Here is a 115,343-nt window from a genome sequence, read left to right as displayed (position 1 = left end):
ACGAGGTCATTGCCCGGTGCAGACAACAGGTTCAATCCGTTCTCCTGCAGGCGGTCGCCATAGGCGAGGACGCCGGACACATAGGCTTTGCCACTCTTCTGCGTACAGCCGAGTGCTTTATCCTCTAGCGTGGAGATACCACCTGCTTTATTTCCCGGTGAGGGGTTCTCGCCGACAGGCTCGCCGTGGGAAAGGAAGTATTCCTTAAAGTCGTTGATCAGATGCACCGTCTGGTCGAAGAGTTCCGGCGTCTTGCAGCGGTTCATCAGAATCGTCTCTGCGCCGAACATCTCAGGGACTTCGGTGAGAATCGTCGTGCCTCCCTGGGCTACGAGATAGTCGGAGAACTTGCCGACGAGCGGGTTGGCGGTGATACCGCTGAGGCCGTCGGAGCCTCCGCACTTCAATCCAACACGCAACTTACTCAGGGGAACAGACTGGCGGCGATCCTGACGGGCTTTCTCATAGAGATCTCGCAGAATCTTCATGCCGGCTTCCACCTCGTCACCATCTACTTCCTGAGAGACGAGGAGCTTGATACGGTCTTGATCGTAGTCACCGAGGAGTTTCATGAACTCATGCGGCTGGTTGTTCTCGCAGCCGAGGCCGAGAACGAGGACGGCACCGGCATTCGGATGGAGACAGACGTCGCGAAGAATCTTCCGCGTGTTCTCATGATCACCGCTGAGCTGTGAGCAGCCATAGTTATGAATCCAGGCCTTCACATCATCGATGCCTTCCAGGTCTGTCTCTTCTTTCAGTCGTGCAGCCAGCCGTTCGGCGATGCCGTTGACACAGCCCACGGTGGGCACGATCCATATCTCATTTCGCGTTCCTACTTCCCCGTTCTTACGGACAAAACCCTCGAAAGTGCGATGGTCGTCAGCGATAGCCAGGGAGATGGGGTAGGGATGATAGGTGTAAGTAAGCTCGCCGGCGAGATTGGTTTTGAGATTGTTCTCATTAACCCACTGTCCGGCTTTCAGGTCTTCCCGCAGATGACCGATGGGGAAGCCATATTTGATGACTTGGTCGCCTGCCTTGAGGTCACGGAGCAGAATCTTATGCCCCTGCGGCGTGTCCTGGCGGACGGTGATCGTTGTTCCGTCGACATGGATCTCTTCTCCTTCTTTAAAAGGACGCAGCAGGACGACCACATTGTCCTCCTGCGGATTGATCTTGATAAAACTTTTTGTTTGCATAGTGATATAGTTTTGTAGTTGTTTGATAGCTCACTATAGATTTTATAGCTTGCGATAGATGACTCGTGATATAGGGATTACACCTTATTATATATAGGGGTGTCAGAGTTGGGTACGGCGGTAGAACTGTTCGTTCTCGCGGCAGAGAAGTTCGATAGGCATGTAGTTCACAGGCGTCACCTTCTTCTTCAGTACGATGGCTTTAAAGAGTGCGTCGATGCACGAATAGCCTTGTTGGTAGGCGTGTTGGGCGATGAGGAAGGATATACTTCCCTCACGCAGACATTCAGCATTCTTGTTCACCATGTCGTAACCCATGATTTGAATATCACGGCGGTTGGTCTTCAGAAGGAAAGTCCCCACGAGATGTGCCTTAGAGCACATCGTGATACAATGGTGGACATTAGGGTGAGTCGTGAAGAACTCCTCCAGGATGGCATCATATTCTTTTCGTGAGCCACCGATGGGAAGATGGAGTTCTGTGATTTTGACCTGTGGAAAATGGTCCGTCATATAATGGCGGAACCCCACTTCTCGGTTGTCCTGCTGCTTGCTAACGACCTTGCCGTCTTTGGTATGTTTCATGATCATAATTTCCTTCTCTTTTGAAGCGATGAGCATGAGCATCTTTGCGGCGAAATAGCCGGAGGCAAACGAGTCCTGTCCGTAGAAAGCCAATGGGCGGAGGTCCGGCATATAGGAGTCGAGCAGGATGAAAGGGATCTGCAAGTCGTGGAGCTGGTTGGTGAAAGTCTGTGTGACGTCGAGCTGCGTGGGAACAACGACGACGCCGTCAGGTTTCTCAGCAATAATGGTCTGTGCCGTCTGTGCAAAGGATCCTTCGTTGAAGCGTTGGTAATACTTGATGTCTACGGCAATATGGAAGTCCCGTCGGGTATCCTCACATTTATGTGCGCCGTCCTCGATTTCTTCCCAATAGGCTTCGCTTTCGTGCCGTGGCATGAGCATGACGAAGCGATAATTCTTGTTGTAAGCAAGGGCACTGGCATACATGTTGGGCTGATAGTCCATTTCCTTCAGCGCCTGTTCCACTTTCTCCCGTGCCGGCTTGGATACATTCGGACGATTGTGTAGCACGCGGTCGACGGTACCGACGGAGACACCGGCGCGCACGGCAATGTCTTTGATTCTGATTCTTGTGGTCATTCTTTTTCTTGTTTGTCTGTGCTTTCCACAACCAGTAGCTGATGAAAGCCCTGTGTGGTCGCACACATTACACCTATTTGAGTGCAAAAATAGGAAAAAACTTTGAATTGTGCGAGAGCACAGCCTTTTTTTTCATAAAAAACACACTTTTCTTTGAAAATATTTCGTTGTCTGTGAAAATATTCCTATTTTTGCGGTGTAAATAGCAAACAAAGAGACTTCACTAATTTAAAACATTTCAAAAAATGAGTTCGAAAATTGTTACATTCGGTGAGATTATGCTTCGGCTCTCACCTGAGGCAAATGACCGTTTCATTCAGACAGACACTTTCCGGATTATTCCTGGTGGTGGAGAGGCAAATGTTGCCGTGAGTTTGGCCAACTATGGTCACGATGCCTATTTCGTCAGTAAGTTGCCGGCCCATGAGATTGGCCAGATTGCTGTCAATGCGCTGCGCCGTTATGGTGTGCACACAGACTTTATCGCCCGCGGTGGAGACCGTGTGGGTCTTTACTATGCGGAGACCGGTGCAAGCATGCGTCCTTCAAAGGTGATCTACGACCGTGCTCACAGTGCTATTGCCGAGGCCGACCCGGAAGATTTCGACTTCGACAAGATCATGGAGGGTGCCCGTTGGTTCCATTGGAGTGGTATCACGCCGGCTATCAGTGACAAGGCTGCTGAGTTAACCCGTCTGGCTTGCGAGGCTGCCAAGCGCCATGGCGTAACGGTGAGTGTGGATCTTAACTTCCGCAAGAAACTGTGGACATCAGAGAAGGCCATCAGTATCATGCGCCCACTGATGAAATATGTTGATGTATGTATTGGTAACGAAGAGGATGCCCAGCTCTGTCTTGGTTTTAAACCGGAGGCAGATGTAGAAGGTGGAAAGACGGATGCCGAGGGTTATTATGGCATTTTCCAGGGAATGATGAAGGAGTTCGGCTTCAAGTATGTTGTCTCTACGCTCCGTGAGTCCCTCAGTGCCACCCATAATGGATGGAAGGCTCTTATCTATAATGGTAAGGAATTCTATCAGAGCAAGCACTACGATATCAACCCGATCATTGACCGTGTCGGTGGCGGCGACTCTTTCGCCGGTGGCTTGATCCATGGCTTGTTGACGAAGGAGACACAGGGTGAGGCCCTTGAGTTTGCGGTTGCTGCTTCAGCTCTCAAGCATACCATCCCCGGTGATTTCAACCTCGTCAGTGCTGCTGAGGTGGAGAGCCTGGCAGGCGGAAACGCCAACGGCCGCGTACAGCGGTAATAGCTCACAATAGAGACTTCGCCCGCCAGGAAATGGGGGGCAACAAAAAACAGAAAATAATGGCAAGATTCAATAAAGTACAAGTATTAACAGCCATGAAGGAGACCGGGATGGTACCGGTATTCTTCAATAGTGACCTTGACATCTGTAAGCATGTCATCAAGGCCTGTTATGATGGAGGCGTACGCGTCTTCGAGTTTACCAACCGCGGTGATTTCGCTCATGAGGTCTTTGGAGAGCTCGTGAAATGGGCTGCCAAGGAGTGTCCTGAGCTTATCCTTGGTGCAGGTACCGTTATAGATGCCCCCACGGCATCTCTTTATCTCCAGTTGGGTGCCAACTTCATCGTTGGACCGAACTTTGTGCCGGAGATTGCGCCCGTCTGCAACCGTCGCCTCGTGCCTTACTCCCCCGGCTGCGGCAGTGTCAGCGAGATCAGTGCTGCCCAGGCCCTTGGCTGTGATGTGACGAAGGTGTTCCCCGCCGGTAATGTCGGTGGCCCGTCTTTCGTGAAGAATGTCCTCGCTCCGCTGCGTTGGAGCAATATCATGGTGACCGGTGCCGTCGCTCCTACCCGTGAGAACCTCACGGAGTGGATCAAGGCTGGTGTGCTCTGTGTCGGAATGGGCTCAAAGCTCTTCCCGAAGGAGGTCATCGCTGCCAAGAACTGGCAGGCCATCACCGATAAATGTGTGGAAGCTCTTGGATATATCCGGGAAGCACGCGCATAACGCATTTTTCTTGATCAGTAGTGTCATCATCCCGGTGATGATGACACTGCTCCTTTTTTCAGCCTGTTTGCCGGCCCATCAGGAGACCGTTGACCGGCTGAACAGTCGTTCTTATGCTTTTCATTATAAGAACCTCGATTCCACCGCCGTTCTGGCGCGTCGGGCCTATTCGCTTTCGGAAGGTTATTCCACGGGACGTGCCGAAGCCTTGAATAATCTTGCCTTTGTTGATATCATGCGCATGAAATATTCTCATGCCGAGGAGCTTCTCCATGAAGTAAGAAAAACGACGAATAACGAGATCGAACAGCTCATCGCCGATATTCAGTCCATGCGGCTCTGTCAGCGTCAGTCTCGCAACAAAGATTTCTATACTTATCGTGAACATGCCTGCCAGCTTCTTGCCCGTATTGATGAGGAGCGTAACGACCTTGACGACCGTTCCCGTCGCCGTATGATTTATGCCCGTTCAGAATACGGCATTGTCAGTTCCACCTATTTTTATTATATCGGTCAACCGCTCCAAGTAGCCCAAGCGCTTGCCGACATCGATCCCGAGGAGGTGAAACAAGACACGGCGCAGTATCTCGATTACCTTTATAATATAGGAGCCGGCGGATTTATTACCCGTAATACCCAGGAGCAGACGGCGCAGGATGAGTTTAACTATCTCATGGAATGTTATCTTCTCGCCGTTAGTTCAGATCAATCTTTTTGGGTGGCCAACAGTCTTCAGGCCATCAGTGAGCATCTCATGGCGCCGCATACGGGAAAGATGTTGTTCAACAACAACCTCCCGGCGTTTAACTACCTCAATACCGGCAATATGCCCGACAGTCTCCTTGCCGGCAACCTTGCCCAACGTTCTCTGGAACTTTTCACGACATACGGCGATGTCTATCAGATTGCCGGTGCTTACCGTACGCTGGCGCAATGTTACCGTGGAATAGGGGATAATCGTTCGGCAGGCATCTGTCTGGAGGATGCCCTTGCCGACAAGGCTATCAATCAGGCCCCCGACCTTGTGGCCTCTATCCGTGAACAGCTGAGTATCGTCTATTCGGCAATGGATAACAAGCCGATGAGCGATTATAACCGAAACATTTATCTTGACCTTCAGGAGCGTACGCGTCAGGATCGCCTTCTGGAAGCCCGTGCAGCTCAACTGGGCCAGAGCGTGGTCCAACTGAACTGGATGATTGCTGCCGTTATTGCCGCCATCATCCTCGTCTCCACGTTCCTTATCGTATTGGGAAGGATGCGTCATCATGCGGACCGTCGCTATTCCGCCGCCCAACTCCTTGAGCCCCTTCAGCAATGGCAGCAGGAGCGTGAACGTCATGTAGAAGAATATGAGGACCGTCGAGAGGAGTTACAGGAAGACCAGGAGGTTCTCCGCCGTCGCGTCATGCTGGGTAAGGAGCGCCATCTCGAACAGCGTGCGAAGATAGAACTTGTCAATTCGATCATCCCCTTAATTGAACGGATTATCCACGAGGTGGACCGTCTGCAGCAAGGAGAAGAGCGTGAGGAAGTTCGGCATCAGCGCTTCGAGTATATCTCTGAGCTTACCGATGAGATCAATGCCGATAATGCCGTGCTGACCCGTTGGATCCAGTTGCGTCAGGGGCAACTGAGTCTGCATATTGAGAGTTTTTCCATCCAGGGGCTCTTCGATATCGTTGCCAAAGGAGCATTCTCTTTCCGTCAAAAGGGTATCTCCTTGGAGATTGATCCATCGAAAGCGGTAGTAAAAGCCGACCGTACGCTTACTCTCTTTATGTTGAATACCCTCGCTGACAATGCCCGGAAATTCACCTCGCAAGGCGGGCATGTTCATATCAGTGCCCGAGAGGATGGAAATATGGTTGTGCTCTCGGTGGCTGATGATGGCTGTGGCATGACAGAGGATCAAGTGTCCCATCTTTTCGACCATAAGCCTATTGTCGATGATCCGTTGTCACAGCACCATGGCTTTGGCCTTCTGAACTGTAAGGGAATCATCGAAAAATACAAGAAGATCAGTCCATTCTTCTCCGGTTGCGTCATACAAGCAAGTTCGGAGAAGGGAAGGGGCACGGAGATCTCCTTCAGACTTCCCAAGGGCGTCATTCGGACATTGACGATGCTTCTGTTCGTCTTCCTTTCGTTCATGCCGAAAGCCTGGGGCGATAAGACGGCCTTTCGTCAGCGTAATATACCGCGGTCAGTACCCGCAGTGGTCAGAAAGGCGGCAGCGTATGCAGACTCAGCCTATTTCTGTAACATCCGTGGTACTTATGGCCGTACGCTCGCCTTTGCAGACTCTGCCCGTCATGAGCTGAACCTTTGGTATCGGAAGCAGCGACCTCAGAGTACGGATACGCTTGTAGCTTTTGGACATGAAGTTGTCCCCGCAGAGATCCGCTGGTACAGGGACCGTCTCAAAGCCGATTATTCTATTATCCTTGACATCAGGAATGAGAGTGCCGTAGCAGCCCTCGCTCTGCACCGGTGGACCCTCTATGAGTATAACAACAAGATCTACACCTCTCTCTTCCGGGCTTGTTCGGCCGATAACAGTCTTGACAGTTATGTGAAGGTGATGCAGAAGACCGAGAATTCGAAGACGGTATCCATCGTTCTTCTTATTCTATTGTTGTTTTCGATCTTTCCGATTTTCTATTTTGCCTATTATCGTCATCAACTCTTCTACCGTTTTTGTCTGGAACGTGTGAGGACGATCAACGGCATCCTCATGGATGAGAAGATGAGCGATGAGGAACGGCTTCGGAAGATCCGTAAGATATGGGATTCCCGCAATCATATCCATGTCGGCGGCCGCCGGGCTCAGAAGACGATAGACCGTCTGGATGCTGTCGTCAGGGAGATTACGGCATCGTTGGAGAAAGGTATTGCCGACGACAAGAACCGGGAGCAAGAACTGCAACTGGCGCAAGATGAGCGGCTGCGGCTGCAGTATGAGAATGGTCGTCTGCATATTTCCAATGCTATCCTTGACAACTGTCTGAGTGCCCTGAAGCATGAGACGATGTATTATCCTTCCCGCATTCGTCAACTCATTGATGAGGAAGGAGAGACTTCCGTGGAAGACCTTCGTCAGCTCGTTGACTACTATATCCAACTTTACTCCCTTCTTTCAGCCCAGGCCATGAGGGAAGTGAATAGTTATGTACGCTATGACCCGTCGATGCTGACCTATCTCTTTACCCTTCTGAAACAGATGGGAGGAGGAGAGAGCGAGGTTGTAGAAAATCCGCATCAGCAGTCCAACTATGTACATGTTCGGGTGCCTTTCCCCAAGATGAGTCTTACGGAAGAGCAATGTAATAACCTCTTTACCCCACGTACGGTAGATCTCCGTTTTCTGCTCTGTCGTCAGATCGTACGTGAGGTGGGCGAGGTGACCAATCTCCGTGGCTGTGGCATCAGTGCCAGGGTTGGCGGACAGGGCGGAATGAATATAGAACTTATATTAGCCAAACAGATATGGAAAAATTTAAAGTGATCATCGTGGAGGATGTCCCTCTGGAACTCAAAGGCACAGAAGGAATATTCCGGAATGATATCCCCGAGGCGGAAATTATCGGTACGGCCGATTCAGAGCCGGCCTATTGGAAGCTCATCAAGCAGAGTCTTCCCGATCTGGTGTTGTTGGATCTTGGCCTCGGCGGTTCGACGACGGTAGGCGTTGAGATCTGCCGCCAGACGAAAGAGATGTATCCGCAAGTGAAAGTCTTGATTTTCACGGGAGAGATCCTCAATGAGAAGTTATGGGTAGATGTTCTTGATGCCGGATGTGACGGCATTATACTGAAGAGTGGTGAGATGCTGACCAGAGATGACGTGACAGCCTGCATGAACGGCAAGCGAATGGTCTTCAACCAACCCATCTTGGAGAAGATCGTGGAGCGTTTCAAACAGAGTGTCAATCAGCAGCTCATGCATCAGGAGGCGTTGGTAGACTATGAGATAGACGAGTATGACGAGCGCTTTCTGCGCCATCTCGCCCTCGGCTATACGAAAGAGCAGATCACGAAGCTCCGCGGCATGCCTTTCGGTGTGAAGAGTCTGGAGAAGCGTCAGAATGAACTTGTGCAGAAATTGTTTCCCAACGGCAATAACGGCATCAGTGTCAATGCCACACGCCTTGTTGTCAGGGCGTTGGAACTGAGGATTATCGATCTCGACAATTTGGTTGCCGATCCGGAATAGTGGTGCGGAGCATGATGAATCATGTCCTTACGTTGGAAGCGTATGAAGAAAGTTATTACCTATACGGTTGTTGTACTGATTGTACTGCAGGTCATCACGGTCCTCGCCTCATGGCTTGTGACAGCGATGATGCCGGAGTTGTCGTGGCACTCGATGTTGAGCAGTGAGGGCATCCGCTGGTTCTTCGGTCAGTTTGTCCGGCTCCAGCTGTCGCCGCTCCTGCTCTGGCTCACGATCGGGTCTATGGCTTATGGCGCGGTCACGGACTGTGGCATTACGCGGTTGCGGCGGCCTTTGAGCTACAGTGACCGTCTGGCCTTGCGCTGGGCGCTCATCACGGCACTCACGGGAGTAATCGTTATGATTCTTCTCGTGGCCCTTCCTCATGCCCTCCTGCTGAGTGTCACGGGGGATCTGTTCCCCAGTGCTTTCTCCCGCAGTTTGATCCCTTTTCTCTGTCTGCAGACCATCATCAGCGCCTTGACATTCGGTGTCCTCTCCGGTCGCCTGCCAGATGTCTATAGTTGTATCGCTGCCGTCACACACGGTATGGCGAAGGCCGCGCCACTCTTCCTTATTGAGGTTTTGGGCATGGAGTTGTACCGTTCCATTGAATTTATTTTAAAATCAGTATGAATTTAAGGTATTTTATGTAAAACACTGATGGTTCATTCATAAAAAATTGATAACTTTGCAATTTGAAATGAAATCAAGTCTATTAGTTATCATCTCAGCTCTGTTATTGATCAGTGCTTCCGTTCCTACGGCCCATCGCCAGGCGTCGATGGCCGGTGTCACTACATGGAAACCGCAGGTGAACACCTTGGGATGGATGAAGAATAAATCTTATATGCCCGATGTGGTCGATACGGCTGTGTCGGAACATGCGGATAGTGTCCTGGATTCTTTGGCCCTTGTCATCAGCCGTCGTCTCGACCGTATGATTACGAGTCTTGATCCTGAGGATGCCAAACCGTCTGTCTCCAAGATTGTCCTTGGTAACCTCTCCATTGATCATTGGTGTTATCCACTTGAAGGCAGCTATGTCACGAGCCCTTACAACAAGCTCCGCGAGAAGGACGACAGTACGTTCTATCACCATACGGGCGTGGATATCAAGACCCACATCAACCACGACAGTATCCATGCTGCCTTCGATGGTGTCGTGGTTGCATCCGGTGTGCGCAGTGGCTACGGCAACTGTATCACGATCCGTCATGCCTATGGCTTTGAGACGTTGTATGCCCATGAGAGTAAGCTCCTTGTGCATGTCGGTCAGCGTGTCCATGCCGGCGATGTTATCGGTCTGACGGGAATGACGGGGCATGCCACGGGCGATCATCTGCATTTTGAACTCTTCTTCCGTGGTCAGCGCTATGATCCTTCGATGATCTTTGATCATAAGCACCACACGTTGCAGCCCGCCGTCCTTTATCTCTCCGGTCGGTTGGTGGAACGTCCTTATTCCCGTTCCGTATAGGCGGGAGTATCTTTTCAATCCGAATGTATATTTTTTGAATGCGCCTTTATACATCTTATTATAAGTCGTTGATGCGTCTGGGATTCCCAATTGTCATCGGACAGTTGGGAACAATTGTGTTGGCCTTTGCCGACACGCTGATGATCGGTCATCATACCACACGGGAGTTGGCAGCGGCAGCTTTCGTGAATAACCTTTTTAATCTCGTCATCATCTTTGCACTCGGCTTCTCCTATGCCATCACGCCGACTGTCGGCAGGCTTTTCGGGGAGGAGAAGAACGGCAGGATTGGGGAAGTCGTTAAGAATGGCATAGTGGCCAATCTGTTGCTGGCTATCATTCTTGTCGGGGTGATGACGGGCGTGTATTTCTCTATCGATAACCTTCACCAGCCTAAGGAGTTAATCCCACTCATTAAACCCTATTTTATCATTCTTTTGGTCTCACTGCCTTTCATTTGCCTTTTCAATGTTTTTAAGCAGTGGGCGGACGGCATCACGGATACCGCCTTGTCGATGTGGGTGTTGATTGGCGGGAATATCCTGAATATTTGTGGAAACTACGTGTTGATCTATGGTCATTTCGGCCTGCCTGAACTGGGGCTGTCAGGCGCAGGGTTGAGCACGCTCTTCTCCCGTATCGTCATGGCATTCGTGATGGCAGGTGTCTTTCTTCTGCGTTCGAAATATAAGGTTTTCTTTCAGGGATTTCGAAGCGGCTGTATTAACCGCGTCGATTTTTTCCATCTGAACAAGCTCGGCTGGCCGATAGCCTGTCAGATGGGTATGGAGACGGCGTCGTTCTCACTGACGAGTATCATCGTCGGTTGGGTGGGCACGACGGCCCTCGCCGCCCATCAGGTCATGCTGACCATCAGCCAGCTTGGTTTCATGATCTACTACGGTATTGGCGCCGCCGCTGCCGTAAGGATCAGTAATGCCTACGGCCGCCAGGATGAAAGAGCCGTGAAGGGAAACGCCTATGCGGCTATTCAGCTCGTATTGTTCCTGGCCGTTGTGGTCTCCATTCCGATCTTCCTCTTCCGGCATGAGCTTGGCGCTCTGTTTACGGATAACCGGCAGGTGCAGGACTTAGTGGCGCTGACAGTCATCCCGTTTATGGTTTATCAGTTCGGCGACGGCATGCAGATCGTTTTCGGCAACAGTCTGCGAGGCATCTCCTACGTGAAGCCGCTGGTATTCTCGGCCTTCTTCGCCTTCTTCGTCATCGGTCTGCCATTGAGTTACATCTTTGCCATTGTCCTTCATGCCGGGCTGATCGGTGTGTGGTGGTCGTTTCCCTTTGGGCTCACCACTGCCGGGTTGCTCTATTGCTGGAACTTCCGGAGACGAGTGGGGAAGGTGTTTGGAAAGCATTAAACACTGCCAGGTTATTTTAATAGCTGAGCATAGCTTCTGGCAGTATGCCAAGAATTTTACAAATCCTTCCTGCTAAGGAAAGACCCGGTTCACTCTTTCCACTGACAAAAGCATTCACCCGACTAGGACTCACTCCAATTTCTTCAGAGAGTTGTTTCTGGGTCATTTTTTTGTCTGCAAGGCCCATGCTGATTAGTTCTGCCGGAGTGGGCTTGTCAATGGGATAATGCTCTTTCTCGTATTCCTCTACAAGATCGCTCATAATCGTCAACTCAATACTATTAGGATCTGATGTTGGCGTATGATCATTCACAAGCGGAAGAAGTTCCTCTATTCTCTTTTCCGCCCATTCATACTGTGCTTGAGTTATTTTTTCCATATCGTTTCGTTCAAATTTTTGTTATGTCTTTTATCTTGTCATATTCGGCATGTGTTCCCACAAAACGAATATATATTCTCTGAATAGTAAACTGGATCACAACGACGAGCCTAAACTTGTTTCCATGTATGTTGAATACATAATGTTGATTACCAACCATGTCTGTATCTCCGAAATCTTGAAGGATATCAGCAAGGTTATGCCATTCTCTTTGAGAGGCTATATAATACCATCGCTCTAAAGGGAGGCGAGCTTCAGCATATTTTGGCTGTTCATAAAACAGTTTTAATTTTTTATGTGATATTATTCTCATGAGGCAAAAATACAATTAAAATTTTGAATAACAAAATTTTAGTTGGTAAAAATTTCGTATTCCGAAATGTTTCTTTGCTTTTCCTCTTTCTCTTATTGCATTTCTTTTCCGTCAGTCACCGGATTGACTGACACTTTTTTGCTTGCAGACAAAGGTTTATTTTGGGCGTGGAAATCAGCAATCGGATAAATGGTGGCAAATTCGCGAATTTTGAGTGATTTTCGTATTTGATTGATTATTAAGGAGATAATATATTTAGGATAAATATCTTCTCTTTATTTTACATATTTATGCGTATAATCCTTGCATATTTGGTTCAAAAACACATAAAAATGCAATTTTTCAATGTATTTTACCGAGCTAATGATGGTATTTACGAGTCGTAAACAACGTAGAAAATTTTCTAAACACGTTGTTTACGAAATTCTGCACGATGTTTACGAAATTCTGCACGTTGTTTACGACCTCTTGGACTGATTTTTGGGCCTTTTTTCACCTAGAATTGAATTTTAGGTTGAAGAAAATGCGACGAAAAAGACGGTCAAAAAACAGTCAGTGTCATACACTGATAGCTTTTGTTTGTCTTAGGCGTCAGAGGAATATAAAAAATAATCGGACGGCCACAAGGGCCGCCCGATTTATAGAATCTTTGTCGGATCATGATGAATCATGTCCCTACGTTGCGGATCATGATGAATCATGTCCCAACGAACTTACTGCTTCATGAGGAACTGTTTGAAGGCCTGGAAGTCATTCGGCATTTCCGTCATCTGCTTTTGGCCGCGCATGAAGGCGGCAAGGCGCTCGGGGATGGCGATGTCGGTGCCGAGGATAGCGTCGACTTTCTCCTTGAACTTCGCAGGATGAGCCGTCTCCAGGAATACACCAGTCTCGCCCGGCTGCAGACCGTCTTTCAAGGCCTGATAGCCGCAGGCGCCGTGAGGATCAAGCACGTAGCCCGTACGCTCATAACAGTCGCGCAGTGTCGTGCGGATATTGTCGTCGCTGTAAGTTGCGCCGCTGATGAGGTCCGTGATGGCCTTGTGGCTACCGCCGAAGAGATCGTAGATTCGGGCGAAGTTGCTCGGATCACCAACATCCATGGCGTTGGCGAGCGTCTGCTTGCTCGGCTGCGGATGATATTCACCCGTCTTCAGATAGTTGTAGAAGATATCGTTGGCATTGTTGGCGGCAATGAAGCGCTTGATGGGCAGGCCGGCCTTCCAACCGAAGAGTCCGGCACAGATATTTCCGAAGTTACCACTCGGTACGCAAACCACAAGATTGTCGGCCAGGCCTTTCTTCTTCATCTGCGCGTAGGCATAGAAATAATAGAAAGCCTGGGGAAGGAAGCGGGCGACATTGATGCTGTTGGCTGATGTCAGTTTCATGTGGGCGTTGAGGTCCTTGTCCATAAACGCGCTCTTCACGAGAGCCTGGCAGTCGTCGAAGACACCGTCAACCTCCAGCGCCGTGATATTCTGGCCGAGGGTCGTGAACTGGCTCTCCTGGATCTTGCTGACTTTTCCTTTCGGATAAAGGACATAGACATGGATGCCATCGACACCGAGGAAGCCGTTGGCAACGGCAGAGCCCGTATCACCACTCGTGGCGACGAGGACATTGACTTCCTCCTTGCCTTCCTGGCGCACGAAATACTGAAGCAGACGGGCCATGAAGCGGGCTCCGACATCCTTAAAGGCCAGTGTGGGACCGTGGAAGAGCTCGAGGGCATAGATGTTATCCTCGACCTTCACGGCGGGCACATCGAAGGAGAGCGTGTCATAGACGATCTTCTTCAGCGCGTTCTCCTCGACATCCTCACCGAAGAAACTCTTGGCGACCTCAAAGGCGATCTCCTGAAAACTCATGTCCTCGATATGCTCGAAGAACGACTGCGGAAGCGGCTTGATCACTTCCGGTATGTAAAGGCCGCGGTCGGGGGCGAGACCTTTCACTACTGCCTCGTGGAGGGTAGCCAGCGGGGCTTTCTTATTGGTACTGTAATATTTCATAATGCCATGAATGAATCCATAAATTCTTGTAAACGGAGCATGCCATACTCACCGCTGACACAGCTCACTTCATCGTAAGTCTGTACGCTGTCGGGCTTAATGCCTTTATACCAGAAGAGGAAGGGCACGGGCTCTTTGACATGCGTGCGGATCTCCACGGGCGTGGGGTGGTCGGGGAGAACAGCGATGGCTACGGGCTCGTCCCATGTGCTCACCTCTTTATAGATAGGCTCCACGACACGGTGATCGAGATATTCGATCGCTTTCATCTTCAACTCCAAATCACCATCATGGCCGGCCTCATCGGTAGCCTCAAGATGGAGGTAAACGAAGTCCTGATGACGGAGGGCGTCGATGGCGGCCTGCGTCTTGCCCTCGTAGTTCGTATTGGCGAGGCCAGTAGCGCCGGGGACTTTAATGATGTCGAGGCCGGCATAATGACCGATGCCACGGATCAGATCGACGGCAGAGATGACGGAGCCCGTCTTCACCTGCGGGTAGAGTTGCATGAGCGTCTGCATGCTCGGACGATAGCCGCCGCTCCAAGGCCAGATGGAGTTGGCCGGGCGCTCACCCTTGGCGACTTTCGCCTGGTTGTAAGGATGTTCGGCGAGGAGCTGTTGTGACTTGACAATGAGATCGTTGAGGAGATCAGCCGTCTCTTGCGGCGTCATACGGCCTTTCTCAGCGGGATCATTGCTGAAATTACCTTCCTCAGGCTTAACGAGAAGGTCACGCCACGGCTCTCCGGGATGATCGTGGGGCGGGGCACAGACCACATGCTTGCTGGCATTCTTGATGACGAGAAGATGGCGATACTGGATACCCGTAATGAACTTGACGTTCTCGTTGCCGAGATGCTCATCAAGATATTTGATGAGGACATCGCCATCCTCCGTGGAGAGGTTGCCACCGTTATGCGTGAGGATCTTGCCGTCCTGCAGCGTGATGATGTTGCAGCGGATCGCCATATCCTCCGGTGCCATCTCATAACCGATAGACGCAGCCTCCAGAGGACCACGGCCCTCATAGACTTTGTTAAGGTCGTAGCCCATGATAGCGGTGTTGGCTACTTCAGAGCCGGGATGGAACCCGTCGGGGACGGTGACGAGACGGCCTGTCTTGCCTTCGCGGGCCAGAAGATCCATATAGGGAGTATGGGCAGCCTGCAGGAGGGTCTTGCCTCCGAGGCGTTCGACGGCGTGGTCAGCCATGCCGTCACCAAGTATAATGATATGCTTCATTTTTTCTTACTGTGTTTGTGGCAGACGGGAAATGGATTCCTGTCTGTAGACTATTTTAAATATTGGCGATACTCATGACGTTTGCGAAGACACCGGCGGCGGTGACGCTGGCACCGGCTCCGTAGCCCTGGATGAGCATCGGGTATTCGCGGTAGCGCTCCGTGGTGAGGGTGACAATGTTGTTGCTTCCTTCAAGATTGTAGAAGGGACTCTCCGGATCAACAGCTTTCAGAGATACGGAGGTCTTGCCATGATCCATCGTGGCGATGAAGCGCCAGCGCTTACCTTCTTTCTCCAGTTCCTCACGCTTCTCCTCAAAGGAGGCGTCAAGGGCTGGGAGCTTCTTCCAGAATTCATCTACGCTGCCCTGGAAATACTCGTCGGGCACGAAGAGATGCTTCTCCACATCTTCTTGGTCGACATGATAGCCCGCCTCACGGGAGAGGATGACGATCTTGCGGATGACATCGGTGCCGCTGAGGTCGATACGCGGATCCGGCTCACTGTAGCCGAGCTCCTTGGCCTGCTTGACGGCTTGTGAGAACGGCGTGTCCTTGGAGAGAGCATTGAAGATATAGTTCAGCGTACCACTGAGGACGGCCTCAATCTTCAGGATCTTGTCTCCGGAGTTGCGAAGATCGTTGATGGTACCGATAACGGGCAGTCCGGCACCGACATTGGTCTCAAAGCGGAACTTGACGCCATGGGAGAGGGCCGTACGCTTCAGTCGGCGGTAATTGTCGTAATCGCCTGATGCCGCGATCTTGTTGGCAGCGACGATACTGATGTTATGTTCAAGCAGTGTCTGGTAAAGGTCTGCGATGTCCTTGCTCGCCGTACAGTCGACGAAGACACTGTTGAAGATATTCATCTGAATGATATGGTCGCGGAGCTTCTGCGGATCACTGGGCTCGGAAGCGCGAAGTGTCTTGCGGTAGTTTTCGAGATCAAGGCCATCACGGTTGAAGATGGCGTTGTGCGAGGAAGCGATACCGACGACATTGAGTTTGAGGTGGCTGCGCTCCTTCAGCTCTTCATACTGTTTGTGGATCTGTTCGATGAGTTTGCCACCGACCGTTCCCACACCGCAGATAAAGAGGTTGAGCACCTTATATTCGGAGAGGAAGAAGGAGTCGTGGAGTACGTTGAGGCTCTTTCGCAGCGACTCGCTCTTGACGACGAAGGATATATTCGTCTCACTGGCGCCCTGCGCACAGGCGATGACGCTGATACCACTACGGCCAAGGGTGCCGAAGAGCTTTCCGGCGATACCGGCGGTGTGCTTCATGTTCTCACCGACGATGGCGATGGTGGCCAGTCCATGCTCGATCTTCATGGGGAACATGGCGCCATTCTCGATCTCGGCGGAGAACTCGTTGTTCAGCACTTCGGCAGCTTCCTCCGCGTCTTCCTCACGGACACCGATGGAGGTGGAGTTCTCCGAAGAGGCCTGGGAGACCATGAAGACGGAGATACCGTTGTTGGCCAGGGCGGTGAAGATACGGCGGTTGACACCGATGACACCGACCATGGAGAGACCGGTGACATTGATCAGCGCGGTACCGTTGATGGAGGAGATACCCTTGATGGGCTTTTTGTCATCATCAATCTTGGCCTTGATGATGGTGCCGGGATTCTCGGGGTTGAAGGTGTTCTTCACCCGGATGGGGATATTCTTGATGCAGACGGGGTAAATGGTCGGCGGATAGATGACTTTCGCACCGAAATTGCAGAGCTCCATAGCCTCCACGTAGCTCAGCTCGTTGATCGTGTACGCCGTCTTGATCACGCGCGGATCGGCGGTCATGAAACCGTCGACATCGGTCCAGATCTCCAATATCTCGGCATCAAGGGCGGCGGCGATGATAGCGGCGGTATAGTCACTGCCACCACGTCCGAGATTCGTGATCTCGTCGGTTTCCCTGTCGCGGGAGATAAAACCGGGCACGAGGCTCACGCGCGGCAGATCGGCGAAGGTCTCCTTGACGAGTTTGTTGGTCAGCTCAGCATCGAGGACATTGCGGTGGTCACGGCGCTCCGTCTTGATAAAGTCGCGGGAGTCGAACCACTTGGCACCGCCGATCAGCGTGGCCACGATATTACTCGAGAGGCGCTCTCCGTAGGAGACGATGGTGTTCTGCGTCTTCTCACTGAGATCGTGGATGAGGTAGACACCATAATAAATACTCTTCAACTGGTCGAAGAGGGTGTCGACGGTGTTAAACAAATTCTCGCGCTTGGTGGGATCGGTGATGATCGTGTCAATCATCTTATGGTGACGGTCGACCATCTTGTCGAATTCCGTGCGCCATGTTTCCTGATGGTGGAGGGCAAGCTGGGAAGTGGAGAGCAGTTTGTCGGTGATGCCTCCGAGGGCACTGACAACGACGACGACAGACTGGTGCTTGGCCTCGTTCTCTACAATTTTCTTTAAACTAAGAATACTCTTTACGGAACCCACAGATGTTCCGCCAAATTTTAATACTTTCATCGGCTTTTGAAGCGTTTAATAATGTCATGTCTCCCCCGAAACAAACGGGGCCGGGACAAAACTTGGTTGCAAATTTACTAAGAAAAAGAGAAATGGCCAACAAATTCTATGATTTTTTTGAAATTCTTTTTTGAATCCGTAAGCTTTTCATGTTTTGATTGGCCTATAAAAAAGAAACGGCCGTGGCAAACCCTCACGGGTGATTCCACGGCTTTCTTCTTGTGTCTGTGGCAACAGCCACATTTACCATTCATGGCAGAGTAAATAGCTGTAGGTTTAATGGCTATTTAATTGCTACTTCTATCATTTGCAAAGATAGTGTTTTTTTTGCATTTTCCCAATTCTTCTTGAATAAAATATCATAAAAAAATATTCGGAGTGTTGTCTTGATGTAGGAAGAAAGTATAAGAAATGTTTTGAGGTTTGCAGAAAAAGTAGTAGCTTTGCATCAACATTTGGAATATACAATATTATTAATACTATCAAACAATGAGATCAAGAACAAGTTCCTGGTTTGAGACCAAGGTACGCTATGAGAAGATGATGGATGACGGTCAGCAGAAACCCGTCACCGAACAATATGTCGTTGACGCACTGAGTTTCACGGAGGCAGAGGCGAAGATCATGGATGAGATGAGTGTCTATGTCAGTGGTGAGATGAAGATCAAGGACATCAAGCCGGCGGCTTATGGTGAGATCTTTTTCAGTGATCTCGACGGCGATGACCGTTGGTATAAGGCCAAGCTGCAGTTCATCACCATCGACGAGAAAACGGAGAAGGAAAAGCGCAGTAATGTCACCTATCTCGTGCAGGCCAGCAGCGTCCCCGTTGCCGTGAAGCATATTGATGAGGTCATGGGCAAGACGATGATCGACTATGTCATTGCGGGCATCAACGAGACGCCGATCATGGATGTCTTCGAGCATGAGAACAAGAGCAAGGCCGAGCAGGAGCAGCACGACGACAAGCCGGAATACGAGCAGGCGGAGGCGCCGAAAGCAGAATAGAAGACGGCTGGCCTTATTGGCCGCCTGTTAAAGTAGAACTTAAAACGATAGAAAGATGATAGATGTTGCTGGTAACTTGCGAGGAGTGCTGGGCGAACTGCCTGCGGGCGTTCGTCTGGTGGCCATCAGCAAGTATCATCCGAATGAATACATTGAGGCGGCTTACCATGCCGGACAGCGTATCTTCGGTGAGAGCCACGAGCAGGAGTTGCAGAAAAAGGTGGAGACGCTGCCGAGAGATATCGAGTGGCATTTCATCGGTCATCTGCAGACGAATAAGGTGAAGTATATCGCGCCTTATATCTCAATGATCGAGAGTTGCGACAGTATGAAACTGATGAAGGAGATTGAGAAACAGGCCGCCAAGCACGACCGTGTGATCGAAGTCCTTCTTGAATTGCATATTGCTGAGGAGGCCACGAAATATGGACTCACCCTCGACGCTTGCCGTCAGCTTCTGGAGGACGGCGAATGGCGGCAGTTGAAGCATGTGCATATCGCCGGCGTGATGATGATGGCCAGTCATGTGGATGATGAGTCGCAGATCGCCGGTGAGTTTGACACCGCCGCCCGCTTCTTCGATGAGATCAAGGCCAAGTATTTCGCTGACGATCCCGGTTTCAAGGAGCGTTCATGGGGGATGAGCCATGATTATGCCATTGCCGTCAAGCACCGTTCGACAATGGTACGTGTGGGTACGAAGATTTTCGGACCAAGAGTGTATTGAATGTAGGGACATGATTGATCATGCTCCACATATTAACGCATTGGGGCGGCCTGAAAGGACCGCCCCAATGTCGTATATTATTTGATGATCTTTCGTCCGTCCTGGATATAGATGCCATGGGGAAGGGAAGAGAGGTCTGTGCCGATGAGGCGGCCACTAAGATCGAAGATCTTTCCGCTCTTTGTTGACTCGGCATTGACCGTATGAATGGCGGTGGCGACATCAGCGACATAATTAAAGGTCAGCACGCCGGTCTGCTTGTTGAAAGCGATATTCGTCAGCGCCTTGTTCGTAGCCAGTTTCTCTGTCTTATCCGTATTATACCAGCACCAGTTGGGTTTGACTTCCTTATCGCTGAGCTCGGTGACATGGAGTGTCTTATCGATGACACTGTAGGTACCCGGGAAGAGGTCACCGTAGAGCTGGGCCGTATAAGGTTTATAGCCGTCGATTCTCTCGTCATCACGGAAAGTGGTAATATAATTCCCTGTTGTCTCATAGCTGGAAGCACAGAGACTGTCGGCGGGTACGATAGCCATGCCCGGATAGTCCTTGGTGTCATTATAATCGGAGCCCATCATCAGTGCGCCGCCGGGCTCGCAGACATGATAGACCATGAGTCCGCTGCCGCGAAGTCCACTGTTCCAGCCCGCACGATGGATATGCTCCAACATCATATATTCATTACTGTTATCCGGATTAGCAATCTTGTAGGCTTGTCCTGTTGTCAGAGAGGACTGTGCCATGGTGATGGACTGACTCTCGTCGAGCGTCGTGATCGTCACCGGCCACCCCATCTGGTTACGCTCCCAGACGGTGTAGGCAGTAGGGCAGAAGCCATTGCTGCTATATTCACCGCCATCCATGAGATCCCAGAACTCCATCTCCTGGTTGTCGACACGGGCGGAGGAGTTGTAGGGGTAAAAGTCGGGAAGGCCCAGAGCATGGCTGAACTCATGACAGGTAACGCCGATGCCGGTGATACAGGGGATGGTGCCCTTTTGGCTGAAGTTGCCATTGGCGTCAAGCTTGGTCGGTGTCAGCTCTCCGGCCATACTATACCAACGGACGGCCTTGTCGTTGAGAGGCCCGCCGTATTTACCCGTCTTCGCCCAAACGGTGGTACCTGCACCGCCAAAATTCTGTCCTTCTCCCGCATAGACGATATATACACAGTCTACCGTCTTGCCGTCCGCGCAGAAGGTACTGATGTCTGCGGATGTCATGGAGTCGGCGCTAGTCTGCAGTTTGGAGATGGCATCTCTTACGAGTGCTGTGGCATTCTCATCCGTACCATAGTCGTTGGAACCACCATAGTAGGTCTCATTCTGATCGACGGTAACGGGGCCGTAGACTTTGAAGGTTGGCGTGAAGGAACCACTGCTCATGTCGGAAAAATATTGTCTGACCGATCCGTGGTTCTTCGTCAGTCCGTTGCCCAGGGAGTCGAGTTGCTCGGCGTTGAAGAACTCGTTGAAGAGTGCCTTCGGATCATTGATGGTGAACTTGACATCCTGGAAATTGACGAGGATGACGGGGATGTTGATGGCTCCTGTGTGGGGGACGTAGTTGGCTGTGGTACTGACGACCTTCTTCTTGCCATTCGCTTTGGCGGTCTGCCGCTGCTGTTCGATGAGGATGGAGGTGCCGCAGCGTTTCGGCTGTATGGGGATAATGTAGTCATCTTCATTCTGTTGGGCAGAAACAGGGAGAGCCAGTAAAATACCTGTAAACAATAGAAGTAAATGATGATGCATGATCTATGTTTTTTATCGTTTTATATTTTCCGTTTTGTAGATGGAGCATGATGAATCATGTCCCTAAGGCGGAGCATGATGAATCATGTCCCTACTTCATGAAATACTGACCCTTGTGGCGCGTACGTTGACCATATTCGATGGCATGGTGCGGACAGTGGTGATAGCAGTTGAAACAAGTCAGACAACTGCCGTCGTGTTTCCACTGTGGCTGAAGACCGTGGCCACCGATGATGTCGTGCGTCGGACAGACTTGGGCGCAGATGCCGCAGCGTACACAGCGGTTGGCCTCTACATGGAAAGGTTTGTCGGTGATGAGCTGATGCTCGAAGACGGCACCGAGAATATGACTGTTGATCCAAGGCCAATGGCCGTGGTCAAGGCGGATGACGCTCTTCTTCCGGTCGAATATCTCCTCGCCGATGACCTGCAGGCGCTGATCAGAGCGGCTGATCTTCTCGCGCTCTTTCTCTTTCTTGTCAACATCCATAAACGGCAGGCCGACATAGCTTTCTGGCATGATGAGCGACCAGGCGCTGTCTACGTGAGAGATGCCGAGTTGACGAAGACTCTTGTTGGCGGCAATGGCAGGGTTGAGATAGTCCTCTATGGTCAGTCCGACATCATCGCCGGCAGTGATGATGGCATAGCAATAGGGTGGGGTACTCTCCCCTTGTGGCCCGTTGACGACGAGGCGCCGGATAAAAGAGCGGACAATCATAGGCACACGCCAGCCATGGACGGGGAAGACGAAACCGAGACGCTCGTTGGGCTCAAGGTTATAAACACAATCGCCCGTGAGCGCCTCGGCGATATTGACGAGGCGCTCACGGGTGACGGCAGCAAGCCGTGCTGCAGCCCAGCGGCTGTTGCCGGTGGCAGAGAAGAAGGCTATCACGCTTACTTGGCTTCTTTCATGTCACCTTCGATGTAGAGACGTGTCATCTCCACAGCGGCATTTGTACGCACGGTGATGGTCTTCTTGAAATGACCGGGGAACTTGCCCTTACCATTATAAGTCACGCTGACCTCACCTTTCTGCCCCGGCATAACAGGTTTCTTTGTATACGTGGGTACCGTACATCCGCAACTGGCGATGGCCTGGTTGATGACCAATGGCTTGTTGCCGGTATTGGTGAACGTGAATGTTGCTTTCTGAACAGGCTGGCTCTCTGAGAAAGTACCGAGATTGATGTTCGTCTTGTCAAACTTGATCTCTGCCTGCGCGTGGGCACCGAGGGAGGCGAGCAGCATCAGTGCCATGCTGAATAGAATCTTTTTCATATCGTTCTTTTATTATAAAATTTTCTTTTATTCAGTTATACTGACTGCAAAGATAAGGATAAAGTTTAGGAGTATGTTTATTTTTCACAAAAATTAATGCTAAATTTTGGTTTTCTGCTGAAAATGCAGTAATTTTGCAAGTCAGAAAATTCAATAACACATATATAATATGTATAGAACGAATACTTGCGGAGAGCTACGTCTCTCCGATGCCGGCAAGGAAGTAACCCTCGCCGGATGGGTGCAGCGTTCGCGTAAGATGGGCGGCATGACGTTCGTCGACCTTCGTGACCGTTATGGCATCACCCAGTTGGTCTTCAACGAGGCTGAAGATGCGGACCTCTGTGACCGTGCCAACAAATTAGGCCGTGAGTACTGCATTCAGGTAAAGGGTGTGGTCTCTGAGCGCCAGAGCAAGAATGACAAGCTGCCGACGGGTGATATCGAGATCATCGCCAAGGAGCTCATCGTCCTCTCGCCATCACTGACACCGCCGTTCACCATCGAGGACGTTACGGATGGTGGTGATGACCTTCGGATGAAATACCGCTATCTCGACCTTCGCCGTCCTTCCGTGCGCAAGAATCTCGAGCTTCGCCACCGTATGACGATCCTGATCCGCAATTTCCTTGACAGTAAGCAGTTCATCGAGGTGGAGACGCCGGTGCTTATCGGCTCTACGCCCGAGGGCGCGCGCGACTTCGTCGTCCCCTCTCGTATGAATCCCGGCCAGTTCTATGCTCTGCCGCAGAGTCCTCAGACGCTGAAGCAGCTGCTGATGGTTGCCGGTTTCGACCGCTATTTCCAGATTGCCAAGTGTTTCCGCGATGAGGATCTCCGCGCTGACCGTCAGCCGGAGTTTACGCAGGTGGACTGTGAGATGTCTTTCGTCGATCAGGATGATGTCATCAACCTCTTTGAGGAGATGTGCCGCATGCTCTTCCGTGAGATCCGAGGTGTCGAACTGCCGAAGCTGCAGCAGATGACATGGAAGGAAGCCATGCGCCGTTTCGGTAGTGATAAGCCCGATCTGCGCTTTGGTATGGAGTTTGTCGAACTGAAAGATGCCTTCAACGGCAAGGGTGATTTCTCCGTTTTCAACGAGGCTAAATATATCGGTGGTATCTGCGTGCCCGGCTGTGCCAACTATAGCCGCAAGCAGCTCACCGAGTTGACCGACTTCGTCAAGAAGCCGCAGATCGGTGCCAAGGGCCTTGTATACATTAAGTATAATGCTGACGGCACAGTTAAGAGCAGCATTAACAAGTTCTACAGTCCTGAGGTGCTGCAGGAGATCAAACAAGTCATGGGTGCCAAGGATGGCGATCTCGTGCTGATCCTTTCCGGCGATAATGCCAACAAGACGCGTATCCAACTCTGCTCTCTGCGTCTGGAGATGGGCGACCGCCTTGGCCTGCGTGATAAGAATGTCTTCAAATGTCTTTGGATCATCGACTTCCCGCTCTTCGAGTGGAGCGATGAGGAGCAGCGCCTTATGGCCACGCATCATCCGTTCACGATGCCGAATCCTGATGATATCCCCTTGCTCGACGAGCACCCGGAGCAGGTACGCGCCAAGGCTTACGACTTTGTCTGCAATGGTATCGAGGTCGGCGGCGGCAGTCTCCGTATCCACGATACCAAACTGCAGGAGAAGATGTTCGAGGTCCTCGGCTTCACGCCTGAGCGCGCTGAGGCTCAGTTCGGCTTCCTGATGAATGCCTTCAAATACGGTGCGCCACCTCACGCTGGTCTGGCCTTCGGTCTTGACCGCTTCGTGAGCATCCTCGCCGGTCTTGACAGTATCCGCGACTGCATCGCTTTCCCGAAGAATAACAGTGGTCGTGATGTCATGCTCGACGCTCCTTCGGAGTTGGAGCCGAAACAGTTGGAGGAACTGCACCTGAAGGTAGAAGTAAAAAAGTAAAAAATTAAAAAAGTAAAGCTGCCGCAAGGGAGCGTTTATGAAGTAGGGACATGATGAATCATGTCCCTACTCCTTCAGCAAATTGTCGAGGAAGGAGTTGAGGTCCTTGTCGAGATCCTGCATGATGTCACCGCCGAGGATGACTGTGTCGTCGTCGGCAAGATAGAGCTCAGCCATCTGCTCCTTATCATCATTCTCCAGGATGATGCTGAACGGCTTGAGGATGCCGAAATTATCGATGGTTTTCGACATCTTCTTCAGTATGCCGCGGATCATCAGTGTGATGGCGTCAAAGAAAGTCTCATCCGTGTTATTGATCCATTGATCAATAACGACGCGCGTGATCTCGTTGTCATCATCATCATAAGCGAGGAGATCACCATTATCCGGATTGGCACGGAGATGGATATCCGTGAGCATTGTCGGTTCCTCGAGAGGAGGGAATTTCTCGGCTATCTTATTAAAAAATCGTTCGAGCTGTTGGTTTGTTTGCTCGGTAGCTTTCATCTTAATCATAGGCTCATTAGGTTGATTTTACTTTTTGCAAAGATAGTAAAAATAATCTTTTCAGAAAACGTTTACGTAATCTTTTTTCGTGAAAATGCGATTTTTTCTTGTTTGTTTCTGATTATATTGCTATCTTTGCATTGCAAAACAACAAGAAATCTGTCACTGAAGTAGCAAGATACTTAAACGATGAATAAACAGCAAAATATAGAAGCCCCCGATTGCCAGGGGTGTCAACTATCTTCGCGATGCCATATCAACCGTGAAGGTCCGATGCAGCCTCGTGCTATTATACTGGCTTACGTGGTGCCCTTCCTTTTGGTCGTGGCGGTGCTCGTCGCCGTCATTGTGCTCACGGGTGATGAGGCGGCAGGCGCTTTGGCCTCCCTTGCCTCTCTTATACCTTATTATATTATACTCCATATCCTTGACAGGCGGAAATGTCTGATCGAAAAATCTAAAAACTAAATATTATGGAATTTATTTTAACAGCGGTACTCGTTCTGGGAGCCATCGCGCTCATCGCGGCGCTCGTGCTCTATTTCGTCTCCCGGAAGTTTGCCGTGAAAGAAGATCCTCGCATCGGTCAGGTCACGGAGATCCTGCCCGGAGCCAACTGTGGCGGCTGTGGCTTTGCCGGTTGCAGTGGCATGGCGGCAGCCCTCGTGAAGGGCGCTGATGCGGGAAGTGTTGACGGACTGCGCTGTCCCGTTGGCGGCGACAGTGTGATGACGCCCATTGCCGACCTTCTCGGTATGGCAGCGGGTCATGCCGAGCCCCTTGTGGCCGTTGTCCGTTGTAATGGTACCTGTGAGTTGCGCCCTCGCACGGCGGAGTACGATGGTCTGCGCACGTGTGCGGCCATGAATGCCACGAGTGCCGGTGAGACCGGTTGCGGCTATGGCTGTCTGGGCTGCGGCGACTGTGTGCGTGCCTGCGCCTTCGATGCCATCCACATGAATCCCGAGACCGGTCTGCCGGAGGTCGATGAAGAGAAGTGTACGAGTTGTGGCGCCTGCGTCAAGGCTTGTCCGCGGCATATCATTGAGCTTCGCAAGAAAGGGCCGAGAAATCGTCGTGTCTATGTCCGTTGTGTCAACAAAGACAAGGGCGCCGTAGCCCGCAAGGCTTGTCAGGCTGCTTGCATCGGCTGTGGCAAGTGCGTCAAGGTCTGCCAGTTTGATGCCATCACGCTGGAGAATAACCTGGCGTATGTCGACTTCACGAAATGCCGGTTGTGTACGAAATGTGTTGATGCCTGTCCGACGGGCGCCATGACGAAAGTCAACTTCCCCGAGCGGAAGAAACCGGTAGCAGCATCACCCGTTGAAAAGTCGCCAGCAGAAGAACCTAAGAAAGAGGAGGTAAAAGCATGAGACTACATACATTTAGAATCGGCGGTGTCCACCCCGAAGAGAATAAGTTGACGGCAGAGATCGCCACGGTCCCCGCCGCTCTGCCCGAGAAAGCCATCTTCCCCCTGAGTCAGCATATCGGCGCTCCTGCCAAGCCCGTCGTCCAGCGTGGCGACAAGGTGAAGGTGGGCACGCTCCTTGCCGAGGCCGGTGGCTTCGTGTCGGCACCCATCTACAGCTCCGTGTCGGGCACGGTGGAGAAGATCGATACGAGTATTGACGCCACGGGCTACCGCAAGCCGGTCATTATCGTGAAGGTGGAAGGCGATGAGTGGGAAGAGAGCATTGACCGCAGTGAAACCCTGGAGATCCTCGACAAGCATCCCGAGCTGACACCTGAGGAGATCGTCAACCGCATCAAGACTGCCGGCGTGACCGGTATGGGCGGTGCTGGTTTCCCGACCTTCATCAAACTCTGTCCGCCTCCCGGCTGCAAGGCCGAGTGTGTGATTCTCAACGGCGTGGAGTGTGAGCCTTATATCACGAGCGACTACCGCCTGATGATGGAGCATGGCCGTGAGATCCTCGTCGGTCTCGACCTGTTGATGAAAGCCGCCAAGGTCAACCGCGGCTATATCGGCATCGAGGAGAATAAGCCGAAGGCCATTGCCCTGCTCACCGACCTTGCCAAGAATGATGAGCGCGTGACCATTGTGCCCCTGAAGCAGAAATATCCGCAGGGCGGTGAGAAGCAACTCGTCGATGCCGTCATCGGCCGTCAGGTGCCTGCGCCTCCCGCTATCCCCGTCAATGTCGGCGCCATCGTGCAGAATGTGGGCACGGCCTATGCTGTCTATCAGGCCGTGATGAAGCATAAGCCCCTCTTTGAGCGCTATACGACGGTCACGGGCAAGCAGATCGCTCACCCCGGCAACTTCCTCGTCCGCATGGGCACGCCTTTCCGTCAGCTCATCGACGCCTGCGGCGGACTCCCCGAGGGCGACAACAAGGTCCTCGCCGGTGGTCCGATGATGGGTAAGAGTGTGATGAGTCTCGATGTCCCCGTCTGCAAGGGCACCAACTCCATCACCGTCCTCACGGGCGCCGACGCCCACCGCAAGGCCGTGCAGCCGTGTATTCGCTGCGGCAAGTGCGTCGATGCCTGTCCGATGGGCCTCGAGCCTTATCTTCTGGCCACACTCTCCGCCTTCAAGCAGTACGACCGTCTGGAGAAAGAAGACGTGACGAGCTGCATCAGCTGTGGCTCTTGTCAGTTCACCTGTCCTTCCCACCGTCCGATCCTGGATAATATCCTCCAGGGCAAGGGTGTCGTGATGGGCATTATCAAAGGCCGTGCCGCCAAAGCCAAGGCGGCAGCAGCGGCGAAAGCAGAAAAGAAATAAAGCAAAAATGGAAAAGTTAATCGTATCCTTATCACCCCATGCCCATGGCACGGAGACCGTGGAGAAGAATATGTACGGCGTACTCATCGCCCTCGTGCCGGCAGTGCTTGTCAGCCTCTTCTATTTCGGTCTCGGCTCCGCCGTCGTCCTGCTGACGAGCGTGGCCTCCTGTGTCTTCTTTGAGTGGGCTATCTCGAAATATCTGTTGAAAGTGGAGCCGACGCTCACCGACGGCTCCGCGATGGTCACGGGCTTGCTGCTCGGCATGAACCTGCCGAGCAACCTGTCGCTGTGGATCATCATCATCGGTGCCCTCGTGGCCATCGGTATCGGCAAGATGACCTTCGGCGGCCTTGGCCATAACCCCTTCAACCCTGCCCTTGTCGGCCGTTGCTTCCTCCTCGTCTCCTTCCCCGCGCAGATGACGAGCTGGCCCGTGCCCGGACAACTGACGAGCTACCTCGACGCTACGACGGGCGCTACGCCGTTGTCGCTGATGAAGGTGGCCATCAAGACCGGCGACGCTACGGTGCTCGACAAACTGCCGAGCGCGCTGCAGCTGCTCCTGGGCTCCAATCCCAACGGTGGCATGGGCTCCCTCGGTGAGGTCTGCGCCCTGGCGCTGCTCCTCGGTCTGGCTTATCTGTTGTGGAAGAAGATCATCACGTGGCATATCCCCGTGTCGATCATCCTAACGGTGTTCGTTTTCAGCGGTCTGCTGCATCTGGCCAACCCCGTCTACGCCAATCCGTTTGACGTCATCTTCAGTGGTGGTCTGATGCTCGGCGCCATCTTCATGGCTACCGACTATGTCACCTCGCCGATGACCCACCGCGGTCAGCTGATCTATGGCATCGCCATCGGTTTTCTGACCGTCGTCATCCGCGACTGGGGCAGCTACCCCGAGGGCATGTCGTTCGCCATCCTGATCATGAACGCTTTCACGCCGTTGATCAATAATTATGTCAAACCCAAACGCTATGGTGAGAAACCGGCGAAGAAATAAGGAGGAAGAAGTATGGAAAAACTGAAATCATCATTATCCAACATGGTCCTCGTCCTCGTCGGCTTCGCCGTGGTCATCGGTGCCGTCCTGGCGTGGGTCAACCACATCACGGAGGATGCCATTGCCGCCAAGGCGGAGAAGACGCTGGCTGAGGGCATCAAGGAAGTCATGGGCACGAGCCAGCTCCAGGTGAAGGAGCCGAAGACGGTCAACCTGACCCTCGAGGGCAAGCCCGCCGTGTTCGTCATCCATGAGGCCACCGACAACAGCGGCAAGGCCCTCGGCGCTGCCGTGGAGAGTACGACGCAGGGTTTCGGCGGTGATCTAAAGGTCCTCGTCGGCTTCAACCCCGACGGCCGTATCCTCGGTTATACCATCCTGCAGAGCTCGGAGACGCCGGGCCTCGGCATGAAGGCCGCGCAGTGGTTCCAGAAAGGCGGCAAGGGCAACATCATCGGCATGAGTCCGAAGGATGGCGCACTGACGGTGAAGAAAGACGGTGGTCAGGTTGATGCCATCACGGCCTCAACGATCACGAGCCGTGCCTTCCTCAAGGCTGTCAACCAGGCTTATGACGTCTATGCCCAAAACAGCGTTGACGCGGAGAGCGGCGCCAGTAAACATGAGAAGGAGTAACTCCCGATGAATCACTAAAAGACAGAAGCATTATGCATAATATCAAAATATTTCTCAACGGACTCATCAAGGAGAACCCAACCTTCGTGCTCTTCCTCGGTATGTGTCCGACATTGGCCACGACGACGAGTGCCATCAACGGCATGTCGATGGGTCTGGCCACGATGGCCGTATTGATCTGTACGAACTTCGTCATCTCCCTGATCAAGAAGATCACGCCCGACATGGTGCGTATCCCCGTGTTCATCGTTGTCATCGCTGCCTTCGTGACGGTACTGCAGATGTTCATGAGTGCTTACGCGCCCGACTCCATCAACAAGGCGCTGGGTGTTTATATCCCGCTGATCGTGGTGAACTGTATCATCCTCGGTCGTGCGGAGAGCTTCGCCTGTAAGCATACACCCGTGGAGAGCCTCTTCGATGGCCTCGGCGTAGGCCTCGGCTTTGCCCTGGCCCTGACGTTGTTGGGCAGCGTGCGTGAGCTCCTTGGTGCCGGCAGTGTCTTCGGCATCCATTTGCTCCCGGAGACGACGAATATCCTGCTCTTCATTTTGCCTCCCGGTGCCTTCCTCACACTGGGCTACCTCGTGGCGATATTTGGAAAAGTAAAAAAGTAAAGAAAAGGGCGCGCCATCGTGGGGTCTTGCGCTTGCAAAGCGCAAGCACCTGACGGCAAGCCATTAAACGAAAACATCATAAACAATGGAGTATCTGTTAATCTTTATATCCGCGATATTCGTCAACAATATCGTGCTGTCTCAGTTCCTCGGTATCTGTCCTTTCCTGGGCGTATCGAAGAAGATAGAGACGTCGCTGGGCATGGGCGCTGCCGTGACCTTCGTGCTCACGCTCTCCACTATCGTCACCTGGCTCGTACAGAAATACGTGCTCGACCCCTTCGGCCTGCAGTATCTGCAGACGCTGGCCTTCATCCTCGTCATAGCCGCCCTTGTGCAGATGGTGGAGATCATCCTGAAGAAGGTGTCGCCGTCGCTCTATCAGGCCCTGGGCATCTTTCTGCCACTGATCACGACCAACTGTGCCGTGCTTGGCGTTGCCATCCTTGTCATCCAGAAGGACTTCACGTTGTTGGAGAGCGTCGTCTACGCCTTCTCCACGGCCATCGGCTTCGCCCTGGCCCTGGTAATCTTCGCCGGTATCCGCGAGCAGCAGAGTCTGGTGAAGATCCCGAAGGGTATGCAGGGCATGGCCATCGTGCTCGTCACCGCCGGACTGCTCTCGCTGGCCTTCATGGGCTTCAGCGGCCTGGAGGGCGGCCTGAAGACGTTGTTCGGGTTGTAATATCGATCCATTTGTAGGTGCCCACCCTGTTGTGGCCCCGTCCTAGCTTATATTTAATAATTTTTAAAAGGCAAAGATACACAGTTTGATAAAAATTGTGTACCTTTGCCTTTGTTATTATATAAACCATAAAACCAAACAAACGAGCAAATGAAACAGACAATTTTGGTGACGGGCGGTACGGGATTCATCGGATCGCATACCACAGTGGAACTGATCGAGGCCGGCTACAAGGTCGTCATCATCGATGATCTGAGCAACTCCAAGCTGGAGGTGCTGGATGGTATAGAGAAGATCACGGGCGTCCGCCCTGACTTCGAACAGGTGGACCTTCGTGACAAAGCTGCCACTGAGGCTGTTTTTGCTAAGTATCCTATCGACGGCATCATCCATTTTGCCGCTTCCAAGGCAGTAGGGGAGAGCGTGCAGAAGCCGCTGCTCTACTACCGTAATAATATTATCTCCCTTGTCAATCTCCTTGAACTGATGCCGAAGTATCATGTCAAGGGCATCATCTTCTCCTCTTCCTGCACCGTCTATGGTCAGCCGAAGCCGGAGAACCTCCCGGTCACCGAGGACGCTCCTCACCAGAAGGCTACCTCTCCTTATGGTAATACGAAGGAGATCAACGAGCAGATCATCTACGATACGATCCATAGCGGCGCTCCCATCAAGAGCATCATCCTCCGCTATTTCAACCCCATCGGTGCCCATCCCTCCGCGCTCATCGGCGAGCTGCCGAATGGCGTGCCCAACAACCTCATCCCCTATGTCACGCAGACGGCTATGGGCATCCGCAAGCAACTGACGATCTTCGGCAACGACTATAATACGCCCGACGGCACCTGTATCCGCGACTATATTTATGTTGTGGATCTCGCCAAGGCCCATGTGGCCGCCATGCGCCGTGTGCTCGATGAGGATACCGATCCGATCGAATATTTCAATATCGGTACCGGAAAGGGTAACTCCACACTGGAGATCGTCGAGACCTTCGAGAAGGCCACGGGCGTGAAACTGAACTGGAAATACGGTCCGCGCCGTGAGGGTGATATCGAGAAGATCTGGGGCGACTGCACGAAGGCCAACAAAGTGTTGGGCTGGAAGGCAGAGACACCGCTCGACGATGTGCTGCGCTCTGCCTGGAAATGGCAGCAGAAGCTGCGCCAGGATGGCGTGATGTAGTAAGCATCGTTCGTCAAACTCATATTTTTTGATAGATATGTCCCTCTAGGTAGGGGCTCTCTATATTTTGTGTTTGTGTTGTTGTTACCCTTCGGCGTGAGCCGAGGGGCAACTTTTTCGAAACGAACAGATATTTGAACGATCAATAAAAACTAAAAACATTTATACAAAAACAAACTATGCAAAGTACAAACATTCCACAAGTTAAATTAGGTATCATCGCCGTCAGCCGCGACTGTTTCCCTATCGCCCTGTCTACCCAGCGCCGTGAGAATATCGTCAAAGCCTATAAGGGCGAGCTCTACGACTGTCAGACGACGGTAGAGAATGAGGCAGATATGCAGAAGGCCATCCAGGAAGTACGTCAGGCTGGTTGCAATGCCCTCGTCGTCTTCCTCGGCAACTTCGGCCCAGAGACGCCGGAGACGCTTATCGCCAAGAAATTCCATGGTCCTTGCATGTTCGTCAGTGCCGCAGAGGGCGACGGCGACATGATCAACGGTCGTGGCGACGCCTACTGCGGTATGCTCAACTGCTCCTACAATCTCGGCATGCGCCATCTGAAGGGCTATATCCCCGAGTATCCCGTGGGTACGGCAGAGGATATCGCCAAGATGATCGCCGACTTCATCCCCGTGGCCCGTGTCGTCCTCGGTCTGAAGGGTTTGAAGATCATCACCTTCGGTCCCCGTCCGCAGGATTTCTTCGCCTGCAACGCTCCGATCAAGGGTCTCTATGAACTTGGCGTGGAGATAGAGGAGAATTCAGAGCTTGACCTCCTCGTGGCTTACCGTGAGCACGAGAATGACCCGCGCATCGACGATGTCTGCAAGGATATGGCCGCTGAGATGGGGGAGGGTAAATACTATCCCGATCTGAGTCGCCGTATGGCACAGTTTGAGCTTACGCTGCTCGACTGGGCAGAGGCTCATAAGGGTTCGCGCAAGTATGTCGCCTTCGCCGACAAGTGCTGGCCGGCCTTCCCGAGTCAGTTTGGTTTCGAGCCCTGTTATGTCAACAGCCGCCTCGTCAGCCGTGGCATCCCCGTGGCTTGTGAGGTCGATATCTATGGTGCCCTGAGCGAGTATATCGGCATGTGCGCCAGCGGTGACACGGTGACGCTGCTCGACATCAACAACTCTGTGCCACAGTATATCTACGACGAGAATATCAAGGGCAAGTATCCTTACACGTTGACGGATACGTTCATGGGCTTCCACTGCGGCAATACACCGTCGTGCAAGATGTGCGCCAACCGCTCCATCAAGTATCAGCTCATCCAGAACCGTCTGCTCGAGAATGGCGGCAAGCCCGACTTCACGCGCGGCACCCTGGAGGGCGACATCGCTCCGAGCGAGATCACCTTCTACCGTCTGCAGTGTGACAGCGAGGGCAACCTGCGCTCCTATATCGCCGAGGGCGAGGTGCTCAACGTGCCGACACGCTCCTTCGGTGGTATCGGCGTCTTCGCCATCCCGGAGATGGGCCGCTTCTACCGTCATGTGCTCATCGAGAAGCGTTATCCGCATCATGGTGCCGTAGCCTTCGCCCATGTCGGCAAGGCCCTCTTCAGCGCTTTCCGCTATCTCGGTATCCAGGATATTGCCTATAACCAGCCCAAGAGCCTGCCTTATCCTACGGAGAATCCGTTCGCATAGATCCCTTAGCAGGGTGCGGCCCTTGTGGCCGTACTCTGCAAAAGGATTTACTCAACCGGCTATTTTTTATTCACTCTTCAATCATTAATCTTATGACACCTCTATTCATTTCACCATTGGCATCCCAGATGCCCACACAGCAAGTCATCACCCTCGTGCTCATCGCCGTGGCTGTCGTCTTTGTCATCGCTGTCTATGTCCACAACCGGAATAGGAAGTATACAGACGCGAGCCTGAAGAAGGCTTGCGAGGAGTTCCTGACCGACCTGCCGGACCACTCGCTGACTCGCAAGGCTTTCCTCAACGCACTGAAAAGAAACTATAATGTGGGTCCGAAAGAAGCCCTCTTCCTCCTCGGCCATGCCAAGAAGAAAGGATTCATCACTGTCGACGGTGACCGCGTGAAACTGGCAGAGACTATATAAGCCGATATTTTTACCGACGAAACGGTAAAAAATAAGAAAAATGAAGATTTTTAGAAAAAAGTTGCGGAAATATTTGGAGGTTTCGGAAAAAGTTACTACCTTTGCACTCGCATTTCAGAACAATGCTTGGCAAATCGGAGACGAGCCCTGACTGGAAGGATGGGTGAGTGGCTGAAACCAGCAGTTTGCTAAACTGCCGAACGGGTTACCGTTCCGGGGGTTCGAATCCCCCTCCTTCCGCTCCAGGAGCAGGGGATTGTAAAGAATGCAGCTAACGGTCGGTTCATCTAACGGTTAGGATACAAGATTCTCAATCTTGGCATAAGAGTTCGATTCTCTTACCGACTACATCATCAGAAAGGCAGCTTCTCAGTTTTAGAGGCTGTCTTTTTTTTGTGCCATTACGGTTGGTCGTGATCAATCATGTCCCTACGAATGGATTGTGGTAAATCATGTCTCTAAAGTGTGATGGTGGGGTAGAACATAATAATTCATGTTCCTACGGCGGATTTCTGGTGTGATGGGATACAAAAAAGCCCGGAAGTAGAAATTAACTTCCAGGCTTATTAAGTGACTCCGCAAGGATTCAAACCTTGAACCTTCTGATCCGTAGTCAGATGCTCTATTCAGTTGAGCTACGGAGCCAAACCTAAAATGTACTCGCATGATTAAGAAGAAGTGACTCCGCAAGGATTCAAACCTTGAACCTTCTGATCCGTAGTCAGATGCTCTATTCAGTTGAGCTACGGAGCCTCATTTCTTAAATGCGAGTGCAAAGGTACGAACTTTTCATGAAACTGCCAAATCTTTTGGCAGTTTTTTTTCATTTTTTATTTAATCAGGTCGACGGAGCGCTTGAGGAAGGTGTCGAGGGCGGCACCTTTGAGCATACCGTTCTGCAGCAGGGCGAGGTCGATGAGCTGGTGCACGATGGCGTTGTCCTTGGCGTAGTTGGCGAGGACCTCATTCTTTTTCTGGCGCTGGTCACTGACGGCCTTCTCGGTATTCTTCAGGTCGTCTTTCTCCTCCTGGGTGAGCTCTTCGGCCTTCTTCTTGCTCTGGCTCTGATGGAGGGCGGCGAGGCGTGCCTGCTGGCCCTTGAGCTCTGCCTCGATGGGCTTGAGGGTGTCGGCATTCTTGGCCTCCTCATCGTTGAGGATCTTCGTGATGAGCGGGTGGTCGGAGTTCAAGACGAGGCAATAATTGTCGGGCATCTGTCCGTAGAAGCTCATGCCGGGCTGGAACTGGCTCATCTGCTTCATACGGCGCGTCATCTCGCTCTGCGTGATGATCACGGGCTGGCTGTCGGCACCGAGGGCCTGGACATCGACCCAGATATCGGCCTTGTCGAGATGTGGCAGTTGAGAGCGGAATACCTCTGTCAGATTGTCACTCTTCTCCTTCTCTAGTGTCGTCTTCTTCTCGTCTTCCTTGACGATAAGCCGGTCGATGACGTCGGCGTCGACACGCGTGAAGCGACTCTTCTCATTCTTCTGCTCGAGCATGTTGATGAGCGGGGTGTCGAGCTGGCCGTTCATGAGGAGCACGCTGTAGCCCTTGTCCTGGGCGGCCTTGATGAAGGTGTACTGGTCGTCCTTGTTGGTGGCATAGAGGAAGATGAGGTTGCCGTCCTTGTCGGTCTGGTTGTCCTTGATGAGAGTCTTATACTCCTCGAAGGTGAAGTATTTGCCGTCGACATCCTTGTAGAGGGCAAACTCTTTGGCGCGGTCGTAGAAATCCTCCTGGGAGAGCATGCCATAGTTGATGAAGAGCTTCAGGTCATCCCATTTAGCCTCATAGTCTTTGCGGTCGTCCTTGAAGGTCTGGGCGAGGCGGTCGGCCACCTTCTTAGTAATATAGGTGGAGATCTTCTTCACGTTGGCGTCGCTCTGCAGATAGCTGCGGCTGACATTGAGCGGGATATCGGGTGAGTCGATGACACCGTGGAGGAGCGTCATGAAGTCGGGCACGATGCCCTCGACCTGATCGGTAACGAAGACCTGGTTGCAGTAGAGCTGGATCTTGTTGCGCTGCAGGTCGACGTTGTTGTGGATCTTCGGGAAATAGAGGATTCCGGTGAGGTTGAAGGGGTAGTCAACGTTGAGGTGGATCCAGAAGAGGGGCTCATCCTGCATGGGGTAGAGCTCACGGTAGAACTTCTTGTAGTCCTCGTCCTTCAGCGTCGATGGCGCCTTGGTCCACAGGGGCTCGATGTGGTTGATGATGTTGTCCTCGTCGGTCTCCACATTCTTGCCGTCCTTCCACTCCATCTTCTTGCCGAAAGCGATGGGAACGGCCATGAACTTGCAGTATTTGTTGAGGAGCTGCTCAATCTTCGTCTTCGAGAGGAACTCCTTGCAGTCGTCAGAGATATGGAGCACGATGTCGGTGCCGCGGTCAGCCTTGTCGGCCTCGGAGATCTCGAACTGCGGCGTGCCGTCGCAGGTCCATTTCACGGCCTTGGAGCCTTCCTTATAGCTCTTGGTGATAATATCGACGCGGTCGCTGACCATGAAGGAGGAGTAGAAGCCGAGGCCGAAGTGTCCGATGATGGCGTTGGCCTTGTCCTTGTATTTCTCCATGAAGTCGGTGACGCCGGAGAAGGCGATCTGGTTGATATATTTGTCGATTTCGTCCTCGGTCATGCCGATACCTCTGTCGCTGATGGTGAGGGTCTTGGCCTTCTCGTCGAGCTTGACATGAACGGTCAGGTCGCCCTGCTCACCCTTGAAGTCGCCGTTGGCGGCGAGGGTCTTGAGCTTCTGCGTGGCGTCGACGGCGTTGGAGACCATCTCGCGGAGGAAGATCTCATGATCAGAATAGAGGAATTTTTTGATAACGGGGAAAATATTCTCTGTAGTAACCCCGATAGATCCTTTCTTTGCCATTATTCTAGTTAAATTTTGATTTTTTTGTTAGGGTTATTACAAAGAGTGTGCCAAAATGTAGGGACATGAGATTTGCATATCCCATGAAAATATCGTAATTTTGCAACCGTAATTGTACTCAGGCGACAATCAATCATATGGCAAATACAAATGACATGACAGTAGGGTCTCCGGCGCGCGATATTCTTAAATTTGCCGGCCCTCTGATCTTGGGATATATTCTTCAACAGTTTTATCTGATCATCGACGCCACCATCGTGGGGCGCTGGATCGGCGTGGGAGCCCTTGCGGCCGTCGGCGCCTCGACATCCATCACTTTTCTGATCATGGGCTTCTGCAATGGCGCCTGTGCCGGCTTCGCTATCCCCGTGACACGGGCCTTCGGTGCTAAGGACTACCGGAAGATGCGCGTCTATGTCGCCAACGCGCTGCGCATAGGCCTCGTCCTTGCGATGGTTCTCACGCTGCTCAGTACAATTCTCTGTACGCGGATCCTGCGTCTCGTCAACACGCCGGAGGATATCTTCGACGATGCCTGGACATTCCTCTTTATGCAGTTTCTGGCCATCCCCTTCACCATTGGATATAACCTCTTGGCGGGACAGATCCGGGCCCTCGGCAACTCCAAACAGCCGTTTTATTTCCTGATTATTGCGTCTCTGATCAATATTCTTCTTGACGTCCTGCTGATCCTTGTCTTGGGGCAGGGCGTCTTCGGTGCCGGACTGGCGACTCTTCTCTCCCAACTGGTGGCAACGGGGCTCTGCGCATGGTATATCTTCCGGCACATGCAGATCCTGATCCCCCAGGGTGATGAGCGGCGGTATGACAACAAACGAGTGAGTATCCTTCTCAATAACGGCGTACCCATGGGATTACAGTTCTCGATCACGGCAGTCGGCATTATCATGCTCCAGAGCGCCAACAACGCCCTCGGAACGATCTGCGTGGCGAGCTTCACGGCATCGACACGCGTGAAATACCTCTTTACCTGCGTCTTTGAGAATATAGGTGTCGCCATGGCCACTTACTGTGGGCAGAATATCGGAGCGGGCGACATGCAGCGCATCCATCAGGGCCTGCGTGATGCCGTGAAAATCATGCTCGTCTATTTTCTCTTTACCATCGTCATCATCTGGCCCTTTGCCGGGGATATGATGCAGCTTTTCGTTAACAGCGGGGAACAGCAGGTTGTCGACAATGCAGCCATGCTCATGCGCATCTCCATGTGGTTCTATCCCTCCCTGGGGATCCTCACCATCTGTCGCTACAGCATCCAGGGACTGGGATATAGCAACCTCTCGATGCTCTCAGGAGTCATGGAGATGATCGCCCGTACCGCCGTGTCGCTCTGGCTCGTTCCTGCCTTCAAATTTCTCGGTGTGTGCTATGCGGATCCTACGGCATGGGTCGCTGCCGACCTATTCCTTGTCCCCGCTATTCTCTTGCTCCTCCGACACCTGAGCAAGTAGGGGAGAAGTATCCTACGAAGAATGATTCAAGTCATATAAAATATGTATCCATTTATAGAAACTATCAGAATAGAAGGCGGTGAGATCCGGAATCTGCCGTATCATCAGCAACGGTTGAACAGCACGATGCGGCATTTCTGGCCGCAGGCGCCGGTTGTCGACCTGAAGGACGTACTGAGGGATGCGCCGTTGACGGAGACGGAGACCAAGGCCCGCGTCGTATATGACGAGGGTGGGGTGAGGGATCTCTCCTTCTCGGCTTATCACCCTCTCGACATCCGTTCATTGTGCCTCGTCACCTGTGATGAGATCGACTATCGCTACAAATCGGCTGACCGCAGTGCCCTTCAGGCGTTGAAAGAGCAACGGGGGAATTGTGATGAGATCATTATCGTCAAGGACGGAAAGCTGACCGATACGAGTTACAGCAATATCGCCCTCTTCGACGGAGCCCATTGGTTCACGCCCCGTCACCCGCTGCTGCATGGCACCATGCGGCAGAGCCTTGTTGACCAGGGATTGCTCCGGGAGGACGACCTGACCCCCGATGATCTCCACCGTTTCTTAAAGATATCCCTCATCAATGCGATGATGCCATTGGGATTCTTGGAGATTGGTAAAGAAAACGTGTTTTATCCTGGAAAAAATGAAGAGTAATTGATCTTCCAATCATTAATATAAATTTGTGCAGACGCTTTGCAAACTTTGTGCAAGGCATCTGCACAACTCTAGAGAGTCCTATTTCCTAACCTTTATCCCGTTCATGATTACGACGCCCTTGTAGTTTTTGGTTACACGGTTGCCGCTAAGGTTATAGCACTTCACGTTCATGAAAGTCTTGTCGCTATCAACCGTGTTGATACCGGTAGGAGTTTCACCGTCATCAATATCACCGGTTTTGGTGGCTGAGGCGGTGGCGGTACGTGTGGTGGCATTGAAACTGATGGTCACCGTATAAATACCGTCCTCGCCAACCTTTATGGTAGCAGGATAGGAGTCATTATCGTCGACGACGACATGGAGGGCGTACACACCCTTCAGGAGTTTCACCTCCGTGACAGATGCTGTATAGACATAGCCAGCCTCACCGCCGGTGAGCTCGATGCTGCCATTGTCGCCGAAAATGGAGTCGTTGCCTTCCGCAACATAGGTATGGGTCTTTACGTCAGAGAGCTGTACCCGGATCTCCTTGCCTGTCTCCGCATTGGGATCGAAGAGGATCGTCACCTGATAATAACTGCTGAAGTCGGGGTTGACGATGAAGTTCCCACTCTGGGGGTAGGAGGCACTCCAGGACTTGTTGTCGAGGATCTTGAAGCTCTGGTCAGTATGGTCCTCACCATCGTTGACATTGTCGATATGCTTCAGAGTGGCACTCTTGATGACATACTGATAGGTACCGTCGGCGAGTTTCGTCATCTCGGGCGCTTGGTCAGTGTCCCACTGTTTATCGGCTGTCAGCGTGAATCCGAGGGCCTCGCCGCCGACGACATAATATTGATGTTCGATGGTAGCGTCCGCCGTCTTCGTAGCAGTATAGGTGACGGTATTGTTGCCATCATTACCGGGAACGAAGGTGAAGGTGATGTCGTAGACGCCATCCTCGCTGACCGTGACGGTCTTGTTCTCTGCGGCCGGGAAGGTATTGGTGGCATCACCGCCGATGATGACCTTATAGTCGTAATGTTCATCCTTAGCCAGTGTGACATCCTTGAGGGTAGCCGTATACTGGCCGTCGGAGGCGGGACTCATATATTTGATATGGTCGGTATCCCAGTCGTAACCGAAGAGCGCCTGGTCGCCATAGAGACCATAGAGGAGGCTCTCACGGTAGGCGTCGACCTTTTTGTCCTTATCCGTCTCGTTGGGATAGAAGGTGACGGTCACGCGATAGGTGCCCTCCTGATCCACGGTCACATAGTAGTTGTCGCCGTCGGGATAAGCCACATCATATTCCTTATCCATGATGACCTTCAGGCTCTGGGCAGTACGCTGGGCGGCAGTTGTGCCGTCCTTGTCGATATTCGCCAGCGAGGTGCTCTCGATGATATACTGGTAGTTGCCATTATCGAGTTTCGTCATCTCCTTGGCCTGGGCGAGGTCCCAGGAGAGTCCGAGGGTCGTGCCGCCGACGACATAATATTTATGCTCCACGGTAGCTGCCTCCTTGAAAGTAGCGGTATAGCCGACCTGATTGGTTGTGGCATTGAAGGTGAAAAATACATCATAGACACCGGCCTGATCAACGGTGAGTTGGGCGTTGGCCTCTGCGGGGTAGGTCTGCACGTCACTGCCGTCGACCAATACCTTATACTGATAGGTGATACCCTTGTCGAGGGTCAGCGTGAGGGTCTGTGACTTATACAGGCCGTCCGTAGCGTCGAGGGTCAGCGTGAGGGCTTGCGTCTTGTCCCAACTGGCCCCGAAGAGAACACTGGTGCCATAGACGGAATAGGTATGGCTGGCAACGGAAGCATAGGTGACGTTGATGGCTTTGGTCTCTGCGTTGAAGGTGATCGTGACGTCGTACGTGCCCGAGGCGGAAGCCTCATAAGGGTTGAGATAGTAGTTCTGTTCAGGATAGTATGTACCCCATCCGCCATCGACACAGACCTTAAAAGCCTGCTTGTCCTTATCCTCCTGGTCGGCATTGGTGAGATCCTCATAGTAACGGAGGGCGACACCCTTGAGCGTGGCCGTATAGAGGCCGGTAGACGTGTTGAGGGTCATGGCGCCACCGGCATAGGTCGGGTCCCAGGTGTTTCCGGGGAAGAGGCGCTCGCCGCCTGCTATGCTGTAGGTATGGATGATCTCACCGACATTGCCGGTTTTCGTGAGGGTGACGGTCGGGGCATTATCCTTCCACCCCGTGACATCGGTGAGCTTGAACTCCACCGTGTACTTGGCCGTTTCCGTGACCGAGACGGTCTGGTTGGAATAAGAGGCCCACTCACTGTGGTTCTTGACGACTTTGTACTGGTAGTTGACGCCGGCTTCCAGCGACACATCCGTGAGGGTCAGCGAGTAAGTACCGTCACTGTTCTGTTTCAGATTACCGTTAGTGTTTTCGGGATCCCAGTCTGTCCCACCTCCTTGGAGGATTTTGCTACCCACAATGGTATAGATGTCCTCAGCATGGACCATACCCACCGTCATGAGCGCAAAGAAAAGAAAAAATAACTTTTTCATAGATTCCACTTATTGTTGTTGGTTGTCTCAAAAATGTAAAGATGTTTCACTAAATCTTTTGCAAAATTAAACAATCTTGCAGGAAAAGACTTCAATCTTTATCTAAAAACGACAGCGCCGTTTGTGAAATCGTTTGCATGAGGGAGAGGGGAATTCCCGGACCACATCATTGAAGTGCTGCTTGGCCCGGATATCAAATCTTGATATCCAGTGTTGTCCCTTCACCCTCAGTAGAACGGACGGAGATCTTTCCGCCCATTTTTTCTATGATAGCCTTCGACAACGCCAATCCTACCCCGTGGCCTGTGATGCTGCGCGTGTTACTGGCCCGGAAGAAAGGCTCGAAGACATGGGGCAGATCGTCTGTTCATCGCAGGCCACCTCGCCGTTGAGTTCCAACTCATCACTCACGGGACGTTCACGGACTGTTGTCGTCTCTACTACACGACTCTTCTCTTGCGCGTCCAAACGATTCTCGTTGGCTGTCTGCTTGTCTTTTCCCGAACAAGCTACAAGCGTGACGGCAGCGGCCGCCAACCATAGCATTTTTGTTGTTATCATGTTTCTGCTATCCTATATTATTCATTGACCCATTATTCTGCTAAATCATATTTGATTGCCTCATGGGCTTTCAGCAGTTCAGCCTGAGCCTCCAGAAGTTGATATTTCATATCCTTGTAATTACCGTAATAATCCACAAACTCCAACACACTGATATTGTGATGCTTCATCTGGGTCTCCATGGCATCAATGCCTTTCTCCAAGTCAGCAGAGAGATGACGCGACTGTGCGGCGACGGCATCACGCCAGGTGACGGCTTGCTGATAGTCGTTCTCCCACTGCCGGCGCAGCTTTGTCAGCACTTGGTTGACCACCAGTACACTCTGGTCATAACGGGCACGGGCCGCGGCAATGTTGCCTTTGTTATGGTTCCAAAGTGGAATACTGACATTCGCTCCAAAGGCGAAGTAGTTGTGTCCGATACTTCCGTTCTTATCGTACTCGCCTTGTAACGCGATCTGTGGCAACGCGTTGGCTTTCTCCGCTTTCCACGCCCACGCTGAAGCATCACGGGAAGCCATGACACTGGAAAGGGAAGGGTGGGAGAGGGCCGGACTGTCCAGCCGTTGCCGGAGGCGCTGTAGATCAGCGTCGAGAGAACCATCCGTAATCGCGCAGGTATGTAGATGGGTACCCGTCACCGTATTGATATCTTTCCATAACGCCTGTTCCTGGAGAAGCAGCGATGTCTGTTCCTGTTTCAGTCCGTAAAGCATGGTCTTGATGCGGAGGGTCTCCATGGCCGGGATAGAAGCCTTTCATGTCAGATTAGAGATTTCTCATTCGGTCTTCGTTATGTTGCGGGTACACGCCCACTGTTCACCTAACGAGACTGCCGATAAATCATCGTCCGTGGTGAATAATGGGGTTAAAAGGCTATCTGGGTACATATATTTTTTCGATCACCTCCTCATACTCTTTCTTCCAGTCGCTTCGTGTCGTAATCCCTCCTCCGGCCTTGAAGTACAATTGACCGTCTTCAAGATCGATGAACCTGATCATGACGGCACTGTCGAGATCGCCGTTCTGATAGAGGCCCATAACACCCGTATAGAACCCGCGGTCAAAGGGTTCTGCCGCCTGGATGATCTCCATCGTTTTGGGCTTCGGGGCACCTGTAATGGAACCGGCAGGAAGTTGTGAGAAAAGGATATCACCTAAATGACAACGATAGTTATTCGGGAGCCGGCCGGTGATGCGTGAACTCGTCTGCCAGAGGTCACCATGGTCCGTATGCAACCTTTCACCATAACGATAATGTTCCACCCGGACTTCATTGGCCACCATACTGAGGTCATTCCGGATGAGGTCGACGATCGTAGCATGTTCGGCGGCCTCCTTCGGATCGGCCATCAACGATTGCAGACTACCTTCGTCGTCGGCCCTGATGGTTCCTTTCATCGGACAACAACTGATTTCTCCTTGATGAATCTGCAGGAAGGTTTCGGGGGAGAAACAGACGAATTCGTCTTTGAGCCATAGTTTATATTTCGCTTTGGAGAGTAAGAATAAGTCCTTCAGTGACAAGGAAGAACGTATGGGTATTCTGCTGGTTAAATTGACCAGGTAGCTGTTGCCCAGCAGAAGGTTATTCCTGACGATCCGGAAACGGCGGTGGTAGGATTCGGCAGATTCGGGAGCAGACGAAAGGATGGGCGACGCCTGTTGCGCAAGAGACGGAAGAAGATCCGAAAGGGCTGTGGGAGAAGATAACTTCTCAATATTCGTGTTCGATCCTATTTGGTAACCCACATGGTCGTCGGGGACTTGCTCCAACGGCCATACTCTGCAGTCTGTGGTTGTGTAATTGATGGCGAAGAGGAAAGGCCGTTCCGTTCTTCCCATTTCGTTCATCCATGATATGGCTTCTTTCTTATTCATTCTTCCTAATTTTACAAGGTGCAAAGATACGAAAAAAAAGAAAAGAATCATCCTCTTTACAAGAAGAAAAAAGCTTTTTACGTTCAATTCATAGATCCTTTTGTAGGTGGCCGCCCTGTTGCGGCCACGCAAGGAAGATAGGGAAGATGTAGGGACATGTCGAAATTGCAAAGATCTGACGAGTGAGTGGCCGCTATAGGACGGTCACCTACTGATCAGAGACATACCTTACTTTGGGATCCTTTTTAAAAGCAATTACTTGCAAATTATTCAGTAACAGCTAGTTATTAGGTCTACATGGCAAAGATACAACAATCAAAGCCCCTTGTCAAGTGATTTTCTTTAGCTTTTTTGGTTAAAAATGTTAAATCCAACATAATTGGATGAAGAATTATCTATTTTCTATTCTCCATTATTCATTTGCGAAGCATCGCGCAGCGGGTTTTTATCGTGTTTTTCCGGTTTTCTTTTTTGAACTACCCGCTTCGCGGGAGAGATTTCAAGGATTCAAAAAGATTTGAAAAGATTTGTATGATTTCGGGCCACCGGATAAAACATGTGGGCGAGATGCCTCCATCAATGATCATCAATATTTCATCAATATCATCAGCGCCTCGAAAGAATGATCATTCAATGGATGCCAAGGCATCGCGTCATCACCGATGGTGGAGAAGTTTAAGACCATCGTGGCGCCCGCGAACTTGTTCCTCCAGGAATAGACGGCGGCGCCACGACCGGTGATGATGACGTCCGGGAAATGATTTCTAATCTTCCTTGTGTGGCCGCAATAGGACGACCACGCACCCGCATTGGGCGGAACATGATGAATCATGTCCCTACATATGTCCCGTTTTTTTCTTTTTTCTTTGGTAGTCTCAAACTTTCTCCTTAACTTTGTCAACAACAATTTCATCTAATTATGTATAGAACAGTATTATCTTTTTTGATGCTTGCCATATCTGTCTTCGCCTTCGGACAGGACAAGCAGGATTTCTGGCTCGGCGCCGATATCAGTGGCACGACAGAACTGGAGGCTGCGGGAGAGAAACTCTATAACAGTAAGGGTGAAATCCGGGAGAACACCGCCCTGATGCATGAGCTCGGCCTCAATGCCGTACGACTGCGCGTATGGGTGAACCCGCGTGGGGGATTCTCCGGTGCTCAGGATGTCCTGGAGATGGCGAAGCGTGCCCGGTATTACGGGATGGCTGTGATGATCGACTTCCATTATAGTGACTGGTGGGCTGATCCCGGCAAGCAGACCATCCCGGCACAATGGCAATATCTGGGCTATGGCGAGATGAAGACGAAGCTGTGGGAGCATACCCATGATGTCCTTCAACTGTTGAAGGATCATCACATCGACGTGAAATGGGTGCAGGTAGGCAACGAGACGACCCATGGCTTCCTGTGGCCCATGGATAGGGCAGAGGACAACATGCAACAATATGCGGGCCTGACAGAAGCCGGCTATGAGGCTGTCAAAGCCGTCTATCCAGAGGCAAAGGTCATCATCCATCTCGACGGCGGCTGTGACCAAAAGCGCTATGACTTCATCTTCGACGGACTGAAGAAATTTGGTGCCCACTGGGATATGATCGGCCTCAGCGTCTATCCTTACTGGGACATCAAGGGAAATCTGGAGAAGGACTGGCAGGGTACGGTCAGGGATTTCGCGGCCAATATCCGTCATCTGTATCAGAAATACGGTTCTGAATGCATGGTAGTAGAGACGGGGGCTGAAGCGCAGAAGCCCGTCGAGGGCAAGCGAATCATGGAGGCAGTGATCCGTGCAGCCCGGAACGACTGCGACGGACACTGCCACGGCGTGTTCTACTGGGCTCCGGAGGCAGAAGGACAGTATCCTCTCGGTGCCTTCGCCAACCATCGTCCCACCGCCATCATGGATGCCTTCACAGAGGCAGCCAAGTAGGGACAGGATTGATCATGCTCCCTTCTTATTCCATGAACACGAAGTATACGGCAGCGACGAGACAGAGGAATGCGGCCGCATGATTCCAGTGCAGGGACTGTCCCTGAAAGAGGAAGTTGGCGATGACTGCGAAGACGATGAGGGAGATGCATTCCTGGATCACTTTCAGTTGAACGAGCGAGAAAGGACCGCCGTTGCCTTGGAACCCGATTCTGTTGGCCGGTACCTGGCAGCAGTACTCAAAGAAGGCGATGCCCAATGAGAACGCGATAACGCCAATCAAGGGCCAGTTGCTTGTCACGCCTGTCTGCTGTAGTCGTAAATGCCCATACCAGGCGAGCGTCATGAAGACGTTGCTCAGGCATAAAAGAAGTATTGTATATATTCCGTTCATATTGCTCCGCAGACCACTAATTTATCTATTTGTCATCATAATGCCCCATTGCCGAGATTACAAAGACGATAACCGTTGTTTCGTTAACCATATACCGTAGACGGTTTTTCTTGTCAAGTTTTCTGGACCACACGCCATTTAAATAGCGAAGCTCATGGGGATGTCCTGTACCCGTATAAGGATGTTCCCTCAGCTCCGGTAAGAGAGATTGAAATTTTCTAAACGATTGAATGTCTGATTTCATCATTTTCGCAAGATCTTCCCTTGCCTGTTTGGAAAATTCAATCTCATACATGTTCTGTTCGCTTTATGAATTCTTCCAGTGTCTCGTCACCCTTCATTTTATATACTTTTCCTTTCTTGATGTCGTCCAAGCCTTTATTTATAGACAGAAGCTCTTCCTTAGAAAGGATATCATCATCGTCAGCAACGCTTATAACGATAGGACGTGCTTTCCTACGGGAAACCAATATCGTCTCCTTCTCGGCTAAATCAAAGTATTTTCTTTGGTTGGCCCTAAATTCTCTTGATGTAATAATCTGCATATCTCTTCTTTCTTTATCTGCCGCAAATATACGAGTTATTTTTGAAATCTCCAAATAAAAGTGTACTTATTTGTGTACACATTAGGCAGCTTATAGATGATGTCCTCGTATATTCCGGCAGATCTATCCATTTTGGTCAGTCGTTTAATCTTCCGGCAAAATTACGATATTTTTCTCGAACGGCTGCAGACGGTCTCATCTTTTTTTCTTAATTTTGTGCCATCAAAGTATACATCACAAAGGTATGAAAGCATATCCAATGAAAGAAAGATAAGTATGAAGAAGATCTTAATATTGAATGGCTCCTCACGTCCCCACGCTTTTACGGAGGCGTTGATAGACAGTTTTCGCCAAGGAGCCGAAAGCAAGGGAAACCAAGTAGAAGTGGTTCATTTGCGAGAGAAACGTATACATCATTGCTTAGGGTGCCTTCATGGTGGAAAAGATTACGAGCATCCCTGTACGCAACGCGACGATATGGATGAAATTTATCGTCTGTATCGGCAGAGCGATGTCATCGTACTGGCCACACCTTTGTTTTTCTGGTCATATAGTGGACTCCTGAAAGACGCGTTGGATCGCCTATGGGCATTGGCAGAGCAGTCGGTCGATGAACTCCATGGCAACAACAAGAGCGGACTGCTGCTGTGTGCCGCCGGAGGCAGTCATCCTCAACCTCTCATTGATCATTTCGATTATCTGATGAAACGTATGGAATGGGCCAATCTGGGCCATTACGTTCTTTGTCATACGGATGATATGGACAAAAGAAATATCCCGGAAATAGCCGGGGCGAGAGAGTTGGGTGAAAAAATAGCCATACCGTGAATGGAATCACGATCAGGACATCAAAGGCTACCGCTGCCAGAGACCTGCGCACTCTGCGACTTCCTCACGGCCTCTATATCATCCGCACAGGGAGTAGCTGTTTCAAAGTGCTCGTGAAATAAAGGGCATCAGAAGACAGACTCCCATGTCGTTCAACATCATCATAATTCTCAGCCTCAATTTCATAACAGCCAAAAATGAATTATCGACATTGTGATAAATACGAGTGCAAAGATAAAAAAAAAACAAGAAAACAATATTTTGTTAACATTAATTATACTTTAAATGTGCTGTCAGTTTTCCTATAGTGAAACAAGAGAGGGACGCTTGGCGGAGGCAAGCGCCTAACGGAAACTGAAAATACAAGATTTTTAGAGGTTCGCTAACGCTCATTAGCGCACGCACAGAACGGCTTATATCATTTTTCGAAAACTCAAAATGATAATATGTAAAAGCACAAAAAATGTAGGAGGTTAACCTCCTACATAAAAATAGAGACATAGGAACAAAAGTCCTAAAAGATCAATACAAGCCAAAGCGAACCAATAAGATCCAACTAAGGCGATAAGAATTTTAAAAAAGCGTTCCATTAGCAGTGAATAACACTGCAAAGATAATAATTAAAATTGAACTACAAAAGAAACAAAAGGATTTTATTTAGAAAAAATACCAAAATGTGTACCTAACAAAGAATGATTAATAAAATGTGAAGTACCGTCCCATTGGATCAATTGTTGATTCCAGAAACCATGACCATAACGCCAAGCGTTACGTTGATAATCAGCAGCACCACGAGCTTTAGCAGAAACAGAGTTCCAATATTCTGTTTTGGAACGATTAGATTCGGTGACAGACTGATGACCATGAAGAGCAGCGGTATTACGAGCATCTTTAACAACATAAGGACGGGTTAAGTTTTTAGTTTTAGTGTCAGCACGAGTATTTTCGGCAGAAGCACGTGAAGCATCGGCACCTGCATTAAGATTACCAACAGTAGCATCAGCAACTTTATTATCATTGCGTTGAGACTGAATCATATTATCAATCTCGACCTTATACTTTTTAGGCAACCAATTGATATGTAATTTCTTCATCTCTGAATCACAAGAAATATTATTAATATTAGCGTTAGCAACACCAACATCAGATAAAATTTTCTGAACAGAAGTAACCAAAGTATCACGATCAGCATAATAACGTTCCTGGGCATTAGTGACAGGAGAACCGTCATCATTAACCAAAGAAGTTCCATTTTGCCCATTAACATAGGGCTCATCATCTAGCATCTGAAAGATTTTTGCTCTATGCGCTTCGAAAGCAGCAGAATCAGCAGCAGCAGCAGCACCACGAGCAGCGGCAGAAGTAGAAATAACTTGATTTTGTAAACCAGTATTACCAGAAGAATCTTTAGCATTATCAAGAAACTTTTGGCGCCAATTGTCATAGTTAAGATTAAGAGACTCCTGCCAAGCTTTTGCGGAATTAGAGTGATTAAGATCAATAGAAGAATCATTGAGTTTAGCACCAGAATAAGCGTTCAAAAGAGTAGCGAAAGTAGAAGGAATATTCTGAAAAACTTGACCAAGTTGAGATCCAGTATCAAACTGTGATGCAATAGGAGCAGAAGAAGCAGAAGGAACAGCAGGAGAAGAAGCAGACATACCAAGATAAGGATTATAACCTGCATTTTCTAAACGCTGTCGAACATAAGCAGGGTCAGACTCAAGATCCTGCCAACGACGAGCAGCAGAATTTTCAGCAGATTGACGATACAACTGTTTGTCATTTTGATTATTGGTCATTATGGTACCGACTAGACCACCAACAGTAGAGAAGAAAGAACCTGCCCCTGCAAGAGCAGCACCAGAACCGGAAGAACCAACAGAATCATTACAACGGTGATCTAAAAGGGGACGATCAAAAGAATAAATATGCAACATAATGAATATATATTAATAAATGAAACAAAGGTGGACAAAAATGAAACAAAGGTGGACAAAAGATGAATAAATATACAAAGGTGGACAAATGTATTTTTGTCCACCTAAGTAATTAAACATCAGACCCAGAAGCGTCAGATGCAGAAGCGTCAGATCCAGAAGCATCAGAACCAGAAGCGTCAGATCCAGAAGCGTCAGACTTATTCATAGAGTCAATAATCTGAGTCATGAGATCTCGAACCTTGTCCATATCGGTATTAGTCGAATTATACCGAGAAGGAAGCAAAGAAATAAGCTCATCATCAGAGAGACGGAAGCGAGAAGAAGCAGGAAGCTTTTCAAGTTGTGACATAATCAATTCCTTTTCTTTAGAAGAAACAGCAGGATCCAACAAACGGGTAGTAGCTTGCAAGCGATAACCAGTAAGGGGATCAACTGGAAAAAGAGTATCCTGCAATTCAAGGGCTTCACTATTTAAAACACGGAGATCGTGATTAACAACAGGATCAATATGGATAGATCTAAACATAACAAAGAATTAATAATTAGGTAAACCTGTTTCAGACATATCAGATACTTTAGCAATCTGGAAATTTACACCACCGTAAACACAATCAGACTGTTGAGAACCATCATAAGAAACATTAAAAACTGAATCCAAAAGAGTTGGTGAAATTTTGAACAAATCAAGTTTAATTTGGAGGACATAATCCGTGTCACCATTAACCAATTTAGTAAGATGCTCCTTTAAGATACGACTTTTAGAAGTTGTAAAATAAGAAAGTTCATTCGCAAATTGACCATGATTAATATCAATAGCAGTCTTGTATTCATTATATCTGGGACCATAACCAAGAACTGAATTAACACCATCATAAAGCTGATCGGCAGTAACAGCCTGAAGACCAAGATTTTCAAATTCAGGAACAAAGTAATCACCACGTGAAAACTTTTTATTAAAAGGATCAAGACGGTTATAGTCATAACCGAAAGAAGGTATCAAAGAATAGATACACATAAGAACACCATGCTCTTTAGCATCAAATTCAATAGAACCAGAACCAGAACCAAGACCTTTAGAAACAGAAAAACCGAGTGTTTTAGAATTATCATAGTCAAAGTTACCTACAGACTGAGTAACATCATTAAACTCATAATTAGAGTCAAAACCACCGATATAAGTACATTTATGATCACGACCTTCAGAAACAGAAATACCAAAGTGAGCTTTGATCTGATCTGCATAAGTCTTTCCTGCAAGCATAGTTTGAGCAGCTAACTTTTCAAGAGCATAACCAGCACGAAGAGACATAATAGAGAAACCAGAAGCATCTTTTACAGTGGTACCATCAAGATCCAACTTAGAACCATCAATATTTAAATAATCTGTAAGAGACTTTTCACTAACACCATCATAGACAAAAGAAGGACGGATATTAGTAAGAAAATCCAAATTACAATTGCGGTAATGAAGTTCAAGAAGCTGATCTAAAGGAGTAGAAACAGAATCAACATCACCATCAATATTGAAATATGTAGGATCAAAATCTTCATAAGTAGTATTACGGTAGTGATCCTCATAGATCTTGTGATATGCAAGAAGTCTAAAAGGATTATAAGAGCGATCATTACGAGTTATCCAATCTTTATCATACGAATGAACACCTTCAGAATCGACATAACCACTACCTTGGGAATGACCAACACCAGAACCATCAGGGAAGAAGCGACCATATCCAAGGAGATCAAGAAGACGAACAGCATCATAAGACTTAGAAAAACCACAAAGATCATCTTTAGCAGAATCATGAGGAGCAATAAAAGAAGAAGATTCGTTATAAGAACGACCGGAACCCCAAGACTTATAGCCTGTATAACCTTGCGAATTGGTACCATCTGGACGAGTAGAACCAGAAGCATTAGAACCAGAAGTGGCAGAACCAGAAATGGCAGAACTAGCAGAAGAGGGACCTGCAACTTCATGGTCAACAAGAGTAACAGATTGATTAAGAGTAAGAGGATGAGCATCAGGATCCTGTACTACAGACCTAGGAAAACTAACAAGAACACCAGTACGATCAGCAGAGATGACACGGCCATTATTAGATGTAATAACAGAGTCATTAGAGGATGTATTAGAAGGGAGAGTAACTAAAACTGAAGAACCATCAGCGCCGATTTCAGAAACTATACCAGTAAGAGACTTTACAGGATTAGGAGTCTTAACAGATTTAAATGTTCGATGACCAAAAGCAGAAGAAGAACCATCAATATCAGATGTGTCGACAACATGGAGCTTATAATGATTCTTTTCAAGCCAAGCATTGATAGAAGAACGCTTAACAGAAGGAATAGAAAGCGCTTTAGAATTGGTATAAGAGTTATAACGATTCCATAATTGTACAGTACGGAAGTCGTGCATACCAGTAACTAACTGGTCGAAAGGAGACCAGAGTTGAGAATAAGGAACGAAATAAAACTCATAAACACCACGCATAGAAAGAAAAGCTGTACTATTACAAGGCAGACAACGCATGAAGTCTTGCGCAGAAATCTTAACATGATCATGGGGAATCAGATCAAGAGAAAGAACAGGTAAAAGCATACCTGCATGAGCAGAAAACAAATGACGTTGCGAAAGATCAAAAGCGTTTCGAGGACGACTAACGCTCTGAGGTTTTAAAACTGGAACTTTTCCCATAATAAACTAATTTAAAATACGACAATTATTAATTAAAGTATTATTTATCTTTTTAGATTTATTCTTATCTTGAAAACGTTTAATATTAGTATCCAACCAGAGTTTGTAAAAATTATCTTTAGAATAATCATAAAGATTAATTCGACCACTATCGTTGAACAAATCTTTACCATAAATAAAACGTGCAAGAGAAAAGAAAGGAGACGTAAGAAAGTTACCAGAACTAATAAGGTCAGTTAAAAGATCTGGATAAAAACAAGCTAAGGAACGCCGACCGAACGTAGAAATGAAATCATTTTGAGAATCATAAAAACGCTTAAGTTGATATTGAGCTGAAAGATATAAATACTTATCAAACAGAGAAATATAAACATGAACGGGATCAACGAAAGGCATAAACTTATTAAAGTTAACCAAACGGAGAACCTTCATACAATGAAGAGAAGCATACCAGGAGGAATCATCATCAACATTGAAACGAGTAAAACCAAAAGTATTAGTAACATCATGAACGAACAAAGAATTATAAGAATCAGAATAACGATCCTTACACCATGAACGAAAAGAGGGAACAATACCTTTAGACAAAGCAAGAGAATACTTAATATTCAAGCATTTAAGAATAGAATTTACTTCATTTTCATATTCTTCAATGTGCGAGAGACAAAAAGAGTACAAGCAGTATTTTGCATCAAAAGATAACTCACTATATCGGTAACACTTGCGCCAGAGGGAATTAACAGAATCTTTGGTAAAAGGAACATCACAAAGCAAGGTGATCCCTTTTTTACTGTCAGTTCGTGAAACAAGATGCGTAATAGTTCCTCTGGAGATTGACGAGAGTAACGCTTCAGTATCATTTTTGAACAAACCGATAACTGGATCTTTGCTCTGAATGTGGAACGGACGGAAGATAGAGAATCGTAACAACGAAGGTAAATTAACATTGCCAGTAACATAGTCCGCAACATAGTAACTTGTGTTACTGTCGCAGAATTTGACATAATTTCTGGTAAGGCGAGGATCTGCAAACGGTTGAAACGAAAAACAGTTACGTCCTTTTCCTGCAACTCTGACTTTGACAGACCAGGCAGAAACGATAAAATCAACGATTTTAGTCGAGAGTAACGGAGAATCGAAGAACAAGATACCGTGGTAATGTGGACGAAAGGTCTTGGGACCATATTCACACGAAATATAATATCTGATTTTTTGCTCATAAGCAGAAATAGAAGTTTTGGAGATAAGGAAACGGAGACGCTTAATAAAATTCTGAACATCACGTTTACAAGCAACAGCGAAAGTAAGATCAGACGAAAGATCATGTTCAATAGAAGGAACAAAAGTATCATCTTTAATCAAATATTCACCATACTTATCACGAGGATTTAAAGGAAAACGATCATACATATCGGAAGTACGACCAATAGGACGGCACTGGATAACACCGTTAGAATCCTCAAAGAGTTCGGCTCGAGGAACAAATTTATTATTGTAGGTAAGAGTAAAAAACACCGAATAACGATGCTCTTTAATTTCAGACGAAACACGCATAGTTTGTTTACCTGCATCACGGAGACGGCAAGCCGTACAAGAACCACAAGGCACGTATTCAAAGCGTCCAGTATATCCATTAAAAATACGTACTGGATGCTCGCAATTAACTGGCAAACTAAAACGTGTTAAATCCATACTACTTATCTATAGGAAGATTAGTAACTTCAATAGTATGATAATGTGCAAACCGAAGTGCAACATCAGTAAGATCACGGTGTTCAGAAAGCTCAAACATACTTAAATTAGTAAAGTTCCAATGATAGAACAACGAAAAGATTTGAAAAGCATAATTCAAATCACGGAAAGAAACAGACTTCAAAACTTGAATATCTGGATCAGTATAATTAACTTGATATAAATACATAAATCAATGTTTAGGGTAAACAATAGAACCAGAGTGGTTAACATCAGTAGTATCAACATAAATGATACGTGAATGTCCAGAACCTTCAACAGAATGAGTAACAGTGCAAGAAGTCAAAGCACTGACACCAAGAGCAGCGAGGAAAACACCACAAGCGTAAATAACGCTTTTAAGAAGGCAGACAAGAATAGTTTTACGATCTAACATAACTAATCAAAATTAGAAGTGAACACAATAGAATATTTATGAGTGAAGTCATCAACAAGAATATAATCAACTTTAGACCATAGAGTAAGAGGAATGTGCGAAGCAGAAACCAGAAGCTCGAATAGATAACGCTCTGGATCGAAGATACGATCAGGAACAGCGTAACCAATACCTGCAAGAAATCTATTTACCATAAGCAGAGCACGGTGATAAACAAGAAACTTTTGTTTCTTGTCATTGGCATGAACCAGGCGGAAGGAACTGCCATCATTGGGGGAAATCAACTTGTAAATCATATTATAATCGACATTATGATAAATAGATAATTATTGATACGCCCTATCTACCCAAAAAAACAGAGCAACGGATTTCGCATTTATGTTTAATCTGTTACTCTGTCTTTTTTATTTCTCTGTTTGACGGATCACGATCAATCATGCCCCAACTATTCTATTTCTCCCGTGTACGAGATCGGATCACGTTCTTTGGCCCATACGGAGACATAACTGCGGCCGTTGGAGAAAATCTCCAACTGATAGATCATTTCGTCCTCACCATTGTCCACATTCATTTTGATAAGATACCGTCCGTCTTTCGACTGTGTCATGGAATAGTTGGCGATCGTTGCCGAAAAATCATGATTCATCACGTCCATACAGATTTCTTTGCGTGGCCGCAATAGGACGGCCACCTACCCGCTCGCAAGCTATTTCTTCAGCGTTTGCTTCTTAGAAGCTTTCTTCTTTGGAGCGGGTGTTTTTTTCTTGGCAGGAGCCTTCTTCACTTTCTCAACGCCTTTGGCATCCTTGACCTTTGCCTCCTGAGAGGTAGCAGAGCTGACACCGTCGACCTTCTTCTTCAGGGTGGTCTCCTGCTTGTTATCCTGAGCAACCTTACCGTTCATGCTGTTGGCGACAGCCGGTGCGGCGAGCAGCATGACAGCGGCTGTCATCATCAAAATTGATTTCTTCATTCTTTATTTGTTTTTTGGTTTAACTGAAGATTAGACGATGGAAAACGGGAAAGGTTTAATCTATAGTTTTCGTAAACATTACAAAAATGTTAAATTTTTACTGATTATTTGGAAGTGTCAAAATAAATTGGTAATTTCGCGGAGTGAAAAGAAGAAAAGCTTATGAAGAAAGTAATATTCACATGGCTGTTCCTACTGGTGGCTATCGTCGCTTACGGACAGCAAGATAGTAGCAACATAATCAACAAGAACATGAGTACAGTGTATGATTTCACGTTAAAGGACAAGAAAGGTCAGGATGTGAGCCTTTCAGAGTATAAGGGTAAGGTATTGCTCATTGTCAATACCGCTACAGGCTGTGGCTTCACGCCTCAGTATAAAGAGTTGGAGGCTATGTATGGCCGTCTGAAGGACAAGGGCTTCGAGATCCTCGACATCCCCTGCGATCAGTTTGGTCATCAGGCTCCGGGCAGTGATGAGGAGATCACGAAGTTCTGTACGCTGAAGTTTGGTACCGACTTCCCGCAATTCAAGAAGAGTGAGGTCAACGGCAAGAACGAGCTTCCCCTCTACACTTGGTTGAAGAGTCAGAAGCCTGTCACCGGAACCTATGAGCCGAAACTCGCCAAGGTGATGGAGAAACTCTATAATAAGGTGAACGCCGAGCCCCGTAAGAAGGATGATATCCAGTGGAACTTCACGAAGTTCCTCATCAACCGTGACGGTGCCGTTGTAGCCCGTTTCGAGCCGACGACAGACTTGAAGACCGTCGAGGCTGCCGTTGAGGCACAGCTGTAACCCGACATTTTCAATAACCCTCTTGTAGGTGTCGTCCTATTACGGCCACGCAAAGAAGATTGGGAATATGTAGGGACATGATTGATCATGTTCCGCCCAACAGGAATAATGACAACAAAATGAAAATCGGCGAACTTTCTTATCAGAATATTATTTTTGACTTGGGTAATGTACTTGTCAAACTCGACGAACAGGCTACGATGCGAGGCTTTGAGCAGCTGGGCCTCGGCAAGTTCGAGCATATCCGCGAGAATCCAGAGGCCCTGCGTCTCTTCCAGGGAATGGGCATCGGGCGAGTCAGTAACCGTGAATTCTTCGACGGTTTCCGAAAGTTGAAAGGCAGTAATGCCACCGACGAACAGATCACGGAGGCTGTCAATGCCATGCTGTTGTATATCCCCGATGAGAAGAAACGTGTCCTCTTGGCATTACGTGCGGCCGGTTATCATACCTATTTATTGAGCAATACCATCGATCTCCATTGGCGTTACTGCGTGGATCATCTCTTTCCCATGGAGGGACATACGGTTGACGACTATTTCGACCGTACATTTGTCTCTCAGGAAATGCACATGAAGAAACCGGATGACGAGATCTTTCAGGCCGTTATCGCCCAAACGGGCATCGATCGTTCCGATACGCTCTTTATAGACGACCTTGAAGTCAACTGTCAGGCCGCTGAGCGCAATGGCATTCACAGTTTTCAGAACAAGGAGTTTGATGACTGGTTGAAGCTGGTGTACTAATTGTCCGATATCGTTGCCCAACGTTTTCATAGGATGATGATTACAATAATCGGATCGGCCATTACTGAAACTATAATGACATGCTGGCACCGCGGTTCAATGACCATATCCTTTGGAAGATAGGTAAATATCCTTGTCGGTCATGGCGCATACGCAACTGTCGGACCATACATTCTCAGCAGTCTCTATCATGTCTATGATGGTATAGATGGGAAGGATCATACCCATGATTCCCAAGGGAGCCCCCTGCCCCGTCATCAATGACAACGTCAGGAAATAGCAGCCCATGGGGACACCGGCATTACCCACGGCAGAGATGACGGCAATGATCAGCCACAGGAGCATCGTCGGCAAAGTCAATATCGTACCGCCATTCTGCATCACAAAGAGGCTCGTCACAAGGATGAAAGCGGCACAACCGTTCATATTGATCGTCGTACAGATCGGCAATACAAAGCGTGATACCTTCGGCGAGACCCCAAGACGGTTCTCTGCCGTTGCCATCGTCACCGGGAGTGTTGCCGCACTACTCTTCGTGAACAGTGCCATGAGGACGGCGGGCATCATACGACCAAGGGTATGGATAGGATTCAACCCACGCGCCAGAAGGAAAAGGGGCAGAATGATGAAGAACTGGATAAAGTTTCCACCCAGGATTACGGCGACATAACGACCGAGGGACGCAGCCGCCACCCCCGCCGACACTTGTGCCGACAACTGTGCGGAAAAAGCAATGATGCCAACGGGTAATGTCCAGATGAGGCCACGGATCAGTGTGAAGAGCAACTCCTGAAGACCTAAGAAGAGATGGACGACGCTCTTCTTCCCTTCTGTCTCCGGCATCTTCGACAAGGCGAAGCCTACCGCGAAGGCGATGAGCAGCAACGACAGGACATTCCCCTCCAACAAGGGCTGAAGAACATTGTTTGGGATAACCGAGAGGATATGATCATAATAGCTTTCTTTTCCGAGGTCCTGGGGCAGGGCGTGTACACCGGAATGGACCATGACGGCTGGGAGGTTGCCCGGTTGAATGATCAAATAGAGAAGAAGGCCTATGGCAGCGGCAACGGTTGTTGTCAACAGCGTATAGGTGATGGCATGACGGAATATTCGTCCTGTATCCTCCTGTTGTCCAAACTTGGTGAGGGTCGTGATGACAGCCAAAAGAATTGTCGGAACGGCGACGAATTGGAAGAGACGAGTGTAGACCGTGGCAATGAAGTTCATCAGTGCGTTGAGCCAGCCCAGTCCCGTCAGTCCGAGCAGTGCACCGATAACGAGGGCACCGATCCACAGAGCCAGCTGTTTTCGTGAAGTATGAATTTTACGGTTGGTATCTTTTTCTTGCATCATTGATATCTCTTTTTGCCCGCAAAGTTACGAAAAATTCCCGATAACCGGCATGATGCGGTCACATTGTTTTGACCCCTTGTCTGTATTTTAACAGGGCTTAGTCACATTTGTTACCTTATTTTTCCGGATTCCTTCGTTTTCCTTGGTTGGTATTATTTTTGTTCTTCTGATAGTGAACAAGAATAAGTATCCATTAAAAAGATAAGATTATGAACAAGGAATTGACAAAGAACATGACTGTCGGCTCGATGGTAGCTGAGGATTTCAACCGTGCGCAGGTTTTCGAACAGTTAGGCATCGACTATTGCTGCCATGGCTCAGATACGCTCGAGGAGGCATGCACAAAGACCCATCTTAACCCTGATGACGTACTGGCCAAGTTGAATGACCGGCAGACCGTAGGCGGTGGTGCCCCCGACTTCGCCAACTGGCCTTTGGACTTGTTAGTGGACTATGTGCTGAAGTATCATCATCGTAACTTCCACCTCCATCATGATGCACTCCTGCAACTGGTCAACAAGGTTGCCAGCGTCCATGGTGGCCGTCATCCCGAACTGTTGCAGATCAGAGATCTGGTTACTGAGTCCTTCGAAGAACTTGATTCCCATTTTGCCAAGGAGGAGAACATCCTCTTCCCGCAACTCTACGAGATCTACAACGCACATGAGGAAGAGCGTCCGGCAGCACCTTTCCACTGCGGTTCCATCGCCCCTCCTATCCACCAGATGATGCTCGAGCATGATACTGCCGGTGATACCTGGCAGCATATCACGGAGTTGTCGCATCACTTCGAGACTCCCGCTGATGGCTGTTCCTCCTACCGTCTGATGAATAAGCAGTTGAAGCAGTTCTTCCTCGATCTCAAAGAGCATATCTCATTGGAGAACAATCTCATTTTCCCGGGCTTCCTCCGTATGGAACAGCAAGCTATTTAATGCTCAACAAAAAATCTCCAAGAAACCATCTTGGAGATTTTTTATAAGACATTCTTGTCCAACAAAAATGACGCAGAACCTCCAGTTTATTTTTAGGTTTATTTAGAGGTGGATTCAAAAAGTTTTGCTACCTTTGCAGCATGGAAATCAAGAAACACCCTGGATATACATTCAAGTGAACAATATCAATTCTCAACATAAAATGAAAAAAGCAATTCCTTTCCTGCTGCTTTCTGCAGCCTTGATGACGACCACGATGTTCGTCAGTTGTAGCGATGATGATGATGTTGAAGTAATCGACACGCTCAGTGGCAACTATACGGGTCGGGATACCCTCACGTTCAGCGTAAAAGGTATGAATCTTAACCAGCCGAACACCGAGGATGTCTCTTATGCCGTAAAAGCGAATAAGGATGGTTCCATTGATGTGACCCTTCCTTCGGAAACATTCGACTTCACGGCTGTAAAGATGGGCAATATCGTTCAGGGATCCTATACGGTGAGCCATATTCCGTACGATAGCAACAAGGGAGTATGGTATCTTGATTATGCCGCTCAAAAGGACAGTGCAATGGTCAGCATCTTCGGGAAGACCAAGAAATACGAAGTGAAAGAGGGTAAGATCACCGTTTCTTTCCGCAACGATTCCGTCTTCGTGAAGAACGAGCATATGTTTGACGGTATGCCCATGGCCCTCAATGGCTCTTTCGGGGGAAAGAAATAACATTTATCGAAATGAATCAAGAATCAGAGGCAAGGGTCAGCCGTGCCGTAGATTATTTCATGCAGGGCTACGGCTGCTGTCAGAGTGTCGTAGCCGCCTTTGCCGACCGATATGGTTTGGACGAGAAACTGGCCCTGCGCATTGCCGCCGGCTTCGGCGGAGGTGTCGGCCGACTGCGGATGATGTGCGGTGCCGTATCGGGCATTGTCATGCTCGTAGGTTTGGAGGAAGGACAGGTCCTCGGCTCCGACCGTGAGGGCAAGTCGCATTGCTACAAGATCGTCCAGGAGTTGTTGGCGGAATCGAAGGCGCAGAACGGCTCTATCATCTGTGCCGAGATCCTCGGTCTGAAAGGTCACGAAAAAGCTGTCGGCAACTATACGGCATCGGAGCGCACGGCGGAATACTACCGCCACCGCCCCTGTGCCGCCAAGGTAGAGAGTGCCGCCCGGATCTTCGCCGAATATCTGGAGCGGAAAGAAGCATGTGACACAAAGGAACAGGTATAAGATTCGTATAATAAGAGGGTAGTATTTATACATATCATCTAAATAGTTCGATCTTCTCTTGTAAAATTGGAGCAAAAAATCTACATTTGCATCATTATTCATAATTTATACAAGAGAGTAAGATGAGAAAAAAAATTCTATTTGTGATGATGTTGTTGACTACAATATCATCTCTGGCCAAACAGTTGACGTCGGAGCAAGCCGCAAAATTGGCGCAGCAGTTCCTCAAGACAAAGACAACCGGTATGCGCCGTGTGGGACTACAGAAAAAACTTACCTTAGTCTACACGGCGGAGAACAGTAAGAAGGAGAACAACTTCTATGGCCTCGGCTTTGCTCTTCTGGAACTGTCCGTCAACGAGCATAGCGTCTTTCTTGCCATACACAATGGTAGAAGTGACCTGGAAAATGGCATCCTGACCGGCGTTATAGACCTTTACCTTCAAGGCTGACGGCTTGGCACCGGCAGCCAAGGAAGAGAGCGCGAGACCCAGCGTCAGTACAATATTCTTCAACTTCATAATGATATTTTTTAGAGATTAATACCCAATGGTGAAACGCTCCATGTGGTGTGTCGGCTTCTCGAGCTCATCGACCATCGCCACGGCATAGTCCTTCACGGAAATATGGCTCTTGCCATTGGCATCGAAGAGCATATCGTCCTTGCCCAGGCGGAACTTGCCCGTGCGGGGACCGTCAGTGTCAAACTCACCGGCGGGAGAGAAAAACACCCAGTCGATGTCGTTCTCGTTCGTGAGGATGTTGAGATAGACATATCCGAGAGAGATCACGCCATTCATGATCTCAGCGGGGAAGCCATCTGTCTCGAGGGCACGCAGGCCCGGGGCGACAAAGAGCGTACCAGCACCGCCGACGATGAGCAGCCGCTCTACCCCACTCTTCTTCGTAGCGGCGATAATTTTCTGATAGTTGACAACGGTATCCTTGGCGATGTTCGGATTGGTCCATCCGGGATTATATGCCGAGATGATGGCATCCTTGCCCTTGGCGATAGCTGCGAGAGCATCCACATCGCTCACGTCCTCCTTTACGGCCGTGAGGTTATCATGCTGGGGAAGTTTACTGGTATTGCGTACTACCGCCGTCACGTGATGACCGCGATTGAGAAGTTCACTGAGGATAGCTGATCCTACGAAGCCGGTTGCGCCGATTAAAACTACATTCTTCATATCTTTCGTCCTTTCTTTATTATAAAAACAGCCGATAAAACTGCCTTGGGTGATTATTGTTTTACTGATGCAAAGATACAAACTTTTTTCCTCTCTTACAAGAGGTTACCGTGTGACGTCATAGTTACCAAAAAGTAGGAATTGGATAAACACGCTATTCTTCAGAAACAAGTTTAACAAGTCTTAACCTTGTAACTCGTGGTTCTTTGGTTACTTTTTGCTACTTTTGTAAGAAATAAAGGAATAACGCTTATGGAAAAGAAAGAAATCAACCCCGAATATCTCACTTGTCCTATCCGTCAAGTCATCAGCCGCTTTGGCGACAAATGGTCCATGCTCGTGCTTTACACGCTTCATGACAGTAAGAAAGGTGCTATGCGGTTTGGTGAGATTCACGACCATATGGCAGACTGTTCGCAGAAGATGCTATCGAAGACGCTGAAAGAACTTCAGAACAGTCATCTCGTAGACCGTAAGGTTTACCCCGAAGTACCGCCAAGGGTGGAATATTGGTTGACCGAAACGGGCCAGTCGCTCATCCCTGCCATGGAAGTCCTCATCGGCTGGGCCAAACAACATTTCGACGACGTGGTACGGGAATGAACATTAGCATGTATAATTCATAGATCCTATTGTAGGTGTCAGTAATATACTTAACCTACGTCCAACATAAAGGCTCTTACCTGTGAATTATTTAGGTTAAGGAATGGATAGTAGAATATCTAAAGTTTCTCCTCCAAAGTGGTCAAGTCAGATAGCAGATCCTTCTCGAATTCCTTCCATCAAAAATCTTTGCTCTTGAGATAATCATGCATTGATGGACAGGAATAGGATTTTCTTACTCATAATGATTTTGTATGATGAAAAAGGATTTCACCTTATTATATATAGGTGGCATCATCGGCACTGCTCTTCTTTTGTTAGTGAGTGTCTGGAACCATTGTCCCCGATTCAGATGGTATATACTCCATCATGATGAGGAAACGAAAGACACGGACGGTTTCGTTGCGGCCACCTACAAAAGGATCTGTGAATTATTCAGGCTACTGCATGATACCCATCGCCACTCCTTCATGCAGGGCTATGGCTGCTGCCAGAGTGTCGTAGCCGCCTTTGCCGACCGATACGGCCTGGACGAGACGCTGGCCCTGCGCATTGCCGCCGGCTTCAGCGGGGGTGTCGGCCGATGCCCCGCAGTAAGCGAAGCGGCTTTTTATTTTGTTTTTCCATGTTTTCTTCTAAAAAAACTCTGACACGGTTTTCTTTTTCAACTATGCCTAAAGGCAAGAGATCTGAAGAATTTGAATGGATTTACGCTCCGCTTGGGATGATTTGTATGATTTGAATGATTTCTAGGCGGCAGCCTATAAGAAGCTCTTCGAGCAGATATCATACAAATCTTTCAAATCCTTCTAAATCCTTGAATTCTCTCGAGCAGAGCGAGTAGTTCAAAAAAGAAATCTTTCTGATATAATTTCTGATTTTTTTTTCTTATCTTTGCACCAAGAACTTATAAAAGAATGCTGTTATGAAACAATTCAATCCAAAACCGTGGTTCCTGCCACAGACAGTCATCATCATCGGGACTTATGATGAGGACGGAACGCCCAACGCCATGAATGCTGCTTGGGCTGGTACATGGGACAATGATAAGATCATGATCTCCATGGGTAATCATCAGACGACGCTCAACCTCAACCGCTGCCCGGACTTCACCGTCGCTTTCGCCACAAAAGAGACGCTCGTCGCCTCCGATTACGTAGGCATCATCAGTGGAAGGAAGGCAAAAGACAAGGTTGCCCAAACGGGCTGGACGGCTGTCAAGGGTGAGAAGGTCAATGCTCCCGTTTTCACGGACTTCCCCATGACCATGGAATGCCGCATAGAGCGGAAGATCGACGAGAGTGCTACGGGATATTACATCGTGGCGGACATCTTGAATATCCAGGTCAAGGAAGAGTATCTCGCTGAGGACGGTAAGCCCGATGTGGAGAAGATGCATCTCATCACCTTCGACCCCGTCCATCTCGGCTATCTGGAGATTGGCCAGCGTGTCGGCAATGCCTTCAAAGATGGAGCGCAACTGAAATAATGTCGATGCAACGTTATTGAGAGGCGCATATTTTAGATCAGATGAAAGATTTCGCAGCAATAGACTTTGAGACGGCCAACAACGAGCGAACAAGTGTATGCTCGGTGGGGGTCGTGATCTATCGGGATGGCAGGAAGGTGGATGAATTCTATTCGCTCATCAAACCCGAACCGGATTACTATACCTACTGGTGTACACGGGTCCATGGCCTGACGAGTTCGGATACCGAGAATGCCCCCGTCTTCCCCGAGGTATGGCGGCAGATAGAGCCGAAGCTCCTACTTTCCGCAGACGACCAAGAGAAGTTAGGCACTGAATTTCTGCCCCTTGTCGCCCACAACAAGGCCTTCGATGAGAGTTGTCTGAAGGCCGTCTTCCGCATGTATGGCATGGATTATCCCGACTATCCGTTCTTCTGTACGCTCATCCAGTCCAGGAGAGTATGGCCGGGCGGTCGGCATAACCTCGACATCATCGCTGCCCGTTGTGGCTTCGACCTCAGAAACCACCATCATGCCCTTGCTGATGCCGAGGCCTGTGCCGCCATTGCGCTGAAGATCCTGTAGGGATATGATTTATCATGATCTATTATCTTTATCTTTTTCCATGATCTTGTATATTTTTAGTCTAATAATTCCTTGCCCCTCTTGTAGGTGGCCGCCATGTTGCGGCCACGCACCCACAATGACCAGATAAGATGCCGAATATTTCCCTTGCGTGGCCACAACATGGTGGCCACCTACTATTCCCGAATGATTTGGGGGATCGGACGAATGATTTTCATCCGTTAATCCTTAAATACGCTGTCGAGGAACGCTTCCATGGTGCCATCCTTCGCGGCGGGGAGACTGTCGGCCTGTCGCAGATGATGGTCACCGGGGGCAATATGGATCGTATCGTCGAAACCGAGGATATAACGCATGGCGATGCGGTAGATACACTCCGTCGGCGCAAGGCCATAGACCTGATGGGCGAAGATATGACGGATGCGCGCCTCACTGTCGGGATAGGCCTTACGGAGCCCGGTGCTGTTGTACAGCCGTTTCACGATTTCCGTGATATACTGTCCTGACTTCATATACAGGTCGGCGAACGTCTTGTCGGGATCATCGAAGCAGCCGGGATTCTCTTTTTCCAGGAGATCGACCATCTCTTTCACCACCCATTTTGGCGTGAAGATCTGGTTTGTCTTCTGTGGCGGGATATAGTCGAAGATATCCTCCTCCGCCGTAGTCTCGAAATAGTTGGCCAACTTCTTCCGCAGGCGCATGAACTCTTTCACGGAGTCGTTGAACACCACCTCGTCGAAGAAATGACCGGGACTGTGCTCCGTCGCCCCCGTTGCCGGGTTGACATAGTCGCCGCCGTCACGCAGGAGGTGAAACTGCTCCTTCGTAACACTCGTCACCTCGAGGAATACCGCATCGGAGATATTCTCGTCGAAATTCTGAAGTGTCGTATGTTCGTTGCCGTATCCCATGAGGAACGACGGGATGGTACGGGAGAAGCCGCGCAGATGGTCACGGATGAGCTCGTCGGTACTCCCCTTCTTGGCTTCTATGCGCTGTTCCTCAAAGGTGTTGGCGATGATCTCCGAACCCTTGTCGAGCATCTCACGCGTCTTGCCGTGGATCGTCTCGGAGAGTTGGTTGTCGATCTCTTTCTTCTGCTCCTCCGCGGCCTCACGGATGGCTTTCTGCTGTTGCGTCGTCTTGCCCTCACAGTCTTGGGCACACTGATGGTCGATCTTCTTCTTCTCGATGGAGGCCTGATGGAAGTGGGCACCCAACTGCTCGTTGACGGCCTTCTTGATCTCCACCGTCGCCTTACCCTTGTTGCGCTTCGAGAGCGTGTCGAGATCCTGGGCTTTTGCGCCCTCATCGGCATGGGAGAGCAAGAGACTCGTCAGTTTCTCACTCACCTGGTCGATCATCTGTTCCTCGGCCGTCTTGCCCTTGTGTTCCTTGCCTTGGCTGTATTTCCGCATACTCTCCTCCACATAGTTGTCGAGCTCTTCCTTCGGTTCCCCGAAGATCTTGTCGCCGAAGACCTGGTCCTTGATGTCCTCCACCTTCTGCGTGTCGGGCTTCGCGTTGCCCTCCTCGTCGAGATCCTGCGAGAGTTCCTCCACATCTTGGGCATCGACAACCTTGTCCTTGGGCTTCTTCACGGGCTCAAAATGGTTGATGATGTCGAGGATTCCTGCCGAACAACCATAGATGCTACTGATATTGGCAAAGAGGAAATTACTCATGAACCCACTGCGTACGACCTCTTTCGAACGGATCTTCCGTGGGATGAGCATCACCTGTTCGGCATCGAGGGGCTCCATCTCGCCGTTCTCGTCCTCACCGATCACGGGGAAGAAGTTGAGCAATTCACGAATATGCCGCTTGCGTGTATCGGTATCGCCATAGCCCGATGCCGTATCGGCACAGAGACCGTTGGCCATCTCCTCATAATTCGTCAGCGTACGGGCGGGATCGAAGTCGAAGATATAGGCATTCTCCTTACGGTGATAGCTGCCGTCGGCACCGAGATAGAGATAAGGCGTCTGGGCACGGAAGGCGGCCTGCATATATTGCGCCGGACTCTTCATATTGCTCAGGATCAGCACGCCCGTCCACTCGGGGATGGTGACGCCCGTCGTGAGCTGTCCAACGGAGAGCGTGATGGTGCCCTGGGGATGTTCATGGATGGCCTTGCGCACACGACGCAATGAACTGTCGTCCTCAATGACCTCGTCATCGTCCGTCTTGCCGTCGCCGGCAGCCACGACAATCTCGATATCGGCAAACTCGGGATGGCGCTTAGTGTCCCGCAGTTTCTCGGCGAGCTTCTTAGCGGAGTCCACTCGGTTCAGCAGCCAGAAAGTATGACGAAGGGCATGGCGCAGCTCGGGCGTAGAGAAGGGATAACGGGGCTGACGGCTCAGGGCGTCGAGCCATTTGTCGACGGCCTCATCATGGACGAAACGGCCACGCTCCACCCGGAAGAACTCATTGAGGTCGAAGGCATAGGCTTCCTGGTCGCCGTCGATCTCCACGCCCTTGCGGACCTTGTCGAGCACGATATCACTCATGCGGTAGGTATACATGTTCAACCGCGGCATCTCGGCATAGGGATTGGTGCCACGGCGCTCGTTCCACTGCTCCTTGGCGCGGCACTCGTCGGCATAGGTCCAGTTGAAGATGGCATCCTGCGGGAATTTTTCGTTGGCCAGGGCCTTGAAGGGCGTGCCACTGAGATGGAGAGTATGGCAGCGGTGGATCTGGTCGAAGGCGACATCGGTCTTATAGGTATCCACGCCCTCATGGGCCTCGTCGATGACGAGGAGGTCCCACGTGAGTTTCGCCACCTCTTCGAGCTTGTCGTAGTTGCCACCGAAATAGAGGGAACCTTTGAGGTCCTGAAGACTGACAAACTCGATGATGTTCTTCGTCTTGCCGGGCTGTTTGATGGCCTGGAGATACTGTTCACGGGAGAGACAGGGATGCTTGCGCTCCCGGATGGCGGCGACACGGGAGACGAAGAGATAGTTGTCGGGACCGACAAACTTCAGATAGTCGTTATACCACGAGTCGGCGATGGCGGGACGGTTGGTGACGACGAGGATACGCTTCAGCTGCATGCGCAGGCAGAGATCATAGACGGCAAGGGTCTTGCCGAAGCGTGGCTTCGCATTCCAGAGATATTCGGTCTGCGGACGGTCGGTGAAGCTCGCCATCGTCTGTTCCACGGCCTGCTCCTGACTGTCACGGAGCTGATAGTGGTGCGTCGGCTGACCTGGCATGATGCCGTGGTTCTCACGGAAGTCGTAGAAGTCATGCTTCGACTCGTCAACACCGATCTTGAACCACTCCGTGTCCGGCTGCTGCGGGACACCCAACTTATTGAGATAGGCATGGAAGTCCTTATCCATGAAGGTCTCGTTGGTCCCCTCATAGACGGCATTGCCATGCCATTCGAGCTGCCAGGCGATATCGGCGGTATGGCATTGCTGTTTGATGCGCTCCCGCACATCGGCCTTTTCGGTATAACCGATCTTCACCCATCCGTGATGACGGGCAATCTCGGGCGTCGTATAAGCATAGATCTGCGGCAGCGCCACATGGGTAGTATGTATATCCGGTCTTTTCATTATTCCATCTCCTTGACATGGGTCTCTATAAAGTTGCGCTCCTCCGTAGACAAACCATATTTGTCGTATAGCTGCTCGTCAATCTCGTGAATGCTCTTGCTCCAATCGATGTCGGATGAAGAGGTGAAGTTTTGGAGGGGGACATACTTGAACTTCGCAGGATTAATCTCCTGTGTAACTTTTAATATACTGATAAGCGTACGTGCGAATTTTGTTTTTAAATATTGTTGGCAGTTTTCAGCTTCTTCCTTATAGTTAAAAGCTCCTATACTTATAAAAGATTCAGTCGACCCTTCTTTAGGGCATTCAATAAGAGATTTACCTATAATCCTTGCCGGAATAGGTTTACCAATTGTTCCAGCAGCTCCATCTGCTTTTGAAAGAACAACCTTGTATGTGTCAATATTAGGAATTCTACTCGTGTTTACATAATCTCTACGAATAAACATAAACGTTCGATTTCTATCTTTGCGTCCTAACATTTTGATATAATCAAGACCATCATCAGGCTCCTCTTCTGAGAACACTTCGGGTATAACATCAAAGATATTTGAAGACATATCGTACATATGTCCTTTACTCATCTGACTTTTTGCTTTTGGAAAATCTTCATGAAGTTTATCAGTCAGTCGATAAATTGTTCTTGTTATGACAATTGGTTCCATAGATTTAAATCCATGGAAAGTGTTTACCTTATGGAAAATACTGTTCAGCTCATCAAAAGGAGTAAAAACTTTTATTGCTCCGAATGACTTCGTTGTGTCATGATAAGAAATCGCTACTCCTCCCGTAAGTTGAATATTAGGAAAAACGTCACTTGAATCCGGATAAAACTTCAATATTTTATAAGAGCTGTCATTCAGCATCTTTCTGTTCCATTCTTTTGGAGTAGATCCAGCATCAAATAAGAATCTGGCTGGATGGATCATCTCAACCTTATCAGATATTTGGAATGATTCATCAAGAAAGATATTGTATATTTGTGGTGCAAAAGAGGCATTGTCTCCCACGCTCTCATCTTGATACGGTGGGTTTCCAATGACGAAGTCGAATTTCATAGGCCATTTGGTTTTATGGTAGGTTTTGAATTTCTTGGTGATGAAGTCGGTGAAGAGGCAGTCGAAATGGTCGGGCTGTTCGTTGTCGGAGGGAATCCACCGCCGGAGCTGAGGTCGCACGCCGTTGTGCAACAGGATATTATTCTGCGCACAACCGGGACAAGGAGAGACTTTCTCGGGCGTTGACTCGCCAAAGAGACTGAGTTCCACGTTGGGCCGTTCTTCATGGCAACTATCGGGCAAGACGGCTTTCAGCCCGTCCATCTGCCAGATGTTCCACGAGATGATCTCCGCGGCATTCCGCAGTAGCGGCTTGTCGGCTTTGCGACCGAACCGCGCCTCATGATAGTCGTTGAACGAGGCCAGCAATGCCTCTCGGGCGAGCAACAGGTTATCGCCCTGCCACTCATAGCCATAGACACTGCCAAGGGCGAGCAGTGCCCAACGGTTCCAGTCATCTGCCGCAGCGTGCTCGCTGACGCTCCGCAGTTTCCGGTCGAGGATGCCGACGCGCTCGTTGAGGGGGATCGGCGTCCCCGTGACGGTGTCGTAGCGTGACGTGAGGAACGGGGCCTCACCACAGGTGATCTCCAGACGGGTAGCCACGACATAGTCCTGCCAACGCCGGTCGGCATCGGCCGCCACCGCGGTATTTGGCTCCGCTTCCCCACTCCATTCCTCGTCGATGACGTCATTCATCTCCGCCACGATCCAAGCGGGCGTGAACACCTCAGCCATCTGTCGTGAGCGCCGCTGTTGTTCGTCACGGCTCTTCAGTGCCCGCGGCATGATGAGGTTGCCGTGGTCCCCCGTGATGGCCTCGGCGGTGATGGCATCGTGCCACTGGTAGCCCGCTCCGTAGTCGGCATAACTGTCCGTGGCCCAGAAAATATGCTTCCGGGTCGTACGGTCGAGGAGCAGGACATCGAGGAGTCCGTCTTCCCACACCCATTCATTTTCGGAAATGTCTATCGGTTCCGCCATCTTCACTTCTTGTTGATGATGCAAAGATAGGGAAAATATGGGAGAAAAACAAATAAATAACATTTAAAAGTAAAGAAGTAAAGAAGTAAAAAAGTAAAGCTGCCGCCGTAGGGACATGATTCATCATGTTCCGCCACTAATGGCCCTCGAAGAGGGCAAAAATGGTTAGCCCCGGAAAAACACGATAAAAACCCGCTGCGCGATGCTTCGCAAATGAATAATGGAGAATAGAAAATAGATAATTCTTCATCCAATTATGTTGGATTTAACATTTTTAACCAAAAAAGCTAAAGAAAATCACTTGACAAGGGGCTTTGATTGTTGTATCTTTGCCATGTAGACCTAATAACTAGCTGTTACTGAATAATTTGCAAGTAATTGCTTTTAAAAAGGATCCCAAAGTAAGGTATGTCTCTGATCAGTAGGTGACCGTCCTATAGCGGCCACTCACTCGTCAGATCTTTGCAATTTCGACACGGATTTTCAAATCTGTGTAAACCCGAAACCACATAACTTGCGATAGATGTCGGGCAGGCTAATCTCTCCTGCCGATATTAAGAAAAAATGGAATCAAAGCATTTGTTCCAGTTTTATCCCGCCCCCGCCACCACGGTGCAGAGCAACACCGTCTGGGGAATTCGGGAAGTGTACAACTACATCACCACAGACCCGGACGCGTTTTCGCGCACCCAGGAGCTGCGGGATATCCTCAAGGAGGTCAACGCGGGGAAGCGGGACCCGAAGGAGGTCGGGGAGTTCAAGAAGAAATACTTTAACTTCGTCTGCTTCTCGGGGACCTTCTCCCGCCGCAGGGATGACTGCCTCATCCGGCACAGCGGACTGCTCTGCCTTGACTTCGACCATGTCGGCGGACCGACGGAGCTCGCGGACCTGAAGGAGAAACTCATCCACGACACGAACTTCACGACATGGCTGTGCTTCGTGTCACCGAGTGGCACGGGAGTGAAATGGGTCATTGACATCGACGTGGCCCGGGCTGATCATCAGACGTGGTTCCTCGCCGTCGAGGAGTATGTCCGCGAGACGTACGGCCTGGAGGTCGACGAGAAATGCGGCAATGTCTCCCGTGCCTGCTTCCTGCCACACGACGGCGATTGTTACGTGCGTCGTGACAAAAACAATAAAAACATTATTAAAACAAATAATATGGCTGCAACCATTGATTTTGACCCCGTCTTCTGGGCCAACAAGAACAGATCAAGAAGACATGAGAACGAGCACACGGCGGCTCCTTTTCCGGTGAACAACCCGCAGACGGCATCCTCGGAAGAGGAGATCCGCGACCTCGTCAGTGCTATCACGGCTCACGGCGCAGGCTTCTCTGACGACTATGGCGACTGGCTGAAGATCGGCTTCGCCCTCGCCGGGGAACTCGGCGAGCGCGGCCGCTCCTACTTCCATCAGCTCAGTCAGCTCATCAGTAAGTATGATGAGAAGGACAGCAACGAAAAGTACAACAACTGTCTCCGCAATGTACGTACTGATGGCAGCGGCGTGAACATCGCCTCACTCTACTATCTCGCGAAAAATGTCGGCGTGGACCTCAGTGCGTTTGCAAGAACGCATCATTCTAACTATGGAGTTAGCGCCATTAGCGCCACTAGCGCCATTGCGCCAAATAGTAAAAAGGGGGGTAAAAGTACCATTTTAGGTATTTCTGATGATGAATTGGCGCTTGGCGCTATGGCGCTAGTGGCGCTAACTGATGATGGTCGCAGTAATGGATTTTACTTCTCCGACAAGTTAAAAGTAGAGAATCTGGATCATATTCTTCGAACGGTCTATGATCTCCATCATGCCAATGTACCTAAATGTGATGCCATGATCTTGGGAGCTCTCAATGTGTGCAGCGGATTGATGGGTGGTGCCAACTTTGTGGGTGATGAGCGCAGTGGAGTCTATGGCCTGTATGACGGGCGCCGCGTTTATGCCCCACTATTCAACATCATCTATTCGGGTGCAGGCAACGAGAAAGGCAATCTTGTGTTCGACAAGCAATTGGCTTCCCCCATTAAAAACGAGATGCGGCGGAAATATGAAGCAGAGAAGGCTGAGTACGACTCTGCTATGGCTGCTTGGGAAGCTAAGGGTAAGAAAGATAGAGGTGAGGCACCGAAGAAGCCTGTATATCTTGACCCGTTCGTACCGGGCAACAGCAGTTCCTCGGCCGTTTACCGCGCGCTGAAAGCCAATGGTGGCTGGGGGTTGATGTATGAGACGGAGGCCGACACCGTTTCGAGTATGCTCGATTCGGATTATGGTAATTACTCCGATCTGATGAGAAAGGCCCATCACCATGAGCCCCTGTCGATGACGCGTGTGACTGACGACGTACATATTGATATTGAAGAACCACGGTTGAGTATCTTGCTCACCTGTACGCCGGGACAACTGCCGTCCCTCTTCCCTTCCTTTGAGAACGGACTGGGCTCTCGCTTTCTGTTCTATTACATGCCCGATGAACATGTAGAGTTCCACGATGTGTTTGCGATGAAGGACAAATCGCTGGATGATATCTACAAGGATTTAGGCGAATATTTCTTGCCGCTATACCATGCTTTGCAGCAGCGTGCCGGGCACCCTATTCAGTTCGTCATGAGTGAAGATCAAAAGAAGTTGTTCCTGGACACGTATAGTGAGGTGTTGGAGGAACAGTTCGGCATGTTGGGTAAAGGCATCCGGGCCTTTATCTTCCGCCTCGCTCTGGAGAACTTCCGCTATGCCATGATTCTGACGGTACTCCGTCGGCTGACTGATTGGCAAAATTCATTCAATCCATCCCGGTCTTCCGATATTTTCCCGGACGATGAGAACGCGCTGGTTTGTGATGACCGCGATTTCCAGACGGCTATGACGATCATAGGGTGTCTCATCAATCATACGGCGAGAGTGTACACGGTGATGGCCAAGGAGGATGATAATCCCTTTGCCAACAAAGGCTTTAAGCCTACTGTGGTGGAAGCTTCGCTATACAAGCTATTGCCTATAGGTGAGTTCAGTACGGCTACAGTATACGAGATAGCTGAAAAACAGGATATCCCCCGACGTACTGCACAGCGTGCGCTCAGTAACCTCGCTTTCAAATATCGTGTCATCAATCCAATGAAACGTGGCGTGTATTTCAAGCCCGAGGTCAAGAAGGGATAGTGGATCCAACGCAGGGGCCGTCCCCTTGTGGCGGCCCGTCGCCCGAAAGGGCGAATCATACAGGAAAAATCCGCCTCATGGAATGCCCTAACGGGCATCGGGCCACCACAAGGGATGGCCCCTGCATTTGGATGGATGATAGTTATGATTGACGTGGACACAAGTCAGCAATATATTTATTGTAAATATAATGTTTAATCAAAATAAGTATAATAGTTATGAATCAAAACAATGATACTTTTCCCATCCATGCCTACGGAAAGAGTGAGCTCGCCCTGCTCTACTTCCCTACGGCATCCTCGGCGCATACGGCCGTGAACCATCTCATGAGTTGGATCAAACGGTGTACGGGGCTCTTGGAACAGCTCCGGGCCGTGGGGTACCAGAAGACGGCGAAGTTCTTCACCCCTCGTGAAGTCGGGCTGATTGTGGAATACCTGGGGTGTCCATAGGAGGGCGGGACATCATGTATCCTCTTATCGTCGGCTATCGCACGCATCGTATACCATCGTCTGACCGCCACTGCGGATTTTCGTATCTTTGTGGGTGTAAATCAGAAAGGTTTATGCGATGAGGCGATAGCCGAGTCGGATGTTTCATTTTTAATTTCTTTAGCTTATGATTCGTTATATTTTAAGAAAGAACAACAACAAAAAGAGTCCGGTCTTCAACAAGTGGTTCGCCTACCCCGTCGTTGAGGAGACCATGGACCTGGCTGCCCTTGCCAAGCACATGGAGCAGCACAACTCCGGCTTCTCCGAGGCCATGTGTGTAGGCGTGATGAAGGCCATGGTACGCTGTATCAAGGAGATGGTCCTCGAGGGCAAGAACGTCAAGCTCGACGACCTGGCGATCTTCTCCTGCGGCATCAAGAACGCCCATGGTGCCGATTCGGAGGATAAGTTCACCACGACGGAGAACATCAAGGGCGTGAAGCTCCGTGCCCGTGCCACCGGTGATCTCCGCACCTCCAGCCTGAACCTCGACGCCACGCTCCGCAAGGCCACGGCGCTGACCGGCGTGACGAAGACGACGGGCACGACGACGTCGGGTGGCACAACGTCGGGCAGCGGCACGACAACCGGAAAGTAGTCGCCTCTCTCACCTACCCCCGCCCCGAAAAGGACGGGGGTATTTTATTTTGATGAATATTGATGGAGCCAACCCACAGGAAATATCAGAAGCCCCAATTTTTTTATTCTTTTGCAACAGACTCCTTCAGATTCTATTTCAGATACCGAGGGGCAATGTCTCGGTGGGGATTGAGGTTGAGCAGTACCATTTCAAGGATACAGGTGAACTCCTCGAAAAGAATATGGCTCGGGGGATAGATGGTACAAGCTACGAAACACGGGAGCCAGAGGTAGAGGAGTTTGGGTGCACGGTGAGAGACATATATCACGGAGGCCACGCAACAGAGGATACCGCCAAAATAGTGAAGGAACGTGTTTGACGTATCGTATTTTCAAAAAAATATTGTACTTTTGCACCCGTAAAAGATTTCAGCATTCTATCTGAGCGAAAAAAGTATTATCCAATGAAAGCATCTGAAGAGTCGGGACATTCCGTCCTGTATGTATTGATCAGTTTTCTCGTAACCTATATTATCGTAGGTTTCCTGCTCCGCATCGTCCTCATCGCCACCTCTCCCGCCGATGCCTCCTACACGGTGGGCGAAGTGATCCGCAGTTTCTCCGTCGGCGTCCTGTCCGACCTGGGCATGGGCGTCCTGCTGTGTGTTCCCATGGCCGTCATCGCCCCGGGGCATAATGCGTGGAAATACCGTCGGCCGTGGAACGGTGTCTTCGTGGCCATCTGGTGGTTGGCATTCCTCTATTCCTGGATGCCGTTCTCCATCTTCCGACAGTATGGTGGCGGCGCGCCGATGGTGGCACGGGTGTTCTTCGGGTGGAAAGCCATCAGTTTCTCCCTGCGCTGTCTCCTTCCCCGTATCCGACAGGCATGGCGGCGCGTGTCCGTCTATGCGTTATGGGGCGTCTACACGTTCTTGCTGCTCTGCGTCTCTGCCGGTGAGTTCTTCTTCTGGCAGGAGTTTGGCGTACGCTATAACTTCATCGCCGTTGACTACCTCGTCTACACTAATGAGGTCATAGGCAATATCATGGAGAGCTACCACATCGTACCCCTTATGGCGGTCCTCATAGCCTTGACAGCCCTGATCATCGGACTGCAGACACGTCTCTTCCACCTCCACCTGGACCGTGACTGCTCCTGGCGGCCCCTCGTCCGCAGTGAGGTCTGGTATGTCGTGTGCGGCCTCTGTGGGTTGGGACTGGTCTCCTGGACGCACGGCCTCGACAGTGGTGATCAGTATGTGAATCAATTGGAACAGAACGGTGCCTGCGACTTCGTTATCGCGTTCCGCAGCAACACCCTTGACTATAAGAAGTTCTACGCGCTGATGCCCCAAAAGGCGTGTGTGGCCGAATACCGTCGGTTGGCGGGACTTGATACCCACCATGAGAAAGTCCTCGGCGACAGCCTCACTCCTCAGCGCAAGAATATCGTGCTCATCACCGTGGAGAGCCTGAGCGCTGACTTCCTGACACGCTATGGCAACCGGAATCGTATCACGCCCAACCTCGACCGGCTCATCGGAGAGAGTATGGTTTTCGACAGTCTCTATGCCTGCGGCAACCGCACGGTGCGAGGTCTGGAGGCCTTGTCGCTCTGTATCCCGCCCTCTGCCGGCGAGAGCATCATCAAACGGCCGGAGAACCGCATGGGCAGTCTCTCCGTGGGTGCCGTACTGAGGAAGGAAGGCTACAACGTGCAGTTCCTCTATGGTGGTGACAGCTATTTCGACAATATGCGTGACTATTTCTCCCACAACGGCTATACGGTCATCGACCGTGCCGCCATCGCGCAGAAAGACATCCATTTCGCCAATATCTGGGGCGTCTGCGATGAGGATATCTTCGACAAGAGTCTGCAGGTCTTCGATGCCGACAGCCATCAGGGCAAGCCGTTCTTCGCTCAGATCATGACCACCAGCAACCACCGTCCCTACACCTATCCCGAGGGCCGCATCCGCTATGCCGGTGATCCGCAATGCCGTGATGCCGCCGTGAAATATACCGATTATGCCATTGGCCGGTTCCTCCGGCAGGCTAAAGAAAAGTCATGGTTCCGCAACACCGTGTTCGTCATCATTGCCGACCATTGTGCTTCGAGTGCGGGAAAGACGAGTATTCCGGTAGAAAAATATCATATTCCTTGTCTGATCTACAGTCCGGGCTTCATTGTCCCTACGGCTTTCAAGAAGACCTGTTCCCAGATAGACGTGATGCCGACACTTCTGTCGATGCTCCATCTGCGGACCCGCGTGCGTTTTGCCGGTACGGATGTCCTCGCCCCGCACTATGCGCCCCGTGCGTTCATGGCGACCTATCAGGATCTGGGCTTCCTGGAGCGTAACATTCTGACCGTTCTCTCCCCGGTCCGCCGTGTGCGTCAATATCGTGTGAGATGGCAGCATGACGGGACAACGGACGAGCGGCCGCTGAGCCATGCCGACCAGGCGTCAGCCTATAAGGCCCGTGCCTGGTACCAGTATGTCAACACCATGATTAAATAATCCATCGATTCAATCAAACATGATCAAATAACAATGATAAGACGACTTTTATTATCCACCCTTCTCATGCTGACGTTTGCCAACGCGGCCTATTCCCAAACACAGAATAAATTTCCGTCAGACAGTCTTCGCAGTGGTGATCTGGTCTTTGCCATCGCTCTCGGAGGCAATGCCATTACCGACGTGACCCGTGGTGTCGACGGGCTGAAGATTGACCATGTGGGAATGGTCTACCGTAATCAGGACAGTATCTTTGTCATGGAGGCCACGGGACGCAAGGGCGTTGGGATGACCCCGCTCGCTGAGTTCATCCATCATAATAGCGATAAGGATTTAGCATCGAGGATCCTGATCGGCCGTGTGAAGTCCGGTCTCGACTTCTCCAAAACGTATCAGCGGTATCAGCAATATGAGCACCTGCCCTACGACACGCTGTTCATGCCCGATGACCGTGCGATGTATTGCAGTGAACTGGTGCAGAAGATAGCCGTGGACAGTCTGGGCCATCGTATCTTCCCCACCATCCCCATGAGTTTCCATGACAAGAGTGGAAAGATCACGGCGTTTTGGAAGCGATTCTACCGTCGTTTCGGCATGGAGGTCCCCGAGGGCGCCCCGGGCACCAATCCCGGACAACTCTCCCGGGATCAGCATGTCCGGATCATGGGCCTGCTCATTCCTTGATCTTATCGAGGAACAGCAGCAGACGGTTGGTGATATTGACGGCACTGACGCCACTGTCGAAATCCAGCGACAGCATGTTCAGTTGGGGATACAGCTGGTTGAGTTTCTTCTCAATACCCTTGGAGATCACCTGGTTGGCGATACAGCCGAACGGTTGCAGACTCAGCACGTTGTTGATCCCGTCATGCAGATAGCCGACGACATCGGCAGGCAGCAGCCAGCCCTCACCGAACTGTGCCGCCAGGTTGACGATCGGCTTGGCGGCCTCGGCATCACTGTAGATATCCGAGAACGGCCGGAAATAGCGGAAATGGTTGCAGATGGTGTTGATCTGTCGGATCCGGCGGCCGATGACGAGCTGATAAAGGGCTTTCACGGCCATGTTCGGCAGATGAGAACGCTTGAGTCCTAAGTCTTTCTGAACACCGACATTGACAAACTCCTGCAGGAAGAACGGCGCCAGCAACGGCGGTACGACCTCGATACCTTTGGAGACGATATATTTCTCCAGGAACTGATGGGAGAACGGATTGAACTTCAGGAAGATCTCACCGACGATGCCCACACGCGGGTGTTCCTCATCGAGGGCGGCGGCATCGAATTTCCGGGCCGTTTCATCGAGCAGACGGAGCAATTCTTTCGGACGGTTATGTGGGATGAGGCGGCAGCAAGTCCTGAGTGCTTCATCACGCAGTCGCTTGGCCAGTCCGGGTTCCCGTTCCCTGACGACCGTGGCATAATATATCTCGTTGAGGGCATCGCCGAAGAGGATACTCGTCACGGCAATACCCGCGTATTTCTTCCAGTCTATCGTAAACTGGCTGCCGGCATCACTGCCGTCGGCAGCCACCGTCACGCCGAGGGTGATGACGGGAATATTGCCGAATCCATTGGCCATCATGGCCCGTTTGATGAGTCCTACATAATTGGTGGCACGACACTGTCCACCGGTCTGACTCATGGCCACGGCAACATTCTTAAGATCATAACGTCCACTCTGCAGGGCCTTGATGATGTCACCGACAATCAAGGTTGCCGGATAGCAGACTTCGTTGTTGGCATTCTTCAGTCCCAGGTCCGCACTCTTCTCATCAGCCATCGGCAACACTTCCACATCATAGCCCATGAGTTTCAGAAGTGCCGGAATCATCGGAGAGAGATAGTTGGTGAGATAAGGCGCCAGAATCTTCTTCCTTCGGTCAGCAGCCGTGAAAGGCGGCAACTGTGGAAGAGCGGTGGAATGGCCCTTTTTCATCGGTTGACCCTCACCCGCTCCTGCTTTCTGTCCCTTCTGCTTCACCGTATCCTTCTGTTGTTCACGGAGACTCTCCACGAGGGAGCGGACACGGAGCTTGAGACTGCCGACATTGCTGACATCATCGATCTTCAATAAGGTGAAGGGTTTACCGGCCCGACGGAGGATATTACTGTTCTCATCCTGGATAAACGCGTCAGGACCACAGCCGAAACTCGTCATCTCCACGAAATGAACATCCTTTCCTTCTCCTGCTACCCATTGTGCCGCCTTCATGATCCGGTTCATGTAAGCCCACTGTTTGACGAGATAGGTATCCGCCCCGACAAGGTCCGGTGTCTCCCGCAGCAGGTCCTCACTGATGACATTCACGCCGAGGGCAGCGACCATCTCCGAGAGCTTATGTTGGATGAGTGGATCCGTATGATAGGGGCGTCCGGCCAGGAGGATCGTCAACCGACCTTCCGCTCTGCTCTTCTTCAGAATTTCCTTACAGCGTTCCTTCAGTTGATGTCCGTAAGTACGCTGAGTATCAAGGGCTAACGCTACGGCTTTCTGAGCTTCGTGTTTGCTTACGCCAAGGGTATGGAGATAGGCTACGATCTGTCGTCTGAGCAGTTTCTCATCGGAGAAATTAATCACGGGGGCATCGAAAGGCTTATGAAGGTCCATCGCGCTCTTGATGACATCACTGTAACCGGAGACGATCGGACAGTTGAAACTATTGATCGTATGCTTCGGGTCCTCCTGACGCTCATAGACGACATAAGGCATGAGGATGCGGTCGACGCGCTCATCCTTGTCGAGGGCCTCGATATGAGAGTGTACGAGCTTGGCGGGGAAACAGATGTTGTCGGCCATTACCGTTCCCAGCGCCTGCTCATAGTGGGCATAGGTCGATTCCGGCGAGAGGTCAACCTGGAAGCCACAAGCGCGCAGGAGCGTGTTCCAGAAGGGGTAATTCTCGTAGATGTTCAGGGCCCGCGGGATGCCGATGACGGCACGGGGGGCAACAGCGCCTCCTTGCGCTTGCAAAGCGCATGCACCCGACGGCAGGCCTTCTGACGGACGGTCGAAGAGGAGCTGATATTTATAGGTGTAGATATTCTCGCCCTTGAAGCGGCTCTTGCCGGCATTATTGAAGACCCGCTCACAACGGTTTCCAGTATAGAAACGGGCACCATCGGCGAAGGTATAACGCGTCACGCGGCATTGGTTCTGACAACCGCGGCACTGCAACTGGCGCGTGGCATAGGTGGCCTGGGCCAGCAGGTCGGAGATCGTACGGCCCTCTTCCTGATTGGCCGTCACTGACAGGGCTGAGTCTTGTTTCCCGACCGTCATCTCTGCCGCATGGAGGGCACAGCCAATGGCGCCCATGAGTTCGGGATGACTGCTACGGGCCACGGTGACCCCGCTGAGGCACTCGAAAGCACGCACGACGGCATCATTGCGCATCGTGCCGCCCTGTAAAACCACATGTTTACCGAGCGCCCGTGCGTCCCTGAATTTCAATACTTTATAAAGACAGTTCTTAATGACACTATAGGCGATGCCCGCAGAGATATCGGCCACGCCGGCCCCCTCCCGCAGTACCTGTTTCACTTTGGAGTTCATGAATACCGTACAACGGGTACCCAGGTCACACGGTGCTTTCGACTCACAAGCCAAGCGGGCGAAGTCCTCCACCCGATAACCAAGGTTTGTAGCGAACGTCTGGATGAAGGTGCCGCAGCCCGATGAGCAGGCCTCATTCAGTTCCATACGGACGACGGCACCATGATCCACGAAGATCGCCTTCATGTCCTGTCCGCCGATATCGAGGATGAAGGACACGTCAGGCATCAGCTGCCGTGCGGCATGGTAATGAGCCATCGTCTCGATCATTCCGCCTGAGAGATGGAAGGCCGTATGGATCAGTTCCTCACCGTATCCCGTAGAGCAACTGCCGAGAATCCGCAGATCAGCACCAGCCTTCTGGCACTCCTCTTCCATCCGCTCCAGGGCCTTTCTTACAGCGAGGATCGGATTACCGAGATTCATGCGGTAGTCGGAGAAGACCATCACGGGTCGTCCCTCATCGAAACGCAAGGCCACGACCTTCGTCGTTGTGGATCCCGAGTCGATACCCAGGAAGACATCCTGACGACCGCTGCGCAGCGGAGCCTCCGCGATTTGGAACCGGTCTTTGTCGGCTTTCCAACGGGCATAGTCGTCAGCATCCTGAAAGAGGGGATCGAGATTACTGTGCCAATGGGTCACCGTTGTCGTCTTCACGCGTTGCAACAGTGTTGAGAGCATAACCGTCTTCTCTTCCTTACGGGCACGGAGGGCACAGCCCATAGCGGGTATGAGGTTACTATTGGGGGAGGTGATGAAATCGTTGTCGGAAAGATGGAGATAGGAGGCGAAGGCTTTGCGGAGTGCCGGCAGGAAGGTCAGCGGTCCCCCGCAGAGCAGGATCGGCGGAGAGAAAGTACAGCCGTGAGAGAGTGTCGTCACCGTCTGAACAGCGATGGAATGGAAGATACTGGCGGCGATATCACTCTCGGGGAGGTTACGGCTCATGAGGTTCTGGATGTCCGTCTTGGCGAAGACGCCACAACGGGCGGCCATGGGATAGACCGTTGTAGCCTTCATGGCGAGGTCATTCATCTCCTCGTTGGAGACGCCCATGAGAACGGACATCTGATCGATGAAGGCTCCCGTGCCACCGGCACAGTTGCCGTTCATGCGCAGCTCTGTCCGCTGACCGTCGAAGAACACCACCTTCGCGTCCTCACCACCGATATCGATGAGGGCACGGGCCTCTGGATGGAGCTGACGGGCATAGGTCGTGGCGGCAACTACCTCCTGAAGGAATTCCGCCTGAAGCTGTTGGGCCGTCTGCATACCTACGGAGCCCGTGACACAGAGGCGTACGGGGATGTCACCGAACTGATCCATCAGCCGGGCGATCTCACCGGCAAGGAGCCGTGCCACCTGTGCCTGGTGCCGCTGATAAGTGTGGTAGACGAGGGCGTTCTTCCGGTCCAACATGACTACCTTGGCCGTTGTGGACCCGACATCTATACCCAGTGTAAATGCTTCTTCTTCTTTTCCTACTTCTTCCATCGCGTTCTCTTTCTCTATAAATCTTTTGCAAAAATACGGAGAAAAATAGAAAAAGAAAAAAATATAAAATTAAAAAAGTAAAAAAAGCAACCTTGCGCTTGCAAAGCGCAAGCACTTGACGGCAGGCCAAAAAAGAAACGCAGGAGGGCATAGCCTACCTGCGTTTACTTTTTTACTTATTTACTTTTTTACTTTTACTTCAGTCCGAGGCTCTTCTTGATAGCTTCGATCTTCTCAGAACCAGCCTTATCAAGAGCAGCATACTGACTCTTGTCGGTCATGGTGCCCTTCACCTCGATATAGAACTTGATCTTCGGCTCTGTACCGGAGGGACGGACGCTGACCTTCGTGTCATCATCGCAGAACCACTGCAGCACATTGCTCGTCTCGGGCATGTTGAGCTTGGTCTTCGTGCCGTCGATAGACGTAGCCTCGAGGGTCTTATAGTCTTTCCACAGGATGACCTTGCTGCCACCGAGTTCCTTCGGCGGGTTCTGACGGAAGTTGGTCATCATCTGCTGGATCTCGTCGGCACCCGTCTTACCCGGACGCTCAACATTGACGGTGAACTCCTTGGAGAAGCCGTACTCCGTATAGATGTCCATGAGGATGTCGTAGAGCGTCTTGCCGTGATCCTTGGCATAAGCGCAGATCTCTGCGAGCAGGGAGCAGGCGCTGACAGCATCCTTATCACGAACGAAGTCCTCAGCCAGGAAGCCGTAGCTCTCTTCGCCGCCACCGATATACTGCTGTTTGCCCTCAGAGAGACGGATCTCACGGGCGATCCACTTAAAGCCCGTATAGCAGTCACGCATCTCGATGTGGTTCTTCTCGGCAATCTTACGGATAACCTCCGTGGTGACGATGGTTTTGACGATGAAATCCGTCGGTTTCATCTTTCCCACAGCCTTACGGTTCGTGATGATATACCACAGGAAGATGAGGCAGGTCTGGTTACCATTGATGAGTACCCACTCACCCTTGTCGTTCTTGCAGGCCATACCCACACGGTCAGCATCAGGATCAGAAGCCATGAGGATGTCGGCATCGAGCGCCTTCGCGTCACGCAGACCGAGGGTCAGGGCCTCTGCGAACTCGGGATTCGGACGGTCGACGGTCGGGAAGTTGCCATCCTTGATCATCTGCTCGGGGACGCAGTGCACGTTGTCAAAGCCCCAGTAAGCGAGGGAACGCGGGATGATGACGCGGCCGGCGCCATGCAGCGGCGTGTAGACAATCTTCAGATCATGCTGACGCTTGATGACGTCGGGATCGATAGAGATCGTGCGGATCTTACGGATGTAAGGCTCATCGATATCCTCACCGATAATCTGGATCAGGTCTTTGTTGCCCTTAAACTTCACGTCCTCGATCTTCACCTTGTTGACCTCGTCGATGATGCCCTTGTCGTGGGGAGCGAGCACCTGAGCGCCGTCCTCCCAGTAAGCCTTGTAGCCATTATACTCACGGGGATTATGACTGGCGGTGATGTTCACGCCGGCCTGCGCCTTGAGATAGCGGATAGCGAAAGAGCACTCCGGAGTAGGTCTCAGGTCATCGAAGATATAGACCTTGATGCCGTTGGCGGAGAAGATGTCTGCGACGGTATGGGCGAAGAGGTCGGAGTTGTTACGGCAGTCGTGACAAACGACGACGGAGATCTGCTCCCGATCCTTGAAATTGATCTTCAGATAGTTGGCAAAGCCCTGGGTAGCCATACCTACGGTGTAGATATTCATGCGGTTGCTGCCGGCACCCATGATGCCACGGAGACCGCCGGTACCAAACTCGAGATCCTTGTAGAAGGAATCGATGAGGTTGCTCTTGTCGTCAGCGTCAAGCATAGCCTGCACATCCTGACGGGTCTTCTCGTCGAAGGACGGAGAGAGCCACTGTTTTGCTTTCGCCTCACACTGGGCGATGAGTTCTGCGTTGTTAGCCATAATAAAATAGATGTTTATTACTGATTTCTTATTTTATCTTATTTTACTCGCAAAGATAAGGAAAATTTTTCGTATTCGTGCGTTTTGATGGATATTTTTTTGTATTTTTGTCGCTTGAAAAGATTTTAAAAGTAGAACAGAAAACAAAGATATGTATTTTGAAGGCATCATCATCGCCCTGTCCACCTTTTTTATAATAGGGCTCTTCCATCCTGTCGTCATCAAGACGGAGTATTATTTCGGTACACGTCCTTGGTGGATCTTCCTCCTCACGGGACTTGCCGCCGTCATCGGCAGTATGTTGATCAGCAATACCATGGTCTCTGCGATCGTCGGTGTCCTCGGTGCCTCCCTGCTGTGGAGTATCGGAGAACTCTTTGAACAGAAAAAGCGTGTGGAGCGGGGATGGTTTCCCAAGCGGCCCTCCATAGTTCAGGAGATGAAATCATCGGAGACGGCCGAGCAGAAGGAGGCAGAGGCATGAAGACGCTGCTGATCCTTGTCGGGAAGACCGTCAACAAGCATTTCGTGGCCGGCATCAACGACTATGTGGAGCGCATCGGTCACTATATGCCTTTCTCCATCACCGTTCTCCCCGAGCCGAAGAACACGAAGTCGCTCACGGAAGCGCAGCAGAAGGAGGCCGAGGGACAGAACATCCTCAAGCAGATCCAGCCATCCGATACGGTGGTCCTCCTCGATGAGCACGGCACGGAATACCGGTCGGTGGGATATGCCCGTTGGCTGCAGAAGAAGGCAAACACGTCCCGGCGCCTCGTCTTCGTCATCGGCGGGCCTTACGGGTTCTCTGAGGAGGTATATAAAAGGGCGAACGACAAGATCAGCCTCTCCCGCATGACGTTCTCCCATCAGATGGTCCGTCTGATCTTCGTCGAGCAGCTCTACCGGGCCTGCACGATCATCAAGGGGGAGCCGTACCACCACGAGTAAGGAAGCCCTGCCTTGCGCTTGCAAAGCGCAAGCACGAGACGGCAGGCCGTCAACGAGCCCAAGACTGAGCGCAAGCACGGGACGGCAGGCCATGGATAAAAGAAACTAGGAAAGAAACGAAACTATGGAATATATAGAAGTGAAAGGAGCCCGGGTGAACAACCTGAAGAATATCTCGTTGAAGATCCCGCGTGATGAGTTCATCGTTGTCACGGGTGTCTCCGGCTCCGGCAAGAGTTCATTGGCTTTCGACACATTGTACGCTGAAGGTCAGCGCCGTTATGTCGAGTCACTGTCGGCCTATGCGCGTCAGTTCCTCGGTAGGATGAGCAAGCCTGAGTGTGACTTCATCAAGGGGCTCCCGCCGGCTATCGCCATCGAGCAGAAAGTGGTGGCCCGCAACCCACGGTCTACGGTGGGTACGTCAACGGAGATCTATGAATATCTCCGTCTTCTCTATGCCCGTATTGGCAAGACCTTCAGTCCCATCAGTGGTGAGGAGGTGAAACGTCACAGTCCGGAAGATGTCATCCGCTGTGTCCGTCAGTTTGGTGAGGGAACAAAATTTGTCATCCTCTCCCCCCTTCATATCATCGAGGGCCGCACACTGGCCAAGCAGTTGGAGATGTACATGCAGGAAGGTTATGCCCGCATCTATGCCGACGGTGACTTCACGCGCATCGATGATTATCTCGAGGCTCATCCCGATGCAAAAGGCGATGCCGCAGATATCTGGCTCGTCATTGACCGTATGAGTGTCTCCTCGGAGAAGAGTGAGATCTCCCGTCTCACCGACTCCTGTGAGACGGCGTTCTATGAGGGTGACGGTGCCCTCCGCGTGATGATCCTTCCATCGCATCAGCTCTTTGACTTCTCCACGCGCTTCGAAGCCGACGGCATCACCTTTGAGGAACCGAATGATAACATGTTCTCCTTCAACTCCCCGCTGGGAGCCTGTCCTACCTGTGAGGGCTTCGGCAGTGTCATCGGCATCGATGAGAAACTCGTTATCCCCAACAGTACCCTCTCTGTCTATGACGGTTGCGTACAGTGCTGGCACGGCGAGAAGATGAGCCAGTGGCAGACGGAGTTTGTACGTCGGGCACAGAAGGATAACTTCCCCATCTTCAAACCATATTTCCAACTCTCCAAGGAGGAGAAGGACGCGCTGTGGCACGGCCTCCCCTCGGAGCGTGACAAGGATCTCCACGAGCGTGTCTGCATTGATACGTTCTTTCAGATGGTGAAAGAGAATCAGTATAAGATACAATATCGTGTCATGCTCAGCCGTTATCGGGGTAAGACGGTATGTCCCGACTGCCACGGCACACGTCTGAAGAAAGAGGCCAACTATGTGAAGGTCGGCGGACGGAGTATCACGGAACTCGTGGAGATGCCTGTCCGTGACCTGGAACAGTGGTTTCTCAATCTTCAGCTCGACGATCACGACGCAGAGGTGGCCAAACGCCTCCTTACGGAGATCCGCAACCGGCTTCACTTCCTCGTGGAGGTCGGCGTGGGTTATCTGACGCTGAACCGTCGCAGTAACACCCTCTCGGGCGGCGAGAGCCAGCGCATCAACCTCACGACCTCCCTGGGGTCGAGCCTCGTGGGAAGTCTGTATATCCTCGACGAACCGAGTATCGGCCTTCACAGTCGTGACACCGACCGGCTGATCCATGTGTTGCGGGAGTTGCAGGCTTTGGGCAATACTGTCCTTGTCGTTGAACATGACGAGGAGATCATGCGGGCCGCCGACTATATACTCGATATTGGTCCGGATGCCGGCCGCCTCGGCGGAGAGGTGGTCTTCCAGGGATCTCTGAAAGTACCTGAGGGGCGTACGGCGAAAGACTATTACGAGGAACTGCGGAAGAAGAATCCGCGGAGTTATACCCTCCGTTACCTTACAGGGGAGGAACAGATTGCCGTCCCCGCCTCCCGCCGTCGGTGGAATGAGCGTATCCTCCTCAAAGGCTGTCGGATGAATAATCTGCGGGGCATCGACGCCACTTTCCCGCTCCATGTCCTCACCGTCGTCACCGGTGTCTCCGGATCGGGTAAGAGCTCCCTCGTGAAGGGCATCCTCTACCCTGCCCTGAAGCGTCATCTCGATGAGATCTGCGATGCTCCCGGTGAGTATCTCGGGATGGAGGGTGACTGGCAGAGCATCAGTCATGTGGAGTTTGTCGATCAGAACCCCATCGGCAAGTCGACACGCTCCAATCCCGCCACGTATGTCAAGGCTTATGATGCCATCCGTCAACTCTTCGCTGACCAGCCCTTAGCCAAACAGATGGGTTTCACGGCCCAGTATTTCAGTTTCAATGCTGAGGGTGGCCGCTGTGAGGAGTGCAAGGGAGCCGGTGTCATCACCGTGGAGATGCAGTTCATGGCCGATCTCGTCCTGGAGTGCGATGCCTGTCACGGCCAGCGCTTCAAGAAGGATATCCTCGAGGTGCGGTTCCATGACAAGAATATCAACGATATCCTGAACATGACGGTCTCCGAGGCGATTGCTTTCTTCGATCAGTATAACGAGAAGACCATCGTCAAGCGCCTGCAGCCTCTGGAGGATGTCGGACTGGGTTATATCAAACTCGGACAGAACTCGTCGACGCTCTCCGGCGGTGAGAACCAACGTGTGAAACTGGCCTATTTCATCGGTCAGGAGCAGGCCCAGCCGACACTCTTCATCTTCGACGAGCCGACGACAGGTCTCCACTTCCACGATATCCAACGCTTGTTGCAGGCTTTCGATGCCCTGATAGACCGTGGCCACAGCATCATTGTCATTGAGCATAACCTCGATGTTATCAAGTGTGCCGACTATGTCCTCGACCTCGGACCTGACGGCGGCGACCGTGGTGGCCAGCTCGTCGTCAGTGGCACGCCCGAAGAGGTTGCCGCCTGCCCGCAGAGTATCACGGGGAAATTCTTAAAGGAAAAATTGTAAGCATGAAATTGAAATTCTCACTGGAATATAAGACGGCTTGGGGAGAGAGCCTCCATGTCATGGTCACCTATCTCAGCCGTGACGGTCACCGCCGTCGTTCGGAACTGGCCATGGATACCCGTGACGGCATCCTGTGGACACTTGAGACAGCAGCCATGGAGAGCTACCGTCATCCCGCCGCCTTTATTACCTATTATTATATGGTCGTCGACGGCAACGGGAAGCTATTGCGGCGGGAATGGCTCGGAGAGCCACGCCTCTATCCTTTCGATATCCAGCAGGACTTTCTCTTCCCCGATTACTGGCGTGACGCTCCCCTTAACATCCGGTTCTCCCGGTCAGCATCACAGGCAGCGGATGAGAAAGAGCGGGAGCAACAGGAGCAGAAAGCCGTGAACAACTATCTCCAGAAGGTGGAACTGTTGTCGCGGAAGCTCTCTTGCGTGCTCTATCATCAGACGGTCCTCTTTGCCGTCAAAGCCCCCGACCTGCATGAGGGCGAGGAGGTGGCCATTATCGGAAACCATCCCACCCTGGGTTCTTGGCTTCCCGAACGTTTTCTGAGAATGAAGTCTGTCGATGGTGATCTGTGGATGCTGAGCGTCGATGTCACGGGGGTAGAATATCCGTTGGAGTATAAATATGTCATCATTGACCGTGAGACCCGTCTGCTGAAGATCTGGGAGGAAGGAGCGAACCGTCGTGTCCACGTGTCACGTGTCTATCCCGACAATGTGATCATTGAGGACGGATATCTCTTGCGTGTCAAAGACCCGGCGAAGACAGGGATCTTTACGTTGGAGACAACGAATCCGGAATATCTGCTCTGGCATCTCCCAGCCGGTACTCGTGTGAGGGACTTTGCATGGCGTGAGGAATACGATACCTATGTCTTTGACCTCGATGGTACGCTGATCAGCAGTCTCGAGGATCTCTGCGCCTCGTGCAACTATGCCCTTCATCATTTCGGTTTTCCGCAGCACAGTCTGGAAGAGGTGCGTATGATGGTTGGCAACGGCGTGAAGAAACTCATGGAACGTGCTACTCCCGACGGTCTCAATAATCCTAAGTTTGATGAGGTCTATAGCTTGTTCCGCAAACATTATATGGATCATAACCGCGATCATACGGCGCCCTATCCCGGTATCATGGACATGCTGCGTCGCCTCCGTGCCGCAGGCAAACATGTCGCCGTGGTGAGCAATAAGTTCTATGCCGCCACACAAGCCCTCTGTAAGGACTTCTTCGGTCCGTTGGTGGAAGTAGCTATCGGCGAACGGGAGAATATCCGTAAGAAGCCGGCTCCCGACACCGTCGTTGAGGCTTTGCGGCAGCTCGGCGTGACTAAGGACCGTGCGGTATATATCGGTGACAGTGATGTCGACATCATGACGGCGCGCAACAGTGGCATGCCGTGTATCAGTGTCCTCTGGGGATTCCGTGACCGTGCCTTCCTCGTTCGTCATGGTGCCACCACCTTTGTCAGTAAACCTGAAGAAATATACTAAATGAAATTAAACATTCTCCTCTTTGCCGGGCTTCTGGCCCTCTGCTCCTGTGCTGAAGACGACACCTTCTCGATCTCCACGGGCGACCAACTGACATTCTCCACGGATACCGTCAGCATGGATACCGTCTTCTCCACTGTTCCCACACGGACACAGACCTTCTGGGTCTACAACCATACGGACGACAACCTCCGCTGCTCATCCGTACGTCAGGAGGATGGCGGCACCACGGGCTTCCGCGTCAATGTCGACGGCACCTACCTCTCCTCATCCTCCAACTATCAGGCCCGGGATGTGGAGATCCGCCGTGGCGACAGTCTCCGTGTCTATGTCGAACTGACATCGCGGACCATGAATACGTCCGATCCGAAGAAGATCGAGGACAACCTCGTTTTCACCCTTGAGAACGGAACACAACAGAAAGTGAACCTCAACGCCTTCTGCTGGGATGCTGACCTGCGGCGTAACTGGGTCATCAGCAAGGACGAGACCATTACGGCCGACAGGCCCGTCGTCATCTACGGTGGACTGAAGGTCGACTCGGTGGCGACCCTGACGCTCGCTGCCGGTGCCCGGCTCTATTTCCATGGTGATGCTGCCATGACAGTCTACGGCCGACTGAAGAGTGAGGGAACGGCGGAGAAGAATGTCGTGCTCCGTGGGGACCGTCTCGACAATATGTTCGACTATCTGCCCTATGACCTCACGGCGGGCCAATGGGAAGGCATTCACTTCATGTCGTCATCTTTCGGCAACCGCCTCTCCTATACCGATCTCCACAGTCCGTACGACGGCATCGTCTGTGACTCGTCATCGGTGGACGAGACGAAACTGGCTATCGACCACAGTACGATCCATAACTGTCAGGGCAGTGGCATCAAGGCCGTGTCGGCGAAGATCACGGTGGAAGACACGGAGATCTCCAATGTCCTCGACCACTGTGTTGATATCACGGGCGGCTCACTGATGATGAACCAGTGCACACTGGCCCAGTTCTATCCTTTCAGTCTCCGTGGCACGGCCCTGCAGCTTACGGCCCTGCGTCAGCCGCTGATCTCTGTGGTCCGTAACTCTATCGTCACGGGCTATGCCGACGACGAGATCAGCATCGCCTATGCAGACACGACCATGGCCAAGGTCGACTTCCGTTTCGACCACTGTCTCCTGCGAACGCCGCGCTTCACCACCGCCGACAGTCTCCGCATGACGAATATCATCTATGAGGACGTAAAAGATACGACAATATTTGGTGAGAAGAATTTTGTGCTTTTCGATACGGATCATCTCAGGTATAACTTTGCCTTGAAGGCAACGAGTCCAGCCATCGGCAAAGCCAATCCGGACACCTCACTCCCTCTTGACCGTAAGGGTCGGAAACGTGATGATGAGCCGGATATGGGTTGCTATGAATATAGCAAAGAATAAGGAGATGTCTCTCCCCGTTTATGGGATGTCTCTCCCCGTTTGATCGACGTTACTCCAACTTTGATCCTTCCATCAACTTCGGACAAATGTCGTTGAAAGGACATTGGGCACACCGGGGATGAAGACTCTTACAGATATAGCGGCCATGGAGTAAGAGCCAGTGATGCGCTTTCGGGATCACCTCCACCGGGATATGCTTCTCCAGATATTCCTCTACCTTCTGTGGTGTGTTGGCCTCGCGGGGAACGAGTCCCATACGGTGGCTGACACGATAGACATGGGTGTCGACGGCCATCGCCGGACGACCGAGCCATACGGCCTGTAACACATTGGCGGTCTTCCGTCCTACACCAGGCAGTTTCACCAGTTCCTTAGGATCCGTCGGTACCTTACCGCCATAGTCACTGACAAGCATACGACTCATGGCTGCCAGATGGGCCGCCTTGGCATGAGGATAACTCACGCTGCGGATCAGCTCGTAAAGGTCATCCTCCGTGGCCTGCGCCATACTGTGGGCATCGGGATAACGGGCGAAGAGGGGCGGCGTGACGGCATTGATACGCTTATCGGTACACTGGGCACTGAGGAGCGTGGCCACTAAAAGCTGAAAGGCGCTGCCAAACTGCAACTCCGTGGTCACATTTGGCTGCGCCTTCTCAAAATAGTCCAATATATATTGATATCGGTCCTTGCGTGTCATAAATGATTTCTTGATGAGGGCACCCACAAGGGTACCCCCTACCCTTTACTTCTTGGCATCACCCAGATGGCCCTTGTAAGCCTTGTTCAGACCGGCAATGACTTCATTGGTGATATCATAACCCTTGTCACAGTACAACAGGTTGTCACCACTCTTACTGAAGATGATACTGTACTTCTTATCCTTGTTGTAAGCTGTCAGATAATGGGCGATGGAGTCATGAAGAGCCTTGTTGTACTTGTCCTGCTCAGCCTGGAACTCATTGCCCAGACGCTGCTGAAGAGCCTGGAGATCAGCCTGCTGACGCTGCAGTCCGGCCTGGATAGCCTGGGCCTGCTCCTGCGTGTAGGCATTCTGCTGCGCCTTCTGCTGGAAGTTGGCAGCGGCAGCCTGCAGGGCCTGTGCCTTCGCGTTGAGCGTCTTCTGGATGTTCATACTCTTCTTCTGCAACAGATCGGAATACTCCTTGGCAAAGGTGTACTGCGTCATGATGGAGTCAACCTCCACATAAGCGATCTTCAATGTTGACGGTGCCTTGGCCGTCTCACTGGCAGACTCTACCTGAGGCTGGCTCTTGTTGCAGGATGTCATGGCCACGGCGGCTACTGCTGCCACAGCCATCATAATCATGTTCTTTTTCATTGTATGTTTAATTTTCTATTTTTACTTTTTTACTTTTTTACTTTTTTACTTTTCTCTCGCCTCTTTGTCCTGATCAAGGACGCAGTGAATGCCGAGTTTGCGCAGGGCAGGATTATCGTGGACATGCTGTGAAGAGAACTTCCCGTTCTTCTTCACAATCACCTTAATGGATAATAATGCAACAGATATAGCAATTATTAACACAGTGAAGAGCAGAGTTTTCATCATTTTTCGTAATTTTGCAATGCGTTGAATTGAAATTCAAGCGCAAAGGTAATATATTTCGGTTAAAACACCAAATAAAATAACATAATTAAATGAACAAAAGTGATTTGAAACCGGCACGCGTTTTTGAGCAGTTTGCCAAAATCAATGCCATTCCCCGTCCTTCCAAGCACGAGGAGAAGATGATCGAGTATCTGAGCAACTTCGGTAAAGAGCATGGTCTCGAGACCCATGTCGATGAGACGGGTAACGTGCTCATCCGTAAACCGGCCACGAAAGGCTACGAGAACTATCCTACCATCATCCTGCAGAGCCATATGGATATGGTCTGTGATAAACTCGTGGATGTCGACTTCGACTTCTCCAAGGATGCCATCCAGACGTATATTGATGGTGAGTGGCTCACGGCGAAGGGTACGACGCTCGGCGCCGACGACGGTATCGGTGATGCCATCGAACTGGCTATCCTCGAGAGTGACGATATTGAACATGGTCCTCTGGAGTGTGTCTTCACACGTGACGAGGAGACACAGCTCTCTGGTGCCGAAGGCATGAAACCGGGATTCATGACGGGTAAATATCTCATCAACCTCGACTCAGAGGAAGAGGGACAGATCTTCATCTCCTGTGCCGGTGGTATGGGCACGGAGGCAACATTCCATTTCTCCCGTGAGGAGGCCCCGAAGGATTACTTCTTCTTCGAGGGCAGCGTCAAGGGTCTCAAGGGTGGCCATAGTGGTGATGACATCAACAAGAAGCGCGCTAACGCCATCAAGGTCCTCGGTCGTTTCCTCTATAACGAGAATGAGAAATATGGTATCCGTCTCGTCAGCTGGAACAGTGGTAAGATGCACAATGCCATTCCTCGTGACGGCAAGATCGTCTTCGCTGTCAGTGCCGACAAGAAAGAAGAGGTGAAAGCCGACTGGAACCAGTTTGCCGCACAGGTAGAGGACGAGTTTCATGTCACCGATACGACGATGCAGTGGAGTCTCAAGAGTGCTGACCGTCAGCCCGTCGTTCCCGAGGCTGTCTCCACGAATCTCATCCGTGCCGTTCAGGCCGTAGACAACGGTGTCTTCGCCATGTGTCAGGAGGAGGAACTCTCCTGGCTCGTTGAGACCTCCAGCAATATCGCCAGCATCAAGACCGAGGACGATCAGATCGTCATCGTCTCCTCACAGCGTTCCAATGTCAAGAGTAACCTCCTCAATGAGGCCAACAGCATCAAGGCAGCCTTCCAGCTTGCCGGTGCCGAGGTGAAGCAGGGTGATGGCTATCCTTCCTGGAAGACCGATGCCAACAGCCCCATCGTGCAGACAGCCGTGGAGGCTTACAAGGATCTCTTCCACAAGGAGCCGAAGGTGCTCGGTATCCATGCCGGTCTGGAGTGCGGTCTCTTCTCCGAGAAATATCCTGACATTGACATGGTCAGCTTCGGTCCTACCCTCCGTCATGTCCATACCCCGGATGAGAAACTCCTCATTCCTACCGTACAGATGGTCTGGGATCACCTGCTGCTGATTCTGAAGAAACTGAGCAAATAAAAGCCTGTAAGGACATGATTGATCATGATCCGCCAAACATGGGTGCGTGGCCGCAACATGGCGGCCACCTACCCTATTCAGACAGATAAAATCAAAGCAAGATGACCCCATCAGAAATCATGCAACTTGTCACCGGTATGGACGGTTACATCGGTGACGTCACGAAAATTCCTTTTGAGCGTATTCAGAAGGGGCGCGACCTCGTGTGGGAATACAACCGCACAAAACCATCGGATACCAAGCGACAAGAACAACTGTTGCGACAGATCCTCGGGACCTATCATGAAGGGGTCGTCATCCAACCGGGAATCGCCTTCGACTATGGTTTCAATACCCATTTCCGGGGTACTGCTTTCCTGAACTTCGGCGTGACCATTCTCGACACGAGTCCCGTCATGATCGGAACACATTGCTTCATCGCGCCACAGGTGACCATCAGCTGTGCCTCCCACCCCCTTGATGCCGCGCAACGGGCCGCCGGCATTGAAGTTTCCCGTCCCATTGTAATCGGTGATGACGTATGGATCGGTGCCAATGCCACGATCTGCGGTGACGTAACGATCGGTGACGGTGTTGTCATCGGGGCAGGAGCCGTTGTTCTCCATGATATTCCTGCCCATACCGTCGTCGCCGGAGTTCCCGCCCGTAAAATCCGCGACATCACTCCCGATGCCTGCATCCCAGAGGGCAACATAGAGTTTTAACTGTTAATTATCCATAAATATTCTATTTCCTTCATGAGGACCTTCCTCTGTGACGGAAATATTTTGTAATTTTGCAGCCGATTTAGTCCGTTCGGGCTCGAGGAAGTACTGGTCAAGGACCGGTCGCCTGGCGGAGAAACCCGTTTAAATATCAGTTAATGTACGCAATTGTAGAAATTAACGGTCAGCAGTTCAAGGCAGAACAGGGCAAGAAGCTCTTCGTTCATCACATCAAGGATGCTGAAGCTGGTAAGACTGTTGAGTTCGACAAGGTTCTGCTCGTAGACAATGAAGGAGCAGTCACTGTCGGTGCACCCACGGTTGATGGTGCAAAAGTAGTAGTAGAAGTTGTGAACCCCCTCGTTAAGGGTGACAAGGTGATCGTCTTCAAGATGAAGCGCCGCAAGGACTATCGCAAGAAGAATGGTCATCGTGCTCAGTTCACACAGGTAGAAGTTAAACAAGTAATCGCTTAAAATCGGAGGAACAAATTATGGCACATAAGAAAGGTGTAGGTAGTTCTAAGAACGGTCGTGAGTCCGCTTCCAAGAGATTAGGCGTCAAGATCTGGGGTGGCCAGACCATCACTGCCGGCAACATTATCGTCCGTCAGCGTGGTAACAAGCACTATCCCGGCCAGAATGTAGCACAGGGTAAAGATGATACGCTTTACGCGCTTACCGATGGTGTGGTTTATTTCCACAAGGGTAAGTACGATAAGAGTACGGTCAGTGTGCTCACTCCGGAGGCTTACGCTGAGAAGACGAAGAAGCCTCAGGCCTAACGTACAATAAAAAACAAACTTATTCCAAACAAACATAGAGCCTGCTCCATCACGAGCAGGCTTCTTTCGTTCTAGGCGGAACATGATGAATCATGTCCCTACATCATAATAGGTGGAACATGATAAATCAAGTTTCTGTGAAAAGCCATGAAAAATTTTGTCATTTCATAGGGTTTTTGTATATTTGCAGCGGATTCCAATAAAAATAAAACGTTTATGAAGAAATTATATACTTTGCTATTTCTCGGTCTTGTCCTTCTTGCCGTTCCTTCCATTTCTCACGCTGAGGAAGCTGTAGAGATTGCGGAACAGTTGGATCAGACCGTCACCATCCAGGTCATCGGCAATAGTCTTCGGATTGCCGGGGGCAACGGACAGATGCTGCAAATCTATAATGTTGCCGGTGTTTGCGTCTATTCCTTGCGTGTTGATGGCAATGACCGCCGTTATGAGCTCAACCTCCGCAAGGGATGCTATATCGTAAAAGTGGGCCGTACCGTCCGTAAGATCGCTCTGGGATAATTCCGTTTGGTCAGGTTACTGTATTTCATTGGAGCGTAAGGACTTTGAGCAATTGGTTAACCAGTATGGCGAACAGCTATATTGGCAGATTCGTCGTATCGTATTTGATCATGACGACGCCAATGACGTACTGCAAAATACCCTCATTAAATGTTGGACACATCGTGATGAGTTCCAAGGGAAATCAAATATTAAGACCTGGCTCACACGTATCGCTATCAACGAAGCACTGGATTTTCTGAGAAAAAAGAAGAGGGAGCAAAACTTCTGTTCTGAGAGTGATGAGGGCATCTCCAATCAGCTCTCTTCTGATCCTTATTTTGATGGAGACCACACGCTGACCCTTTTACAGGAGGCCCTGGCCACACTGCCGGACGTACAGCGTACGGTCTTTACCCTACGCTACTATGATGAAATGAAATATGCCCAGATGAGTGAGGTCCTCAAGACCAGTGAAGGAGCCTTGAAAGCCAGCTATCATCTCGCCGTGAAAAAAATTACGGAATATTTGAAAACTCATGATTAAACCTTTGATCATCAATAGCGTCAAAAGAATAAAAGAAAAATGTTATGGATACGGAAGAAAAATATATCTTTGAACGCTGTGGAAAGGGAAATCCTTTTCGCGTTCCGGAAGGCTATTTCGATGGTCTGACTGATCAGATCCTTACGAAGGTGGCTGCCGTGGAGAAGGAGTTCGCCTCAGACGCGGAACCGCAACCGGTGACTTTGCATGTCGTTGCCCGCAAGACCATTTTCAGACGATGGATAGCAGCAGCTTCCGTCGCCGGCATCGCTGTCCTCACGTCCACGATTTGGTTCAGCCAAAGCCGAAAGGCAACACAGAAGACCGCAATACCCGTTGTTGCCGTCAGCCAGAGTAGCAGCAATGATGCCTATTTTGATCAATTGGCCAACTATACCGCGATGGATAATGACGACATCTATAACTACTGTGTAGAACAGAACTAAGCAAAAAATGAAAATATTCAAGACCATACGTGAGCACTTCTTCTTAGGATTGCTCTTGATCCTTTTTAGTCCCCTGATGGCTGTGGCGCAACCGCCTATGGGTGGCCCCGGCAAAGGATTTAATCCTGAGAAATTCCAGAAAGAGATGGAACAGTATATCACGACCACAGCCGGACTCTCTCCTGTCGAGGCCGCCCGTTTCTTTCCTGTCTACCGTCAGTGGAAGCGTCAGGAGCGTGCCCTCTTTGACCAGCGCCGCCGTTTCCATTGGATTGATGTAACCAGTGACCGTGCCTGCCGTGAAGCTATCTCACAGTTTGATGACCTTGATATCAAGCAGAAACAGCTGCAACAGAAATACCACCGTGCATTCCTGAAGATCCTCCCCGCCAGGAAAGTCTTCCAGATTATCCGTGCTGAGGATGAATTCCACCGTAAGGTCTTCAAACAGTTTTTCAAGAGACATCATTAAAGAGATATCATTAATTTTCTCCCTAAAGATGGTGTCCTTTGAAATATTCTTCGTATCTTTGTAACCTATATGGATATCATCACAAAATATTTTCCCCATCTTACTGCCACCCAGCAGCGGCAGTTGACGGCTCTCGATGATCTTTACCGGGATTGGAACGCCAAAATCAACGTCATCTCCCGTAAGGATATCGATAACCTCTATGAGCATCATGTCCTCCATTCCCTGGCCATTGCCAAGGCCGTGACTTTCCGGCCCGGTGCCCATGTCCTCGACTTCGGTACCGGTGGCGGCTTCCCCGGTATTCCTCTGGCTATTCTCTTTCCCGAGACGCAGTTCAAACTCATTGACGGTACGGGCAAGAAGATCCGGGTCTGTCAGGAGGTCAGCAAGGCCATCGGACTACAGAATGTGGTGGCCGAGCATCTCCGTGGAGAGGATGAGAAAGGAAAATATGACTTCGTCGTCTCACGGGCTGTCATGCCTGTGGACAAACTCCTGAAGATCATCCGTAAGAATATTTCCCGGGAACAGCATCATGCCCTGCCCAACGGCCTCCTCTGCCTTAAGGGCGGTGATCTGCATGAAGAGCTCCGAGGAGTAGAGAAGATAGCCGAAGTCACCGACCTCAGCACCTGGTTTGATGAACCGTGGTTCGCCGAGGAGAAGAAACTGGTGTATATCCCGTTATAATATATCGTTTGTATCACCCTGATCAATAAGAAACAGAATATGTTAAATATCCAACGATTTGTCTGCAATGATATCCGTGAGAACTGTTATGTTGTCAATGACGACACCAAGGAATGTGTCATTATCGACTGTGGCGCACAGTATCCGGAAGAGCGGACTGCCATCAGCGATTATATCCGTAAGGAACAGCTCACGCCGAAATATCTCATCGTCACTCATGGGCATCTCGATCACAACATGGGCAACAAGTTCATATACGACAGCTACCAACTAAAGCCCGAGGTCAGTGGCGGCGATGAGACGCTCATGCTCCATCTTGACGAGCAGGCCAAGAACTGGCAGATGGATATCCCGAATGATTTCCCGCCGGTAGACCATTTCTTCAAGGCCGGCGAAAAGGTTGCTTTCGGCGACCATGAGTTTCAAATCATCCCCACCCCCGGTCACAGCCATGGCTCCGTCTGTTTCTATTGTCCTGAGGAACATGTCCTCTTCTCGGGCGACACGCTCTTCAAAGGAAGTATCGGACGAACGGATTTCCCGGAAGGAAGTATGTTCCTCATCATCCAGAGTCTGCGGCAGCTTACCCAGCTCCCTGACGAGACGACGATCCTCCCGGGTCATGGCCCTCAGACTCTCCTCGGTGATGAACTTGCTACGAATCCTTATCTCGACCGTTAACAAAGAACGATGACGAAAGGTGAAAAAATCATCCTCGGTATTGACCCGGGCACAAATGTCATGGGCTATGGCGTCATCAAGGTCAATGGCAACAAGGCCTCTCTCGTTGTCATGGGCGTCGTCGACATGCGGAAGGAGCGTGATCCCTATCTCCGCCTGGGCAAGATCTTTGAACGGGTGACGGGAATCATCGACTCCTATCTCCCCGACGAGATGGCCATCGAGGCTCCCTTCTTCGGGAAGAATATCCAGTCGATGCTCAAGCTCGGCAGAGCACAGGGCGTCGCCATTGCCGCTGCCATCCATCATAGTGTCCCTATCCATGAGTATGCGCCACTGAAGATCAAGATGGCCATCACGGGACAAGGCCAAGCCTCGAAGGAACAGGTGGCCGCCATGCTCCAGCGACTCCTTCATATCTCAGATGCTGATATGCCCAAATTCCTCGATGCCACCGATGCCGTCGCTGCCGCCTACTGCCATTTCCTGCAGTTGGGACGTCCTGAGACCGATGCTCACCATTATGGCTCGTGGAAGGATTTTGTATTAAAGAATAAAGACAGAATATCAAAATAATCTCCTCTTCTAGGTGGCCGTCCTATTCCGGCCACGCAAGGAAAGATTTGAAGCAACGAAAAATAAGAGAGAATATGCAGAAAACGATTCAGATTACCCATGGTGTAGCCCGCATGCCCGAATGGCGTATGGCAGAGCCCGTAAATTTTGAAGCCCTCGATGGAGAGCAGTTGGCTATCGTCGGTCCTAACGGCGGTGGTAAGTCGATGCTTGTTGATATGATTGTCGGCCGGCATCCCCTGCTCATGCACGATCCTGAATACGACTTCTCACCGAGTGCGAAACCTCTTGTGAGTGACAATATCCGCTATATCACCTTCCGTGATTCCTATGGTGGAGACAATGACAAAACTTATTATCTCCAGCAGCGGTGGAACCAGATGGAGATTGACGAGAACACGCCGACTGTCGGCAGCAAACTCGAGGAGGCCTACCAACTGGCCGGTGCCGACACCCCTGAGCGCCGTGAGCTCCAGCAGCATATCTACGAGCTCTTCCATATGGAACATCTCCTCGACAAATATATCATCCTGCTTTCGAGTGGTGAGCTTCGGAAATTCAAACTCGCCTCTACCCTCTTTGCTGACCCGCGGATCCTGATCATGGATAACCCGTTCATCGGCCTCGACGCAGAGACACGTGATCAGTTGAAGGAGCTGCTGGGTACCCTCTCCCGTGAGCGCCATCTGCAGATTATCCTCGTCCTCTCGAAGGTCGATGATATCCCTGATTTCATCACTCATGTAGTAGAAGTCAGGGATATGAAAGTACTGCCGAAGGTCACCAAGGAAGAATATCTGAAGAGCAGACCCGAAATACCGGCCCATGTCCTCTCGGAGGAGAAACGTCAGGCCATCCTCAACCTTCCCCATAAGGCCAAGGAGTTTCATAGTGACGAGGTTGTCAATATGCATGACGTCTGTATCCGCTATGGTAAGCGGACGATTCTCAAGGATCTTAACTGGGTTGTGAAGAATGGTGAGCACTGGGCCCTCTCCGGACAGAACGGTGCCGGCAAGTCGACACTGTTGAGTCTCGTCTGTGCTGATAACCCGCAGAGCTATGCCTGTGACATCGCCCTCTTCGGCAATCCCCGTGGCAGTGGCGAGAGTATCTGGGACATCAAGAAACATATTGGTTATGTGTCTCCCGAAATGCACCGCGCCTATCAGCGTGACATGCCCTGCGTGCGTATCGTGGCCAGTGGACTGATGGACTCTGTCGGTCTCTATGTCAAGCCGAAAGAGGGGGACTATGAGAAGTGCCGTTTCTGGATGGACATCTTCGGCATCGGGGACCTTGCCGACCGTACCTTCCTGAAGATCTCCAGTGGAGAACAGCGTCTCGTCCTCCTGGCCCGTGCCTTTGTCAAAGATCCTGAACTCCTCATCCTCGATGAGCCCCTCCATGGTCTCGACAACACGCAGCGACGTCTCGTCAAGGATGTCATAGAGACTTTCTGTCAGCGTGACAACAAGACCATGATCATGGTCACCCATTATAAAAATGAGCTGCCGGCCTGTATAGACCACAGCATTTATCTCCAACGACATGCGTAAAAAATTATTTTCCCTGATTGCCCTCCTGGCTTTCCTCGCTCTCCCCGTTTCCGCACAGGACGTTTTGAACTATGTGGCCAAGGAAGCAGAGAAGATCTGTAATGACACCACCCTCGACATCCATCAACGGAAGATCGCTGTTTTCAAATATGATGAATGCAGCTATCTGAAGTCGAAGATGGCGCCGAAGATGATGTCAGACAGTGTCTCCCTCGATGAGAAAAATCGTCTCATCAAAGCGGCTAATGAGCAAGTTTACAACATGGTACAGTATCTCAATGCCTTTGAGAAACGACTGGAGGACTGTAAGCGGAAAAACCGCGACTTGATCACGGCGACGTTCCGGAAGGCAACCCTCGACTGTCCGCTTTATAAAGACAATGACGAGGATCTCGTCCATGCTTACAGTAACCGTACGGACTATCCGACGCCGTTCTCTCTCGACTGCGACTGGACGAAGGCGCTGCAACTGATCCGGGGCATAGACTGGAGCAGATACTAACCCATAAGGACTTGGTTGATCATGTCCCGCCAAATCGTCGGAACATGATCAATCTGGTCTCTATGCGGAACATGATGAATCATGTCCCTACTTACATCCCGGCAGAAACTCCTTCATCTTCTTGCCGTTGACGGTCTTCAAAGAGGTACCGAGTGTCGTAGCCTTCGGATTGAAGGTCACCCAGTCGGGCACATCTTTCCGGTGAAGAGTTTCCACATAGTGTACGCCTTGGTTGTTTACCGAACAGAGCGTGCTGCCACCTTCCTGCATACTCCCTTCCTCCACCATGTCCATCGTGTTGAAACGGACATAGTGATTTCCTTTGCCATCAATATAACCAACCACCACGATATCATCCTCACAGACGATATTCGCATAGATCAGTTCCTTACTACTATAACGTTTGAAGACGCGGTTGACACCACGGTTCAGCAGTTCTGCAACACGGGTCTTGATGAGAGAGCCATCGGCATAGGCCATGAGCAGCCAGTAATCCTGCTCGTCCTCATGGACGGCCAGCTCGAGCCGGTAGTCGTCGGTTTTATAGTCATTCTCATCCAGTACTTTATATTCATCCTGGTCGATGAAACAGATATAGTTGATGACCGGATAATACTCCTCCTCCCAATCATTGATGACATTATTGCGTATCCGACTGGTCTGGATCTTATCCTTGATATTTTGTGTTCTTACCTCGTACTCCTTGCCCATAGTTACCGTATTCTGCTGCGGCAACTGTCCGAAGAGTTCCTTAGCCTGCTCACGTGTCTCCATCTGATGCTCTGCTGCCCATTTCCGGCGATTGGCGAGGAAGACAGGAAGATACTCCTCGTTGACACGGCGGGATGAGGTGCCCATACGTTCGTAGTATTCTCCGTTGAGACTGATGGGATCGGGACTAGGTGTGACCTCAATCACAAGGACCTTCGTCCGTACCTTCGGGTCATCATCCCAATGGGTATGAACATGATGGGCTGCCTCCTGAGACATCTGACTGGCCACCATATTATTCACATACACCTCGTAATGGTCGGCAGAACCATTGAACTGTTGGAAATGGAGGTCTTCTTCCACACCCATCTCCGTTCCTTGGTCGTTGACCCCGAGGTAGAGCGTTCCGCCATCGGCGTTGAGGAAGGCACAGATCTCACTGAGAATCTTCCGGGTCTGATCGAAGAGGTTCGGACGCATGGAGTATTCCGGATAGACGATAGAAGTCTTGAACTCCACCAGATAACTCTCCTTTCCGTAGTTTTTCTTGTCACTGACATTCTGGCGACGGAGCTTCAGGATACTGCGGATCTTTTCCAGAATTTCCTCGGCCTGCGGAATCAGCCCGGCCTTCTTCACCGTGTTATGTGACATGACGAGTGCCGCCAGTTGTTGCAATACGGGATGGGTACGGTCACAACTCATCTGGTAGAGCTCATCATTATGTTCATCCGTATTCAGCCAAGAGACGACACGCATCTGCTGATATTCCTGATAAAGGTTGCTGTGAGGATTAAATGTATCGGAACCACTCTTGTCCAGAATGCGCAGACTCTCATCGGTAAAACTGCTGTTCTGCGCGAAGTCACTCAATAATTCCAGAAGGGTGAGCCGTTTGACATAATAGTCCTCCCGCTTCGAACTGATCATTCGGGCCAGTACCCGGCAGGTGGATATATAATTGTAGGCTTTCACGTAGTCATCCTCGAAGCCGGCATAGGTCTCAATGATATTCATCAACTCATAGACACGACTGTCGTCGAGAACCGTCGTTAACGTCTCTTCTTTCTCTTCTTCTGTCTTTTTCTCTTCTTCAGGCTGATAAACGAGTCCGTCAGCGTAATTGATCATGAGCTGATGGAAGGCATTGCTGACACTGAAGTTGATCTCGGGGAGGTCTCGTACATAGGTCACATTCATATATGGAACCGGTCCTCGTTCGGGATTTGTGACCTCTACGACCTTTCCTTTGGTGAGGACACTCATACTCGTTCCCCTCTCCACGCTGACAGAGACGGAGAGACCATCGAAGGAGATCGCGGGTACCCTGAAAGAGCCTGGCGCCGGCGTGTTGAGACAACAGTTCAGGTGACTGGTATAGCCATAATGGTTGATGCGGTAGTCGTCCATGAAATCAATGACGAGGTCGTTCATCACGAAATGACAGGAGCCATCGTCCTCTATCTGGTCGATCTTCACCGTCAGTTCCAGCGGCGCCCCATTCTTGTAGAAATCAGAAAGGGTTAACTTCCCGGGATAATAAGGAACAATATCTTTGGCGGCATCGATATATCCTACCACATCCTCATATCCTTGATCAACAACCTGACATAAGAAGATCAGACCATTCTCCATTTTCTGTCGGACAATGATATCCACTTTATCCCCGGGATAGAGCGGACGGCGACTCTTTTTCTTAGTTCGCTGACGTACACTGAAGAAGGATTTATAGATGAAATCCCATAACAATTTGTAATGGCGCACCGTATTGCTCTTGTCTCCCCGTAGATCAGAGGAAGGTCTCTCACTGAGACGAATGGAAAGGTTATGCCAAAGATTCAACTGTGCCGGCAGAGGATCGTACTCATTGTCATCATTGACATCGGGAGCAGAGAGCGTCACCTTACCATTCTCAATGGAAAGATGAACACGGTCGGAGGAATAGACGGCGGGCGCGAGAGAGCCGTCAACGGTATCGCTCACCTGGTTAGAGATCAGGTTCGCCGTCAAGGCGGCATCATCCGTATTCAATACATAAACACTTTGGTCACCCGACTCTGAGACAACGTTGAACAACGATTCTTCCAGGAGTTGGTCGGGATTGGTGACATTCATCCTACTGCACAGGCGGTAGAGAAGACTACGGTTGAGGACATCGTCGAAGAGGTCATTCTTGAAATCCTCTGCCAGGTTCATCTGTAGCGCCAGTGCCATGATCATTGTCTCCATCACCTTACGGTCGTTGAGACGGTCCGGCGTCTCATAGATATGATGGATATAATATTCGAGCAAGATAATCCACATCTTACAGAATGGCTCGCGCTTACTGAGTTTCAGGCTATGCTTGCGGATAATGGAGAGGATCATGTCCATCTTCTCTTCCATGAGGTTAAAGTCGAGATGGAAGATGGAAAGCATGATATACAGTCGCTTGCGCGGATGGTATACATAACTGCTCTTGGAAAGCTTCTCTAAGACGGTCGTCACGAAATCGGCGGCAGGCTGTCCATCCTCCGCGACCATATCCAAAGCGTCAAGATAATAGCCCGCCTGTTCGATGACATCGGAGAAGCGCTCCTCCATGACCTTACGGGTGGTATCATCACACAGTTTGAGCATCTCTGATGACTCCAGAGCCTGAAGGAGATGACTCTTCAACGATTTGAGATCCTCCTGGCGCATCTCCCGATCGGGACACTGTGCTGCCTGACCGGCTATCCACTGATGACATTCCGCATCAAACAGGTCTGAGGGCGTATTGCCTAACAATAAGTTCCGGAGATCTTCCTGATTCCATGCCGTCTGTCCGATAAATTCCTGTAGTTGGCTGTTGGTGAGTGAGAAAGAGGTCGCCTCCTTCTTATTGTCCACAAAAGCCGGTTCAATCTGCATATACCGACCCTTAATCTTCTTGATCCTGCAACCGATGCATGGTGTCAGGGCCGGGTTCGGGATGAGCTTCTTCGCCAGACGTGCCGTAAAACCATGGGATTCTTGCAGGATATAGTCATCGCCATAGGAACGTTGGACAGTAAAATCGGTCACGTCACCTTCTTGATAAAAACCACGGATCAATGCCTCAAAATCTTGTCGGATATAAACACCCCCTGACAGACTTCTCTCTACGAGACAAGGTATCGTGTCCGGTTCCGGCATCTTCCGTTGATACGGGAGCATCGGAATACGATAAAGCTTGGCGTCTTCTCCGTAGGATACCACATACTGATGGGTATCGATATCCGTTCTTAACACTTTTACGGCAACTTGCTGCCTTTCTTCTTGTTCTTCCATCTTTTTTTGCTTTAGTTTATTTTTTTTGTTTGATTACTATGATATGCTATGCTATGGCTTCTATTGAGAGTTATAGCTATCCTCTTGAGTACTGTAATATTCTCCTCTCTCCTTACAAAAATCGATCAGCCTGTCGAAAAGCGCATTTTCCTTGAGCAACGCGGCATGACCAAAGAGCAGCAGATGTTCCTGTGCCCGCGTCATGACAACATTCAGTTTGCGGTCGATAACCGCTCCGTCTTCCTCGAAGACATGATTGGTAAGGAATCGCAATTGATAAAACTGTTGCACCGTGAATCCATAGAGGATATACTTCCGCTGTGACCCTTGATAACGCTCGACCGTGTCTATGGTGATCTCCATGAGTTCCGGGATATTGAACCGTTCGAGGGCGTTGCGGATGGCGGCGATCTGATTCCGATAGGGTACGATGACACCCACGGTCTGTGAAGCGATGAAATGCGCCTTCTCTATGGTCCAAATCTTCTGAATCGTTGCTGCTATGAGGTCAGCCTCAATGGTATTGACTTTGTCTGAGCAGCTGTCTTCCGGCAATTGACAGTCGAAGAACGCCACACGACGGGTATGCAACACGTCGTCCAGCTCATCTTTCCCTTGCCATGACGAGGGCAGTGATGGGGTCTGATGGGGTAACGGCACCTCCCGCAGTTTGCCACCATAGAAGGCCTCGCTCGGGAAGACGGCAATCTCATGATGCATACGGCTCTGACGGGTGAGCATATAGACCACCTCCGGATCATTACGGTAACGACGCAGCAATCTTTCGAAGAGGGACAGGCGACAGTCGGTGAGGCCGATGGCGTTGAGATCGTCTTCTTCTACCCTGCTCTCTTGCTGACTCTGTTGTACGACAGCCGGCAGTTGCTTATGATCACCGATGAAGACGAACTTACGGATGGCACTCTCCTCTATGCCTGTTTCCGGATCGGTATGCACGGCAGAGAGCAGAGCCATGAGATGCGGTTCGAGGATCTGTGAAGCCTCGTCGATGATGGCCAACGCAAAAGTTTTCTGGCTGAAGAGTTGGATCTTACTGCTCAGCGCCGTCGTCGTTCCCACGACGATACGACAGTCGAGGACACGGCGACGCATGTCTTTGAGGGTATGACAGTTGCTGACGGTCTCTTCCAGGAGATGGCTCTGATAAGCCACACTACAGGATAGTCTACTGCCCACGCGCAGATAGTCGAGGTGCTCTTCCTCCAACTTACTGCAGATCTCATCGACCGCACGGTTTGTGAATGCCATGAGAAGGATGTTGCTCCCGGGAGTAAGGAGCTCCTCCTTCAACGTGTTCATCAGTCCGAAGGAGGTCTTGCCTGTTCCCGGTGGACCAATGATCAAGAAGAAGTCCCTGGCCTGGCGTACATGGAGGCTGAGGGTATTGAAACTGCCATAGTTGCCCCGTAGGGTCAGACTATGGTCGACACGCGGCCGGCGCTGCAATAAGATCAGGTCACGGCGTTCCTTCGGTGCCGAGAGGAAGGCATGCATGCCACGATAAAGTGCGCCATAGCTAGACTCAAAGAAGTCATGCTCCACTGCCCAGACCTTATCCTTATCCCGCAGAAATACCCGGGCATCACTCTGTGCGGCACGTAAGGTCAGCGTGAGTGTTGTCGCTGTGATCTGCCGGATACTGCAACGATAGGTCCACGTCTTCCGGACATCGGGCTCCGTACCCTTCTCATAAGGATAAAGGATGACAATATCCCCTATGCGGAAATTGCTCATTCCCTCTTCATCATCATCATGGCGCTCGAGGACGACCTCGGTGACCTCTCCCTGGTGGCCTTCTCCGGGTTCTTTGAGAATGAGGTTGTCGAAGATGTTTCCCGCCTGTCGTTTGTCATGCAGATTGTCATGCCATTTGGCGGCAAAGCCTGAGTCTTCCTTCAGCGCATTACCCACTTTCGAAAGGACATGTTCCGTCTCCACAAACTGCAGAAAGCGGAAATAATAGTCACGCTCCAATGGTGACGCTTTATGAATAGGCGCCAGCAGTGCCTCCAGCTGAGGCCGCTGATAGTTATTCCATAACTTTCCTGCCGTGTGGTAAGCATTCAGATCCTCCGGCCGAAGGGTCTCCAGAATGCGCATGCCCCCATGGGTGAATCTCAGTTCGTTGGCCGCGATGCGATTTCTAATCATCAGTGCCTCACGGACAAGTTGGGGGGCATAGCCAAGACCGACGAGGGAGTTGGCATAACGGGAATAGAGCAGGAAAGCGTAAAGATGATGATACCGGTCATAATGGTCCGCGAATCCATAACGGAGCAAGGCCATATAAAGGAGCATCTGGATGTAATGTTTCAACTGATAGACCGGGGTGTCGGGGTCTCGCTGCGGGAATCCGCCCTTACCTGCCTTCTGTTCGATGAGGACTTCGAGATCCTGCTGCAGGAAATCCATACGTCCTTGTAGTCCGAGCATCTCAGAGAAGAAGGAGGGCTCCAGCATGACTTCTTCCCGATGATATTCCTTCACACGTTGGGGCAATGTCTGTCGCACCGCCTGACGGATATAGGTCCGTTGCTGCTGTGCCTGATGATGAAAATCAGGTGACAGGGGCGTACAGAGGAGGTCTACGGCATGATGCGTGAAGAAGTGCCGGGCACAGTCAACATACGCTTTCTCCTGATCCTTGGCGTGTACCTCATCATCCAAGAGCTCGCCGGCAAACTCACCCATGAGAATCGGCTCCGTTGTGACGTTGGGCTTAATCTTGTTGAGCAGGTAGATCAGTTCGGTATGGTTATAACTCTCGAAACAACCGGCGATGGCACTGATATCAATCAGCAGGTCAGGTGCAAAGATAATCAGTTCGGGTGTTAATGTTCCATCATCCTCCTGACGGGGATGGATGAGGTTCAGCTGTACTCCTTGATAGAGATCATCGCGCAGATAGGCCTCATCGGCATGATATCTGACTTTCGCCGGAATGGTAGGGTCCTCAAGGAGCCCATAGATAAATTCGTCATCCCAATGTTCCACGAGAAGGCGCATTACGGCAGCTCTCGGCAGCGCTGCCACGCTCTGGGGACGCATGGGCGGAAAGAGTTGGCGGAGTCGTTCCGGGATCTCCTCGATATGATAGATCAGAGCCACAAAACAGGTCACGGCCTGAAAGTCATAGCGCGACGCTGTCTCCGAGGGTGTTTCTCCCCGACCGAGATCACGGAAATGGATCCTCGCGGTATGGACGGCATGGGAAAGGGCACCATTGGCATCATGGGTCTTGAGCAGATAGTCTGTCTTGGCGAAGGGGCCAACCAGACGGATACGGGCAAAATCGGTGTTCTGGTCCAACAGATTTTGGAAGACAGTGTCCAAGGCCGCATAACGGCGCTCCATATCGACTTTGCCCATAGCCGAGAGAAGCATGCTGAAGAAATGATTCGCTGCCTTCAGCCCCTCGTGGTCACTTCTGCGGTCCAGGTCTCTTTGTAGATCACTCATACTGCCAATAATACCAATAAGTGTTACCATAGGTATCGTGGAGCTGACTCTTGCGGACGGCAGGGTTTCCATTTTTCAGCTCCATATCTTGATAGTCCTGATAGTCGGCATCGATCACCGGTGACTTAAAGACATAAATCGGATTGGCACGACGATGGGTGTAAAGTACGAGGGCCTCACGGTAATGCTTCGGCAATGGTTTCCTCAAATCATAATATTTCGGTAATTCCTTGGCAAACAAGTCAAGTTTCTTGTCCATCAGCAATCCCACAAGATGAAGGTCTGCTGCCTCCTGACGCGTGAAATGGCGTGGATAGGCTGTCATGAGGAGTTTTACGGAGTGGCCATCCGGACGTAAGGCCTTACTGCCTCCACAAACGGGAACTTCGAAGAAATGTTCGGCAAGGGCATGCTCATGAGTCAGTGCAAGCGCACGGAGGAGGGTCAGACTACTGTCGGCCTTTTCGGTATTCGTTGCCTCCACGGCCCCTTTGTAATCCTGCTGCGACAAACAGACCTCGGCACGCATACGACGGTGTATATTCTCGTTGCTCTGCGCAATCATGCCTACGAGAAACATCATGAACACCATTTCAAAGAGATTGATGGCCGTAGTCCGTGAGAATAATCCCCACGATTTCTGATTCGGCTCATACGGTTCTATCGCCCTTGCCATCATCACGATGATCCACCAGACGATGAGAATCAGCGGAAAGAGCCAGAGCCAGGCACCGAAAGAGAAATGCTCATCGGTATGTGCGCTGATATCCGTGATAACCGTCAAAATAAGAAATGACGGCAGATAGGTCAACGCATGTGCCCGCCGACGGAGCTTGGTGAGAGAGTAGACGGTGGCTTGCAGGGCCCAGAGAACAAGGGTGATGAGGACCGCTCCTATCGTACGGCCATAAGAAGTCTCACCTTCCGAGAGAACATGTTGCGTCACCGTGAGCACATCACTCTGAAAGAAGAAGACATAACAGAATGTGAAAATCAAAAATACAATAGCACAGGTCACCATCATCGGTACTGTGCTACTCTTGGGATTATCCATACAATCAAATCAATATTTAACCTGTATTATTCAGATCCTCTTGTAGGTGGCCGCAACATGGCGGCCACCTACTATACCCGATTATTTCTTTCTCCGCAGTACCTGGGCGGAACGGGCGGGCAGATAGAGTTTCAGCCATCCTTTATGCTGTGGCGTGAAGAGAGGATCCGGATTCGTGAAATGCTCTACGCTGTCATCATTGAGTCCGTTGCCCCCATAGGTCTTGTCATCACTGTCAAGGACGATATCATAAGCTCCCTCAGGAACGAGGAAGCCATAATCCGTGAAACTGTGGGTCGGTGAGAAGTTGAACACGAAGAAGAGATCTCCGCGCTCGAAGCAGAGCACCTGATCCGCGTCATTATGCCAGATCTCCTGGACGGGGGTATCGTTGAAGGCTTTCTCACTCTTCACGACAGCGAGCATGGCCCTGTCGAAATCACCGAGGTAGTGATAGCAGAGGTCATGATTGTCCACGAGATTCCATTGGCGGCGACAGTATTTATAGCTCCATCCGTTGCCCTCGCGCGGGAAGTCGATCCACTCCGGATGCCCAAACTCATTACCCATGAAGTTCAGATATCCTCCGTTGATGGCGGCGAGCGTGACGAGGCGGATCATCTTATGTAAGGCGATGCCACGGTGCACAAGGTCGTTCTCATCCCCTTTCTTGAAATGCCAGTACATATCGGCATCGATGAGACGGAAAATAATGGTCTTGTCACCCACAAGGGCCTGGTCGTGACTCTCACAGTAAGAGATCGTACGCTCATCGTTGCGCCTGTTCTTCACCTCCCAGAAGATAGAACTCGGTTTCCAATCCTCGTCTTTCTTCTCCTTGATCGTCTTGATCCAGAAGTCGGGGATATTCATGGCCATACGGTAGTCAAAGCCATAACCGTAGTCCTTGAACGGTGCGGCAAGCCCGGGCATTCCGGAGACCTCCTCGGCGATGGTGAAGGCATGAGGATTGACCTCATGGATCAGGCAGTTGGCCATGGTCAGATAACAGATGGCATTATCATCCTCGTGACCGTTGAAATAGTCGCCATAGTTTGTAAAGGCCTCTCCGAGTCCATGACTATAGTAGAGCATGGAGGTGACACCATCGAAACGGAAACCGTCGAAATGATATTCCTCCAACCAGTACTTACAGTTGGAGAGGAGAAAATGGATGACGTCATCCTTACCGTAGTCGAAACAGAGGCTGTCCCATGCCGGATGCTCATGGCGGTCACCGGGATAGAAATACTGGTTAGGATCACCGGCAAGGTTACCGAGTCCTTCCACCTCATTCTTCACGGCATGGGAGTGAACGATATCCATGATCACGGCGATACCTTTCTCATGAGCGGCATCAACAAGGGCTTTCAACTCCTCCGGACTGCCGAAGCGGGAGCTGGGAGCAAAGAAACTGCTGACATGATAGCCGAAAGAACCATAATAGGGGTGCTCCTGGATAGCCATGATCTGTATGGCATTATAGCCGTCTTCCACAATACGCGGCAGGACATTATTCTTAAACTCCGTATAGGTTCCCACCTTCTCAGCATCCTGAGCCATACCGACATGACACTCGTAGATCAGCAACGGCTTACGCTCGGGAATGAACTCCTGCACCTTCCAATGGTACGGACGGGCAGGATGCCACACCTGGGCGGAGAAGATCTTCGTTTGTTCATCCTGCACCACACGCTGACACCAGGCCGGGATACGTTCTCCCTCACCGCCATTCCAATAGACATGCATCTTATACAGATCTCCGTGTTTCATGGCCTTGGCCGGTAGCTTCAGCTCCCAGTTGCCCGTCCCCTCAATGCGATGGCAGCGGTAGGCCTCGCTCTCTTTCCAATCGTTGAAATCGCCAACGAGGTATATATCCGTAGCATTGGGGGCCCACTCACGGAACACCCAACCCCGTGGTATCTTGTGAAGTCCGTAATATTGATAACCGTTGGCAAAATCACTCAACGTCTGTTTGCCATTCTGTGTCAGTTGGCCGATCTTCCATAAAGCATGGTCATGACGACCACGGATCGCATCCTCATAAGGTTCCAGATAAGGATCATTCTTGACAATGCCCACATGCTCGGGCTTTAGGTTCTGTGTCATAAGATTCTGTATTAGTGTTCGATAAATTGTATTTCCGTTAGGCCTTTAGGGTCATTCCTGGTAACGGCGGCCGTGGCGATAAGTGCCGTGCGCAGTGACATTCCCGTCACGGTCCTTCTCCACGAACTTACCCTCTCGCTCGTCATCGACATAGGAGCCTTCGAAACGCTTGCCGTCTTTTGTCTCCTCAATGGCAGGACCATTGCGCTTGCCATTCTTGAAGTTTCCCTTGAACTTATTGCCATTGGCGAAATGGATGATGACCTCACCATTCACCTGACCGTCCTTGAATTCTCCCTCATAGACATCGCCGTTTTTCTTGGTCAACTTTCCATGCCCATTCTGCAGGTCGTTCTGCCACGAGCCCGTATAGACATCGCCATTCTTCCAGGCAAAAGTTCCGTTTCCGTCCTTTGCTCCCTCAAGGAAATGACCGGTATATTTGTCACCATTGACATAAGAGAAGATGCCTTCTCCCGTTCGTTCTCCCTGGTGATAGTCGCCTTCATACTTATCTCCGTTCTGATAACGGTAGATACCCTTACCATCCTGGATGTCGTTGAGCCAGTCGCCGGTATAGACATCACCGTCGGAATAATGATTCGTGCCACGGCCGGAACGCTGGTTGTTGAGCCAGTTCCCATCGTAAACAGTGCCGTCTCCCCAGTCAAAGCGGCCGCGGCCATTTTTCATGTCGTTGGCCCACTGTCCTTTATAACTGGCACCATTGGCATAGGTATAGGTACCCATCCCCTGACGTTTGTCCTTATACCAGTCACCATCATACTTGTCACCATTATAATAATACATGATGCCATGGCCCTGTTGATAGTCACGGAACCAAAGACCAACATACTTGTTATTATTCGAGAAATAGTATGTGCCCTTGCCATGCTGTTGGTCCTGAAACCATTGGCCTTCATATTTCTCTCCGTCAGAAAAAGTATAGATTCCATATCCCTGACGTTTACCTTTTATATACTGTCCCTCATAGGTGTCCCCGTTCTTAAACAGGGTGTTCCCTTTGCCGTAGGGCTTACCGCCCGACATCTCGCCCTTATATTGTCCACCGTCATGAGTCATACATGACCCCAACGTAATTTTCTGTGCCGACAACGGAAGGGTCGTCGCAAGGAGGATTATACAGGTAATGATCTTATTATTCATCTGGTCTAATTATCAATTTATTCGTTCTTACGGCAAAGTTATGAAGAATTATTGATTTTTCCAAAATTGTTTAGGAAAATTAATGAATTTACCGGATATAAAAATCCTTTGTAAGGTCAGCATACCATGATGACCGGGAACCGTCGGGATTCATAAGACATGCTTCTTTTTCCTCTGTCACCGTGGGAATCGCCTTTGAAAAGGTCAGCAGCCAGCGTCTGACGGGCTTGCAGGGGGTGGTGCGAATACCAACACGACGACAGAGAGAAAGACCGGCGAAGACACACTCTTCCTCTACCCGCTCCCGTACCTCCGTGGGGATGATGACGGAGAAGAGACCGTCCTTACGGAGTAGGCGCGCACTGTGTCGGGCAAGATCCCGGAAAGAGAGACTGTCATTATGCCGGGCCAGTGAGCGGCGCTCATCGGGGTTACGAAGACTGTCCTGGAAGAAAGGGGGATTACTGACGATGGCATCGTACAGCGAAGGTTGATACGTGTTGTTTGGCGAATATGTATAAGAATCTGTATCTTCGGAAGATATGTTATCAGCATTAAAGTTTTGAAACATACATGGTTGATGGACGATCACGCGTCCGTTATAGCCATTGCGCTCCACATTCTCGCTGGCCTGCCGGCACGCCTCCGCATCCATATCGAGAGCCTCAACGACAGCCTCGGGGAAACGCTGCGCCATCATCAAGGCGATCACTCCCGTCCCCGTCCCCACATCGAGAATACGACGGCCATGAGGGGGCACTGGAGCCCAAGCGCCGAGGAGGACACCGTCAGTGCCTACCTTCATCGCACAACGGTCCTGAGCAATGGTAAAATGTTGAAAAGTGAATGTATCCATACCTCTTCTAACGGCTTTTTTGATTTTTTATTACCTATTTTCGAACAAACTTTCTCTTATATGAAAGTATTTTTGTATCTTTGCAGCCCAAAAAGGATAATCAAACTCATGAGTAGAAAATCAAATACAACCATTCAGATGATCGCCGATTTCGACGGGGATGTCAGTCAGCTGTTCAAGTCTGTCCCCGACGGTGACTATCCGATCCTTTTCACCCGTGACCTCGTGGTGTTCCCCACAGTGGTCTCCCCTATTCTCTTAGGCCGTAAAGCCAGTATCGAACTGGCCCATAGACTCGAGAAGGACAACGATATGGTGTTCTGCATCTTTTGTCAGAAAGATCAGAGGACCGAAGACCCCACCTTCGATGACGTCTATCCGGTTGGCGTCTTTGCGAAGGCAATCCGTTCGATGGAACTTCCGGGCGGAGATGGCAATATCACGCTCCTTGTGCAGGCCATGGGCCGATGCCGTCTGACAACCGTCAAGGGACCGAAACCCTATTATACCGGTTCTGTGGTCAATGCCCCGGAGGTCATGCCGAAAGAGAATCATGCCACGAAAGGCCATTTCGCCATGCTCGTGGATACCCTCAAGGACACGACCCTTCGTTACGTCGAGGACAACGACGAGATGCCCGACGAGCTGAAATCGGCCTTCAGTAATATCAATAATGATACGATGTTCGCCAACTTCGTCAGTTACAACCTCCCCTTTGCGGTAGAGGATAAGATCAAGATGTTGGAAGCTGACACCATTGAGGATCGTATCATGGAAACCCTGAAGGCCGAGAACCGTGATCTCCAGCTCTTCGGCATCCGCCAACGGATCAACCGCAAGACGCAGCAGGATCTTGACGAGCAGCAGAAGGAATATTTCCTGCGGCAGCAGATGAAGAATATCAGAGATGAGCTCGGATCGAAAGATGACAGCAGCGACAGGGCCGAGCTCCTCCGGAAGGCCAAGAATATCCGGTGGACGGAGGAACAGCGTAAGTTTTTCCAGAAAGAGATCAAGAAACTTGACAACCTCAACCCGCAGTCTCCTGACTATAATGTTCAGATCACCTATCTGCAGACCCTTGTGGCCCTCCCCTGGGGAAAAGAGACGAAGGATGATCTCGACCTGAAGCGTGCCCGCCGTATCCTAGACCGTGACCACTATGGTATGGAGAAGGTGAAGGAGCGTATCCTCGAATATATCGCCGTGCTGTCCCTGCGTCATGACCTGAAGAGTCCGATCCTCTGTCTCTATGGTCCTCCCGGCGTCGGTAAGACCTCGCTGGGCAAGAGTATCGCCAAAGCCCTCGGTCGCAAATATGTGCGGATGAGTCTTGGCGGTCTCCATGATGAGGCTGAGATCCGCGGCCACCGCCGTACGTATGTTGGTGCCATGCCCGGACAGATTATCAAGAATATTCAGAAAGCCGGTTCCGTCAATCCCGTCTTCATCCTTGAT

Annotated in this window: 102 protein-coding genes, 4 tRNA genes and 1 pseudogene (2 of these 107 cut by a window edge); 61 read left to right on the top strand and 46 right to left on the bottom strand. The window is 50.6% G+C overall.

The window, feature by feature from the left end; genetic code table 11:
• Positions 1-1,202: the 5' portion of a UxaA family hydrolase gene (locus tag G604_RS0102265; protein WP_028909125.1), read on the bottom strand. The gene continues 298 nt to the left of window position 1, outside the view; 1,202 of the gene's 1,500 nt are visible here — the first part of the coding sequence; the start codon lies at positions 1,200-1,202; the stop codon falls past the left edge of the window.
• Positions 1,203-1,304: 102 nt separating this feature from the next.
• Positions 1,305-2,369, bottom strand: coding sequence for a LacI family DNA-binding transcriptional regulator (locus tag G604_RS13295; protein ID WP_036904396.1), 1,065 nt, complete (start codon positions 2,367-2,369; stop codon positions 1,305-1,307).
• Between the two features lie 245 nt (positions 2,370-2,614).
• Here G604_RS13295 and G604_RS0102240 point away from each other — a divergent pair, with 245 nt between their 5' ends.
• From G604_RS0102240 to G604_RS0102210, 7 genes are all read left to right on the top strand, one after another.
• On the top strand, positions 2,615-3,640 hold the full coding sequence (locus G604_RS0102240; RefSeq protein WP_028909122.1) for a sugar kinase: 1,026 nt from the start codon (positions 2,615-2,617) through the stop codon (positions 3,638-3,640).
• A gap of 59 nt (positions 3,641-3,699) precedes the next feature.
• On the top strand, positions 3,700-4,371 hold the full coding sequence (locus tag G604_RS0102235) for a bifunctional 4-hydroxy-2-oxoglutarate aldolase/2-dehydro-3-deoxy-phosphogluconate aldolase (RefSeq protein ID WP_028909121.1): 672 nt from the start codon (positions 3,700-3,702) through the stop codon (positions 4,369-4,371).
• A gap of 10 nt (positions 4,372-4,381) precedes the next feature.
• Positions 4,382-7,879 (top strand): DUF5112 domain-containing protein, encoded by a 3,498-nt coding sequence (locus G604_RS0102230; protein ID WP_028909120.1) that lies wholly within the window; start codon positions 4,382-4,384, stop codon positions 7,877-7,879.
• Positions 7,861-8,586, top strand: coding sequence for a DUF5932 domain-containing protein (locus tag G604_RS0102225; protein ID WP_028909119.1), 726 nt, complete (start codon positions 7,861-7,863; stop codon positions 8,584-8,586). Before G604_RS0102230 ends, G604_RS0102225 begins: the two co-directional genes overlap by 19 nt.
• Positions 8,587-8,628: 42 nt before the next feature.
• Positions 8,629-9,222, top strand: coding sequence for an AbgT family transporter (locus G604_RS0102220; RefSeq protein WP_028909118.1), 594 nt, complete (start codon positions 8,629-8,631; stop codon positions 9,220-9,222).
• 67 nt (positions 9,223-9,289) lie between these two features.
• Complete coding sequence (locus G604_RS13290) at positions 9,290-10,066, top strand: M23 family metallopeptidase (protein WP_081657618.1); 777 nt, start codon at positions 9,290-9,292, stop codon at positions 10,064-10,066.
• A gap of 38 nt (positions 10,067-10,104) precedes the next feature.
• Positions 10,105-11,445 (top strand): MATE family efflux transporter, encoded by a 1,341-nt coding sequence (locus G604_RS0102210; RefSeq protein WP_028909117.1) that lies wholly within the window; start codon positions 10,105-10,107, stop codon positions 11,443-11,445.
• 16 nt (positions 11,446-11,461) lie between these two features.
• On the opposite strand, the gene G604_RS0102205 is transcribed toward G604_RS0102210, so the two are convergent.
• From G604_RS0102205 to thrA, 5 genes are all read right to left on the bottom strand, one after another.
• A complete protein-coding gene (locus G604_RS0102205) occupies positions 11,462-11,824 on the bottom strand; it encodes a type II toxin-antitoxin system HigA family antitoxin (protein WP_028909116.1) in 363 nt (120 codons plus the stop codon).
• A 10-nt stretch (positions 11,825-11,834) separates the two neighbouring features.
• Complete coding sequence (locus G604_RS0102200) at positions 11,835-12,137, bottom strand: type II toxin-antitoxin system HigB family toxin (RefSeq protein WP_028909115.1); 303 nt, start codon at positions 12,135-12,137, stop codon at positions 11,835-11,837.
• A 713-nt stretch (positions 12,138-12,850) separates the two neighbouring features.
• Positions 12,851-14,152: a threonine synthase gene (thrC, locus tag G604_RS0102190; RefSeq protein ID WP_028909114.1), complete on the bottom strand. Its 1,302-nt coding sequence runs from the start codon at positions 14,150-14,152 to the stop codon at positions 12,851-12,853.
• On the bottom strand, positions 14,149-15,396 hold the full coding sequence (locus G604_RS0102185; RefSeq protein ID WP_028909113.1) for a cofactor-independent phosphoglycerate mutase: 1,248 nt from the start codon (positions 15,394-15,396) through the stop codon (positions 14,149-14,151). Before G604_RS0102185 ends, thrC begins: the two co-directional genes overlap by 4 nt.
• 55 nt (positions 15,397-15,451) lie before the next feature.
• Positions 15,452-17,887, bottom strand: coding sequence for a bifunctional aspartate kinase/homoserine dehydrogenase I (thrA, locus tag G604_RS0102180; protein WP_028909112.1), 2,436 nt, complete (start codon positions 17,885-17,887; stop codon positions 15,452-15,454).
• Between the two features lie 489 nt (positions 17,888-18,376).
• On the opposite strand from thrA, the gene G604_RS0102175 reads away from it, so the two are divergent.
• Positions 18,377-18,895: a DUF4494 domain-containing protein gene (locus tag G604_RS0102175; RefSeq protein ID WP_028909111.1), complete on the top strand. Its 519-nt coding sequence runs from the start codon at positions 18,377-18,379 to the stop codon at positions 18,893-18,895.
• 55 nt (positions 18,896-18,950) lie between these two features.
• On the top strand, positions 18,951-19,622 hold the full coding sequence (locus G604_RS0102170) for a YggS family pyridoxal phosphate-dependent enzyme (protein WP_028909110.1): 672 nt from the start codon (positions 18,951-18,953) through the stop codon (positions 19,620-19,622).
• A 77-nt stretch (positions 19,623-19,699) separates the two neighbouring features.
• Here G604_RS0102170 and G604_RS13285 read toward each other — a convergent pair whose 3' ends face one another.
• From G604_RS13285 to G604_RS0102155, 3 genes are all read right to left on the bottom strand, one after another.
• A complete protein-coding gene (locus tag G604_RS13285) occupies positions 19,700-21,379 on the bottom strand; it encodes a M6 family metalloprotease domain-containing protein (protein ID WP_081657617.1) in 1,680 nt (559 codons plus the stop codon).
• A 91-nt stretch (positions 21,380-21,470) separates the two neighbouring features.
• Positions 21,471-22,277 carry an EFR1 family ferrodoxin gene (locus G604_RS0102160; protein WP_028909109.1) on the bottom strand — a complete coding sequence of 269 codons (807 nt, stop codon included), beginning with the start codon at positions 22,275-22,277 and terminating at the stop codon, positions 21,471-21,473.
• A gap of 2 nt (positions 22,278-22,279) precedes the next feature.
• Positions 22,280-22,663, bottom strand: coding sequence for a DUF1573 domain-containing protein (locus tag G604_RS0102155; RefSeq protein WP_028909108.1), 384 nt, complete (start codon positions 22,661-22,663; stop codon positions 22,280-22,282).
• Between the two features lie 169 nt (positions 22,664-22,832).
• Between G604_RS0102155 and aspS the strand changes: the two genes are divergently transcribed.
• On the top strand, positions 22,833-24,590 hold the full coding sequence (gene aspS, locus G604_RS0102150) for an aspartate--tRNA ligase (RefSeq protein ID WP_028909107.1): 1,758 nt from the start codon (positions 22,833-22,835) through the stop codon (positions 24,588-24,590).
• Between the two features lie 66 nt (positions 24,591-24,656).
• Here the strand turns inward: aspS and G604_RS0102145 are convergent, their stop codons facing one another.
• Complete coding sequence (locus G604_RS0102145; protein ID WP_028909106.1) at positions 24,657-25,097, bottom strand: hypothetical protein; 441 nt, start codon at positions 25,095-25,097, stop codon at positions 24,657-24,659.
• 189 nt (positions 25,098-25,286) lie between these two features.
• Between G604_RS0102145 and G604_RS13280 the strand changes: the two genes are divergently transcribed.
• The 12 genes from G604_RS13280 (at position 25,287) to G604_RS0102080 (ending at position 34,415) form a co-directional block, all read left to right on the top strand.
• On the top strand, positions 25,287-25,565 hold the full coding sequence (locus G604_RS13280) for a SoxR reducing system RseC family protein (protein ID WP_051220169.1): 279 nt from the start codon (positions 25,287-25,289) through the stop codon (positions 25,563-25,565).
• 5 nt (positions 25,566-25,570) lie between these two features.
• The gene (locus G604_RS0102135; protein WP_028909105.1) at positions 25,571-26,473 is read left to right on the top strand and encodes a Fe-S cluster domain-containing protein; all 903 of its coding nucleotides are present in this window, start codon (positions 25,571-25,573) and stop codon (positions 26,471-26,473) included.
• Positions 26,470-27,855, top strand: coding sequence for an electron transport complex subunit RsxC (gene rsxC / locus G604_RS0102130; protein ID WP_028909104.1), 1,386 nt, complete (start codon positions 26,470-26,472; stop codon positions 27,853-27,855). Before G604_RS0102135 ends, rsxC begins: the two co-directional genes overlap by 4 nt.
• 7 nt (positions 27,856-27,862) lie before the next feature.
• On the top strand, positions 27,863-28,861 hold the full coding sequence (locus G604_RS0102125) for an RnfABCDGE type electron transport complex subunit D (protein WP_028909103.1): 999 nt from the start codon (positions 27,863-27,865) through the stop codon (positions 28,859-28,861).
• A 12-nt stretch (positions 28,862-28,873) separates the two neighbouring features.
• Positions 28,874-29,497 (top strand): RnfABCDGE type electron transport complex subunit G, encoded by a 624-nt coding sequence (locus G604_RS0102120; protein WP_028909102.1) that lies wholly within the window; start codon positions 28,874-28,876, stop codon positions 29,495-29,497.
• A 32-nt stretch (positions 29,498-29,529) separates the two neighbouring features.
• Positions 29,530-30,114, top strand: a complete 585-nt coding sequence (rsxE, locus tag G604_RS0102115) for an electron transport complex subunit RsxE (protein WP_028909101.1) — start codon at positions 29,530-29,532, stop codon at positions 30,112-30,114.
• A gap of 85 nt (positions 30,115-30,199) precedes the next feature.
• Positions 30,200-30,799 carry an electron transport complex subunit RsxA gene (rsxA, locus tag G604_RS0102110; RefSeq protein WP_028909100.1) on the top strand — a complete coding sequence of 200 codons (600 nt, stop codon included), beginning with the start codon at positions 30,200-30,202 and terminating at the stop codon, positions 30,797-30,799.
• A 150-nt stretch (positions 30,800-30,949) separates the two neighbouring features.
• Positions 30,950-31,984 carry a UDP-glucose 4-epimerase GalE gene (gene galE, locus G604_RS0102105; protein WP_028909099.1) on the top strand — a complete coding sequence of 345 codons (1,035 nt, stop codon included), beginning with the start codon at positions 30,950-30,952 and terminating at the stop codon, positions 31,982-31,984.
• Positions 31,985-32,163: 179 nt separating this feature from the next.
• Positions 32,164-33,642 carry an L-fucose/L-arabinose isomerase family protein gene (locus G604_RS0102100; protein WP_028909098.1) on the top strand — a complete coding sequence of 493 codons (1,479 nt, stop codon included), beginning with the start codon at positions 32,164-32,166 and terminating at the stop codon, positions 33,640-33,642.
• Positions 33,643-33,770: 128 nt separating this feature from the next.
• Positions 33,771-34,067 (top strand): hypothetical protein, encoded by a 297-nt coding sequence (locus G604_RS0102095; RefSeq protein ID WP_028909097.1) that lies wholly within the window; start codon positions 33,771-33,773, stop codon positions 34,065-34,067.
• Between the two features lie 153 nt (positions 34,068-34,220).
• Positions 34,221-34,307: transfer RNA gene (locus G604_RS0102085), tRNA-Ser, on the top strand.
• A 36-nt stretch (positions 34,308-34,343) separates the two neighbouring features.
• Positions 34,344-34,415: transfer RNA gene (locus G604_RS0102080), tRNA-Glu, on the top strand.
• Between the two features lie 223 nt (positions 34,416-34,638).
• Here the strand turns inward: G604_RS0102080 and G604_RS0102075 are convergent.
• The 3 genes from G604_RS0102075 to htpG all read right to left on the bottom strand — a co-directional run bounded on the left by G604_RS0102075 (position 34,639) and on the right by htpG (position 36,955).
• Positions 34,639-34,712: transfer RNA gene (locus G604_RS0102075), tRNA-Arg, on the bottom strand.
• A gap of 34 nt (positions 34,713-34,746) precedes the next feature.
• Positions 34,747-34,820, bottom strand: a tRNA-Arg gene (locus G604_RS0102070).
• A gap of 77 nt (positions 34,821-34,897) precedes the next feature.
• Complete coding sequence (gene htpG / locus G604_RS0102065) at positions 34,898-36,955, bottom strand: molecular chaperone HtpG (protein ID WP_028909096.1); 2,058 nt, start codon at positions 36,953-36,955, stop codon at positions 34,898-34,900.
• A 137-nt stretch (positions 36,956-37,092) separates the two neighbouring features.
• Here htpG and G604_RS0102060 point away from each other — a divergent pair, with 137 nt between their 5' ends.
• Both G604_RS0102060 and G604_RS0102055 read left to right on the top strand, forming a co-directional pair.
• Complete coding sequence (locus G604_RS0102060) at positions 37,093-38,427, top strand: MATE family efflux transporter (RefSeq protein ID WP_028909095.1); 1,335 nt, start codon at positions 37,093-37,095, stop codon at positions 38,425-38,427.
• Between the two features lie 42 nt (positions 38,428-38,469).
• On the top strand, positions 38,470-39,084 hold the full coding sequence (locus G604_RS0102055) for an aminotransferase class IV family protein (protein ID WP_028909094.1): 615 nt from the start codon (positions 38,470-38,472) through the stop codon (positions 39,082-39,084).
• An 81-nt stretch (positions 39,085-39,165) separates the two neighbouring features.
• Here the strand turns inward: G604_RS0102055 and G604_RS0102050 are convergent, their stop codons facing one another.
• From G604_RS0102050 to G604_RS0102030, 6 genes are all read right to left on the bottom strand, one after another.
• On the bottom strand, positions 39,166-41,616 hold the full coding sequence (locus G604_RS0102050; RefSeq protein ID WP_155941836.1) for a hypothetical protein: 2,451 nt from the start codon (positions 41,614-41,616) through the stop codon (positions 39,166-39,168).
• 193 nt (positions 41,617-41,809) lie between these two features.
• Positions 41,810-41,926, bottom strand: a complete 117-nt coding sequence (locus G604_RS15700) for an ATP-binding protein (RefSeq protein WP_410524361.1) — start codon at positions 41,924-41,926, stop codon at positions 41,810-41,812.
• Complete coding sequence (locus G604_RS0102045) at positions 41,908-42,177, bottom strand: hypothetical protein (RefSeq protein ID WP_028909092.1); 270 nt, start codon at positions 42,175-42,177, stop codon at positions 41,908-41,910. The genes G604_RS15700 and G604_RS0102045 overlap by 19 nt, the downstream gene beginning before the upstream one ends.
• A 32-nt stretch (positions 42,178-42,209) precedes the next feature.
• On the bottom strand, positions 42,210-42,917 hold the full coding sequence (locus G604_RS0102040) for a TolC family protein (protein ID WP_028909091.1): 708 nt from the start codon (positions 42,915-42,917) through the stop codon (positions 42,210-42,212).
• A gap of 136 nt (positions 42,918-43,053) precedes the next feature.
• Entirely contained in the window at positions 43,054-44,109 is a 1,056-nt protein-coding gene (locus tag G604_RS0102035; RefSeq protein ID WP_410524358.1) for an aminodeoxychorismate synthase component I, read from the bottom strand.
• Positions 44,110-44,644: 535 nt separating this feature from the next.
• Complete coding sequence (locus G604_RS0102030) at positions 44,645-44,890, bottom strand: hypothetical protein (protein ID WP_155941835.1); 246 nt, start codon at positions 44,888-44,890, stop codon at positions 44,645-44,647.
• Between the two features lie 87 nt (positions 44,891-44,977).
• Here G604_RS0102030 and G604_RS0102025 point away from each other — a divergent pair, with 87 nt between their 5' ends.
• The gene (locus G604_RS0102025) at positions 44,978-45,991 is read left to right on the top strand and encodes a glycosyl hydrolase 53 family protein (RefSeq protein WP_028909088.1); all 1,014 of its coding nucleotides are present in this window, start codon (positions 44,978-44,980) and stop codon (positions 45,989-45,991) included.
• A gap of 25 nt (positions 45,992-46,016) precedes the next feature.
• Here the strand turns inward: G604_RS0102025 and G604_RS0102020 are convergent, their stop codons facing one another.
• The 3 genes from G604_RS0102020 to G604_RS0102010 are packed head-to-tail and all read right to left on the bottom strand — an operon-like array spanning position 46,017 to position 46,930.
• Positions 46,017-46,385: a DMT family protein gene (locus tag G604_RS0102020; protein ID WP_028909087.1), complete on the bottom strand. Its 369-nt coding sequence runs from the start codon at positions 46,383-46,385 to the stop codon at positions 46,017-46,019.
• A gap of 25 nt (positions 46,386-46,410) precedes the next feature.
• Positions 46,411-46,680 carry a Txe/YoeB family addiction module toxin gene (locus G604_RS0102015; protein ID WP_028909086.1) on the bottom strand — a complete coding sequence of 90 codons (270 nt, stop codon included), beginning with the start codon at positions 46,678-46,680 and terminating at the stop codon, positions 46,411-46,413.
• Entirely contained in the window at positions 46,673-46,930 is a 258-nt protein-coding gene (locus tag G604_RS0102010; RefSeq protein WP_028909085.1) for a hypothetical protein, read from the bottom strand. The genes G604_RS0102015 and G604_RS0102010 overlap by 8 nt, the downstream gene beginning before the upstream one ends.
• A gap of 276 nt (positions 46,931-47,206) precedes the next feature.
• Here G604_RS0102010 and G604_RS0102005 point away from each other — a divergent pair, with 276 nt between their 5' ends.
• Entirely contained in the window at positions 47,207-47,758 is a 552-nt protein-coding gene (locus tag G604_RS0102005) for a flavodoxin family protein (protein ID WP_028909084.1), read from the top strand.
• A gap of 653 nt (positions 47,759-48,411) precedes the next feature.
• On the opposite strand, the gene G604_RS15140 is transcribed toward G604_RS0102005, so the two are convergent.
• From G604_RS15140 to G604_RS0101935, 7 genes are all read right to left on the bottom strand, one after another.
• Positions 48,412-49,698 carry a hypothetical protein gene (locus G604_RS15140; protein ID WP_155941834.1) on the bottom strand — a complete coding sequence of 429 codons (1,287 nt, stop codon included), beginning with the start codon at positions 49,696-49,698 and terminating at the stop codon, positions 48,412-48,414.
• 112 nt (positions 49,699-49,810) lie between these two features.
• Positions 49,811-50,227 (bottom strand): hypothetical protein, encoded by a 417-nt coding sequence (locus G604_RS0101985; protein ID WP_028909081.1) that lies wholly within the window; start codon positions 50,225-50,227, stop codon positions 49,811-49,813.
• A 9-nt stretch (positions 50,228-50,236) separates the two neighbouring features.
• Positions 50,237-52,399: a major capsid protein gene (locus G604_RS15360; RefSeq protein ID WP_196801079.1), complete on the bottom strand. Its 2,163-nt coding sequence runs from the start codon at positions 52,397-52,399 to the stop codon at positions 50,237-50,239.
• Positions 52,400-52,405: 6 nt separating this feature from the next.
• Positions 52,406-54,091, bottom strand: coding sequence for a hypothetical protein (locus G604_RS15130; protein ID WP_155941833.1), 1,686 nt, complete (start codon positions 54,089-54,091; stop codon positions 52,406-52,408).
• Between the two features lie 438 nt (positions 54,092-54,529).
• Positions 54,530-54,823, bottom strand: coding sequence for a hypothetical protein (locus G604_RS0101945; protein ID WP_028909077.1), 294 nt, complete (start codon positions 54,821-54,823; stop codon positions 54,530-54,532).
• 149 nt (positions 54,824-54,972) lie between these two features.
• A complete protein-coding gene (locus tag G604_RS0101940) occupies positions 54,973-55,182 on the bottom strand; it encodes a DUF4251 domain-containing protein (protein ID WP_028909076.1) in 210 nt (69 codons plus the stop codon).
• Between the two features lie 51 nt (positions 55,183-55,233).
• Positions 55,234-55,500: a hypothetical protein gene (locus tag G604_RS0101935; RefSeq protein ID WP_155941832.1), complete on the bottom strand. Its 267-nt coding sequence runs from the start codon at positions 55,498-55,500 to the stop codon at positions 55,234-55,236.
• A gap of 252 nt (positions 55,501-55,752) precedes the next feature.
• Between G604_RS0101935 and G604_RS0101930 the strand changes: the two genes are divergently transcribed.
• Together G604_RS0101930 and G604_RS0101925 are read left to right on the top strand one after the other, a co-directional pair.
• On the top strand, positions 55,753-56,298 hold the full coding sequence (locus tag G604_RS0101930) for a glutathione peroxidase (RefSeq protein ID WP_028909074.1): 546 nt from the start codon (positions 55,753-55,755) through the stop codon (positions 56,296-56,298).
• Positions 56,299-56,417: 119 nt separating this feature from the next.
• Entirely contained in the window at positions 56,418-57,044 is a 627-nt protein-coding gene (locus tag G604_RS0101925; protein WP_028909073.1) for an HAD family hydrolase, read from the top strand.
• A 96-nt stretch (positions 57,045-57,140) separates the two neighbouring features.
• Here G604_RS0101925 and G604_RS0101920 read toward each other — a convergent pair whose 3' ends face one another.
• Positions 57,141-58,400, bottom strand: a complete 1,260-nt coding sequence (locus G604_RS0101920) for a dicarboxylate/amino acid:cation symporter (protein ID WP_155941831.1) — start codon at positions 58,398-58,400, stop codon at positions 57,141-57,143.
• A 209-nt stretch (positions 58,401-58,609) separates the two neighbouring features.
• Between G604_RS0101920 and ric the strand changes: the two genes are divergently transcribed.
• From ric to G604_RS0101905, 3 genes are all read left to right on the top strand, one after another.
• Positions 58,610-59,335 (top strand): iron-sulfur cluster repair di-iron protein, encoded by a 726-nt coding sequence (gene ric / locus G604_RS0101915; protein WP_028909071.1) that lies wholly within the window; start codon positions 58,610-58,612, stop codon positions 59,333-59,335.
• 202 nt (positions 59,336-59,537) lie between these two features.
• The gene (locus G604_RS0101910; protein WP_155941830.1) at positions 59,538-60,059 is read left to right on the top strand and encodes a hypothetical protein; all 522 of its coding nucleotides are present in this window, start codon (positions 59,538-59,540) and stop codon (positions 60,057-60,059) included.
• Between the two features lie 11 nt (positions 60,060-60,070).
• Positions 60,071-60,568 carry a C-GCAxxG-C-C family protein gene (locus tag G604_RS0101905; RefSeq protein WP_028909069.1) on the top strand — a complete coding sequence of 166 codons (498 nt, stop codon included), beginning with the start codon at positions 60,071-60,073 and terminating at the stop codon, positions 60,566-60,568.
• A gap of 278 nt (positions 60,569-60,846) precedes the next feature.
• Here the strand turns inward: G604_RS0101905 and G604_RS0101900 are convergent, their stop codons facing one another.
• Entirely contained in the window at positions 60,847-61,089 is a 243-nt protein-coding gene (locus G604_RS0101900; RefSeq protein WP_028909068.1) for a hypothetical protein, read from the bottom strand.
• An 18-nt stretch (positions 61,090-61,107) separates the two neighbouring features.
• Positions 61,108-61,758, bottom strand: coding sequence for an NAD(P)-dependent oxidoreductase (locus G604_RS0101895; protein WP_028909067.1), 651 nt, complete (start codon positions 61,756-61,758; stop codon positions 61,108-61,110).
• 252 nt (positions 61,759-62,010) lie between these two features.
• Here G604_RS0101895 and G604_RS0101890 point away from each other — a divergent pair, with 252 nt between their 5' ends.
• The 4 genes from G604_RS0101890 (at position 62,011) to G604_RS0101875 (ending at position 64,416) form a co-directional block, all read left to right on the top strand.
• On the top strand, positions 62,011-62,361 hold the full coding sequence (locus G604_RS0101890) for a winged helix-turn-helix transcriptional regulator (RefSeq protein WP_028909066.1): 351 nt from the start codon (positions 62,011-62,013) through the stop codon (positions 62,359-62,361).
• A 254-nt stretch (positions 62,362-62,615) separates the two neighbouring features.
• Positions 62,616-63,011, top strand: a complete 396-nt coding sequence (locus G604_RS15695; protein WP_028909065.1) for a C-GCAxxG-C-C family protein — start codon at positions 62,616-62,618, stop codon at positions 63,009-63,011.
• Between the two features lie 275 nt (positions 63,012-63,286).
• Positions 63,287-63,850 carry a flavin reductase family protein gene (locus G604_RS0101880; protein WP_028909064.1) on the top strand — a complete coding sequence of 188 codons (564 nt, stop codon included), beginning with the start codon at positions 63,287-63,289 and terminating at the stop codon, positions 63,848-63,850.
• 41 nt (positions 63,851-63,891) lie between these two features.
• Entirely contained in the window at positions 63,892-64,416 is a 525-nt protein-coding gene (locus G604_RS0101875; RefSeq protein ID WP_028909063.1) for a 3'-5' exonuclease, read from the top strand.
• 221 nt (positions 64,417-64,637) lie between these two features.
• Here the strand turns inward: G604_RS0101875 and G604_RS0101870 are convergent, their stop codons facing one another.
• Together G604_RS0101870 and G604_RS0101865 are read right to left on the bottom strand one after the other, a co-directional pair.
• On the bottom strand, positions 64,638-67,991 hold the full coding sequence (locus G604_RS0101870; protein ID WP_028909062.1) for a DEAD/DEAH box helicase family protein: 3,354 nt from the start codon (positions 67,989-67,991) through the stop codon (positions 64,638-64,640).
• The gene (locus tag G604_RS0101865; RefSeq protein WP_028909061.1) at positions 67,991-70,033 is read right to left on the bottom strand and encodes an Eco57I restriction-modification methylase domain-containing protein; all 2,043 of its coding nucleotides are present in this window, start codon (positions 70,031-70,033) and stop codon (positions 67,991-67,993) included. The genes G604_RS0101870 and G604_RS0101865 overlap by 1 nt, the downstream gene beginning before the upstream one ends.
• Before the next feature lie 564 nt (positions 70,034-70,597).
• Here G604_RS0101865 and G604_RS0101860 point away from each other — a divergent pair.
• From G604_RS0101860 to G604_RS0101835, 6 genes are all read left to right on the top strand, one after another.
• Complete coding sequence (locus G604_RS0101860; RefSeq protein ID WP_081657615.1) at positions 70,598-73,201, top strand: DUF3987 domain-containing protein; 2,604 nt, start codon at positions 70,598-70,600, stop codon at positions 73,199-73,201.
• 218 nt (positions 73,202-73,419) lie between these two features.
• A complete protein-coding gene (locus tag G604_RS0101855) occupies positions 73,420-73,653 on the top strand; it encodes a DUF4248 domain-containing protein (RefSeq protein ID WP_051220166.1) in 234 nt (77 codons plus the stop codon).
• 166 nt (positions 73,654-73,819) lie between these two features.
• A complete protein-coding gene (locus G604_RS0101850) occupies positions 73,820-74,293 on the top strand; it encodes a DNA-binding protein (protein WP_028909058.1) in 474 nt (157 codons plus the stop codon).
• Between the two features lie 49 nt (positions 74,294-74,342).
• Complete coding sequence (locus G604_RS0101845) at positions 74,343-74,654, top strand: hypothetical protein (RefSeq protein WP_155941829.1); 312 nt, start codon at positions 74,343-74,345, stop codon at positions 74,652-74,654.
• Between the two features lie 84 nt (positions 74,655-74,738).
• A complete protein-coding gene (locus tag G604_RS0101840) occupies positions 74,739-76,799 on the top strand; it encodes an LTA synthase family protein (RefSeq protein WP_028909056.1) in 2,061 nt (686 codons plus the stop codon).
• Positions 76,800-76,832: 33 nt separating this feature from the next.
• Positions 76,833-77,483, top strand: a complete 651-nt coding sequence (locus G604_RS0101835) for a YiiX/YebB-like N1pC/P60 family cysteine hydrolase (protein ID WP_028909055.1) — start codon at positions 76,833-76,835, stop codon at positions 77,481-77,483.
• On the opposite strand, the gene G604_RS0101830 is transcribed toward G604_RS0101835, so the two are convergent.
• Together G604_RS0101830 and G604_RS0101825 are read right to left on the bottom strand one after the other, a co-directional pair.
• A complete protein-coding gene (locus G604_RS0101830) occupies positions 77,473-81,852 on the bottom strand; it encodes an acyl-CoA dehydratase activase-related protein (RefSeq protein WP_028909054.1) in 4,380 nt (1,459 codons plus the stop codon). The two genes, G604_RS0101835 and G604_RS0101830, sit on opposite strands and share 11 nt — an antisense overlap.
• Positions 81,853-82,046: 194 nt before the next feature.
• Entirely contained in the window at positions 82,047-83,795 is a 1,749-nt protein-coding gene (locus tag G604_RS0101825; RefSeq protein ID WP_028909053.1) for a phospho-sugar mutase, read from the bottom strand.
• Positions 83,796-83,946: 151 nt separating this feature from the next.
• On the opposite strand from G604_RS0101825, the gene G604_RS0101820 reads away from it, so the two are divergent.
• From G604_RS0101820 to G604_RS0101800, 6 genes and pseudogenes are all read left to right on the top strand, one after another.
• Positions 83,947-84,279, top strand: coding sequence for a DUF4491 family protein (locus G604_RS0101820; RefSeq protein ID WP_028909052.1), 333 nt, complete (start codon positions 83,947-83,949; stop codon positions 84,277-84,279).
• A complete protein-coding gene (gene rlmH / locus G604_RS0101815; protein ID WP_028909051.1) occupies positions 84,276-84,746 on the top strand; it encodes a 23S rRNA (pseudouridine(1915)-N(3))-methyltransferase RlmH in 471 nt (156 codons plus the stop codon). Before G604_RS0101820 ends, rlmH begins: the two co-directional genes overlap by 4 nt.
• A 124-nt stretch (positions 84,747-84,870) precedes the next feature.
• Positions 84,871-87,702: an excinuclease ABC subunit UvrA gene (gene uvrA / locus G604_RS0101810; RefSeq protein ID WP_028909050.1), complete on the top strand. Its 2,832-nt coding sequence runs from the start codon at positions 84,871-84,873 to the stop codon at positions 87,700-87,702.
• 2 nt (positions 87,703-87,704) lie between these two features.
• Positions 87,705-88,406, top strand: a pseudogene (locus tag G604_RS15465) (carbohydrate-binding module family 20 domain-containing protein); the annotation flags it as partial.
• Between the two features lie 147 nt (positions 88,407-88,553).
• Positions 88,554-89,210, top strand: coding sequence for an HAD family hydrolase (locus G604_RS15460; RefSeq protein WP_028909049.1), 657 nt, complete (start codon positions 88,554-88,556; stop codon positions 89,208-89,210).
• Positions 89,211-90,635: a choice-of-anchor Q domain-containing protein gene (locus tag G604_RS0101800; protein WP_028909048.1), complete on the top strand. Its 1,425-nt coding sequence runs from the start codon at positions 89,211-89,213 to the stop codon at positions 90,633-90,635. It abuts the gene before it with no gap.
• 49 nt (positions 90,636-90,684) lie between these two features.
• On the opposite strand, the gene nth is transcribed toward G604_RS0101800, so the two are convergent.
• The 3 genes from nth to G604_RS0101785 are packed head-to-tail and all read right to left on the bottom strand — an operon-like array spanning position 90,685 to position 92,205.
• Positions 90,685-91,335 carry an endonuclease III gene (nth, locus tag G604_RS0101795; protein ID WP_028909047.1) on the bottom strand — a complete coding sequence of 217 codons (651 nt, stop codon included), beginning with the start codon at positions 91,333-91,335 and terminating at the stop codon, positions 90,685-90,687.
• A 45-nt stretch (positions 91,336-91,380) separates the two neighbouring features.
• Positions 91,381-91,977, bottom strand: coding sequence for an OmpH family outer membrane protein (locus G604_RS0101790; RefSeq protein WP_028909046.1), 597 nt, complete (start codon positions 91,975-91,977; stop codon positions 91,381-91,383).
• A gap of 45 nt (positions 91,978-92,022) precedes the next feature.
• Positions 92,023-92,205 carry a hypothetical protein gene (locus tag G604_RS0101785; protein ID WP_028909045.1) on the bottom strand — a complete coding sequence of 61 codons (183 nt, stop codon included), beginning with the start codon at positions 92,203-92,205 and terminating at the stop codon, positions 92,023-92,025.
• An 89-nt stretch (positions 92,206-92,294) separates the two neighbouring features.
• On the opposite strand from G604_RS0101785, the gene G604_RS0101780 reads away from it, so the two are divergent.
• The 13 genes from G604_RS0101780 to G604_RS0101720 all read left to right on the top strand — a co-directional run bounded on the left by G604_RS0101780 (position 92,295) and on the right by G604_RS0101720 (position 101,214).
• Positions 92,295-93,749 (top strand): aminoacyl-histidine dipeptidase, encoded by a 1,455-nt coding sequence (locus G604_RS0101780; protein ID WP_028909044.1) that lies wholly within the window; start codon positions 92,295-92,297, stop codon positions 93,747-93,749.
• A gap of 101 nt (positions 93,750-93,850) precedes the next feature.
• Positions 93,851-94,453, top strand: coding sequence for a sugar O-acetyltransferase (locus G604_RS0101775; RefSeq protein ID WP_081657613.1), 603 nt, complete (start codon positions 93,851-93,853; stop codon positions 94,451-94,453).
• Positions 94,454-94,611: 158 nt separating this feature from the next.
• Positions 94,612-94,929 carry a 50S ribosomal protein L21 gene (gene rplU, locus G604_RS0101770; RefSeq protein ID WP_028909042.1) on the top strand — a complete coding sequence of 106 codons (318 nt, stop codon included), beginning with the start codon at positions 94,612-94,614 and terminating at the stop codon, positions 94,927-94,929.
• A gap of 17 nt (positions 94,930-94,946) precedes the next feature.
• Positions 94,947-95,237 carry a 50S ribosomal protein L27 gene (rpmA, locus tag G604_RS0101765; protein ID WP_028909041.1) on the top strand — a complete coding sequence of 97 codons (291 nt, stop codon included), beginning with the start codon at positions 94,947-94,949 and terminating at the stop codon, positions 95,235-95,237.
• A gap of 216 nt (positions 95,238-95,453) precedes the next feature.
• Positions 95,454-95,759: a hypothetical protein gene (locus G604_RS0101760; RefSeq protein ID WP_028909040.1), complete on the top strand. Its 306-nt coding sequence runs from the start codon at positions 95,454-95,456 to the stop codon at positions 95,757-95,759.
• A gap of 52 nt (positions 95,760-95,811) precedes the next feature.
• Positions 95,812-96,285, top strand: a complete 474-nt coding sequence (locus G604_RS0101755) for an RNA polymerase sigma factor (protein ID WP_231376014.1) — start codon at positions 95,812-95,814, stop codon at positions 96,283-96,285.
• Positions 96,286-96,329: 44 nt separating this feature from the next.
• Entirely contained in the window at positions 96,330-96,731 is a 402-nt protein-coding gene (locus tag G604_RS0101750) for a hypothetical protein (protein ID WP_028909038.1), read from the top strand.
• Positions 96,732-96,738: 7 nt separating this feature from the next.
• Positions 96,739-97,203, top strand: coding sequence for a hypothetical protein (locus G604_RS0101745; protein WP_051220163.1), 465 nt, complete (start codon positions 96,739-96,741; stop codon positions 97,201-97,203).
• A 69-nt stretch (positions 97,204-97,272) separates the two neighbouring features.
• Entirely contained in the window at positions 97,273-97,896 is a 624-nt protein-coding gene (gene rsmG / locus G604_RS0101740) for a 16S rRNA (guanine(527)-N(7))-methyltransferase RsmG (protein ID WP_028909036.1), read from the top strand.
• Positions 97,897-97,935: 39 nt separating this feature from the next.
• Positions 97,936-98,577 carry an MBL fold metallo-hydrolase gene (locus G604_RS0101735; protein ID WP_028909035.1) on the top strand — a complete coding sequence of 214 codons (642 nt, stop codon included), beginning with the start codon at positions 97,936-97,938 and terminating at the stop codon, positions 98,575-98,577.
• Positions 98,578-98,586: 9 nt separating this feature from the next.
• Entirely contained in the window at positions 98,587-99,153 is a 567-nt protein-coding gene (gene ruvC / locus G604_RS0101730; protein WP_028909034.1) for a crossover junction endodeoxyribonuclease RuvC, read from the top strand.
• A gap of 74 nt (positions 99,154-99,227) precedes the next feature.
• Complete coding sequence (locus G604_RS0101725; protein WP_028909033.1) at positions 99,228-100,712, top strand: ATP-binding cassette domain-containing protein; 1,485 nt, start codon at positions 99,228-99,230, stop codon at positions 100,710-100,712.
• The gene (locus G604_RS0101720) at positions 100,705-101,214 is read left to right on the top strand and encodes a hypothetical protein (RefSeq protein WP_036904372.1); all 510 of its coding nucleotides are present in this window, start codon (positions 100,705-100,707) and stop codon (positions 101,212-101,214) included. Before G604_RS0101725 ends, G604_RS0101720 begins: the two co-directional genes overlap by 8 nt.
• 87 nt (positions 101,215-101,301) lie before the next feature.
• On the opposite strand, the gene G604_RS0101715 is transcribed toward G604_RS0101720, so the two are convergent.
• The 6 genes from G604_RS0101715 to G604_RS0101690 all read right to left on the bottom strand — a co-directional run bounded on the left by G604_RS0101715 (position 101,302) and on the right by G604_RS0101690 (position 113,885).
• On the bottom strand, positions 101,302-105,216 hold the full coding sequence (locus G604_RS0101715; RefSeq protein WP_081657612.1) for a helix-turn-helix domain-containing protein: 3,915 nt from the start codon (positions 105,214-105,216) through the stop codon (positions 101,302-101,304).
• 60 nt (positions 105,217-105,276) lie between these two features.
• Positions 105,277-108,726 carry an ATP-dependent helicase gene (locus G604_RS13255; protein ID WP_196801078.1) on the bottom strand — a complete coding sequence of 1,150 codons (3,450 nt, stop codon included), beginning with the start codon at positions 108,724-108,726 and terminating at the stop codon, positions 105,277-105,279.
• A complete protein-coding gene (locus G604_RS0101705; RefSeq protein WP_028909030.1) occupies positions 108,689-109,750 on the bottom strand; it encodes a DUF6057 family protein in 1,062 nt (353 codons plus the stop codon). The genes G604_RS13255 and G604_RS0101705 overlap by 38 nt, the downstream gene beginning before the upstream one ends.
• 81 nt (positions 109,751-109,831) lie before the next feature.
• Positions 109,832-111,862, bottom strand: a complete 2,031-nt coding sequence (locus G604_RS0101700) for an alpha amylase C-terminal domain-containing protein (RefSeq protein ID WP_036904366.1) — start codon at positions 111,860-111,862, stop codon at positions 109,832-109,834.
• A gap of 51 nt (positions 111,863-111,913) precedes the next feature.
• On the bottom strand, positions 111,914-113,029 hold the full coding sequence (locus tag G604_RS0101695; RefSeq protein ID WP_028909028.1) for a phosphatidylinositol-4-phosphate 5-kinase: 1,116 nt from the start codon (positions 113,027-113,029) through the stop codon (positions 111,914-111,916).
• 88 nt (positions 113,030-113,117) lie between these two features.
• A complete protein-coding gene (locus G604_RS0101690; RefSeq protein ID WP_036904363.1) occupies positions 113,118-113,885 on the bottom strand; it encodes a tRNA1(Val) (adenine(37)-N6)-methyltransferase in 768 nt (255 codons plus the stop codon).
• 108 nt (positions 113,886-113,993) lie between these two features.
• Here G604_RS0101690 and lon point away from each other — a divergent pair, with 108 nt between their 5' ends.
• Positions 113,994-115,343: the 5' portion of an endopeptidase La gene (gene lon / locus G604_RS0101685; RefSeq protein WP_028909026.1), read on the top strand. It continues 1,125 nt past the right edge of the window; only the first 1,350 of its 2,475 coding nucleotides appear in the window; the start codon lies at positions 113,994-113,996; its stop codon lies beyond the right edge, outside the window.

Origin of the sequence: Prevotella sp. AGR2160 (assembly GCF_000424185.1) — a bacterium.
GTDB lineage: Bacteria > Bacteroidota > Bacteroidia > Bacteroidales > Bacteroidaceae > Prevotella.
The sequence above is the reverse complement of the archived record's forward strand: the minus strand, read 5'-3'. Positions and strand labels throughout refer to the sequence as shown.

What these genes read in the sequence shown, in the direction of transcription:
- G604_RS13295 (WP_036904396.1), bottom strand. Translation starts at nt 2,369, where the DNA reads ATGACCACAAGAATCAGAATCAAAGACATTGCCGTGCGCGCCGGTGTC.
- G604_RS0102240 (WP_028909122.1), top strand. Translation starts at nt 2,615, where the DNA reads ATGAGTTCGAAAATTGTTACATTCGGTGAGATTATGCTTCGGCTCTCA.
- G604_RS0102235 (WP_028909121.1), top strand. Translation starts at nt 3,700, where the DNA reads ATGGCAAGATTCAATAAAGTACAAGTATTAACAGCCATGAAGGAGACC.
- G604_RS0102225 (WP_028909119.1), top strand. Translation starts at nt 7,861, where the DNA reads ATGGAAAAATTTAAAGTGATCATCGTGGAGGATGTCCCTCTGGAACTC.
- G604_RS0102220 (WP_028909118.1), top strand. Translation starts at nt 8,629, where the DNA reads ATGAAGAAAGTTATTACCTATACGGTTGTTGTACTGATTGTACTGCAG.
- G604_RS13290 (WP_081657618.1), top strand. Translation starts at nt 9,290, where the DNA reads ATGAAATCAAGTCTATTAGTTATCATCTCAGCTCTGTTATTGATCAGT.
- G604_RS0102210 (WP_028909117.1), top strand. Translation starts at nt 10,105, where the DNA reads ATGCGCCTTTATACATCTTATTATAAGTCGTTGATGCGTCTGGGATTC.
- G604_RS0102205 (WP_028909116.1), bottom strand. Translation starts at nt 11,824, where the DNA reads ATGGAAAAAATAACTCAAGCACAGTATGAATGGGCGGAAAAGAGAATA.
- G604_RS0102200 (WP_028909115.1), bottom strand. Translation starts at nt 12,137, where the DNA reads ATGAGAATAATATCACATAAAAAATTAAAACTGTTTTATGAACAGCCA.
- thrC (WP_028909114.1), bottom strand. Translation starts at nt 14,152, where the DNA reads ATGAAATATTACAGTACCAATAAGAAAGCCCCGCTGGCTACCCTCCAC.
- G604_RS0102185 (WP_028909113.1), bottom strand. Translation starts at nt 15,396, where the DNA reads ATGAAGCATATCATTATACTTGGTGACGGCATGGCTGACCACGCCGTC.
- thrA (WP_028909112.1), bottom strand. Translation starts at nt 17,887, where the DNA reads ATGAAAGTATTAAAATTTGGCGGAACATCTGTGGGTTCCGTAAAGAGT.
- G604_RS0102175 (WP_028909111.1), top strand. Translation starts at nt 18,377, where the DNA reads ATGAGATCAAGAACAAGTTCCTGGTTTGAGACCAAGGTACGCTATGAG.
- G604_RS0102170 (WP_028909110.1), top strand. Translation starts at nt 18,951, where the DNA reads ATGATAGATGTTGCTGGTAACTTGCGAGGAGTGCTGGGCGAACTGCCT.
- G604_RS13285 (WP_081657617.1), bottom strand. Translation starts at nt 21,379, where the DNA reads ATGCATCATCATTTACTTCTATTGTTTACAGGTATTTTACTGGCTCTC.
- G604_RS0102155 (WP_028909108.1), bottom strand. Translation starts at nt 22,663, where the DNA reads ATGAAAAAGATTCTATTCAGCATGGCACTGATGCTGCTCGCCTCCCTC.
- aspS (WP_028909107.1), top strand. Translation starts at nt 22,833, where the DNA reads ATGTATAGAACGAATACTTGCGGAGAGCTACGTCTCTCCGATGCCGGC.
- G604_RS0102145 (WP_028909106.1), bottom strand. Translation starts at nt 25,097, where the DNA reads ATGAAAGCTACCGAGCAAACAAACCAACAGCTCGAACGATTTTTTAAT.
- G604_RS13280 (WP_051220169.1), top strand. Translation starts at nt 25,287, where the DNA reads ATGAATAAACAGCAAAATATAGAAGCCCCCGATTGCCAGGGGTGTCAA.
- G604_RS0102135 (WP_028909105.1), top strand. Translation starts at nt 25,571, where the DNA reads ATGGAATTTATTTTAACAGCGGTACTCGTTCTGGGAGCCATCGCGCTC.
- rsxC (WP_028909104.1), top strand. Translation starts at nt 26,470, where the DNA reads ATGAGACTACATACATTTAGAATCGGCGGTGTCCACCCCGAAGAGAAT.
- G604_RS0102125 (WP_028909103.1), top strand. Translation starts at nt 27,863, where the DNA reads ATGGAAAAGTTAATCGTATCCTTATCACCCCATGCCCATGGCACGGAG.
- G604_RS0102120 (WP_028909102.1), top strand. Translation starts at nt 28,874, where the DNA reads ATGGAAAAACTGAAATCATCATTATCCAACATGGTCCTCGTCCTCGTC.
- rsxE (WP_028909101.1), top strand. Translation starts at nt 29,530, where the DNA reads ATGCATAATATCAAAATATTTCTCAACGGACTCATCAAGGAGAACCCA.
- rsxA (WP_028909100.1), top strand. Translation starts at nt 30,200, where the DNA reads ATGGAGTATCTGTTAATCTTTATATCCGCGATATTCGTCAACAATATC.
- galE (WP_028909099.1), top strand. Translation starts at nt 30,950, where the DNA reads ATGAAACAGACAATTTTGGTGACGGGCGGTACGGGATTCATCGGATCG.
- G604_RS0102100 (WP_028909098.1), top strand. Translation starts at nt 32,164, where the DNA reads ATGCAAAGTACAAACATTCCACAAGTTAAATTAGGTATCATCGCCGTC.
- G604_RS0102095 (WP_028909097.1), top strand. Translation starts at nt 33,771, where the DNA reads ATGCCCACACAGCAAGTCATCACCCTCGTGCTCATCGCCGTGGCTGTC.
- htpG (WP_028909096.1), bottom strand. Translation starts at nt 36,955, where the DNA reads ATGGCAAAGAAAGGATCTATCGGGGTTACTACAGAGAATATTTTCCCC.
- G604_RS0102060 (WP_028909095.1), top strand. Translation starts at nt 37,093, where the DNA reads ATGGCAAATACAAATGACATGACAGTAGGGTCTCCGGCGCGCGATATT.
- G604_RS0102055 (WP_028909094.1), top strand. Translation starts at nt 38,470, where the DNA reads ATGTATCCATTTATAGAAACTATCAGAATAGAAGGCGGTGAGATCCGG.
- G604_RS0102050 (WP_155941836.1), bottom strand. Translation starts at nt 41,616, where the DNA reads ATGAAAAAGTTATTTTTTCTTTTCTTTGCGCTCATGACGGTGGGTATG.
- G604_RS0102045 (WP_028909092.1), bottom strand. Translation starts at nt 42,177, where the DNA reads ATGATAACAACAAAAATGCTATGGTTGGCGGCCGCTGCCGTCACGCTT.
- G604_RS0102040 (WP_028909091.1), bottom strand. Translation starts at nt 42,917, where the DNA reads ATGGAGACCCTCCGCATCAAGACCATGCTTTACGGACTGAAACAGGAA.
- G604_RS0102035 (WP_410524358.1), bottom strand. Translation starts at nt 44,109, where the DNA reads ATGATTCTTTTCTTTTTTTTCGTATCTTTGCACCTTGTAAAATTAGGA.
- G604_RS0102030 (WP_155941835.1), bottom strand. Translation starts at nt 44,890, where the DNA reads ATGATTCATCATGTTCCGCCCAATGCGGGTGCGTGGTCGTCCTATTGC.
- G604_RS0102025 (WP_028909088.1), top strand. Translation starts at nt 44,978, where the DNA reads ATGTATAGAACAGTATTATCTTTTTTGATGCTTGCCATATCTGTCTTC.
- G604_RS0102020 (WP_028909087.1), bottom strand. Translation starts at nt 46,385, where the DNA reads ATGAACGGAATATATACAATACTTCTTTTATGCCTGAGCAACGTCTTC.
- G604_RS0102015 (WP_028909086.1), bottom strand. Translation starts at nt 46,680, where the DNA reads ATGTATGAGATTGAATTTTCCAAACAGGCAAGGGAAGATCTTGCGAAA.
- G604_RS0102010 (WP_028909085.1), bottom strand. Translation starts at nt 46,930, where the DNA reads ATGCAGATTATTACATCAAGAGAATTTAGGGCCAACCAAAGAAAATAC.
- G604_RS0102005 (WP_028909084.1), top strand. Translation starts at nt 47,207, where the DNA reads ATGAAGAAGATCTTAATATTGAATGGCTCCTCACGTCCCCACGCTTTT.
- G604_RS15140 (WP_155941834.1), bottom strand. Translation starts at nt 49,698, where the DNA reads ATGTTGCATATTTATTCTTTTGATCGTCCCCTTTTAGATCACCGTTGT.
- G604_RS0101985 (WP_028909081.1), bottom strand. Translation starts at nt 50,227, where the DNA reads ATGTTTAGATCTATCCATATTGATCCTGTTGTTAATCACGATCTCCGT.
- G604_RS15360 (WP_196801079.1), bottom strand. Translation starts at nt 52,399, where the DNA reads ATGGGAAAAGTTCCAGTTTTAAAACCTCAGAGCGTTAGTCGTCCTCGA.
- G604_RS15130 (WP_155941833.1), bottom strand. Translation starts at nt 54,091, where the DNA reads ATGGATTTAACACGTTTTAGTTTGCCAGTTAATTGCGAGCATCCAGTA.
- G604_RS0101945 (WP_028909077.1), bottom strand. Translation starts at nt 54,823, where the DNA reads ATGATTTACAAGTTGATTTCCCCCAATGATGGCAGTTCCTTCCGCCTG.
- G604_RS0101940 (WP_028909076.1), bottom strand. Translation starts at nt 55,182, where the DNA reads ATGGACGTGATGAATCATGATTTTTCGGCAACGATCGCCAACTATTCC.
- G604_RS0101935 (WP_155941832.1), bottom strand. Translation starts at nt 55,500, where the DNA reads ATGAAGAAATCAATTTTGATGATGACAGCCGCTGTCATGCTGCTCGCC.
- G604_RS0101930 (WP_028909074.1), top strand. Translation starts at nt 55,753, where the DNA reads ATGAGTACAGTGTATGATTTCACGTTAAAGGACAAGAAAGGTCAGGAT.
- G604_RS0101925 (WP_028909073.1), top strand. Translation starts at nt 56,418, where the DNA reads ATGAAAATCGGCGAACTTTCTTATCAGAATATTATTTTTGACTTGGGT.
- G604_RS0101920 (WP_155941831.1), bottom strand. Translation starts at nt 58,400, where the DNA reads ATGATGCAAGAAAAAGATACCAACCGTAAAATTCATACTTCACGAAAA.
- ric (WP_028909071.1), top strand. Translation starts at nt 58,610, where the DNA reads ATGAACAAGGAATTGACAAAGAACATGACTGTCGGCTCGATGGTAGCT.
- G604_RS0101910 (WP_155941830.1), top strand. Translation starts at nt 59,538, where the DNA reads ATGAAAAAAGCAATTCCTTTCCTGCTGCTTTCTGCAGCCTTGATGACG.
- G604_RS0101905 (WP_028909069.1), top strand. Translation starts at nt 60,071, where the DNA reads ATGAATCAAGAATCAGAGGCAAGGGTCAGCCGTGCCGTAGATTATTTC.
- G604_RS0101900 (WP_028909068.1), bottom strand. Translation starts at nt 61,089, where the DNA reads ATGAAGTTGAAGAATATTGTACTGACGCTGGGTCTCGCGCTCTCTTCC.
- G604_RS0101895 (WP_028909067.1), bottom strand. Translation starts at nt 61,758, where the DNA reads ATGAAGAATGTAGTTTTAATCGGCGCAACCGGCTTCGTAGGATCAGCT.
- G604_RS0101890 (WP_028909066.1), top strand. Translation starts at nt 62,011, where the DNA reads ATGGAAAAGAAAGAAATCAACCCCGAATATCTCACTTGTCCTATCCGT.
- G604_RS15695 (WP_028909065.1), top strand. Translation starts at nt 62,616, where the DNA reads ATGATGAAAAAGGATTTCACCTTATTATATATAGGTGGCATCATCGGC.
- G604_RS0101880 (WP_028909064.1), top strand. Translation starts at nt 63,287, where the DNA reads ATGAAACAATTCAATCCAAAACCGTGGTTCCTGCCACAGACAGTCATC.
- G604_RS0101875 (WP_028909063.1), top strand. Translation starts at nt 63,892, where the DNA reads ATGAAAGATTTCGCAGCAATAGACTTTGAGACGGCCAACAACGAGCGA.
- G604_RS0101870 (WP_028909062.1), bottom strand. Translation starts at nt 67,991, where the DNA reads ATGAAAAGACCGGATATACATACTACCCATGTGGCGCTGCCGCAGATC.
- G604_RS0101865 (WP_028909061.1), bottom strand. Translation starts at nt 70,033, where the DNA reads ATGGCGGAACCGATAGACATTTCCGAAAATGAATGGGTGTGGGAAGAC.
- G604_RS0101860 (WP_081657615.1), top strand. Translation starts at nt 70,598, where the DNA reads ATGGAATCAAAGCATTTGTTCCAGTTTTATCCCGCCCCCGCCACCACG.
- G604_RS0101855 (WP_051220166.1), top strand. Translation starts at nt 73,420, where the DNA reads ATGAATCAAAACAATGATACTTTTCCCATCCATGCCTACGGAAAGAGT.
- G604_RS0101850 (WP_028909058.1), top strand. Translation starts at nt 73,820, where the DNA reads ATGATTCGTTATATTTTAAGAAAGAACAACAACAAAAAGAGTCCGGTC.
- G604_RS0101840 (WP_028909056.1), top strand. Translation starts at nt 74,739, where the DNA reads ATGAAAGCATCTGAAGAGTCGGGACATTCCGTCCTGTATGTATTGATC.
- G604_RS0101835 (WP_028909055.1), top strand. Translation starts at nt 76,833, where the DNA reads ATGATAAGACGACTTTTATTATCCACCCTTCTCATGCTGACGTTTGCC.
- G604_RS0101830 (WP_028909054.1), bottom strand. Translation starts at nt 81,852, where the DNA reads ATGGAAGAAGTAGGAAAAGAAGAAGAAGCATTTACACTGGGTATAGAT.
- G604_RS0101825 (WP_028909053.1), bottom strand. Translation starts at nt 83,795, where the DNA reads ATGGCTAACAACGCAGAACTCATCGCCCAGTGTGAGGCGAAAGCAAAA.
- G604_RS0101820 (WP_028909052.1), top strand. Translation starts at nt 83,947, where the DNA reads ATGTATTTTGAAGGCATCATCATCGCCCTGTCCACCTTTTTTATAATA.
- rlmH (WP_028909051.1), top strand. Translation starts at nt 84,276, where the DNA reads ATGAAGACGCTGCTGATCCTTGTCGGGAAGACCGTCAACAAGCATTTC.
- uvrA (WP_028909050.1), top strand. Translation starts at nt 84,871, where the DNA reads ATGGAATATATAGAAGTGAAAGGAGCCCGGGTGAACAACCTGAAGAAT.
- G604_RS0101800 (WP_028909048.1), top strand. Translation starts at nt 89,211, where the DNA reads ATGAAATTAAACATTCTCCTCTTTGCCGGGCTTCTGGCCCTCTGCTCC.
- nth (WP_028909047.1), bottom strand. Translation starts at nt 91,335, where the DNA reads ATGACACGCAAGGACCGATATCAATATATATTGGACTATTTTGAGAAG.
- G604_RS0101790 (WP_028909046.1), bottom strand. Translation starts at nt 91,977, where the DNA reads ATGAAAAAGAACATGATTATGATGGCTGTGGCAGCAGTAGCCGCCGTG.
- G604_RS0101785 (WP_028909045.1), bottom strand. Translation starts at nt 92,205, where the DNA reads ATGATGAAAACTCTGCTCTTCACTGTGTTAATAATTGCTATATCTGTT.
- G604_RS0101780 (WP_028909044.1), top strand. Translation starts at nt 92,295, where the DNA reads ATGAACAAAAGTGATTTGAAACCGGCACGCGTTTTTGAGCAGTTTGCC.
- G604_RS0101775 (WP_081657613.1), top strand. Translation starts at nt 93,851, where the DNA reads ATGACCCCATCAGAAATCATGCAACTTGTCACCGGTATGGACGGTTAC.
- rplU (WP_028909042.1), top strand. Translation starts at nt 94,612, where the DNA reads ATGTACGCAATTGTAGAAATTAACGGTCAGCAGTTCAAGGCAGAACAG.
- rpmA (WP_028909041.1), top strand. Translation starts at nt 94,947, where the DNA reads ATGGCACATAAGAAAGGTGTAGGTAGTTCTAAGAACGGTCGTGAGTCC.
- G604_RS0101760 (WP_028909040.1), top strand. Translation starts at nt 95,454, where the DNA reads ATGAAGAAATTATATACTTTGCTATTTCTCGGTCTTGTCCTTCTTGCC.
- G604_RS0101750 (WP_028909038.1), top strand. Translation starts at nt 96,330, where the DNA reads ATGGATACGGAAGAAAAATATATCTTTGAACGCTGTGGAAAGGGAAAT.
- G604_RS0101745 (WP_051220163.1), top strand. Translation starts at nt 96,739, where the DNA reads ATGAAAATATTCAAGACCATACGTGAGCACTTCTTCTTAGGATTGCTC.
- rsmG (WP_028909036.1), top strand. Translation starts at nt 97,273, where the DNA reads ATGGATATCATCACAAAATATTTTCCCCATCTTACTGCCACCCAGCAG.
- G604_RS0101735 (WP_028909035.1), top strand. Translation starts at nt 97,936, where the DNA reads ATGTTAAATATCCAACGATTTGTCTGCAATGATATCCGTGAGAACTGT.
- ruvC (WP_028909034.1), top strand. Translation starts at nt 98,587, where the DNA reads ATGACGAAAGGTGAAAAAATCATCCTCGGTATTGACCCGGGCACAAAT.
- G604_RS0101725 (WP_028909033.1), top strand. Translation starts at nt 99,228, where the DNA reads ATGCAGAAAACGATTCAGATTACCCATGGTGTAGCCCGCATGCCCGAA.
- G604_RS0101720 (WP_036904372.1), top strand. Translation starts at nt 100,705, where the DNA reads ATGCGTAAAAAATTATTTTCCCTGATTGCCCTCCTGGCTTTCCTCGCT.
- G604_RS0101715 (WP_081657612.1), bottom strand. Translation starts at nt 105,216, where the DNA reads ATGGAAGAACAAGAAGAAAGGCAGCAAGTTGCCGTAAAAGTGTTAAGA.
- G604_RS13255 (WP_196801078.1), bottom strand. Translation starts at nt 108,726, where the DNA reads ATGGTAACACTTATTGGTATTATTGGCAGTATGAGTGATCTACAAAGA.
- G604_RS0101705 (WP_028909030.1), bottom strand. Translation starts at nt 109,750, where the DNA reads ATGGATAATCCCAAGAGTAGCACAGTACCGATGATGGTGACCTGTGCT.
- G604_RS0101700 (WP_036904366.1), bottom strand. Translation starts at nt 111,862, where the DNA reads ATGACACAGAACCTAAAGCCCGAGCATGTGGGCATTGTCAAGAATGAT.
- G604_RS0101695 (WP_028909028.1), bottom strand. Translation starts at nt 113,029, where the DNA reads ATGAATAATAAGATCATTACCTGTATAATCCTCCTTGCGACGACCCTT.
- G604_RS0101690 (WP_036904363.1), bottom strand. Translation starts at nt 113,885, where the DNA reads ATGGATACATTCACTTTTCAACATTTTACCATTGCTCAGGACCGTTGT.